This window comes from Haemophilus parainfluenzae (assembly GCF_900638025.1).
Classification (GTDB): Bacteria; Pseudomonadota; Gammaproteobacteria; order Enterobacterales; family Pasteurellaceae; genus Haemophilus_D; species Haemophilus_D parainfluenzae_J.
Window position 1 is genome coordinate 865,073 of record NZ_LR134481.1, and the last position, 114,615, is coordinate 979,687.

General features: G+C 40.2%; 122 protein-coding genes, 6 tRNA genes and 1 pseudogene (2 of these 129 only partly in view). 57 read left to right on the top strand and 72 right to left on the bottom strand.

The features are described 5' to 3' along the window. The 36 genes and pseudogenes from EL215_RS04365 to EL215_RS04530 all read right to left on the bottom strand — a co-directional run. On the bottom strand, positions 1 to 61 hold the 5' portion of the coding sequence (locus EL215_RS04365; protein ID WP_126470419.1) for a phage tail assembly protein. The gene continues 188 nt to the left of window position 1, outside the view; the window shows 61 of its 249 coding nt (coding positions 1-61); it begins with the start codon at positions 59 to 61; the stop codon falls past the left edge of the window. Between the two features lie 100 nt (positions 62 to 161). Continuing rightward, positions 162 to 680, bottom strand: a complete 519-nt coding sequence (locus EL215_RS04370; protein ID WP_111327864.1) for a phage major tail tube protein — start codon at positions 678 to 680, stop codon at positions 162 to 164. 13 nt (positions 681 to 693) lie between these two features. Next, positions 694 to 2,076 (bottom strand): phage tail sheath family protein, encoded by a 1,383-nt coding sequence (locus EL215_RS04375; RefSeq protein WP_126470422.1) that lies wholly within the window; start codon positions 2,074 to 2,076, stop codon positions 694 to 696. Positions 2,077 to 2,085: 9 nt separating this feature from the next. Further along, on the bottom strand, positions 2,086 to 2,571 hold the full coding sequence (locus EL215_RS04380; RefSeq protein WP_126470424.1) for a Gp37 family protein: 486 nt from the start codon (positions 2,569 to 2,571) through the stop codon (positions 2,086 to 2,088). 1 nt (position 2,572) lies between these two features. Continuing rightward, positions 2,573 to 3,007 (bottom strand): gp436 family protein, encoded by a 435-nt coding sequence (locus EL215_RS04385; protein WP_126470426.1) that lies wholly within the window; start codon positions 3,005 to 3,007, stop codon positions 2,573 to 2,575. Beyond that, entirely contained in the window at positions 3,007 to 3,315 is a 309-nt protein-coding gene (locus EL215_RS04390; protein WP_126470428.1) for a DUF7210 family protein, read from the bottom strand. Before EL215_RS04390 ends, EL215_RS04385 begins: the two co-directional genes overlap by 1 nt. Positions 3,316 to 3,385: 70 nt before the next feature. Continuing rightward, complete coding sequence (locus tag EL215_RS04395; RefSeq protein WP_126470430.1) at positions 3,386 to 4,312, bottom strand: hypothetical protein; 927 nt, start codon at positions 4,310 to 4,312, stop codon at positions 3,386 to 3,388. Between the two features lie 11 nt (positions 4,313 to 4,323). Further along, positions 4,324 to 5,427: a peptidase gene (locus EL215_RS04400; protein WP_126470432.1), complete on the bottom strand. Its 1,104-nt coding sequence runs from the start codon at positions 5,425 to 5,427 to the stop codon at positions 4,324 to 4,326. Between the two features lie 248 nt (positions 5,428 to 5,675). Next, a complete protein-coding gene (locus tag EL215_RS04405) occupies positions 5,676 to 6,140 on the bottom strand; it encodes a phage virion morphogenesis protein (RefSeq protein ID WP_126470434.1) in 465 nt (154 codons plus the stop codon). A gap of 125 nt (positions 6,141 to 6,265) precedes the next feature. Next, entirely contained in the window at positions 6,266 to 7,522 is a 1,257-nt protein-coding gene (locus EL215_RS04410) for a phage head morphogenesis protein (protein ID WP_126470436.1), read from the bottom strand. Position 7,523: 1 nt separating this feature from the next. After that, on the bottom strand, positions 7,524 to 8,951 hold the full coding sequence (locus tag EL215_RS04415; protein ID WP_126470438.1) for a DUF935 domain-containing protein: 1,428 nt from the start codon (positions 8,949 to 8,951) through the stop codon (positions 7,524 to 7,526). 2 nt (positions 8,952 to 8,953) lie between these two features. Then, a complete protein-coding gene (locus tag EL215_RS04420; protein WP_232013319.1) occupies positions 8,954 to 10,183 on the bottom strand; it encodes a terminase large subunit domain-containing protein in 1,230 nt (409 codons plus the stop codon). A gap of 61 nt (positions 10,184 to 10,244) precedes the next feature. After that, entirely contained in the window at positions 10,245 to 10,817 is a 573-nt protein-coding gene (locus EL215_RS04425; protein WP_126470442.1) for a DUF3486 family protein, read from the bottom strand. 22 nt (positions 10,818 to 10,839) lie between these two features. Continuing rightward, positions 10,840 to 11,130: a VpaChn25_0724 family phage protein gene (locus EL215_RS04430; protein WP_102703877.1), complete on the bottom strand. Its 291-nt coding sequence runs from the start codon at positions 11,128 to 11,130 to the stop codon at positions 10,840 to 10,842. A gap of 2 nt (positions 11,131 to 11,132) precedes the next feature. Then, positions 11,133 to 11,459, bottom strand: a complete 327-nt coding sequence (locus EL215_RS04435; RefSeq protein ID WP_126470444.1) for a DUF2730 family protein — start codon at positions 11,457 to 11,459, stop codon at positions 11,133 to 11,135. After that, positions 11,456 to 11,683, bottom strand: a complete 228-nt coding sequence (locus EL215_RS04440; protein WP_126470446.1) for a TraR/DksA C4-type zinc finger protein — start codon at positions 11,681 to 11,683, stop codon at positions 11,456 to 11,458. The genes EL215_RS04435 and EL215_RS04440 overlap by 4 nt, the downstream gene beginning before the upstream one ends. Before the next feature lie 187 nt (positions 11,684 to 11,870). After that, on the bottom strand, positions 11,871 to 12,122 hold the full coding sequence (locus tag EL215_RS04450) for a DUF2681 domain-containing protein (protein ID WP_053085468.1): 252 nt from the start codon (positions 12,120 to 12,122) through the stop codon (positions 11,871 to 11,873). Continuing rightward, complete coding sequence (locus EL215_RS04455) at positions 12,115 to 12,351, bottom strand: DUF2644 domain-containing protein (protein ID WP_126470449.1); 237 nt, start codon at positions 12,349 to 12,351, stop codon at positions 12,115 to 12,117. The genes EL215_RS04450 and EL215_RS04455 overlap by 8 nt, the downstream gene beginning before the upstream one ends. Beyond that, positions 12,320 to 12,691, bottom strand: coding sequence for a hypothetical protein (locus tag EL215_RS04460; protein WP_232013320.1), 372 nt, complete (start codon positions 12,689 to 12,691; stop codon positions 12,320 to 12,322). The genes EL215_RS04455 and EL215_RS04460 overlap by 32 nt, the downstream gene beginning before the upstream one ends. Continuing rightward, on the bottom strand, positions 12,688 to 12,828 hold the full coding sequence (locus tag EL215_RS10255; protein WP_164757052.1) for a hypothetical protein: 141 nt from the start codon (positions 12,826 to 12,828) through the stop codon (positions 12,688 to 12,690). The genes EL215_RS04460 and EL215_RS10255 overlap by 4 nt, the downstream gene beginning before the upstream one ends. A gap of 3 nt (positions 12,829 to 12,831) precedes the next feature. Continuing rightward, complete coding sequence (locus tag EL215_RS04465; RefSeq protein ID WP_126470451.1) at positions 12,832 to 13,383, bottom strand: N-acetylmuramoyl-L-alanine amidase; 552 nt, start codon at positions 13,381 to 13,383, stop codon at positions 12,832 to 12,834. Between the two features lie 78 nt (positions 13,384 to 13,461). Continuing rightward, entirely contained in the window at positions 13,462 to 13,899 is a 438-nt protein-coding gene (locus tag EL215_RS04470; RefSeq protein ID WP_126470453.1) for a hypothetical protein, read from the bottom strand. A 105-nt stretch (positions 13,900 to 14,004) separates the two neighbouring features. Further along, positions 14,005 to 14,385: a Mor transcription activator family protein gene (locus EL215_RS04475; RefSeq protein ID WP_126470455.1), complete on the bottom strand. Its 381-nt coding sequence runs from the start codon at positions 14,383 to 14,385 to the stop codon at positions 14,005 to 14,007. 153 nt (positions 14,386 to 14,538) lie between these two features. Continuing rightward, positions 14,539 to 15,081, bottom strand: coding sequence for an HI_1489 N-terminal domain-containing protein (locus tag EL215_RS04480; protein ID WP_126470457.1), 543 nt, complete (start codon positions 15,079 to 15,081; stop codon positions 14,539 to 14,541). Then, complete coding sequence (locus EL215_RS04485) at positions 15,078 to 15,545, bottom strand: gp16 family protein (RefSeq protein WP_126470459.1); 468 nt, start codon at positions 15,543 to 15,545, stop codon at positions 15,078 to 15,080. The genes EL215_RS04480 and EL215_RS04485 overlap by 4 nt, the downstream gene beginning before the upstream one ends. A gap of 89 nt (positions 15,546 to 15,634) precedes the next feature. Next, positions 15,635 to 15,856: a hypothetical protein gene (locus tag EL215_RS04490; protein ID WP_126470461.1), complete on the bottom strand. Its 222-nt coding sequence runs from the start codon at positions 15,854 to 15,856 to the stop codon at positions 15,635 to 15,637. An 81-nt stretch (positions 15,857 to 15,937) separates the two neighbouring features. Then, positions 15,938 to 16,411 (bottom strand): hypothetical protein, encoded by a 474-nt coding sequence (locus EL215_RS04495; protein WP_126470462.1) that lies wholly within the window; start codon positions 16,409 to 16,411, stop codon positions 15,938 to 15,940. Next, complete coding sequence (locus EL215_RS10260; protein WP_164757053.1) at positions 16,408 to 16,578, bottom strand: hypothetical protein; 171 nt, start codon at positions 16,576 to 16,578, stop codon at positions 16,408 to 16,410. Before EL215_RS10260 ends, EL215_RS04495 begins: the two co-directional genes overlap by 4 nt. After that, complete coding sequence (locus tag EL215_RS10265; RefSeq protein ID WP_162836983.1) at positions 16,575 to 16,739, bottom strand: hypothetical protein; 165 nt, start codon at positions 16,737 to 16,739, stop codon at positions 16,575 to 16,577. Before EL215_RS10265 ends, EL215_RS10260 begins: the two co-directional genes overlap by 4 nt. A gap of 9 nt (positions 16,740 to 16,748) precedes the next feature. Beyond that, complete coding sequence (locus EL215_RS04500; protein ID WP_126470464.1) at positions 16,749 to 16,943, bottom strand: ANR family transcriptional regulator; 195 nt, start codon at positions 16,941 to 16,943, stop codon at positions 16,749 to 16,751. A 166-nt stretch (positions 16,944 to 17,109) separates the two neighbouring features. After that, positions 17,110 to 17,631 carry a host-nuclease inhibitor Gam family protein gene (locus EL215_RS04505; protein WP_126470466.1) on the bottom strand — a complete coding sequence of 174 codons (522 nt, stop codon included), beginning with the start codon at positions 17,629 to 17,631 and terminating at the stop codon, positions 17,110 to 17,112. Continuing rightward, the gene (locus tag EL215_RS04510) at positions 17,624 to 17,872 is read right to left on the bottom strand and encodes a hypothetical protein (protein WP_126470468.1); all 249 of its coding nucleotides are present in this window, start codon (positions 17,870 to 17,872) and stop codon (positions 17,624 to 17,626) included. Before EL215_RS04510 ends, EL215_RS04505 begins: the two co-directional genes overlap by 8 nt. A gap of 10 nt (positions 17,873 to 17,882) precedes the next feature. Continuing rightward, complete coding sequence (locus tag EL215_RS04515; protein ID WP_126470470.1) at positions 17,883 to 18,209, bottom strand: HI_1482 family protein; 327 nt, start codon at positions 18,207 to 18,209, stop codon at positions 17,883 to 17,885. Further along, a pseudogene (locus tag EL215_RS04520) lies at positions 18,209 to 19,115 on the bottom strand (AAA family ATPase). Before EL215_RS04520 ends, EL215_RS04515 begins: the two are co-directional and overlap by 1 nt. A 23-nt stretch (positions 19,116 to 19,138) precedes the next feature. After that, positions 19,139 to 21,109, bottom strand: a complete 1,971-nt coding sequence (locus tag EL215_RS04525; protein WP_126470472.1) for a transposase domain-containing protein — start codon at positions 21,107 to 21,109, stop codon at positions 19,139 to 19,141. Positions 21,110 to 21,117: 8 nt separating this feature from the next. After that, positions 21,118 to 21,330 carry a helix-turn-helix domain-containing protein gene (locus tag EL215_RS04530; protein WP_048750443.1) on the bottom strand — a complete coding sequence of 71 codons (213 nt, stop codon included), beginning with the start codon at positions 21,328 to 21,330 and terminating at the stop codon, positions 21,118 to 21,120. 202 nt (positions 21,331 to 21,532) lie between these two features. On the opposite strand from EL215_RS04530, the gene EL215_RS04535 reads away from it, so the two are divergent. Beyond that, positions 21,533 to 22,231 (top strand): helix-turn-helix domain-containing protein, encoded by a 699-nt coding sequence (locus EL215_RS04535; protein WP_126470474.1) that lies wholly within the window; start codon positions 21,533 to 21,535, stop codon positions 22,229 to 22,231. A 272-nt stretch (positions 22,232 to 22,503) separates the two neighbouring features. Here EL215_RS04535 and EL215_RS04540 read toward each other — a convergent pair whose 3' ends face one another. Then, complete coding sequence (locus EL215_RS04540; protein ID WP_126470476.1) at positions 22,504 to 23,718, bottom strand: aromatic amino acid transporter; 1,215 nt, start codon at positions 23,716 to 23,718, stop codon at positions 22,504 to 22,506. Positions 23,719 to 23,894: 176 nt separating this feature from the next. Between EL215_RS04540 and EL215_RS04545 the strand changes: the two genes are divergently transcribed. The 8 genes from EL215_RS04545 (at position 23,895) to murQ (ending at position 32,574) form a co-directional block, all read left to right on the top strand. Then, positions 23,895 to 24,758, top strand: a complete 864-nt coding sequence (locus EL215_RS04545) for a YicC/YloC family endoribonuclease (protein WP_126470478.1) — start codon at positions 23,895 to 23,897, stop codon at positions 24,756 to 24,758. A gap of 8 nt (positions 24,759 to 24,766) precedes the next feature. Next, positions 24,767 to 25,606, top strand: a complete 840-nt coding sequence (locus EL215_RS04550) for a CAF17-like 4Fe-4S cluster assembly/insertion protein YgfZ (RefSeq protein ID WP_126470480.1) — start codon at positions 24,767 to 24,769, stop codon at positions 25,604 to 25,606. Between the two features lie 292 nt (positions 25,607 to 25,898). Continuing rightward, a complete protein-coding gene (locus EL215_RS04555; protein WP_126470482.1) occupies positions 25,899 to 27,500 on the top strand; it encodes a lactate permease LctP family transporter in 1,602 nt (533 codons plus the stop codon). 96 nt (positions 27,501 to 27,596) lie between these two features. Then, positions 27,597 to 28,328, top strand: a complete 732-nt coding sequence (locus EL215_RS04560; RefSeq protein WP_126470484.1) for a (Fe-S)-binding protein — start codon at positions 27,597 to 27,599, stop codon at positions 28,326 to 28,328. Position 28,329: 1 nt separating this feature from the next. Beyond that, positions 28,330 to 29,742, top strand: coding sequence for a LutB/LldF family L-lactate oxidation iron-sulfur protein (locus EL215_RS04565; RefSeq protein ID WP_126470487.1), 1,413 nt, complete (start codon positions 28,330 to 28,332; stop codon positions 29,740 to 29,742). 5 nt (positions 29,743 to 29,747) lie between these two features. Beyond that, positions 29,748 to 30,446 carry a LutC/YkgG family protein gene (locus EL215_RS04570; RefSeq protein WP_126470489.1) on the top strand — a complete coding sequence of 233 codons (699 nt, stop codon included), beginning with the start codon at positions 29,748 to 29,750 and terminating at the stop codon, positions 30,444 to 30,446. Between the two features lie 97 nt (positions 30,447 to 30,543). Then, positions 30,544 to 31,662, top strand: coding sequence for an anhydro-N-acetylmuramic acid kinase (locus EL215_RS04575; protein ID WP_126470491.1), 1,119 nt, complete (start codon positions 30,544 to 30,546; stop codon positions 31,660 to 31,662). A gap of 3 nt (positions 31,663 to 31,665) precedes the next feature. Beyond that, complete coding sequence (gene murQ, locus EL215_RS04580) at positions 31,666 to 32,574, top strand: N-acetylmuramic acid 6-phosphate etherase (protein WP_126470493.1); 909 nt, start codon at positions 31,666 to 31,668, stop codon at positions 32,572 to 32,574. A gap of 60 nt (positions 32,575 to 32,634) precedes the next feature. Here murQ and EL215_RS04585 read toward each other — a convergent pair whose 3' ends face one another. The 3 genes from EL215_RS04585 to EL215_RS04595 all read right to left on the bottom strand — a co-directional run bounded on the left by EL215_RS04585 (position 32,635) and on the right by EL215_RS04595 (position 36,350). Then, entirely contained in the window at positions 32,635 to 34,293 is a 1,659-nt protein-coding gene (locus EL215_RS04585; protein ID WP_126470495.1) for a phospho-sugar mutase, read from the bottom strand. A 184-nt stretch (positions 34,294 to 34,477) separates the two neighbouring features. Then, positions 34,478 to 35,620 (bottom strand): FMN-dependent L-lactate dehydrogenase LldD, encoded by a 1,143-nt coding sequence (gene lldD / locus EL215_RS04590; protein WP_049356086.1) that lies wholly within the window; start codon positions 35,618 to 35,620, stop codon positions 34,478 to 34,480. A 160-nt stretch (positions 35,621 to 35,780) separates the two neighbouring features. Further along, complete coding sequence (locus EL215_RS04595; RefSeq protein WP_126470497.1) at positions 35,781 to 36,350, bottom strand: DUF5358 domain-containing protein; 570 nt, start codon at positions 36,348 to 36,350, stop codon at positions 35,781 to 35,783. 152 nt (positions 36,351 to 36,502) lie between these two features. On the opposite strand from EL215_RS04595, the gene menB reads away from it, so the two are divergent. The 14 genes from menB (at position 36,503) to fis (ending at position 49,561) form a co-directional block, all read left to right on the top strand. Continuing rightward, a complete protein-coding gene (gene menB / locus EL215_RS04600; RefSeq protein WP_014064726.1) occupies positions 36,503 to 37,360 on the top strand; it encodes a 1,4-dihydroxy-2-naphthoyl-CoA synthase in 858 nt (285 codons plus the stop codon). A 95-nt stretch (positions 37,361 to 37,455) separates the two neighbouring features. Continuing rightward, positions 37,456 to 38,226 (top strand): glycosyltransferase family 25 protein, encoded by a 771-nt coding sequence (locus EL215_RS04605; RefSeq protein ID WP_126470499.1) that lies wholly within the window; start codon positions 37,456 to 37,458, stop codon positions 38,224 to 38,226. A gap of 59 nt (positions 38,227 to 38,285) precedes the next feature. Next, on the top strand, positions 38,286 to 39,275 hold the full coding sequence (gene menC / locus EL215_RS04610; protein ID WP_126470501.1) for an o-succinylbenzoate synthase: 990 nt from the start codon (positions 38,286 to 38,288) through the stop codon (positions 39,273 to 39,275). Positions 39,276 to 39,335: 60 nt separating this feature from the next. Then, positions 39,336 to 39,788, top strand: a complete 453-nt coding sequence (gene aroQ, locus EL215_RS04615) for a type II 3-dehydroquinate dehydratase (protein WP_126470503.1) — start codon at positions 39,336 to 39,338, stop codon at positions 39,786 to 39,788. A 159-nt stretch (positions 39,789 to 39,947) separates the two neighbouring features. Beyond that, a complete protein-coding gene (gene accB / locus EL215_RS04620; protein ID WP_126470505.1) occupies positions 39,948 to 40,403 on the top strand; it encodes an acetyl-CoA carboxylase biotin carboxyl carrier protein in 456 nt (151 codons plus the stop codon). Between the two features lie 59 nt (positions 40,404 to 40,462). Next, positions 40,463 to 41,809: an acetyl-CoA carboxylase biotin carboxylase subunit gene (gene accC / locus EL215_RS04625; RefSeq protein WP_126470507.1), complete on the top strand. Its 1,347-nt coding sequence runs from the start codon at positions 40,463 to 40,465 to the stop codon at positions 41,807 to 41,809. A 124-nt stretch (positions 41,810 to 41,933) separates the two neighbouring features. After that, positions 41,934 to 43,145: a transferrin-binding protein-like solute binding protein gene (locus EL215_RS10425; RefSeq protein ID WP_126470509.1), complete on the top strand. Its 1,212-nt coding sequence runs from the start codon at positions 41,934 to 41,936 to the stop codon at positions 43,143 to 43,145. Positions 43,146 to 43,209: 64 nt separating this feature from the next. After that, the gene (locus tag EL215_RS04635; RefSeq protein WP_126470511.1) at positions 43,210 to 44,658 is read left to right on the top strand and encodes a surface lipoprotein assembly modifier; all 1,449 of its coding nucleotides are present in this window, start codon (positions 43,210 to 43,212) and stop codon (positions 44,656 to 44,658) included. Positions 44,659 to 44,670: 12 nt separating this feature from the next. Continuing rightward, a complete protein-coding gene (locus EL215_RS04640; protein WP_049356072.1) occupies positions 44,671 to 44,925 on the top strand; it encodes a YhdT family protein in 255 nt (84 codons plus the stop codon). Continuing rightward, a complete protein-coding gene (panF, locus tag EL215_RS04645) occupies positions 44,925 to 46,349 on the top strand; it encodes a sodium/pantothenate symporter (protein ID WP_126470513.1) in 1,425 nt (474 codons plus the stop codon). The genes EL215_RS04640 and panF overlap by 1 nt, the downstream gene beginning before the upstream one ends. Before the next feature lie 16 nt (positions 46,350 to 46,365). Continuing rightward, positions 46,366 to 47,241, top strand: coding sequence for a DMT family transporter (locus EL215_RS04650; RefSeq protein WP_126470515.1), 876 nt, complete (start codon positions 46,366 to 46,368; stop codon positions 47,239 to 47,241). Between the two features lie 12 nt (positions 47,242 to 47,253). Beyond that, a complete protein-coding gene (gene prmA / locus EL215_RS04655; RefSeq protein WP_126470517.1) occupies positions 47,254 to 48,141 on the top strand; it encodes a 50S ribosomal protein L11 methyltransferase in 888 nt (295 codons plus the stop codon). A gap of 146 nt (positions 48,142 to 48,287) precedes the next feature. Continuing rightward, positions 48,288 to 49,268, top strand: a complete 981-nt coding sequence (dusB, locus tag EL215_RS04660; RefSeq protein ID WP_049356065.1) for a tRNA dihydrouridine synthase DusB — start codon at positions 48,288 to 48,290, stop codon at positions 49,266 to 49,268. Next, entirely contained in the window at positions 49,262 to 49,561 is a 300-nt protein-coding gene (gene fis / locus EL215_RS04665) for a DNA-binding transcriptional regulator Fis (protein ID WP_005696908.1), read from the top strand. The genes dusB and fis overlap by 7 nt, the downstream gene beginning before the upstream one ends. 46 nt (positions 49,562 to 49,607) lie before the next feature. Here the strand turns inward: fis and EL215_RS04670 are convergent, their stop codons facing one another. From EL215_RS04670 to bcp, 4 genes are all read right to left on the bottom strand, one after another. Then, complete coding sequence (locus EL215_RS04670) at positions 49,608 to 50,408, bottom strand: energy transducer TonB (protein ID WP_126470519.1); 801 nt, start codon at positions 50,406 to 50,408, stop codon at positions 49,608 to 49,610. Beyond that, positions 50,405 to 50,881, bottom strand: a complete 477-nt coding sequence (gene exbD / locus EL215_RS04675) for a TonB system transport protein ExbD (RefSeq protein ID WP_126470521.1) — start codon at positions 50,879 to 50,881, stop codon at positions 50,405 to 50,407. Before exbD ends, EL215_RS04670 begins: the two co-directional genes overlap by 4 nt. A 2-nt stretch (positions 50,882 to 50,883) precedes the next feature. Next, positions 50,884 to 51,336 carry a TonB-system energizer ExbB gene (exbB, locus tag EL215_RS04680; RefSeq protein WP_126470523.1) on the bottom strand — a complete coding sequence of 151 codons (453 nt, stop codon included), beginning with the start codon at positions 51,334 to 51,336 and terminating at the stop codon, positions 50,884 to 50,886. 171 nt (positions 51,337 to 51,507) lie between these two features. Beyond that, the gene (bcp, locus tag EL215_RS04685) at positions 51,508 to 51,975 is read right to left on the bottom strand and encodes a thioredoxin-dependent thiol peroxidase (RefSeq protein ID WP_126470524.1); all 468 of its coding nucleotides are present in this window, start codon (positions 51,973 to 51,975) and stop codon (positions 51,508 to 51,510) included. Between the two features lie 115 nt (positions 51,976 to 52,090). Between bcp and dapA the strand changes: the two genes are divergently transcribed. Both dapA and bamC read left to right on the top strand, forming a co-directional pair. Next, positions 52,091 to 52,987 carry a 4-hydroxy-tetrahydrodipicolinate synthase gene (gene dapA / locus EL215_RS04690; RefSeq protein WP_126470526.1) on the top strand — a complete coding sequence of 299 codons (897 nt, stop codon included), beginning with the start codon at positions 52,091 to 52,093 and terminating at the stop codon, positions 52,985 to 52,987. 102 nt (positions 52,988 to 53,089) lie between these two features. Further along, positions 53,090 to 54,091, top strand: coding sequence for an NlpB/DapX family lipoprotein (gene bamC, locus EL215_RS04695; protein WP_126470528.1), 1,002 nt, complete (start codon positions 53,090 to 53,092; stop codon positions 54,089 to 54,091). A 62-nt stretch (positions 54,092 to 54,153) separates the two neighbouring features. On the opposite strand, the gene EL215_RS04700 is transcribed toward bamC, so the two are convergent. The 3 genes from EL215_RS04700 to arsC all read right to left on the bottom strand — a co-directional run bounded on the left by EL215_RS04700 (position 54,154) and on the right by arsC (position 55,146). Further along, positions 54,154 to 54,450, bottom strand: a complete 297-nt coding sequence (locus EL215_RS04700; RefSeq protein ID WP_126470530.1) for a DUF5377 family protein — start codon at positions 54,448 to 54,450, stop codon at positions 54,154 to 54,156. A 25-nt stretch (positions 54,451 to 54,475) separates the two neighbouring features. Further along, positions 54,476 to 54,730: an alternative ribosome-rescue factor A gene (locus tag EL215_RS04705; protein WP_126470532.1), complete on the bottom strand. Its 255-nt coding sequence runs from the start codon at positions 54,728 to 54,730 to the stop codon at positions 54,476 to 54,478. 65 nt (positions 54,731 to 54,795) lie between these two features. Next, positions 54,796 to 55,146, bottom strand: coding sequence for an arsenate reductase (glutaredoxin) (gene arsC / locus EL215_RS04710; protein WP_049356048.1), 351 nt, complete (start codon positions 55,144 to 55,146; stop codon positions 54,796 to 54,798). A gap of 94 nt (positions 55,147 to 55,240) precedes the next feature. Between arsC and EL215_RS04715 the strand changes: the two genes are divergently transcribed. Further along, positions 55,241 to 56,287, top strand: a complete 1,047-nt coding sequence (locus EL215_RS04715; protein ID WP_126470534.1) for an AI-2E family transporter — start codon at positions 55,241 to 55,243, stop codon at positions 56,285 to 56,287. A 36-nt stretch (positions 56,288 to 56,323) separates the two neighbouring features. Here EL215_RS04715 and tsaA read toward each other — a convergent pair whose 3' ends face one another. Then, positions 56,324 to 57,061, bottom strand: a complete 738-nt coding sequence (tsaA, locus tag EL215_RS04720) for a tRNA (N6-threonylcarbamoyladenosine(37)-N6)-methyltransferase TrmO (RefSeq protein ID WP_126470536.1) — start codon at positions 57,059 to 57,061, stop codon at positions 56,324 to 56,326. A 61-nt stretch (positions 57,062 to 57,122) separates the two neighbouring features. Between tsaA and EL215_RS04725 the strand changes: the two genes are divergently transcribed. The 3 genes from EL215_RS04725 to EL215_RS04735 all read left to right on the top strand — a co-directional run bounded on the left by EL215_RS04725 (position 57,123) and on the right by EL215_RS04735 (position 60,126). Then, positions 57,123 to 58,034, top strand: coding sequence for a 1,4-dihydroxy-2-naphthoate polyprenyltransferase (locus EL215_RS04725; protein WP_126470538.1), 912 nt, complete (start codon positions 57,123 to 57,125; stop codon positions 58,032 to 58,034). Between the two features lie 45 nt (positions 58,035 to 58,079). Further along, on the top strand, positions 58,080 to 58,577 hold the full coding sequence (rraA, locus tag EL215_RS04730) for a ribonuclease E activity regulator RraA (protein WP_126470540.1): 498 nt from the start codon (positions 58,080 to 58,082) through the stop codon (positions 58,575 to 58,577). Positions 58,578 to 58,740: 163 nt separating this feature from the next. Beyond that, positions 58,741 to 60,126: a DASS family sodium-coupled anion symporter gene (locus EL215_RS04735; RefSeq protein ID WP_126470542.1), complete on the top strand. Its 1,386-nt coding sequence runs from the start codon at positions 58,741 to 58,743 to the stop codon at positions 60,124 to 60,126. A 66-nt stretch (positions 60,127 to 60,192) separates the two neighbouring features. On the opposite strand, the gene plsB is transcribed toward EL215_RS04735, so the two are convergent. Continuing rightward, positions 60,193 to 62,646: a glycerol-3-phosphate 1-O-acyltransferase PlsB gene (gene plsB, locus EL215_RS04740; protein ID WP_126470544.1), complete on the bottom strand. Its 2,454-nt coding sequence runs from the start codon at positions 62,644 to 62,646 to the stop codon at positions 60,193 to 60,195. Between the two features lie 220 nt (positions 62,647 to 62,866). Between plsB and lexA the strand changes: the two genes are divergently transcribed. Together lexA and dapF are read left to right on the top strand one after the other, a co-directional pair. Next, positions 62,867 to 63,490 carry a transcriptional repressor LexA gene (lexA, locus tag EL215_RS04745; protein WP_126470546.1) on the top strand — a complete coding sequence of 208 codons (624 nt, stop codon included), beginning with the start codon at positions 62,867 to 62,869 and terminating at the stop codon, positions 63,488 to 63,490. Positions 63,491 to 63,611: 121 nt separating this feature from the next. After that, on the top strand, positions 63,612 to 64,436 hold the full coding sequence (dapF, locus tag EL215_RS04750) for a diaminopimelate epimerase (RefSeq protein ID WP_126470548.1): 825 nt from the start codon (positions 63,612 to 63,614) through the stop codon (positions 64,434 to 64,436). 51 nt (positions 64,437 to 64,487) lie between these two features. Here the strand turns inward: dapF and EL215_RS10390 are convergent, their stop codons facing one another. The 6 genes from EL215_RS10390 to dauA all read right to left on the bottom strand — a co-directional run bounded on the left by EL215_RS10390 (position 64,488) and on the right by dauA (position 70,031). Then, positions 64,488 to 64,673: a carbonic anhydrase family protein gene (locus EL215_RS10390; RefSeq protein WP_232013321.1), complete on the bottom strand. Its 186-nt coding sequence runs from the start codon at positions 64,671 to 64,673 to the stop codon at positions 64,488 to 64,490. Positions 64,674 to 64,954: 281 nt separating this feature from the next. Then, complete coding sequence (gene dusC / locus EL215_RS04760) at positions 64,955 to 65,881, bottom strand: tRNA dihydrouridine(16) synthase DusC (protein ID WP_126470550.1); 927 nt, start codon at positions 65,879 to 65,881, stop codon at positions 64,955 to 64,957. After that, the gene (djlA, locus tag EL215_RS04765; RefSeq protein WP_049356028.1) at positions 65,881 to 66,747 is read right to left on the bottom strand and encodes a co-chaperone DjlA; all 867 of its coding nucleotides are present in this window, start codon (positions 66,745 to 66,747) and stop codon (positions 65,881 to 65,883) included. The genes dusC and djlA overlap by 1 nt, the downstream gene beginning before the upstream one ends. Positions 66,748 to 66,858: 111 nt before the next feature. Next, complete coding sequence (pyrE, locus tag EL215_RS04770; protein WP_126470552.1) at positions 66,859 to 67,500, bottom strand: orotate phosphoribosyltransferase; 642 nt, start codon at positions 67,498 to 67,500, stop codon at positions 66,859 to 66,861. A 9-nt stretch (positions 67,501 to 67,509) separates the two neighbouring features. Further along, positions 67,510 to 68,226: a ribonuclease PH gene (gene rph, locus EL215_RS04775; RefSeq protein WP_049365314.1), complete on the bottom strand. Its 717-nt coding sequence runs from the start codon at positions 68,224 to 68,226 to the stop codon at positions 67,510 to 67,512. 62 nt (positions 68,227 to 68,288) lie between these two features. After that, complete coding sequence (gene dauA, locus EL215_RS04780) at positions 68,289 to 70,031, bottom strand: C4-dicarboxylic acid transporter DauA (RefSeq protein ID WP_126470554.1); 1,743 nt, start codon at positions 70,029 to 70,031, stop codon at positions 68,289 to 68,291. A 125-nt stretch (positions 70,032 to 70,156) separates the two neighbouring features. On the opposite strand from dauA, the gene EL215_RS04785 reads away from it, so the two are divergent. Next, positions 70,157 to 70,246: transfer RNA gene (locus EL215_RS04785), tRNA-Ser, on the top strand. 157 nt (positions 70,247 to 70,403) lie between these two features. Here EL215_RS04785 and EL215_RS04790 read toward each other — a convergent pair. Both EL215_RS04790 and EL215_RS04795 read right to left on the bottom strand, forming a co-directional pair. Further along, positions 70,404 to 70,480: transfer RNA gene (locus EL215_RS04790), tRNA-Arg, on the bottom strand. A gap of 52 nt (positions 70,481 to 70,532) precedes the next feature. Beyond that, positions 70,533 to 70,609 (bottom strand) — tRNA-Pro (locus EL215_RS04795). Between the two features lie 177 nt (positions 70,610 to 70,786). Between EL215_RS04795 and folD the strand changes: the two genes are divergently transcribed. Beyond that, positions 70,787 to 71,644 carry a bifunctional methylenetetrahydrofolate dehydrogenase/methenyltetrahydrofolate cyclohydrolase FolD gene (folD, locus tag EL215_RS04800; RefSeq protein ID WP_126470556.1) on the top strand — a complete coding sequence of 286 codons (858 nt, stop codon included), beginning with the start codon at positions 70,787 to 70,789 and terminating at the stop codon, positions 71,642 to 71,644. Between the two features lie 239 nt (positions 71,645 to 71,883). Here the strand turns inward: folD and rpmE are convergent, their stop codons facing one another. Further along, positions 71,884 to 72,096, bottom strand: a complete 213-nt coding sequence (gene rpmE / locus EL215_RS04805; RefSeq protein WP_049355819.1) for a 50S ribosomal protein L31 — start codon at positions 72,094 to 72,096, stop codon at positions 71,884 to 71,886. A gap of 192 nt (positions 72,097 to 72,288) precedes the next feature. On the opposite strand from rpmE, the gene mutY reads away from it, so the two are divergent. The 7 genes from mutY (at position 72,289) to EL215_RS04840 (ending at position 78,062) form a co-directional block, all read left to right on the top strand. Further along, positions 72,289 to 73,407, top strand: a complete 1,119-nt coding sequence (gene mutY / locus EL215_RS04810; protein ID WP_126470558.1) for an A/G-specific adenine glycosylase — start codon at positions 72,289 to 72,291, stop codon at positions 73,405 to 73,407. Then, the gene (locus EL215_RS04815) at positions 73,400 to 73,672 is read left to right on the top strand and encodes an oxidative damage protection protein (RefSeq protein WP_014064755.1); all 273 of its coding nucleotides are present in this window, start codon (positions 73,400 to 73,402) and stop codon (positions 73,670 to 73,672) included. Before mutY ends, EL215_RS04815 begins: the two co-directional genes overlap by 8 nt. Before the next feature lie 9 nt (positions 73,673 to 73,681). Then, positions 73,682 to 74,761: a membrane-bound lytic murein transglycosylase MltC gene (gene mltC / locus EL215_RS04820; RefSeq protein WP_049355816.1), complete on the top strand. Its 1,080-nt coding sequence runs from the start codon at positions 73,682 to 73,684 to the stop codon at positions 74,759 to 74,761. Between the two features lie 227 nt (positions 74,762 to 74,988). Then, a tRNA-Phe gene (locus EL215_RS04825) sits at positions 74,989 to 75,064 on the top strand. 2 nt (positions 75,065 to 75,066) lie between these two features. Then, a tRNA-Asn gene (locus EL215_RS04830) sits at positions 75,067 to 75,142 on the top strand. A gap of 275 nt (positions 75,143 to 75,417) precedes the next feature. Next, positions 75,418 to 76,656: an HAAAP family serine/threonine permease gene (locus EL215_RS04835; RefSeq protein WP_126470560.1), complete on the top strand. Its 1,239-nt coding sequence runs from the start codon at positions 75,418 to 75,420 to the stop codon at positions 76,654 to 76,656. Between the two features lie 35 nt (positions 76,657 to 76,691). Further along, on the top strand, positions 76,692 to 78,062 hold the full coding sequence (locus EL215_RS04840; RefSeq protein WP_049356247.1) for an L-serine ammonia-lyase: 1,371 nt from the start codon (positions 76,692 to 76,694) through the stop codon (positions 78,060 to 78,062). 49 nt (positions 78,063 to 78,111) lie between these two features. Here EL215_RS04840 and EL215_RS04845 read toward each other — a convergent pair whose 3' ends face one another. Further along, positions 78,112 to 79,203 (bottom strand): metallophosphoesterase, encoded by a 1,092-nt coding sequence (locus EL215_RS04845; RefSeq protein ID WP_126470562.1) that lies wholly within the window; start codon positions 79,201 to 79,203, stop codon positions 78,112 to 78,114. Positions 79,204 to 79,338: 135 nt separating this feature from the next. On the opposite strand from EL215_RS04845, the gene EL215_RS04850 reads away from it, so the two are divergent. The 6 genes from EL215_RS04850 to EL215_RS04875 all read left to right on the top strand — a co-directional run bounded on the left by EL215_RS04850 (position 79,339) and on the right by EL215_RS04875 (position 84,401). Then, positions 79,339 to 79,668, top strand: a complete 330-nt coding sequence (locus tag EL215_RS04850) for a YbaB/EbfC family nucleoid-associated protein (RefSeq protein WP_005696839.1) — start codon at positions 79,339 to 79,341, stop codon at positions 79,666 to 79,668. A 61-nt stretch (positions 79,669 to 79,729) separates the two neighbouring features. Further along, a complete protein-coding gene (gene recR, locus EL215_RS04855) occupies positions 79,730 to 80,332 on the top strand; it encodes a recombination mediator RecR (protein ID WP_126470564.1) in 603 nt (200 codons plus the stop codon). 4 nt (positions 80,333 to 80,336) lie between these two features. Beyond that, entirely contained in the window at positions 80,337 to 82,280 is a 1,944-nt protein-coding gene (locus EL215_RS04860; RefSeq protein WP_126470566.1) for a DNA topoisomerase III, read from the top strand. Between the two features lie 117 nt (positions 82,281 to 82,397). Then, complete coding sequence (gene secG / locus EL215_RS04865; RefSeq protein ID WP_049356253.1) at positions 82,398 to 82,745, top strand: preprotein translocase subunit SecG; 348 nt, start codon at positions 82,398 to 82,400, stop codon at positions 82,743 to 82,745. A gap of 20 nt (positions 82,746 to 82,765) precedes the next feature. Then, positions 82,766 to 82,851: transfer RNA gene (locus EL215_RS04870), tRNA-Leu, on the top strand. Between the two features lie 128 nt (positions 82,852 to 82,979). Further along, positions 82,980 to 84,401, top strand: a complete 1,422-nt coding sequence (locus EL215_RS04875) for a sucrose-specific PTS transporter subunit IIBC (RefSeq protein WP_049356254.1) — start codon at positions 82,980 to 82,982, stop codon at positions 84,399 to 84,401. Between the two features lie 89 nt (positions 84,402 to 84,490). Here EL215_RS04875 and EL215_RS04880 read toward each other — a convergent pair whose 3' ends face one another. The 3 genes from EL215_RS04880 to EL215_RS04890 form a co-directional block, all read right to left on the bottom strand. Continuing rightward, positions 84,491 to 84,958: a hypothetical protein gene (locus EL215_RS04880; protein ID WP_049356256.1), complete on the bottom strand. Its 468-nt coding sequence runs from the start codon at positions 84,956 to 84,958 to the stop codon at positions 84,491 to 84,493. 172 nt (positions 84,959 to 85,130) lie between these two features. Beyond that, a complete protein-coding gene (locus EL215_RS04885; RefSeq protein ID WP_126470568.1) occupies positions 85,131 to 85,946 on the bottom strand; it encodes a hypothetical protein in 816 nt (271 codons plus the stop codon). A gap of 164 nt (positions 85,947 to 86,110) precedes the next feature. Next, positions 86,111 to 86,893, bottom strand: coding sequence for a hypothetical protein (locus EL215_RS04890; protein WP_126470570.1), 783 nt, complete (start codon positions 86,891 to 86,893; stop codon positions 86,111 to 86,113). A gap of 384 nt (positions 86,894 to 87,277) precedes the next feature. On the opposite strand from EL215_RS04890, the gene EL215_RS04895 reads away from it, so the two are divergent. Continuing rightward, entirely contained in the window at positions 87,278 to 88,345 is a 1,068-nt protein-coding gene (locus EL215_RS04895; RefSeq protein WP_126470572.1) for a hypothetical protein, read from the top strand. 276 nt (positions 88,346 to 88,621) lie between these two features. Here EL215_RS04895 and EL215_RS04900 read toward each other — a convergent pair whose 3' ends face one another. The 6 genes from EL215_RS04900 to leuA all read right to left on the bottom strand — a co-directional run bounded on the left by EL215_RS04900 (position 88,622) and on the right by leuA (position 99,247). After that, positions 88,622 to 90,442, bottom strand: a complete 1,821-nt coding sequence (locus EL215_RS04900; RefSeq protein WP_126470574.1) for a hypothetical protein — start codon at positions 90,440 to 90,442, stop codon at positions 88,622 to 88,624. A 47-nt stretch (positions 90,443 to 90,489) separates the two neighbouring features. Next, positions 90,490 to 94,182, bottom strand: a complete 3,693-nt coding sequence (gene metH / locus EL215_RS04905) for a methionine synthase (RefSeq protein WP_126470576.1) — start codon at positions 94,180 to 94,182, stop codon at positions 90,490 to 90,492. 175 nt (positions 94,183 to 94,357) lie between these two features. After that, positions 94,358 to 94,960 (bottom strand): 3-isopropylmalate dehydratase small subunit, encoded by a 603-nt coding sequence (gene leuD, locus EL215_RS04910; protein WP_005696826.1) that lies wholly within the window; start codon positions 94,958 to 94,960, stop codon positions 94,358 to 94,360. A 10-nt stretch (positions 94,961 to 94,970) separates the two neighbouring features. Beyond that, a complete protein-coding gene (leuC, locus tag EL215_RS04915) occupies positions 94,971 to 96,380 on the bottom strand; it encodes a 3-isopropylmalate dehydratase large subunit (RefSeq protein ID WP_126470578.1) in 1,410 nt (469 codons plus the stop codon). A gap of 78 nt (positions 96,381 to 96,458) precedes the next feature. Further along, positions 96,459 to 97,535 (bottom strand): 3-isopropylmalate dehydrogenase, encoded by a 1,077-nt coding sequence (gene leuB / locus EL215_RS04920; RefSeq protein WP_126470580.1) that lies wholly within the window; start codon positions 97,533 to 97,535, stop codon positions 96,459 to 96,461. A 164-nt stretch (positions 97,536 to 97,699) separates the two neighbouring features. Next, entirely contained in the window at positions 97,700 to 99,247 is a 1,548-nt protein-coding gene (gene leuA / locus EL215_RS04925; RefSeq protein ID WP_126470582.1) for a 2-isopropylmalate synthase, read from the bottom strand. Between the two features lie 524 nt (positions 99,248 to 99,771). On the opposite strand from leuA, the gene dprA reads away from it, so the two are divergent. The 4 genes from dprA (at position 99,772) to pfkA (ending at position 103,393) form a co-directional block, all read left to right on the top strand. Continuing rightward, positions 99,772 to 100,890: a DNA-processing protein DprA gene (dprA, locus tag EL215_RS04930; protein WP_126470584.1), complete on the top strand. Its 1,119-nt coding sequence runs from the start codon at positions 99,772 to 99,774 to the stop codon at positions 100,888 to 100,890. Positions 100,891 to 100,953: 63 nt separating this feature from the next. After that, the gene (gene yaaA / locus EL215_RS04935; protein WP_126470586.1) at positions 100,954 to 101,730 is read left to right on the top strand and encodes a peroxide stress protein YaaA; all 777 of its coding nucleotides are present in this window, start codon (positions 100,954 to 100,956) and stop codon (positions 101,728 to 101,730) included. Beyond that, on the top strand, positions 101,723 to 102,316 hold the full coding sequence (locus EL215_RS04940; RefSeq protein WP_126470588.1) for an HI_0983 family protein: 594 nt from the start codon (positions 101,723 to 101,725) through the stop codon (positions 102,314 to 102,316). Before yaaA ends, EL215_RS04940 begins: the two co-directional genes overlap by 8 nt. 111 nt (positions 102,317 to 102,427) lie before the next feature. Beyond that, on the top strand, positions 102,428 to 103,393 hold the full coding sequence (gene pfkA, locus EL215_RS04945; RefSeq protein WP_049356274.1) for a 6-phosphofructokinase: 966 nt from the start codon (positions 102,428 to 102,430) through the stop codon (positions 103,391 to 103,393). A gap of 78 nt (positions 103,394 to 103,471) precedes the next feature. On the opposite strand, the gene uhpC is transcribed toward pfkA, so the two are convergent. Together uhpC and folA are read right to left on the bottom strand one after the other, a co-directional pair. After that, a complete protein-coding gene (gene uhpC, locus EL215_RS04950; protein ID WP_126470590.1) occupies positions 103,472 to 104,797 on the bottom strand; it encodes an MFS transporter family glucose-6-phosphate receptor UhpC in 1,326 nt (441 codons plus the stop codon). Between the two features lie 203 nt (positions 104,798 to 105,000). Next, positions 105,001 to 105,486, bottom strand: coding sequence for a type 3 dihydrofolate reductase (gene folA / locus EL215_RS04955; RefSeq protein WP_126470592.1), 486 nt, complete (start codon positions 105,484 to 105,486; stop codon positions 105,001 to 105,003). A 141-nt stretch (positions 105,487 to 105,627) separates the two neighbouring features. Between folA and proB the strand changes: the two genes are divergently transcribed. Further along, positions 105,628 to 106,737 carry a glutamate 5-kinase gene (proB, locus tag EL215_RS04960; RefSeq protein ID WP_049356280.1) on the top strand — a complete coding sequence of 370 codons (1,110 nt, stop codon included), beginning with the start codon at positions 105,628 to 105,630 and terminating at the stop codon, positions 106,735 to 106,737. A 236-nt stretch (positions 106,738 to 106,973) separates the two neighbouring features. Here the strand turns inward: proB and ftsN are convergent, their stop codons facing one another. Further along, entirely contained in the window at positions 106,974 to 107,816 is an 843-nt protein-coding gene (gene ftsN / locus EL215_RS04965; RefSeq protein WP_049356282.1) for a cell division protein FtsN, read from the bottom strand. 93 nt (positions 107,817 to 107,909) lie between these two features. Then, positions 107,910 to 110,099, bottom strand: a complete 2,190-nt coding sequence (priA, locus tag EL215_RS04970) for a primosomal protein N' (protein WP_126470594.1) — start codon at positions 110,097 to 110,099, stop codon at positions 107,910 to 107,912. A 113-nt stretch (positions 110,100 to 110,212) separates the two neighbouring features. Between priA and trmB the strand changes: the two genes are divergently transcribed. The 5 genes from trmB to napA all read left to right on the top strand — a co-directional run. After that, positions 110,213 to 110,959: a tRNA (guanosine(46)-N7)-methyltransferase TrmB gene (trmB, locus tag EL215_RS04975; protein ID WP_126470596.1), complete on the top strand. Its 747-nt coding sequence runs from the start codon at positions 110,213 to 110,215 to the stop codon at positions 110,957 to 110,959. 51 nt (positions 110,960 to 111,010) lie between these two features. Continuing rightward, positions 111,011 to 111,352: a YggL family protein gene (locus EL215_RS04980; RefSeq protein WP_049356286.1), complete on the top strand. Its 342-nt coding sequence runs from the start codon at positions 111,011 to 111,013 to the stop codon at positions 111,350 to 111,352. A gap of 222 nt (positions 111,353 to 111,574) precedes the next feature. Beyond that, entirely contained in the window at positions 111,575 to 112,117 is a 543-nt protein-coding gene (gene napF, locus EL215_RS04985; protein WP_049356288.1) for a ferredoxin-type protein NapF, read from the top strand. Beyond that, positions 112,104 to 112,367, top strand: a complete 264-nt coding sequence (locus EL215_RS04990) for a chaperone NapD (protein ID WP_049356289.1) — start codon at positions 112,104 to 112,106, stop codon at positions 112,365 to 112,367. Before napF ends, EL215_RS04990 begins: the two co-directional genes overlap by 14 nt. A gap of 63 nt (positions 112,368 to 112,430) precedes the next feature. Then, a protein-coding gene (gene napA, locus EL215_RS04995) for a nitrate reductase catalytic subunit NapA (RefSeq protein WP_126470598.1) crosses the window boundary here: on the top strand, positions 112,431 to 114,615 show its 5' portion. The gene runs 302 nt beyond the window's last position; the window shows 2,185 of its 2,487 coding nt (coding positions 1-2,185); the start codon lies at positions 112,431 to 112,433; its stop codon lies beyond the right edge, outside the window.

Below are 114,615 nucleotides of genomic sequence, written 5' to 3' on the forward strand. Positions count from 1 at the left end.
TGATGGTGTTTCCTTGCCCGTCAAGGAAAGGGAACTCTAATTTAAGAATGGTTTCAGACATAAAAAAACTCCTTTGTGAGTCGATTTGTTTAACTTCACAAAGGAGAATACAACTTTGACCGGTTGAATGATTTTAAATAGATTTAAAGGTTTTCACCCCTTTATTGACCGATATTGGTGCGGTATTTTTGCAACACATCTTGGCCGTTTACACGGTAGATATTTGCAAGCACATCAATAAATAAGATCTCTTTGCCGGCCACGGTCTGTTTGATTGAATAAACATCTACCGTATCACCAAACTCTGAATTCTCTTTATTTTTCTGCGCCGTACCACCAATTTTGCTGGCTGACACATTCATAATGGTCACCATCGGCTCTTCAGCTGCCAACCCGCGTGAGTCAAACACCTGGAGGTTTGAGCGGATCATTAGCTGTGAATTTTTATAAGGGTTCAACAACAACGCGCGAACTTCCGGATAAAAGCTATCCCAGGTAATTTCAGCCTCGATAGCGTTCGTACCAGCCGGAAGTTTAATTTCACCGTGAAGCCCAAGGCCTTTATGGGAAACCTTTTCAAACTCAACGTCAGGGATTTTTACTTCGTTCGCACGTCCCATTTGACTATTGCCGTTAATATACACGTTGCCGTTGACGATTTGATTGATAGAAATACTCATCGGTTTTTACTCCTTAGCGTTGTGAAACCAAATTCACTAAGTATTTACGGGTCATGACGGACTTGTTAGAAATCAATTCCGCTGGAAGTTTAGGGGTGTAGTCATAAACTAACGGCACGTGACCTTTGCTGAATTCATCAACTAAATCAGTGTCATAATCAAGACTTACGCTGTAGCCCACAATACTCGGAAGCGCACGCAAATAGGTATCTACCGTTTCAAGCAAGCTGTCAATTAATGCATCGTCGATTGGACGGTCAATAAATTGCAACTCTGTGCGGCGGATGCTTTCATCAATTAAGTCACCGGTGCGAAGCGCGGTTTCAAAGTTGATGATATGCGTTACGGTCGGATAATTTGATGAGCGGTTACCCCATAATCTGAAACCTGTACCGAAGCTATTGAAAATAGTTGTAATACCCACCGCATTTAACTGGTTGGTCTCTGATTGTTCATCATCAACACGCGCAGTTAGTGGAATTTCCATACCAATCACCCCTTGCAATGGGCGGTTTGATGTAGAGAACCAGTATCCGTTTTCGGTGTCGGTTTTCATTCGCAAGCCAGCCGCATGCACCGCAAGGCTTTCTAACGTATTGCTTGAGCCAATAGCATAAGGGAAGAAGTGGCGCGCGCGCTCAGTGCTTGCAGATGCGTTGATTGTACCCAATGGGCCACGGCCTTTGATTGCATCAGAAAGGCTTGTGCCTTTTGGTAATTGCACATAAGCCACCGCTTTCAACTGTTCTGCGAGCGTTGTTAAAGCCGCCGCACAGCTTGCTGTTTTATCAAACTCAGGGCAGATTAAAATCTTCGCGTCAGCGCCGTATAAGTTAAAGCCGTCGCGTAATAACTCAAATCCTTTGCGTTTACCTGTTGCGGAATCAATACCGCCTTTGATGTCGTCTTCCGTCACTTTTGTTGGGTCGGCGTATTCATAAGTCGCTTTTAAGGTTTCGTGTTTTGCTTTTAACGTAATTTCACCTGTTTGCAAATCTACCGCATAGTCTTGTCCGAGTGTCAAAGGGCGATCTGTGCTTAAGGTTAAATTTAAAAGACCAGGATGCGAGGTTTTAGCGCGCAAGGTGTTATCGTCTTGCTTTAATGCCTCATCGGTAACAGTTGTTTTGTGTTTTGCTGGGTCTAAAACATTGACCACATACACTTTCCCCGCCGAATAGCGAGATAAAACATCAAACACATCAGGAAGGGTGAAGCCCTTGCCTACGATGACGCCAAATTTTGAAAAATCTTTGGTCGTTTGACAGACTGTCAATTCATTCACCGCGCCGACAGGTGCTGTACCAACGATACCAATAATTGCACCGTCGACAGTTTCCACCGCAACAGAGCCACCTGCTACGCGAATTGTTTTCGTCCCGTGATGGAATGCCATAATTTTCTCCTATGGTTGTTTGGGATTATGTTTATCCGCACGGCGATAGCGTGCGGCGGTAAATTTAGGTAAATCGCTTGGTTCGCAAAGCTCTACTTGCCATGTTTCAGTCTGCACCAAAAGCTGATACTGCCAAAGACCGTCTGACTCGCCGCCAAACTCTTCACTCACTAAACTACAAGCTGTGCAGTTAGTTGGTCTAAATCCAACTATTGCCAAGCGTAGCTGGTCTAACATTTCGATTGCCCCGTGGTCGTCATGCTGACTTCGAGCAATTACAGTAAGCGCAACCATAACCACTCGGCGTTGTTGGATAACATCCACGCTGTCGATGCTTTCAAACTTCGACCCGGCATATTGCACCAAAACAGCACCGAATTCGTCTGTGAGATTGTAGTGTTCCAAATCGTCAGGAAATAACTCAATGCTGAACTTGTCCGTTTTATCGGCTATCCGTTGCTGTATGCTTTCTAAAATCGGAAGCGTTGCACTCATATTAATATCCTGTCAAATCGAGCTTCTGTGGCGCGCGTGCGTTGAATTTCAGCGCGGTTGGGTAGTTATCATCGGCCGCACTCCCGATTTCCGTTAGACCGAGATGCAGCTTGCCGGATTGAATCCGTTCCAGGTCTTTCAAGGCTTGTGCGTAGGTTTCGCGAACATTGTCCGGAAATCCTTTACCGTCAGGGCGGCGGGAATACAACCAATGCCGTGCAATTTGTAAACAAATATTGCGCACCAAGGTCGGCACTTGATTTAATGGCAAGACGTAACGCGAGCGCAAATAGCCGTCCACGGTTTCCGTGGCGTATTCGCAAGCCTTATCCAATGTCATCTGATTTGCGGTAGTCGCGCGTGATGTATCATTCGATAGGGCGATTAGCGTACTTTCACTCATTACATCTTCTAAATCTTGTGCCGTGATATACATTACTTATCTTTACCTTTGCTTGATTTTGTGGTTTCGCCCGCTTCTTCGCCTGGCTCTTCCGCAGACGTTTCAGCGGTTGCTTCTTCCGCATCACTTTCAACCTGTTCAGCTGCGGTATCATCGCTTGCGGTCTGCTCAGCTTGCTTGCGTTGCTCGCTGTTAGTTTCAGCCGGCTTAATGTAAATCGCGAGCTTGTCGGCTTCTTCTTCGGTCAGCTCAATAACATCGTTTTGCTCATATCGCTTGCCGTTGTGTAAGATTGCCATCGCCGCGGCGACTAAAAATGCCGTTTTTTGTTTATCTGACATAATTCACCCTTAAAATAAGTTGAAATTAAACCGCACTTAAATCGCGTTTAAATGCGGTTCAAATTGGGGGTTAAATACAACCTTTGATTAAGTAACCCGCAGATTTACCCACGATGTATGGTTTATTGATATCGGTCGTGCGAACGATTTCAACTTTGCCACCCACTTCTGGGTAAGTATCTACATATAAGCCTTTTTTGCGGCGTACGGTATAACCAAATGATGGTTCGTAGATGTTTTGTTTTTGCTCTTTTGATGGCGGCGCAACATAAGCCAACACAATGGCTTTCGACCAAATATCTTTCAACTCACCGCTTTCTTCGTACACGGCTTCACCAACCACAACACGATCTACTTTGATTAATTTTGCAAAGTCTTCCGGCGTTAATACGGCAGTTGCCACGTATTTGATTTTTTCCAACACTTTCGGGTGTTCGCTTAATACTTCCCATACATCACCAGAAATTGCGCACACGTTCGGTTTACGACCGGTCGAACGTTTAATTGCACGAATACCGGTTTTAATCACACCAATAGGGTCTGAATTAGGGTCGGTAAATTGAGACGTGCCGCTTAAGGTCACTTTGTTTGTGGTTTCGTAATTAGCTTCGTTTAAAGCTAAGTCCGCACAAGCTTTTTCACGACCAAGCACGATGACATCTTGTGTCACACCTGTCGCAAATTGGCGTAATGGATAAACATCTTCGGTTTCATTCACTTCGCGAATGTCGATTGGGTATTCGATGTCGTTTTCTTCTAAAACAACGGTCAATGAGCCAATGTCTTCCGGCGTTAAGCGATTTGATGCTGCACGAAGCTCACGTTTTGTGGTTTGTAAACGGAACGCTAAGCGACCGAATGTAGGGATTTTGCCACCTTCTTTTTTAGCTTCTGCGATAGGGAACAACACTTCGGAAATCATGTTGCCGTTGTAATAACCTTGCGCAAGTTCGGTTAATACCGGGTCAACCACGCGTTGTTTTGATAAATCAGTCATGCATTTGCTCCTTATTGAGTGATTGCGTTAAATGCGGTTGTGTAGCCCACATTGTGTTCTTTCATATAAGCGCGGACTTTTTTGTCCATATCAATGGACTCAGCGCTTGTGCCTTCGGCGTATTCCACCGTGCCGTCTTCTGCGGTTGTGGCATTTTCTTTAGTAGCCACCTCGTTAAATTCAACGATAGCGGGCTGTGCTTCTAAAAACGCCTTGATTTTTCCGTGTAGGCTTTCACCTTCACCGAATTCAACCACACCGCCAGCTGCAGTTGTTGAACCGAGATTTAATAAATCAATGGCCTGTTGTTTTGCCACCGGGGCTAATTTGCCCGCTTTTACTAAACCCTCGGCAAAGTCGGCATTGTCAGCTTTGGCTTGGTTAAGTGCTGCTTCAGCTTTTTCGGCTTTCAACTGTTGGTTTTCTGCCTTGAGCTGTTCAATTTCTTCAGGGGTCATTTCAGGTTCTCCTTGTGGTTCTGAAGGTTGTTCTAAAGTGGGTTCGTTAAAACTAGGAATAGGCGAGCCGACTTCCGCTTGATTGATACGTCTATATTCGTTTCGGATAGACTCTTCTTGCACGCTTAACACGAGATAGTCCGGGATGGCTTTATCGGCCTCTTCCTGGCCGTGCGTGCCAATAAACCAATCGCGCAAGCGACGCCAAAGGCTGGCTTCTGCCCAATCAGAAAAATCAACCACGCCTTGCTCGTCTTCAGCAAATTCCGGGTTGCGTAGGCCTTTTACGGCTGGCGGCATCGCGCCTAAAAATCCAACATGGCGCAAATATAAATTGCCAGGGCAAGGGTTGTTTGGGCTGTCAGCTAAATAAAATGATGATGAGACTTTTTTGAATCGCCCTTTATCTACCATTTCGGCAAATTCAGGATCTACCTGGTCGAATTCGGCTTTTAATACATCGCCGTCTAATTCAAGGCGTTTTACCCAACCATACGCGGGTGCATTGTGTTTAGGGTGACCAATCACCGCTGGGGACTCATGAAAGTTTACGTTGTAGGCGTTAACCGCTTGTTGCAAATCTTCCGTGGTAATTTCCACTTCTAAGCCATTTGCATCGGTGCGTTTGCCCGCTTTGAAAATCTCAATTAATTGCATAGGGTATCCTCGTTTGAATACCGCTAGCATAGAGAAAAAATGCGGACTTGAATTTTAAAGTGGTTGAAAGAATAAAAGAGGGATTTTTGACGCGGGATTAAAATGCACTTTATCTTTAAATTTAAAACGCTTTAAATGGCGTTCAAATCGCTTCAAATCGATTTAAATTTTTTTAGTCGATAAATTGCATTAATTTTAAATAAAAGCTCTGTGGCGCGAATTTGTGGCGTTATTTTAATTTTTTGCTTTTACTTTAAATTTTTGTCAATTTGTCGTTGTAAAAGTGCGGTGGATTTCTTCAGAAGTTTTTGCCCGTCACTTTCGTTGATACCTAACCATGGGCGCGCTGGAATTTTAACTTTACGACCACGCCCGGCGTTTCCACCGAATTGATGTAGGCGCGCATATTTCGCGTCACTACCAAACTCAACATGGTCGTTGTCGTAATTATATGCGGTTCGGTCTGATAGGTAACCATCTTGGCGTAAAATCTTTGTGCTTTTACCGCGTTTCATTTTTAACGCTTTCGTGCGGGGCGATAAAGCTTGCCAGCGATTACCTTTTGGATCAATCTCTGCTTTAAAGCGGGCATCATGAATTTTTTTCAATGTTTCGCCCAGCAAACCATACAACTGACGTGGCTTTTCTAATTGATTTGCAATGCTTGTCAATTTCCGAATGGCTTGATTATCGTTAATGGTAATCTTTAACATAATTTTCTCTTGATAAAAATAATGCCTGGGCGTATAGTGAAATTGCGGTGGGGGTTTCCTACTGGAAAGGTTGCTTGGCGAAAGCCCGCATTATCCTGTTCGAATCAGGCGAGCCACCGCAATAATTACAACTCTCCATATAGCACTTCAAAACGTCCTAACGCACTTAAATCTTCTAGCCGACTTGCTGTTCTAACCATGTTTAATTTGTGTGGTAGTTTCTTGCCGCTCAACGCGTCTTTTAGCTTAATTTCATAGTCCATTTTAACTGCCACTTTGCCTTGTTCGGTTTCATAGACGAATAACAGGGTCGGTTGTTTTTGTTGGCTGTCCAATAAAATCGCTTTCGGGTGGCGCAGTTTTTCCGGTAACTGTTCCCAAAATTCTACCGGCAAGCTGATGCCTTTTGCTTGTTTGGTATCGCGTAATGCATGCAGCACATCTTCATCACGCACGGCGATTACCGCACTCTGCGGGGCTTTTTCTAAATAGTCGAGTTTAGTTAATACCGGTTCAGGAATTGCCCCCACATACTTCATATTGCCACGTGCGACTTTTTGCTGGCTGACTGTATCAACCATTTCTTTCATCGCGCCGTTTAATAACACCATGGCTTTTGGGTTCTTCAATACGTCATCAATTAACAGGCTCGCTAAATGCGGCTCCGCGTTTGTCATTTTTTGCAATAACAGCTTGTCCACGTCCACATCGCGGGATTGGGTGAGGCGTTCAAAGTTATACGGCGCAAAACCCACATCATAACCTTTTGGCACACGCACCGTGCGAGGATTACCGGAACGCACGCCCACCAGTTTTTCTTCCCATTCGATTTCAGGTGATTGGCTGACGGTTTTACCCATTTCGGCTAAATCGTCTTCATCATGCGCTGATACAGTGCAGTGGCAACCGTACGCTTTGATTGGGTAGTAATAGCGCCAAAACGGATCTGTGGCCGGTAGAATTGTGCCGTCTAACGCGATATGCTCCTCGCGTGGATATTCATTATCATGGTGGTGATATTCCCAATAAGGCAATACATCGACCAAATCCAAATGCTGTGCCAAGCGCCCACGGTTATATGCGCCATAAACGTTGGTGTCGTAAATAATCCGTGTGCGCCAGTTTCGCCCGCCGTTATATTGCCAGCCGGTATTTGCCACGATTTCATCAAAACGCTTGCGAAATCCCTCTAAGGTTTCACCATTTGCAATGGCATCGTCTACTGCTTCGCGAAATGCGGTCAACACTTCATTACGGTTTGCGCCGGCCACCATAAAAAAGTAGTCGTGTTCTTCACCCAGCACGTCTAAATAGCTATTAGTAGGCAAATTGAGTTTCTTCTCAAAATATTTGACCTGCTCTTCAAAAGTGAATTTACTCATTTTATTTACGCTCATCTTCAACGGATTGACGGCCAGCAAAGTGTGCTGTTGTTGATGCCCACGCCATCACCTTGCCATATTCTGCAAAGCTCAACTCAGGGATCAAACTGTCTAATTGGTTGCGAAAATCTTCCAGGCTTTCTGCTTGTGATAGCTTATCCTGGATGGTTTGCAGCCATTCTTCCACAAAGGGTTCACCTTCTACTTCTAGCTGCTCCCCAATGGTTTCCACGATAGTTTTAGGAATCGCCTCGGCGAAATCGGCCGTATTTTTGGCCGCACTTTTTTCAGGTGCGGAAACTACAATATCGCCTTCTTCAAACCCATAGGTTCGCATGATGTATTGCTCGGTGAACTGGACGCCTAATCCCGCCAATAATCCGTCACGCTCGGCTTGTAATTTATCAATGCTTTCCTGTTCGTAAAGCTCAAATGTCGGCAGCGTGTCCACGTGGAAATTTAACTCACAAATCCAGGCTAATAATTGGTTAAATACGCCTTCAACCATGCTGGCATCATCATCGCGAATATCGCGGGTCACTTCTAAGCCTGCCGTTGCACTTGCACGATTTGCTTCGGCTTCTGTGGTTTGATTTTGCCCCAATAACGCGATGGCAATTTCTGATTTACAGTAGCGCAAGAAATCATCAAACACTTGTGATGAACCGCCTTTACTTCCACTTTCAAGCATATCAATAGAGCTGTCGTCCGGGATAGCCGCCACGGCTGTGCCGAGCATTTTTTCCATGCTATCTAACAACTCATCAATTTCATGGGCGTTAGCGTTTCGTGGGTATTTACCTACCAACCACGGCGAGCCGTATTTTTCAGCAAACTCTAGCCAAAACTTGAACCCGCCTTTCTTAAAAGTGGCCGCCCAAAAACACATCGCCAGGTCGGCGCGACCGTATGGGTTCATGTAGTCGGCTTGTTGGGTGGCGAGTAAAAATTTCTTTTCCGGCACAATGCCGCCATTGCGGTTCTCTTTCGTGCGCAGCATTAAACGGTTTTCTTCATCAAATACAAACCACTCTTGTGGTTTTCCGACTATTTCAGTTGGGAGTAATAATCCGTTCTCACTTGCCCACATTACCTCAAGTACCTGGTAACCGAACAGGGTGGCGTCTAAAATTTGATTGATGATTTGACTTACCGGTAAACGGTCAAAAAGAGAGGCCAGGATTTCATCTGTTTTTTCATTCCCGGTTGGGGTAATGCGCCACTCTAAACCTTTAATAGCGGCTTTACGGCGGCGAACACAACCGCCCACATGGCTATCTGACAAAATTTCGCGATAGACTGAAATGTCGCGCCCCATTTTCTTCAACACAGGATCAGGGTTTGGGAGATAGTGCATAAACGACCAAAAGTCGATAGCCTTCGCGCGGGTAGCGATGACGCCGATTAAATCTTGTTTTTTTGTTGTCATAATTAATATCCTTGGGTCATTTTACGACTTGTTCGTTGTTTACGGCTGTATGCCTTGACCGGTTGCATAACCGCCTCTGTTGCGGCGGTTAAAGCTAAAAAGCATGCCCATGTTCGGTCGGCGTGACCGTTGCTGTCGCTTTCTGCGGTAAAGCGTGGCTGGCCATTGCTTCCTGTTATTTTTTTGAGTTTGTGTAAATCTTCTCGCAAATCGCTATTGCCTTGCGGAATGCGAATTTTGCGGTCTTCAAAGGCTGTTTTACCAATCGTCGCCATTTTGAGTTTGGTGGATACGTTAAAGAGCGTGCCTTGAATACGTTTACCGTGTTCATACTGCGCATCTTCCACCATTTTTTCACCCATTCCGGTTTGGTCGAGATTACCGCCCACAACGTGATATTGTTTCATCACTCGGTTGAGTTCTTCCAACTGCTCGCGCAATGGCACGCGTTTGAGTGTAATTAGCTCACGCGTCCAATAAATATCGCCGACCAACTCCAACACCCAAATGACGGTTAAGTCGCCACGCGCGGCAATATCCATCCCCACAAAACACGAGCCACCTTGATAGAGTTCAGGCTTGCCTGCGTCGGGGTGTTCCACGCCGTCGATAAGGTCGTAAGAAAGCCATGCACTTGCTTCGTCTAACCACTTGAGTTCGAACTCTTGCGCCCACGCGTCTTCATCATTTAAACCGCGACGGAGTTGGTCAATATCACGTGGTAAGCCGTCCGCTACCGCTTGATAAATATCAACGGTATGGCGTGACCATTCAGTGTTGTCTAGGTCAGTCATCAATTCATAAAATTTATTACCCTTGCCATTAGGTGTTGATACCACGCGCAACTTCCAACCGGCAGAAATAACTGGGAACAACGCTTTCCAAATCTCTCGGCTATCCGCATGGAAAGCAAACTCATCTAGGAATACATTCGCTGAGAAACCACGTGCTGTATCTGGGTTGGCTGGAAGTGCGGTAATTTTTGAGCCGCCTGGGAAAACAACTTCGAGTGCGTTGATTGTTGAATTGAACGGCACTTCTAATACTTCACAAACCATGCCTAATGCTTCAAGGTGGCGTTTTACCCCCTCGTTCATCGCTTCTTTTGCCTGACGTTCCCCGCGAGATAAGATCACCCAGCGCGTGCGTTCACCCTTGGCTTCAGCCTCCAAACAATCCATCACAATTTCAAAGGTGGTCGTAAATGTTTTCCCCGTCTGACGAGCAAACATAGCCACCTTGAACCGGCTCTTATCATTTAGCCAGTTTTTTTGATAGTTATAGAGAACGGTTTTATTCGATGCCATAAACTGCTTTTACCATTTGTTGCACATCTTCAAGGCTCACACCTTGTTGTTTGCCTGCTTCTTCCACTGCTTCTGCCGCACGTTTAATCGTTTCTTGGCGAATCGCTTGTTCACGTTTGAAACTCAGGCTTTCCGCCTGTTCTAAGCGTTGCACCGCACTAGCTAAGAGCGCGAGAGATTTCGGATCTGCTGCTTGTCCGCTTTCACTCATACCGATTGAGGTCTCAAAAGCAAGATTCTTCACAATCTCCATCAACAGTTTGCCGATGTCACTGCTTGGCGCTTCGCCGAATTGTTTCGTCCAAATCTCCGCCACCTCACGCGCATTGCGGATTTTGCTTGCCATTTGTTCCATGCGGTTGGCATAGCGGTTTAAGCCTGTTTTACTTAATAGTGCGGACTCCGGCAAGCCACAGTCACGAATTAAATCGTTAATTTCTTCTAAAATTTGTGCTTGTGAGAACTGCTTATCGCGCAACATCATGGCGAGTTGGGTTTTGATATTAGGTGGTAATAAATCCACCTTACTGGCGCGTCCGCGTGTGGTTTTATCCGTCATTTAAACCTCCTTTAAATGCGGTTTAAACTTTGGGTAAAGGTTTTTTCACACCTTCCACAACAGCTTCGCCGTTTGCCACGTCTAAGCCGCGTTGCGTAATTTTCGCAATCATAAAGCCGTTACTAAGGCGTTCGATTTGCACTAAGCCTTGTTCTTCCAGCCAGTTCAAATGATTACGAACTAAATCGCGGCTGATGTTGTGACCATACAACGCCAAGCAATCGTCAAGAATAGATTCATTGGCGTCATACCCAGCGTCCACAAGGGAGCGCAGAATTACTAAACGTTGGTCTTTAATAAAAATATCTCTCATCGTTACCCCTTAACGCGCTCTTCAATGAGCAATGCGACTTGATGGCTTAGCGTGGAAAGGCGTGCATTGGTGGTGTTGGTATCGCCCTTGATTTCGGTCATTAAAATACGCAATGTGGCCAAATCTTCTTTTGTCGGCAAGTGTTCGAGCGTGTCTTCCACTTTGGTTAAGCGTTGTTCCACTTCATCAATATTCTTGCGGATTTCGTCAATCTCACTGCGTTTTGGGTATTTGCTGTCCATAGATAACTTCATGCCAGCCCATACCGACCCCATCACCGTGGCAACTAAGCCCCAGTGTTTTTGGATAAATTCCAGTAAATCCATCATTTTTCCTCGACCCTTTCATTTTTATATTTTTTCTTAATCCACCGCACATGACATTTGGTACAACGCTTACAATCTTCGACAAAGCGACGCTTTTCGGGAATTTTCCCTCCACAGTCAATACACCATTTCACTCGCATTACCGCGCGTTTTTCTTGATAATCGACTATGCGTTGTAATGCTTGTATTAGCTCTTCAGGCGTGGCTTCTTCCAATTTACTTTTCACTTTTAGCCCCGCCAATCGCAACCACGATTGCCCAATGGCGTTGGATAAACTCCAGTGTTTCTAGCATTATTTAACTTCCTTCTTTTGGCATATTTTTTCATAAGTCAAGTTATGATTAAGCACCTGCCGCTTAGTTTCTTCGGTGTCTTTACGGCTTGGATAAATCAGGCCGAATGCTGAACATCCGCTAGTCTTCACGGAAATAACCTTTTGACTGCAGCTGCTCATCAACAGACTTGCTAGACAAAGTGCGGTTAGTTTCAGTAATGTTTTTTGCAGTGTTTGCATTTTCTAACTCCTGTGCGACTGCGGCCGCTTCACGTTTTACGAATTCGATCTCTTCTTGCTGCTTGCGAATTTTGGCCGCTTGCACGCGACCATGGATAAACACACCAGCCAAAACGGCGAAAGCCGCCCCAACAATATAAAGATTAATCATTGTTGCCCCCTTGGCTATTTCTGTTTTGCATCGCATTGGCGAAGCCTTTCGTTGCTGCGCCACCGCCGCAAAAAATAGCAAATGTCGTAAACAACTCGCCCACATAACTACGATCCAACCATACGGTATAGACCAGCACACCGGCCATTAATAGCGCACCAAAAAACTGGATGAACGCAGTCGTTGATAATCGTCCATCATTGTTGGTGATCAGTTCTTTCATTCCCATTTTCTTTTTCCTTTTTGAAATAACATTTTTGCGCTGAAACATACCCCCATAATGTCAGTACGCTCGCGCAGAAAAAATAACCGTAATAGGCCAACATTAAGCCCAGCAGCGTATTGGTTACTATTTCCCAATAAAACTTGGCTCTTGTATATTGGTATAGAGAAGAAGTACCACATAAAAGTGCCAACAACGAAATCGCTGTAAAAAAGTAAAACAACCACTCATAGGCTTGAACAAGGTTCTTTATTGCAAGCTCATTGGCAGATATAAAGCCGCCAAAAATCATGATCTCCCATAACACTGAAAACAGTGTGATGCCACGTACTTCTCGTTCCATCATGGTCTCCAACGTGCATAAAAAACGGTGGCGGCGGTCATGCCTTTATTTACAACTCGGTTGCGTTGCGCGTTATTGCTTGATTTCCAGCCGCGTGAAAATGATTTTTTAGACTTTGCTGAATAGGTTGGTGCGCTCATTTACTACCCCTTATATAAGTGTTCTGTGTTGATAATTTGCTCGGAATCAAGCCACGTCCAAACATCAAAACAAGGACAGTCTTTAATCCACTCATTCGGAGTGATTGTGCCGTCACCATTAACGTCCGGACTCAAATCACGATGTCCACAAATGCGTGCGCTGGGGTGCTCGCTCTCTAATTTTTGCAATAATTTGTGCAAGGCAAGCCATTGTTTTTCGGTATATTCACCATGGTTTTTGCCAGTTGTGGTAATACCACCAACAAGACAAATGCCTAGTGAGTGTTGATTATGGCCTTTCACGTGCGCGCCAATTTCGCCAACCATTCGGCCTGTTTCAACCGTGCCGTCGGTGTCAATTACAAAGTGATAGCCAATATTAGGCAGGTGCGGGTTGAATTTTTTGGCTAAAATTGGGTCGCGTTTAAACCCGCGTTGTGAGTGCCAGTCATTAATACGTTGAGCGGCAGTTTGATTAACTGTTCTGAGTTGCTTGCCGTTACGAGTAGCGGAGCAATGGATCACAATTTTTGTGATAGGTAAGGATAAAGACATAAAAAAACTCCTTTTGTAAGACTAAAAAGGAGTTTAAAACAGGCTCGTTTGTTTTGATTTTAAATTGATTTAAAGACGTTATTTGCGCATAAATTCAAATTCTTTCATTACTTCGCCCATATTAATACTTTCAGGCAGCGGAAGCCCAAATGTGTCTTTATAATTGCCTAGCATTGACACATATTTCAATTCTTCATCGTATAGGCTCATAGCTTTGCCATTGAGAGCATAGAAGCGTTTAACAGGATCTTTTACTTTATCATAATAAAAAACATACAACGATGATGGCGATTGCCCAATGGCAATGTAATTGCACGCTAGATAATAATGCTCTCCAATTTTTCTACTTTCACAAGTCGCAGCTTTATCACTGTCTTTAGGAAGTAGTTTATAAAGATTTAGTTTTACATCTGATATTTCTGATGATGTTGGAGCGTTTGAGTCTTGTTCCTCTGAACAAGAGGATAATAAACAAGCAAGCGCACCTGTTAAAAGCATAGAGAGTATTTTTTTCATTATTTATCCCTTAAATTGGCAAAAGCAATGTACTAATAATACCTTTAATTTAATTTTATTCATATAAAAAACGCCCTTTCGGACGTTTTTTCTCACTTTTAGCGGTTACGCATTGCCAAACATATCAAACTGACGTCTTGCAATTTCTTCTTTTGTGATTTTCTTCACAATCTGATAAATCCACTGCATTGACACATTGTATTTTCGCGCAAGTTCACGGTGATTTGTGCCGTTGAATTCGTTAAAAATTTTACGGTCACGCTCGTTTAGTAATAAAACAAGGTTGCGCGGGATATAAATCACCTCACCGCCCCAGCATTGTGCGATATGGTTTGCCACTTCAATGCTGATTTGCTGGGCGAGTTTTGGCTCAATATCAGCGATTTTTTCTTTAATTTTTACTTCTGTATGTTTTGCTAAATCCGCCAAAATTTCAGGCGCTTTCTCATTAAACGTTTCAATTTGTTCATTGCTTGCATTCAACATAGCCACCCCTACTGGTTGGACGATCACTATCGTTCAAAATTATAGCGATTTTACAATGCGTTGTGCGGATTATTTTTGCAAGTCAAGTCTTTGCTTGAAAATAATTACTTGATTTATAAATAAAAAAACCGCCTTTCGGCGGTTGAAAAAAGTTCATTTTTGCTGTTTATCTTTCCACTCTTTCCATACATCATAGCCTGGCAAGTGTTCCACCGGTTGGCCTAGCTGATAAAAACGCTCAATATATAAAATGGTGTTTTCAATATCATCATTGCCGTGATTGGCGCGCTCTGCCTGTTGGCGTTCCGCGTTGTTTACGGCTGCCGAGCCTGTACCGGAAAAGAGTGGTCGGTTCGTTTCCATCACTTGCATTAAGTAGCGGTGATTGTTAAGCGGGGCGAGATTTCGGCTTTCTCGGCGCTTTTTCTGCACTGAATTGACCGTTTCACTCAAACAGTGGGCTAATAATTGAGAAGGCGGGAATAAATCTAGCACTTCGCGCATTAATTTAACCGCTCTTGAGTTGCTTAGCGCTGATTTATCCGGGCGAAATAGTGCAATGTATGAAACCAAAGGACGGGCTACGCCATATTTTAACTCGGTGAGCAGCCCTAAAATTTCGCGCCCAGCTTCATCTTCTAAAAGTTGGTCTAAATGAATATCGGAGTGGCATACAGGACAGCGGCATAATTTCATACATTCCCCCTTGCTTGCCAACGTTTCAACATTTCCAACACTAATGACGCCATTTGATTATCCAGCGCACCTACGTTCAAAATTTGAATATTCTGACCACGCTTTTGATAAATTGGGTTCACTACACCGCGTACCCACGCATTTAATGCGCGTTCTGAGCCGTCGCGCAACATGCCTTGTTTGCCCATTTCAATCCAAATGGCACGGATTTTATGGGTAATGTTGCTTTTTACCACGGCTTTTTTCGTACGTGGGCTATAGCGGTAGCCATTTTTTACAGTGGTGCGAAAGCCTTTGGCTTCCATTTCCGTTAATACTTTTACTAATTCACTAATCGTCATTTTAGTGCTGCTGGTTTTGCCAGTAATATTTTTCAGCAACATCCGATAACTTAATTCATCCATGCGTAACTGTTGTTTGGCAATGTGGATCAGCTGAATCGCCTTTTCTTTGGTTAATCGCATTCTTTTCTCCTGTAAAACACATTATTCAGCCCATTTCATCTAACTTATTCGAGGGGGTAGGGGAGATTTGAATGGGCTGTAAATGGGTTTTATTCCTCATTAACGGTTTCTACATCTTTCCAAATTGGCTTCATCATCTTGCTACCATCATCATAAAATGACGTTATTTCGATAAATTTTCTCTGTAGAATTAGCTCCCCGTTTTTCCGTTTAAATAATCTATATTCATTAGACTCTTTTATAGATTTCATAGATGGTCTAATTCTAAAGTCATTTGAAATAACTAAATTTTCAACATTAAACTCTCTCATTTTCACCTATCTCCCCAATCTCATTCTCAACCCTGGAAACCCATCCGAACACTTAATCCATCCATTGTTTTCACTCATTTTCTACTCCTTTTCTTTGTAACTTGGATATTCAGATCTCAAAATCCGATAACAATTTGTCTTTAACTCAAAAATGCTTCTCGGTAGAGCGTTAATAGGTAAGGTTTTACAGGCTTTACCGGTGTCGTCCATACCATACGGTACACCGATTGCGCGCCAACATCGTGCGGCGTGTACCGCTGCGTCTTTAACCACATCCGAGTTAATCACAAAGCTATTTGGCCCAATGCGTTGTAATAAAACACCTTGTGCCATAAGCTTTTTAACTCGCCGTCTAAATTGACTTTCGCTTAATCCGGAGCCTGCAATAAGTTGGCTTACACTCAATATTGCAAAGTCTTCTGCTCTTTCCTCTGCGCGCTCATCGCTATACGTGCCAACGCTACCACCGATATAAGTTACCAAGGTGTGTTGTGCGATGCGGTCTAATGTTTCATCCCAGATATACTCAAGGATATGTTCGTCTAGCACTTTCATACTTTCCCCAATCTCATTCTCAACCCTGGCAACAAATTCTGCACATTCCCCACATAAACTGCTGCGTGTTGATTTTGCCCTGTGCGAAGATAGGTTTGTGCTTTAATAAGCTGCATTGCTGCTTGTTGCAATATTTCATCCAACCGCATTTTTTCTTGCTCAGTCATACTTCCTCCACTTCAACCACATCGTCAATTTCTGTAATGGTGTGCGGCAGTTTATTTACATCGCATACATTTAGGTCGCACATATCTAAAACTTGTTCGTTGCTTTCTGCTTCAACAACGGCTTCTACTAAACAGTAAAAACGTGCTATATATTTCGCCATAATTTCCTCCTAGAAAGGTTTTCTAATTACTCGGTCACAAAATGCGCCACGCCATTTGCACCATTCTTTATTTTTTTGGCCGCTCGCATTTAGCTCTGCGATTGCCCATTGTTCCTTGGCATCTTGTAAGTCGCCTTGGCGTTCACTTTCTGCCGCTTTTTCACTGTAATATTTGAAGCGGTTAAACTTGTGGATGTTTTCCATTTTTTGTTTCCTTTTATGGTTGGTTAAAACTTATTATGAACGCCCCTTAAATTAGGGTTTAAAGAGCGTTTAAATAGGCTTTATTCCTGGTCTAATAAGCCCACGATTAGGCTTAGAATTACCCCGATAATCAAATAGGACACCGGGTTCAATGCCCAGGCCGGCATTATTTCGCCTCCTGTTCAAAAGGGGTGATCACAAAATCTTCCACGCCGGTTTTAATTGTTACACCCGCCACCGTTGCGGCTAAGTCAGGCTCATTTAATATGGCCTCTTTGTTGATTTCTTCCTTGGTGCGAACAAAACGAACCAGGCCTAACGTGTGCAAACTTTCAATCACGCTCTCTGTGCCGCGAATAACAACTGACGGTGGGCGTTGACGCCATTGCACTTCACCTGTGTTAAATGAACCAGTTTTTGTTTTGCCATTTTGGGTGAGTTCATCACGTCGGCTTTCACACCATGCTTGCACCGCATCTTGTTTTGGTGCGAGCTTTTCTTTCACTTCGTTCATGAGTGGCGCGTATTCTTCGGTAATGGCCGCTAATTTGTCGTTTTGTTCGATTGCCAAACGCTCTAATTCACGGTTTAAATCGCCGATCTCCTTGATTGCCGTTTCCACTTCATCGCGCGTTTGATAACGCACTGCAAAGGTGTCGGTTTTAATTCGGGTTGCTTTTTTAGCCATGGTTTTCTCCTGTTGTTTTAGTTGTAAAATCTGCTAACACTTCGTTGCCTTTGAGGTAAATCATTTCCCAAGTTGGATGGAAGAATGCTTGACCACCCGAATCTAATTTCACTTTGATTTTGCCGTTACAAAATCCAATGATTTTTCCACTATCTTGACCGCACTTAATGTTCAGTCCTTTTCGTAAGAAAGGGAGAGCATAGGTTTCCATGATGTATTCTCTCTGCCAATTTGTAGTCATTGTTTGCTCCTTAATGTAAATAACTGCGCCAAATTACCTTGATGCCTTCGACCATCATTTGATATTCGGCAAAATGCACGCCATCGTTGCCTTGGATATACGCAAGCGCCTGACCTGTTTTCTCTAATTTCTTCGTTAATGCGTTCGGCTCAATGCGCACGCGCGGTTTGATTTTGTCAAACTCAATGCTTAATACATGCAAGCCCATTTTGTTTAACTCAAACACGCACTTTTGGGTTTGCGATAAGTAACCTAGGGCGATTTTGTTGCATCCACCAAACACTGGATGTGGTTTAGTTTGCTCGCGCAAGGTGTTATTTTTTGTAATGCTTGTCATTAGTTCGCTCCTTTCATTTGTGCTTGGGCGGTTAAAATTAGGTCTAGTGTGATGACAGTGCCTTGTCCTTTCGCTGTCATGCCGGCTAGGCGTAAATATTGCGTTAAAGCGCGTAAGCCGCCCGCCTTGCCGCCGATGTCATAAAGGACAGTCATTAAATCCTTGTCGGCTATATCAAGCCCCCAGGCTTGCGCGATGGCTTTAATATCGCCTTTTGTGCTGGCTTTAACGCCGCAGTTGTTACCAATTCGTGACCATAAACGCGCGTATTCATGCGCCTGGTTTACGCCGCCTTGTATGCGGGTATAAACTTTATCGTTACCAATTAGTGCAAAGCCTACTTCGGCTTCTTCTTGGATAATTCGGATCTCTTCTAACGCGTCATAAGGAAGGTGGTCGCTTTCATCAATGATGACCAAGCCCTGTGTGCCTTTGAGTTTTTTAGTAATTAGGCGTGATAGGCGGTCTTTACGGCGTGGCGCATCGTTAATGCTTAACTCAAGGGCTAACTCATACAAAATACTGCTTAATGTTGCGCGCGCTGGGCTTGCGGTAATCATCCACACGTTTTGGTTAGTCTTGGCATGCTTTTGTTTTACCCACACCGCTCGCGCCGTAAACGGTCACCATGGTTGGCAAAATCTTGGCCATATCTAACGCTGAAAAAACTTTTTTGGCGGTCGGAATTTCGATAAAGTGCGGTGCTTCCACAAACACTTTTTCTTTTTTCTCGCGGGTTGAAAGCCAGTTTTTTAATGCGACTTCTACGTTTTCAACGTTCCCGGTGTAAGTGCCTTTTAAATATGCACTCAACGCCCCGGCAGAAATCCCAGCTTGCGCGGCAATTTCGCGCTGCGTGTGGACTTGGTTGTCTAAAAGTTGTTTGATTTGTTCAATTAAAGTCATGTTTAACGCTCCTTAAATGCGGCTTAAAGCCCTTTTTCTTCTTTCAGCATGGCTAATCCTTTACGCCAGCCTTGTTCAAAATAGTTGGTATCTTCATCGTCATCTAATACCGCTTCGTGTTTGCGCACTGCGTTACCTTCTTGTCGGAATAGCTCGATGATTTTCGGCTCCGGTGCGTCTTCTTCCTCGAATTGAGGCTGATAACGCGCTGCTTCTTGTGCGTTCATCGTAAGCTGTGCTTTTGCCGCCAATTTGTTAGCTTTTACAAATTGTTTACGGGCTTTGTCATGCTCACGGCCTGCCGCTTTATCGCCGAATGCCACCTTAGCGGTACATTCTGCCTCGGCTAAGAACACACCTTCCAAGCTGTACACCCACACTTTGTTGTGTAAATCTGCCGGGTCGAATTTCACGACTACTTTGCGGTGAGCTGTGCCGATAAGATCCGTTGCTTGATAACGGTTGCGGCGTTCGTTGACTTTGCCGCCTACATCCAGTTCAAACGTGCCGTCTTTCTTCAAGGTTGTAGCTTCGCTCATTAGCATTAAGAAACGCATTTGCTCCATGCTTGCCTTGCGGATATGTGCTTTAGCGTAATCACGCTCAAAAACTTGCGAAAAGCTATACACACCTTGGCAAATTTCGGTTTCCCGTTCTTCGCGCTCATTGAATGTGCGGATGCCATCTTCTAACGCTAAAATAAAGGTCTCATAGTCCACGCCATCTTTGCCGCCGTTATAGTTGTCCGGTTGGTTGTTGACGTTTTCCCCTGCAAAGAAACCGGCTAATTTAGGGTGTTTATCAATTAATTCACCTAAACCGCCTACACCGAATGCACGCTCAACAGGTTTTGCTTGCCCGTGGCCTTTGCCGAATTGCACTGAAGTCCAAAACAGCTCAATGCCTAAAAGTGGAATAATCCCTGTCACATCGTCTTCTTTAACCTTGAAGCGGTAGCGGTTTTTTACGCCCCCAGTCATCCATTTGTTTGCCGCGGCTCGGGTGTTATCAATGGTGCATTTTTTCGGAATGCCGTATTTCCAAATCAAATCCATTAAACTCAATCGGATGGCATCACTGTTTTCGCTCAAATCGGTGCGATAGGCTAAGATTTTGCGGGTGCGAATGTCTTGCCAGAACCATGTTTTAGGGCGCACAATGTCACCGTTATGCCAACGCACAAAGACGTTATGTTGATAACCGTCGCCGTTGATCCATTCCATGGCTTCAAGCCCTTCAACAGAACGTTGCATAGATGGATAAAATTGGCTTAGGGCGTATTCGCCATCGCGCAAAAACACTTGATGTGTTTTAGGAATTTCACGTTCAATTTTGCGTTTTACGCCGCTTGCCGATGGAATCGACCATCCGTTTTCACGGGCGGCACGTTTTAAGCGTTCGTAGCAACTACCGAATTGTGGGCGTTCGTTGCGGAAATAGTCTGCTTTGAAGGCTTCCCACGCTTCAGGTGTGAACTCTGCTTCTTTGCCGGCTTTTTTGTTGTTATGTTTATCCAACAACAACAACGGCAACCAATCAGAGCGTTCAAACGACCGCACTTTGTAATACCAACGTTTGAGTGAGCCTTTCGCCACCTCAAATTCAAGCGCAACCATGTCTAACGCCATCATCAATGCCACGTTGTGGCGCACGAGGTCATCTAACTTGTGCAATGGAATAAGTTTTGCTTTCGCATCTTCCTTTTGTTTTTCGGTCGCTTTATCAAAGGGTTTCCAGATCACTTCAGGAAGGTAATTCAATTCTTTGGTAGTTTCTGAAACATCAGAAATTTCCACCGCACGTTGTTTTAATAAAAGCTCTGCTTGGGTTTCTTGTGGGAGAGAGGTGAAGGCGTATTCGTAGCCTACACCACGGATACCTTGCACTTGACGCTTCTCCCAATTTTCCACTCTTGCCCTTTTGTTAATTCCCTGAGGGGAACTAGGCATAGTTTCTAAATCAGTGAGTTGTTGAGCAGAAAACCACATTTCCATATATCCTCCTACTCGTAGCGAGTCGGCCATATTTCTTCTGGTTTCATTCCAACAAAATCAGCAATAATTTTTTCGCCTTTTGGGTATTTGCGATCTAATACATTGCCTAAAGTTCTAGGGTGCAAACCTGCTTCTATAGATAGTTGAGATAGGGTTTTTCCTTTCTCTTTTATCATTGCAACGATGAAGGCTCGGTGCATATCCTTTTTACTCTTTTTCATAATGTGCTATCCTTATTCGCTAGATTAAGTCTTAGGTGTTATTCTTTAGAAACTATGGAAACTATACGCCTAAGTTTTCAGAAACTCAAGTGGTTTCTGAAAAATAATGTGATTATTTTGCAAGTTCTTTTAAAGTTCTTTAATAATCAATTAATTAGATATGTTTAATGTTTAGAAACTAAGGTTTCTGAAAGGTGGCTTTATGGGAAACTCTAAAGAATGGTTTTCAGCAAATGAATTAAAAGACTTGGAAGGATTACCAAATTCCCCTCAAGGGATAAACAAGAGAGCAAGAACTCAAAACTGGAAAAAGAGAGAGAAGGACGGAGTACAGGGCGGTGCGCTTGAATATCATGTGTCATCGCTTCCACCAGCGGTACAAAGGGAGTTGGGCTTTTACCCCACTGAAACGCGAACGCTTGTCCCGGATATTGCTGAAACAGTAGGACGTTATGTGAAAGAGGCGATAAATAAGCCCACCGAGCTTGTTAGTGTGCCTTTTTATAAGACATTTGCCTCAGCGGGCTTTGGTGCGTTTAATGATGACGTGTATGAACCTGATGATTTTGTGGGGCTAAGCGCGCGCTGGTTGCAGCAACGCGGCCTTCAAAAGAATAAGCTGGCATTTATTCTAACCTCTGGTGATAGCATGACCCCAACTATCCACCACGGTGATATGTTATTAATCAACCGTGCCGTAACCACGCCGCGTGATGGGCAGATATATGTTATCCGTTCTGGCGATCAGCTTTGGGTTAAGCGCGTCCAGGGTATTCCTGGCGGCATTCGCTTGATTAGCGATAACAAAGAAATCTACGCCCCGATAGAGCTGAAGTTTGAAGATAATTTAAACTTTGAAGTGTTGGGCCAGGTTGTTTTCATCGGCCACGACTTAATTTAAAGATTTAAACCTAAATTTAAAGCCATTTAAACCGCGTTTAATGTTTCCCATTTTTAGCGGTTAAACTGCCAATATTTAGAAAAATTTTCTCATTTCATTATTTCTGTTTTTAACTAATAAAAAAGGGGCTGGCACGCCGCCAAGCCCCGTTTTATCTATATTCATCCCGCTTATTCCCGAAAATTCCCGCCCAATCCCTATTTGTTTTTATGTTTCTCATATTTAATGGTTGGATACAGCACCTTAAAAGTGCGGTCTTTTTTTCGCTCATTTTAACCGACAACAAAAGGTAAATAACCCGCTCGGATGGCAAAAGGAATTGAAGTAATAATCACCCCAAGCACCAATACAAATACTAACAATGCTTTACCGCCCCATACTCTGTATGGCAAGTTTGGATGAATTGAGCGTGCTTTCCAAACTAATGTTACCGGTAAAAGCACTGCGTAGAACGCGAACATTTGACCAGCATAACCCAGCGCGAGAATAAAACCTTCCGGATAGAAAAGGGAAAAAAGCACTGGGGGAATAAAGGTCATTAAACCTAATGAAATACGCCCTGCATGAATATCAAAAGATTGTTTGAGTAAGTCTTCGATACATTCTAATAAACCTAATGCCACCCCTAAGAATGAAGTGACCAATGCTAAAGTGGAGAAGATTTTTACCGCATTCGCAATAATTGGGCTTTGGGTTATTTCTAAGGTTGCTTTCACCAAGCCATTTAACGTGGCGTCTTCACGTAAAATTTGTAAAAACTCATTTTGGCTGAGTAAGCCGTGCGTCGAAAGCTGCCATAAAAAGTAAGCAAATAATGTGATGCCAGAACCCACTAAAATCGCAATGCGTAATGATTTTACGTTGCCGTCTAAGTATTTATTTAAACTTGGAATGGAACCGTGGAAACCAAATGCCGTGAAAAATACAGGGCTTGCAGAAATAATTAAAGCGTTATCAATTGGCATCGCCATTAAGTTATCAAATTTGATGTTAGGTAGCATTAACGCAAGCACTAAAATAAAAGCAATAATCATCACAAAGAATAATACGCGATTGATTTTATCCACGCTGTGGGTGCCGATGACAATAAAACTACCGAAGAAAATGGTGAATACAAGCACCGCGATTTTGTTCATGATGTCTTTATCGCCCATGGCTGGGAGTAAATCCATTAATAAGGAACCGCCACCACTCACATAAGCAGCAATCAAGGCATATAAAAAGACAATTAAAACCGCAGTGGAAATAATTCGCCCTGCTTGACCAAAATATTGTGCAGCAAGTGTGCCGATCCCTGCATCGCTGTCAGCAGTTTGATACAGTTCCACGAATAAAAGTGCGGTGAAAGTAAGCACCGCCCACAATCCAAGCAATAAGAAAACAGTCGCCGTTAAGCCAATCCCCGCAGAGGTGAGAGGCATTGCCAACATCCCCGCCCCAATCATGGTTCCTGCAACAAGTAAGGTACTTCCCACGGTCTTGTTCATTTTATCTCCCTTAGGTTGTAATAATAAATTTACGATGATTGTATTTTAATCTTTACAGTGTGTAAAGTAGGAGAAACAAAATTCTTCTACAAAATGTACGGTAGAAATGACTGCACTTTCCCGATAAAATAGCCGGCAAATCAATTAAGACAAGAGACAATAGTAGGAGAGCGCTTATGATTTATAGTATGACAGCCTTTGCACGCCTTGAAATTAAGAAAGATTGGGGCGATGCAGTTTGGGAAATTCGTTCGGTTAACCAACGTTATTTGGAAAACTTTTTTCGCTTGCCAGAGCAATTCCGTGGCTTGGAAAATGCTTTGCGTGAGAAACTTCGTCAAAATCTCACTCGCGGTAAAATTGAATGTTCATTGCGTATTGATAGCAAAAAACAAGCGGCGGCTGAGCTCAATTTAAATAAAGAATTAGCGAATCAAGTTATCCAATCTTTACAATGGATTAAGTCGCAAGCTGGCGAGGGCGAAATCAATTTAACGGATGTGTTGCGTTATCCCGGCGTGGTAGAAGCGGCTGAGCAAGATTTAGATGCGATCAGTCAAGATTTGTTGACAGCTTTTGATGAATTGTTGGTGGAATTTATTGCAATGCGTGGACGTGAAGGCGAAAAATTGCAAGCCATTATTCAACAACGTCTTGATGGCATTACGGTAGAAGCTGAAAAAGTGCGGTCACAAATGCCGGCGGTTTTACAATGGCAGCGTGATCGTTTATTGCAACGTTTTGAAGAAGCGAAGATTCAACTCGATCCACAACGTGTCGAACAAGAAATGATTTTATTGGCGCAACGTGTGGATGTGGCGGAAGAATTAGATCGTCTGCAAATGCACGTGAAAGAAACCAATAATATCTTGAAAAAAGGTGGGGCAGTGGGCCGTAAACTGGATTTTATGATGCAAGAACTTAATCGTGAATCGAACACGTTGGCATCTAAATCCATTAATGCCGATATCACCGCTTCCGCTGTGGAATTAAAAGTATTAATCGAACAAATGCGTGAGCAAATTCAAAACCTTGAATAGGAAAAATCATGGCAACATTTATTTCATTAAACCACTATGATTTGGTGGAAGTGGCGGGCGTGGATGCGGAGAAATATCTGCAAGGCCAATTAACTTGTGATGTGGTGTATTTAGCAGTTGGTACTTCAACGCTTACAGCACATTGCGATCCTAAAGGCAAAATGCACTCGTTGTTCCGCTTAATTAAGCTTTCAGCAGAGCAGTTTTTGATTTTAATGCCGAAAGCTTTATTAGCTCCACTCGATCAGTTAAAAAAATACGCGGTGTTTTCAAAAGTCACTTTCCAAGTATTGGATTGGCAAATTGTCGGCTTGATTGGTGAAAAGTGCGGTCGAATTCATGCGCAGATTGAATTAGATATTGATGAAAATCGTGCAATTTTGCTCAATCCTACAACGTTAGCTGTCACCTTTAATGGCGATGAAAAACAATGGCTTTGTGCGGATATTCAAGCGGGCTTACCAAGCTTGAGCGCGGAAACGCAAAATGAATTTATCCCGCAGGCATTAAATCTACAAGAGATTGAACAAGCAATTTCTTTTACTAAAGGGTGCTATATCGGGCAAGAAACTGTCGCACGAGCCAAATATCGTGGCGCCAATAAACGTGCGATGTATGTGCTTTCGGGGGAAACCACGGTTACACCGAAAATCGGCAGCGAAATAGAAATGCAGTTAGAAACAACTTGGCGTAAAACGGGCACGATCGTAAGTGCGGTTAATTTTGACGGCGTTTTATGGTTACAAGTGGTGATGAATAACGATTTAGAAGAAGGGATGCATTTCCGTTTACCTGAAGATGGAACTGTTCTAAAAATTGAATCTCTTCCTTATTCCATAAATAGCTAAAAATAGTTCCTTTTAATCTGTTTTACACTTAAAAATCCTTGGTAAAGTTAACCTTTGCAAGGATTTTTTCGTTATATGATTTTATCATGAAAATTTATTTTCTATCACAATTCCTGTATTTTTATCAGATTTTTTGAATGGTTAAAAAATTGTTATAATAAAAGGTGAAAATGTTAAAAAATTATGAGATCTTTGTCACATTTTTAACAAATTCCACTAAATAGTGGTATAGGCTTTTTCCTCAAAAACCCATAGAATACGCGCAATTTTTAGTTATATAAGAGGATTAAGTATGACTCTATCTTTTATTCTTAGTGTTTTTCCCATCATTTTATTAATTTATTTAATGGTAAAGCGTAATGCATTACCTTCTTATGTTGCATTACCTTGGATTGCAACTTTAGTGATGGGCGTTCACCTTCTTCATTTTAATACCGACATCGTAACGATTAGTGCGAATGTGACTGCTGCTATTGTGGCTGTTCAAACACCAATTACGGTGATTTTTGGGGCGATTCTGTTTAATAAATTTTCAGAAGTATCTGGTGCAACCGATACGATGCGTAAATGGTTAGGCAATATTAACCCAAACCCAGTTGCACAATTAATGATTATCGGCTGGGCATTTGCTTTTATGATTGAAGGCGCAAGTGGCTTTGGTACGCCAGCTGCGATTGCCGCACCAATTTTAATGGGATTAGGTTTTAATCCATTAAAAGTCGCCATGTTAGCTTTGGTGATGAACTCAGTTCCGGTTTCTTTTGGAGCAGTAGGTACACCAACTTGGTTCGGTTTTGGTCCGTTAAAATTAGATTCAAAATCGATTCTTGAAATTGGCTCGATGACAGCGTTTATTCACTCCATTGCGGCATTAGTGATTCCATTGATGGCATTACGCATCATGGTGACCTGGAAAGAAATCCGTCAAAATATTGTTTTTATTTATATCAGTGTATTTTCTTGTATCATTCCTTTCGCCATCATAGCTCAATTTAACTATGAATTCCCATCATTAGTGGGTGGCGCAATTGGTCTCTTTATTTCTGTATTTGTAGCGAATAAAGGTATTGGTTTAGCGAAAGTTGAAAACAAGTTAGATAATAATGCGGTTAGTGCGGGCCAAGTTGCTAAAGCATTACTCCCTACTGGTTTATTAATTTTATTCTTAATCGTTACACGTATTCCTGAATTAGGCTTAAAAGGCTTAATGAATAACAAAGATGTGTGGTTCTCCACCGTGTTAGGTTCATTAGGTACATTTGAAGTCAGTAAAGGTTTAATTTTTAGTTTGAAAAATATCTTTGGTTCAGAAGTAAGTGAAAGCTATAAACTACTTTATGTGCCTGCGTTAATCCCATTTGTCATTACCGTATTAATTTCATTACCACTTTTCGGCGTGAACTTCAGCAGAGCAAAAGGTATTTTTAGTGCAAGCTTAAGCCAAGTAAAAAATCCATTTATTGCCTTAATGGGAGCCTTAGTGATGGTAAACTTGATGTTAGTAGGTGGCGAGCATTCGATGGTGAAAATCATCGGTCGTACCTTTGCAGAAGTGACCGGTAGTGACTGGACAATCTTCTCATCCTTCTTAGGTGCGGTAGGTGCATTCTTCTCGGGGTCAAATACGGTATCTAACTTAACATTCGGTAGCGTACAATTATCGACCGCTGAAACCACCGGTTTATCTGTGACCTTAATTCTTGCGTTACAATCAGTCGGTGGAGCGATGGGTAACATGGTATGTATTAATAATATCGTAGCCGTTTCTTCCGTATTGAATATTCAAAACAAAGAAGGAACAATCATTAAGACTACGATTGTACCAATGGTCGTTTACGGTATCATTGCAGCCCTTTGCGCAAGTTTCTTAATTCCGCTATTCTATGCGCTCTAAAATAGAGGCAAAAAGCAACCGTACTTTATCGGCGGTTGCTTAACTTTTATCGAATATTTTACTTTTTATTTTCTATTACTGTTGGAGTAATTATTTATGAACGTAAATTTCTACGTTACCTGTATTGCTGACGTAGTAAAGAGCGGTGTGGCGAAAAACACCGTATTACTACTGGAGAAACTCGGTTGTAATGTTATCTTCCTTGAAAAACAAGGCTGTTGCGGGCAACCTGCATTAAACAGCGGTTATACCAAACAAGCCATCCCTGGCATGAAAAACTTAGTCGAAACCTTTGAAGTGAATGATTATTCCATCGTTGCCCCTGCAGGTTCCTGTGTTTATGCGATTAAAAACTATCCTGACTATTTCACCAAAGTGGGTGAATTAGATTGGGCAGAGCGCGCTAAAAAAGTGGTGGATCGTTTCTGTGATTTAACCGATTTTATTGTCAATAAACTTGGTGTAACGGATGTCGGCGCATATCTGCCAGGTAAAGCAGTTTATCACCCTTCTTGTAGCTTATCTCGAAAATTAGGTATTGTTGATGAGCCCATTGCGCTTTTAAAAGGAGTGAAAGGTTTAGAATTGCTTCCTATTCATAATCAGCAAACTTGCTGTGGTTTTGGGGGAACTTTCTCTGTGAAAATGGCAGAGATTTCTGGCGAAATGGTGAAAGAAAAAGTTGAGCATATCGAAGAGGTTGAACCGGAATATTTAATCGGTGCAGATGTCAGCTGTTTATTAAATATTGGTGGTCGTTTACAACGTGAAGGTAGCCATATCAAAGTGATGCACATTGCTGAAGTATTAATGCAAGGGGAGAGATAATATGTCACTAAAAACCAGTCATCTTCCTTTTAAAGCGCGTGTCGATCATGAAGTGCATAACACTATCATGCGTAAAGCGGTAGTGAAAGCCCAAGAAACTATTGGTGCTAACCGTCAAAAAATGGTGGACGAATTAGGTCATTGGGAAGAATGGCGTGATTTATCTAAACAGATTCGTAACCATGTTTTAGCTAATTTAGACGCCTATTTGTATCAATTGAGCGAAAAAGTGATTGAAAATGGCGGTAAAGTGTATTTTGCTGAAACAGCCGAAGAAGCGAGTGCTTATATTCGCAAAGTAGCATTAGAGAAAAATGCAAAGAAAATCGTAAAATCCAAATCCATGGTGACAGAAGAAATCGGTTTAAATGATGTGCTTGAAAAAGAGGGCATGCAAGTGATCGAAACCGATTTAGGGGAATATCTATTACAAATTTCAGGTGATAAACCGTCCCATATCGTTGTGCCAGCAATTCATAAAGATCGTCACCAAATCCGCAAAGATTTAGCTGAGCGACTCGGCTATGAAGGTGAGGAAACTCCAGAAGATATGACGAGTTTCGTACGTAAAAAAATTCGTCAAGATTTCTTAGAAGCGGATATCGGTATCAGTGGTTGTAACTTTGCCGTTGCGGAAACCGGCTCAGTTTGTTTGGTGACAAACGAAGGTAACTTACGTTTAGCGACGACATTGCCGAAAACGCATATTGCCGTGATGGGAATGGAGCGTTTAGCGCCAACTTTCCAAGAAGTGGATGTGTTAATTACGATGCTTGCTCGTAGTGCGGTAGGGGCGAAATTAACCGGTTATAACACATGGTTAACGGGTCCTCGTGTTGCAGGTGAAACTGATGGACCTGAAGAATTCCATTTGGTTATCGTGGATAATGGTCGTTCAGATATTTTAGCTTCTGAATTCCAAGAAGTTTTACGTTGCATCCGTTGCGGCGCCTGTTTGAATACCTGTCCGGCATATCGTCAAATCGGTGGTCATGGTTATGGTTCTATTTACCCGGGTCCAATTGGTGCAGTGATTTCTCCATTACTAGGTGGCTACGATGAGTTTAAAGAATTGCCGTATGCTTGTTCATTATGTAATGCGTGTAACTCAGTCTGTCCGGTGCGTATTCCATTAGCACAGTTAATCTTAAAACACCGCGAGAAAATGGTAGAGTTAGGTAAAACTCCTGCGATGGAGCGTTTATCTATTTTTGGTTTCACCACAGCCAATGCTAACCCAACACTATGGAAAGCTGGTGTGAATATTGGAGCAAAATTAGCGGGTAAGTTGATTAAAAATGGGAAAGCACCAATCACATTTGGCGCATTGGGTGAATGGACAAAAGCACGAGATTTACCACAAGCAGATGGTGAAAGTTTCCGTCAATGGTTTAATAATAGAGAGAGAGGATAATAAGCATGGATTTACAAAATCGCGAAAATTTTCTTAATAAATTAGCGGCGAAAATGGGTAAAGCCCGTGCTATCGTACCTGAACCGATGGACGCACCAGTCAATACATACCCAACTGAGCGTTTAACCCATTTAAGCGCGGTTGATTTAGCGAATGAATTTACCAATTCAGCTAAAACCATGATGGTGGACGTAAATGTGTGTAAAGAGTCTGATGCAGTACAAACCTTACTTGCTCTCTGTGAAAAATATGGCGGCGGTAATGTTGTGCTTAATTCCGATGAAAGATTGACCGTACTTGGTATTCCTGCGGCGCTTGAAGCGAAATATACTTGCTATACATGGTCACCAGAAACGGCACAAGATAATATTAGTTTTTCTGAAAAAGCTAATCTTGGTGTGGTTTATGCAGAATATGGTTTGGCGGAAACTGGCGGAATCGTCTTATTCTCTGACGCAGATCGTGGACGTTCAGTGAGTTTATTACCTGAAAAATCAATTGTTGTTGTACGTAAAAGCCAAGTACTACCACGTGTTGCACAAGTGGCGAAAGTATTACACGATAAAGCACAACAAGGCGAGCGTATGCCATCTTGTATCAATATTATCTCAGGTCCAAGTTCAACCGCAGATATTGAATTGATTAAAGTGATTGGCGTACATGGTCCAGTAGCAAAAATCTATTTAGTCATTGATGACTTATAAGAATCATCCATGATGAAAAGAGAGAAATATAATGTTCTCTCTTTTTTTATTTTTTTAAAATCCGCTATAATTCTGAAAAACTCATGAATTGAACACTATGACTTATTATCTTGGCATTATGTCTGGCACCAGCCTTGACGGGGTGGATATTGCCCTTACTGACATCCAATCGAATCAAACCAAATTAATTGCGGCAGATTTTACGCCGATGCCGACAAATTTACGCGAAAAAGTGACCGCACTTATTCAATCGGGTGAAACGTCGTTACAAGCATTGGGTGAACTCGATCATCAATTTGGCTTGCTTTATGCCGATTGCGTCAATGATTTTTTACGTAAACACCAGTTAAAGCCAGAACAGATTGATGCCATTGGCTGCCATGGTCAAACAGTGTGGCATTCCCCAAAAGGTCAATTTCCGTTTACCATGCAAATTGGTGATATGAATTTATTAGCCGCTAAAACAGGCATTACGGTCGTTGGTGATTTCCGACGCAAAGATATGGCGTTTGGTGGACAAGGGGCGCCTTTAGTGCCGGCTTTTCATCAAGCGGTCTTTTTTGAGCCTCACTGGGCAACGGTGGTGCTGAATATTGGCGGTATTAGCAATGTATCGTTATTGATACCCGAACAGCCTGTCATTGGCTTTGATACGGGAACGGGTAATACCTTGCTCGACCAATGGATCGAAAAACATCAAGGTAAAGCTTACGACAAAAATGGTGAATGGGCGGTTTCAGGTCAAGTGAATCCAGATTTGTTAGCGGCATTATTAGATGAAGATTTCTTTCAACTGCCACCACCAAAAAGCACGGGGCGTGAATTATTTAATTTGGCTTGGCTAGAGAATAAAATTCAAAAAATAGCAGGCAAAACGACCGCACTTTTACCACAAGATGTGCAAGCCACCTTGGCTGAATTTACCGTGCAAAGCATTGTTTTAGCCCTTAATAATATTCAGACGACATTACCATGCAGATTACTTGTTTGTGGCGGAGGTGCTAAAAATCAGGCGATCATGAATGGTTTAAAACAGGCATTACCAAATTGGCGTATTCAACTGACGACGGAATTAGAACTTGATATCGATTATGTGGAAGCGGCAGCTTTTGCTTGGTTGGCTTATCGTCGTATGCATAATTTACCCGCGAATTTGCCGAGTGTGACGGGCGCCACAAGTGCGGTCAGTTTAGGAGCGATTTTTCCAAAGGAATAAACCATGGCAGAGAATTTATTACAAACCCTTTCAACTTTAATTACTGAACAACGGAATCCCAATTCCATGCATGTGGATAGCTTGTCTGCATTGGAAATTGTGCAGTTAATGAATCAGGAAGATAAACAAGTACCTTTGGCAATTGAAAAATGTTTACCTCAAATTGCCCAAGCAGTCGAATGTATTGTTGCTGCATTTCAACAAGGTGGTCGATTAGTCTATATTGGCGCAGGGACCAGTGGTCGATTGGGGGTATTAGATGCCTCTGAATGCCCACCAACATTTGGCGTGTCACCTGAAATGGTGAAAGGTATTATTGCAGGCGGCGAGCGCGCATTGCGTCATCCAATTGAAGGTGCGGAAGACAGTAAAGCACAAGCTGTGATTGACTTACAAACAATTCACTTTTCCTCAAAAGATGTGTTGGTGGGTATTGCTGCAAGTGGACGAACACCTTATGTGATTGGTGCATTGGAATATGCGAAAAGTTTAGGTTCAGTGACGGTTTCGATTGCAAGTAATCCGAATTCAGCGATGGCGAATATTGTGGATATTGCTATTGATACGGTAGTGGGGCCAGAAGTACTGACTGGTTCAAGTCGTTTAAAATCGGGCACCGCTCAAAAATTAGTACTGAATATGCTCACTACGGCTTCTATGATCCTAATGGGTAAATGCTATCAAAACTTAATGGTGGATGTTCAGGCAAGTAATGAAAAACTTAAAGCTCGTGCCATTCGTATTGTCATGCAAGCCACGGATTGTGATAAAGCACTCGCAGAAGAGACATTAAAACAGGCAGATCAAAATGCGAAATTAGCGATTATGATGATTCTGAGTGGATTAGATCGTGCGCAAGCAGAGGCTTTATTAGAAAAACATCAGGGCAAGTTACAACTTGCATTGAAATAAGCAAAAATAAAACGCTAGGCATCAAACCTAGCGTTTTTTATTATTTAATAGTTTGCTCAATTAGCAATCCTGTTTGCCGTAAGCATCTTGACGAAGGATTTGACGAACGCCTTCATCAAATTGTGCTAAAACTTGATCCGCGTCTTTTGGATCTTTACCGCGAGCATCAAGATAGAACTTGATTTTCGGTTCAGTACCAGATGGACGAACGATTAAGCGGCTACCGTTTTCTAATACGAATACAAGGATGTCGCTTTGGCGATCAGTTTTAGTGTGGTCGATGAATTGTGCCACTTTAACACCACCTACTTCAGCTGGAGGCGTGTTACGAAGTGCGGTCATTAATTTACCGATTTCAGATAAATCGCTTACACGGATAGAAATTTGACCACTTACATAAGCACCGAATTCTTGTGTGAAGTCATTGGCGTAATCCGCTAAGGTTTTACCTTGTGCTTTTAAGTGACGCACTAAATCTAAGAATACGATCGCCGCTGAAATACCGTCTTTATCGCGTACTTTATCTGGGTCTACTAAGTAACCAAGCGCTTCTTCGAAACCGAATAATAAGCCTTGAACTTTACCGATGTATTTGAAACCAGTTAAGGTTTCTTCTGATTGGAAGCCGTATTTTTTCGCAATTTCAGCAAGTGCTGGAGAAGATACTAAAGAACACGCTAATACGCCTTTCTCGCCTTTTGCATGGTATTGTTTTGCTAAATACCAACCTAAGAAGCAACCTACTACGTTACCGTGTAAAGGTTTCCAGTTACCTTGTGCATCTGGAACAGCCACTGCTAAACGGTCTGCATCAGGGTCATTGGCAATAATGAATTCCGCATTGTGTTCTTTTGCCACTTTAATGGCTAAATCTAATGCACCTTTTTCTTCTGGGTTAGGGAAGTTTACTGTTGGGAATGTGCCATCTGGCCATACTTGTTCTGCCACAATATGAGGTTGTGGAAGACCTGCTTTGGTTAAGGTTTTGCTTAATACTTCATAGCCTACACCATGCATTGCGGTATAAACGTAGTTAATGTCTGATTTAGGCTCTTTAGCAAGAGAAGCGGTTTTTTCGATATAAGCATTAACTACTTCATCATCTAACACCACATAATCTTGGCTACGTGGTAAATCTTTTACATTGCCCGCTGCGACTTTATCGATCAAGGCTGCGATATCTTTGTCAGCAGGAGAAACGATTTGGCCACCGCCGTTCGCTTTACCTAAATAAACTTTATAACCGTTATCTTCCGGTGGGTTGTGGCTTGCGGTAACCATAACACCCGCAGTGGTGTCAAAATATTGGATTGCGTAAGCTAATACTGGAGTGGGTAATTTACGTGGAAGTAAGTAAGCTTTCACGCCTGCACCCGCCATGATTTCAGCGGTATCACGTGCGAAAACATCAGAGTTTTTACGACCGTCGTAACCAATCACGATAGAAGGTCGTTTGTCGTAATCTTTTAAATAATCCGCTAAACCACCTGCTGCTTGTGCTACTAAAACACGGTTCATCCCCATAGGGCCTGCTTGTAATGGTCCACGAAGCCCTGCAGTACCAAATTGTAAACGGCCACTAAAGCGAGCTTGTAATTCAGATTGTGCTTTTTTATCACCATTTTTCGCCGCAGTTAAAAGTGCGGTTAATTCTGCGTGAGTTTCTGCATCAGGATCTTGGTTTAACCAGTTTTGTGCAATATCAAAAAGCGTTGTCATGATGTTTTCTCCTTGTAAAAAGTAATTCTGGATAGACTAACGGAAAATGGATCGGATTAAAACGACTATTTTTCTTTTTTCCTGAAAAGATAAGCTTTTTTTGATCGCAATCGTTTTCTAATAAAATAAAAACAGCGTAAAATATTCACGCTGTTAAATGATTTTAGATTATGAAATTTAAAATTTATTTGCTGAAATCCACTAACGCATCACGAGTAATATCTGTGATATTCTTATTGCTTGTTAGCGTCATTGCTACACGCATTTCTTTATGAAATATATCGAGCATATTCTCTACGCCGCGTTGACCATCTGCTCCAAGAGCATATACAAAAGAACGACCAATCATAGTAGCATCAGCACCTAATGCGATCATACGTACTACATCTAATCCATTACGAATACCACTATCTGCAAGAATTTTTATATTACCTTTGACTGCATCAGCGACATAAGGTAAAGCTTGAGCTGTTGATGGCGTACCATCTAGTTGTCTACCTCCATGGTTGGATACCACGATCCCATCAGCACCAAAGCGAACAGCATCTTTAGCATCTTCAGCATCTAAAATACCTTTGATAACCATAGCACCATCCCAATAATCACGTATCCATTCTAAATCTTTCCACGAAATAGAAGGATCGAAGTTGTCAGTTAACCAACCAATGTAATCATCTAACCCTACTGGTTTACCCATATATTGAGAAACATTACCTAATGTAAATGGACGCCCCTTCATGAGCATATCGTAAGACCATAATGGATGAGTGAAGCCTTGTAATGTTCGACGAAGCCATTTATATTCGCCACTCATGCCTGAATGCATATCACGATAACGTGCACCAGGGGTTGGCATATCTACAGTAAAGACCAATGTCTTACAACCTGCTGCTTTTGCTCGTTCGAGCGCATTTTTCATAAAGCCTCGATCTTTTAGAACATAAAGTTGGAACCACATGGAACGTTTGAGTGTTGGAGCTACTTCTTCAATTGGACAAATTGATACAGTTGAAAGCGTAAATGGAATACCTTTGTTATCGGCAGCTTTTGCGGCTTGAACTTCACCACGACTTGCGTACATGCCACATGCACCTACAGGAGCCAATACTAACGGCATAGAAAGCTTTTCACCGAATAATTCAATTTCAGTATTTAATTGAGACATATCATTGAGCACACGTTGCCGTAATGCTATGTTAGATAGATCGCTTACATTACGTGTAAGTGTATGTTCGGAATAAGAGCCACCATCAGCATAATGAAACATAAATGGAGGAACCTTACGTTTAGCAACTTGACGATAATCGTTTGCGGATGAAATAATCATATTTACCTCATTATTAATGATAACTATTATCTTCTATTGTAAGTTAAATTCATTAATAAAGGTATTAGTTTTTGAAGATTTGTAATTGGGCAATAAAAAATGCACGATTTTCCATCGGAATCGTGCATTTAATTGATTTTGATCGTGAAGAGTGAAATTACTAAAGGAGGAGAGCTGAACCCCATTTAATAATATCAAAGAAGAATTTGTTTTGATTGGTGGCAATACCATCACCCGTTTTCTTCAATGTACCATCGTCATTTTTGGTTTCATCTACCATGCCATTTATATATTGACCTTTTACGACATCTAAATCTTCTTTGGCTTGAGTTCGTAAGATTTGACATGCTTTAGGATCTAACGAGTCAACATCCCCGACTTCTGTACGGAATTTCTTAAATTGATAAGTTGCGTAATTCATTGATTTTTCATCTTTTTGAATCATTTTCACATAGTTTTCCCCGATGATTTTTTCTAACGGATAGAAAAAGACATATTGGGAATGAATGTAGCTATCTTCTTTAGCGAAGTGTTGTTGTTGAATTCGGGTCAAATTCGGATAGATACATTGTTCAGCTTGTTTACTTGACGTTGCCCATTTTCTTGCATTTACGTCAGAAAGTAGATAATCAGCTTGTGCAAATTCTGCAGGGATCGACGATTGTGATGAGCTAAATAAACCACAAGCACTTAAGAGTACAGTTGCGCCGAAAATAATAAATTTTCTCACTTAAATTTCCTTATAATATCTAGATTGCCAAAATTTTAGCAACAACAATCTGATTGTAAAGTGATTATCTAATAGCGACGTGATTTTCTTTCCCGAAGTAAAAAACTTCCGTTATAATGACCGCACTTTTTACACTTATAAAGGAAAGAACAATGCAAAATCCAAAAGATGATGTTTTATATGCACCAGTTGAGTGGGTTGATCATAGCGAAGGTTATACTGATATTCGTTTCCACAAATCGACTGATGGTATTGCAAAAATTACGATTAATCGTCCAGAAGTGCGTAACGCATTTCGACCGCAAACAGTTAAAGAAATGATCCATGCTTTTTCTAACGCTCGTTTCGATGAAAAAATTGGCGTGATTGTGTTAACCGGTGAAGGCGAAAAAGCATTCTGTTCTGGTGGTGACCAAAAAATTCGTGGTGACTACGGCGGTTACAAAGATGAAAGCGGTGTACATCACTTAAATGTATTGGATTTCCAACGTGATATTCGTACTTGTCCAAAACCAGTTGTAGCAATGGTGGCTGGATATGCAATTGGTGGCGGCCACGTACTTCATATGTTATGTGATCTAACCATTGCAGCAGAGAATGCGATTTTTGGTCAAACTGGTCCTAAAGTAGGTTCATTTGACGGTGGCTGGGGTGCAAGCTATATGGCGCGTTTAGTTGGTCAGAAAAAAGCTCGCGAAATTTGGTTCTTATGCCGTCAATATAATGCGCAAGAAGCATTAGATATGGGCTTAGTGAATACAGTCGTGCCTTATGCTGATTTAGAAAAAGAAACCGTGCGTTGGTGCCGTGAAATGTTGCGTAACAGCCCAATTGCGTTACGTTGCTTGAAAGCTGCATTGAATGCGGACTGTGATGGTCAATCAGGTTTACAAGAACTCGCGGGTAATGCAACCATGTTGTTCTATATGACTGAAGAAGGTCAAGAAGGTCGTAACGCGTTTAACGAAAAACGCGCACCAGACTTCAGCAAATTCAGACGTAATCCTTAATTTTGACATAAAAAGTGCGGTTCAAAATCAGTGTGTTTTTAACCGCACTTTTGAAAATATATTGAAATTTTTATTGCTATTTGGAAATTATTTTTATGGGTTGCGAGAAACAATATAATTACATTATTAGTTTAATCAAAGAAACTAAACGTCGCAAACATATTGAACAAGAATTTGGTCAGCAAAAAATCCCTTTTTCATTTTTTGATGCGGTCACACCAGATCGTATTGAGGATGTTGCAAAGAAATTTAATATTACTTTAGATCGGTCACCAAACGCCAAATTATCGGATGGTGAAATTGGTTGTGCATTAAGTCATATTGCGTTATGGGATCTGGCAGTAGAAAATAATTTAGACTATATCAATATTTTTGAAGATGATATTCACTTAGGTGAGAATGCGAAGACGTTATTAGAGGTTGATTATTTGTCTGATGATGTTGATGTGCTAAAGCTTGAGGCTAATGGAAAAATGGTATTTCGTAAGCCTAAAGTAGTAAAGTGTAATAGAAAGATTTACCCTATCACATTTAAGCAGTCAGGAACTGCAGGTTATACAGTAACGGCAAAAGGTGCGAAATACCTTCTCAAACAGATAAAAAATAAACCGCTTGAAATTGCAATTGATTCTCTTATCTTTGAGGATTTTTTAAATTTAAAGGATTACAACGTGGTACAGCTTTCACCAGGTATTTGTGTACAAGATTTTGTTGTGAATCCAGATAAACCTTTTGAAAGTAGCTTGCAAAAAGGGAGAGATTTAGTTCATGAAAATCAGACAAAATTTTCAGTGGTTGAAAGAATAAGAAAAGAAATTATTAGATTAAAGCGTAAATTATTTATGAAACACGTGTCTTTTAAATAAGGGAAGTGCGGTTAAAAAATTATTTTTTAACCGCACTTTTGTCCTTCAAGGAGAACAAAATGAGAATTAAATCATTTAATCTTTATCGTTATTCTATTCCAGTAGACAGTCAATTGATTCTACGTGAACGTTTTTTAAAACATCGTGAGGGACTCATCGTTCGAGTCTCTTGTAGCCGTGAAGGGTGGGGGGAAATATCTCCTTTACCAGGATTTAGCGAAGAAACTCTTGAACAAGCGCAAGAGCAAGCCATTGAATGGTTGACGAACTGGTATCATGCAAGCTGCGAAGCGCCAAGAGTTCCACTTGACGGTTGTTATCCTTCTGTTGCCTTCGGTATTAGCACGGCGATGGATGAGATGAAACGTTATTTAAATGAGGAAGGTAACTATCATACCGCGCCTTTGTGCTATGGTGATCCTGATGAGTTATATGCAGAACTTAATCAAATGTCAGGTGACAAAGTGGCTAAAATCAAAGTAGGCATGTATGAAGCGAATCGTGATGGTTTGATTACGGATATGTTTCTTGAAGCGATTCCTGATTTGCAATTACGTCTAGATGCGAATCGTCAATGGACATTAGAAAAAGCCTTAAAATTTGCTGAAAAAGTAAAACCACAACATCGTTCACGGATTCAATTTTTGGAAGAACCTTGTAAAACCCGTGAAGAAAGCCGTCAGTTTGCAGCTCAAGCAGGCATTAATATTGCTTGGGATGAAAGTGTGCGTGAGCCAGATTTTCTTTTAGAAAAAGAACCGCACTTAAGTGCCATTGTGATTAAACCAACACTGATTGGTTCTCTACAAGATTGTCAAAAGCTGATTGCGCAAGCACATAGTTTAGGCATAAAAGCAGTGATTAGCTCGAGCATTGAAAGTAGTCTTGGATTAACGCAACTCGCTCGTATCGCAGCACAATATACACCCAATGTGACGCCAGGATTAGATACGTTAAATTTGATGCAACATCAAGTATTACGTGCGTGGCCAGGCTCAGATTTACCGATAATTGATTTAAATTCAGAATTTATTACCAAAATTGTCTAGAGATACGACCACCATTACACAAAAAATCGCTATAATTCGCACAAGTTAAAGGATGTGAAAATGTCAAAAAAATTCAATATTTTGCTGTTAAATGGCCCGAACTTAAATATGTTGGGCGCAAGAGAGCCGAAACATTATGGTTCGCTTTCGTTATCTACCATTGAAGAAAATGTGGCAAAACTTGCGGTGCAGCATGATGTGAATTTGGCGTGCTTTCAAGCAAATAGCGAAGAAAAGTTAATCGATAAGATTCATCAAAGTTTTCAGAAAGTGGATTTTATTTTAATTAACCCAGCAGCTTATACGCATACTAGTGTTGCATTGCGTGATGCGTTGCTTGCTGTGTCAATTCCTTTTGTTGAAATCCATTTATCTAATGTACATAAGCGCGAGCCATTCCGTCACCATTCTTACTTTAGTGATGTGGCTGAAGGGGTGATTTGTGGGTTAGGTGCGAAAGGCTATGAGTTTGCTCTCCAATTCGCGTTAGATTTTTTAAATAAAAAAGCATGATTTTTTCACAAAATTTGCGTATTTTCGCAGAAATTTATCGCAAAGTGTGTAATTTTGCGGTAATCTTTGTCGCACAAAAATATTCATCAAAATGGCTGCACTTTGGCGTAAATTCTGAAAGCGTGGTTAAAAATTTATTATTATTCTTAGGAAGAACGTATGGACATTCGTAAAATCAAAAAACTGATTGAATTAGTAGAAGAGTCAGGTATCACTGAATTAGAAGTGCAAGAAGAAGAGGGTACAGTACGTATTAGTCGAGCAGCTCCAGCCGTTGCACAAGGTGCAATTCAATATGCTGCTGCACCGGTAGTACCTGTTGCAGCTGCTGCCACACCAGTATCGGTGGCGCCAGCTGAAGTGGCGGTGGTAGAGGTATCTGGTCACCAAGTGCGTTCACCAATGGTAGGGACATTCTACCGTAGCCCAAGCCCAGAAGCGAAAGCTTTCGTAGAAGTGGGACAAACAGTCAAAGTTGGCGATGCACTTTGTATCGTTGAAGCGATGAAAATGATGAACCGTATTGAAGCAGATAAAGCTGGTGTGGTGAAAGCAATCTTGGTGAGCGATGGCGAAGCGGTTGAATTTGATCAACCATTGATCGTTATTGAATAATCCCTATTAATCTGAAATGGCGAGAGTTCTCGCCATTTTTCACACAAGTAGAAATTGTTATGTTAGAAAAAGTTGTGATAGCTAACCGTGGTGAAATTGCACTACGTATTTTGCGTGCCTGTAAAGAATTAGGCATTAAAACCGTGGCGGTTCACTCTACCGCTGATCGTGATTTGAAACATGTATTACTGGCAGATGAAACAGTCTGTATTGGACCTGCGCCATCTGTAAAAAGTTATTTGAATATTCCAGCCATTATTGCAGCCGCAGAAGTAACGGGTGCAGATGCTATTCACCCTGGTTATGGTTTCCTTTCTGAAAATGCAGATTTTGCAGAGCAAGTTGAGCGTTCTGGTTTTATTTTTATTGGTCCAACAGCAGACGTCATTCGTTTGATGGGGGATAAAGTTTCTGCGATTAAAGCAATGAAAAAAGCGGGCGTGCCTTGTGTACCGGGTTCAGATGGTCCAGTAGGTAGCGATATCGCAAAAAATAAAGAGATTGCAAAACGTATTGGTTATCCAATTATTATCAAAGCATCTGGCGGCGGCGGCGGTCGTGGTATGCGCGTGGTACGTAATGAAGATGCACTTGAAGAATCTATTGCGATGACCAAAGCTGAAGCAAAAGCAGCGTTTAACAATGATATGGTTTACATGGAAAAATATTTAGAAAATCCACGCCATATTGAGATTCAAGTTTTAGCGGATACACACGGTAATGCAATCTATCTTGCTGAACGTGATTGTTCTATGCAGCGCCGTCACCAAAAAGTTGTGGAAGAAGCACCCGCACCAGGTATTACCGAAGAAGTTCGTCGTGATATTGGTTCTCGCTGTGCGAAGGCTTGTGTTGAAATTGGCTATCGCGGTGCAGGTACATTTGAATTTTTATATGAAAATGGTGAGTTCTATTTCATCGAAATGAATACTCGTATTCAAGTAGAACACCCAGTAACAGAAATGATCACCGGTGTAGATTTAGTGAAAGAACAATTGCGTATTGCGGCTGGCTTACCACTTTCTTACAAACAAGAAGATATTAAAGTGAAAGGTCATGCGATTGAATGTCGTATCAATGCAGAAGATCCAAAAACATTCTTACCATCTCCAGGTAAAGTGGCACACTTACACTCACCAGGTGGTTTAGGCGTTCGTTGGGATTCTCATGTGTATGGTGGTTATACTGTTCCTCCGCATTATGATTCTATGATCGCAAAATTAATCACATACGGTGATACTCGTGATGTTGCAATCCGTCGTATGCAAAATGCATTATCAGAGACGATCATTGACGGTATCAAAACAAATATCCCACTTCATGAACTCATTCTTGAAGATGAAAACTTCCAAAAAGGTGGTGCAAATATCCACTATTTAGAGAAGAAATTAGGGATGCATGATTAAAATGAAACGGCTAACGTAAGTTAGCCATTTTTATATCTTTTTGATCATTAATATATTTTCTTTGAAAAGATATCTTAAGTCTCTTTATAATATGCACCTATTTATTTTTACCTAAGGAAAAACAATGAAATTTAATCTCTCTAAATTAAGTTTAACCATTCTTGCAACTGTAACGTTAGCCGCCTGTGGAAGTAGCGGTGATAGCAATACTCAACCAGCTGAGCCAGTAAAACCAACTGAGCCAGTAAAACCAGCTGAGCCAGTAAAACCAGCTGAGCCAGTAAAACCAGCTGAGCCAGTAAAACCAGCTGAGCCAGTAAAACCAGCTGAGCCAGTAAAACCAGCTGAGCCAGTAAAACCAGCTGAGACAGTGAAACCAGCTGAGACAGTGAAACCAGCTGAGACAGTAAAACCAGCTGAGACAGTGAAACCAGCTGAGACAGTGAAACCAGCTGAGACAGTGAAACCAGCTGAGACAGTAAAACCAACTGAGTCACTAAAACCCACTGAACAAGTAAAACCCACTGAACAAGTAAAACCAGCTGATCCAGTGAAGCCAACTGAGACAGTGAAACCAGCTGAGCAAGTAAAACCAGCTGAGCAAGTAAAACCAGCTGAACAACCAAAATCTGAAGAGCAAATTATGTTTAGCCGAGTAGGATTTGAAGTTAACAAAGAGAATAGCGTAGTTACCACAATTGAAAGACAAATACATGATGATAATAACGTGAATCTTGTTAATGTTGAAGGTCAAGCAATTGAAATTATTCCATCAGGGTATTACGAACGTCCCGGATTCATTGGAATTAATGCAAAAGAACTGCTAGAGGAGTTTTCTCCTAAATCGCAACGTAGTGTTAGCGGTAAAAACTATAAGAACATTCGTTGGGGAACGTTTACAGATCCTTCGCTGAACTCTTATTATCATGTTGCATTCGGTGTAAATCCAACAATAGAAATGCCTCAATCAGGTATAGTCAATTATACCGGATATGGTAGTCATTTAGAGGCAGCTAAAAAAGAGGGATATTTCTTATCATCAGCCAGACTTACTGCAAATTTTGCAGATAAAACACTAAATGGAACAATTTCTTTAGCGAAAACAGGTTTTAATGATGTCCTCGTATCAAATGATATTGCTGGGGGGGCTCTTTCTCCTGAGATACATTTCGATGATGTTTCCTTATTTGCCAAAATTCAAGGTAATAAATTTAGAGGAATAAGCGATAAAGGTGTTCATACCGAAGGTGGGTTCTATGGAAAAGATGCTGAAGAGGTCGCAGGAACTTACAAAGGAAAAGATGTTATGGGTGTCTTTGGTGCTAGAAAAAATTAGAAAATTTTTGTAAATTGTAAAGCAAGCCTTTGGCTTGCTTTATTTTTCTTTATAGGAATAAAAAATGACTTCACAATCTAAACTTGTTTTATTTTTAAGCTCCTCATTATTGCTTAGTTCATTCTCTTTTGCAGTAGAGAAGTCTCCTCAACCTCGGGATGAGCGGTTTGATGATCAGCTTCAGCTTGCGAAACCTGACTTATCCAGTCAAAAGCCACAAATTTCAGAGAAACGCGATGATAAACATACACTTTCTATGACGAAAGAAGAATTGGCAAAACATCCTGATTTAATCGTACGAGGATTGATTCCTGCAGTGTTGCAAAATAACGGTGAAGCCGTTCAACTATTATTACCGTTATATCAAGATTTGCCTAAACAAGATTCATTTTTACTTGAGTGGGCGAATGCGATTAATGCTCGCGAAGAGGGGCGCTTTTCAGAAGCGGTAACTCGTTATCGTACGCTATTTTCTCAAGATTCAACCATTCTTCCGTTACGTTATCAGTTAGCACAGGCACTCTTTTTTAACAATGATAATGAGGCGGCCAAAGACCAATTCCAAAAACTGAGAGCTGAACAATTTTCACCTGAGTCTATCGTCATGATCGACCAATATCTTTCGGCGCTTAATCGCCGAGATCAGTGGAAGTTTCAGGGTGGTCTGAGTTTCTTAAACGAAAGTAATATTAACAATGCACCAAAAGCAGGCACTCGCATTGGAAATTGGAATGCCTGGGCGCGCGAAAGTGCCACAGGTTTTTCTTATTTTGCGGATGCAGAGAAAAAATGGTCATTACCCCATAATTATTTCACTAAATTTTCTATTGAGGGGAGTGGGAAATATTACTGGGATAATAAAAAATATAATGAATTTAATGGTAGAGTTGGCGCTGGATTAGGTTATCAAACAGCACGTTTTGAGATGTCATTAATGCCATTTACAGAAAGACGATGGTATGCAGGAGGCTCATCAGGGAGTGAGTCAATGAAGCAGTATTCGAAAAATTCAGGTGCTCGTTTAGATTTAATCTATTGGCTGAATGAAAAGTGGCAAATGTCAACCGCACTTGAATATGGTGAACAGCGTTATAACACGCGTAAACATTTGAATGGCAATAACTATCTTTGGTCGAATACGTTATCTTATTTTCCTAAGAGTGGTCAATTTTGGTTCGTAGGCGCTGATTATAATCGTGAAAATACACGAGATGAAGACAATGCTTATCAACGTAAAAACCTCCGTTTAGGTTGGGGGCAAGAGTGGGGATGGGGGATTTCAACCCGAGTTTCCCTTGCGTATGCACGTAGAATTTATAAAGGTGCTGATTTATTTAATATTCGTCAGAAAAATAATGAATATCAATCAGCAGTAACATTATGGCATCGTGATCTTTACTTTTTAGGAATCACGCCTAAAATTACATGGTCTTATCAAAAAGTGTCAAGTAATCACCCATTTTATCGCTATGATAAAAATCGTATTTTCTTAGAAATGGGTAAGACTTTCTAACTGGAGGTAATTATGGATTTATCACAACGTTATAAACAAGCCGCTAAGGAGGCGCGTTGGGCATTAGGTTTAGCTATTCTTTATGTCATAGGATGGTGTGTTTGTGCTTATTTACCTAAGGACTCGCCTGGGCCAATAGGTTTTCCGTTGTGGTTTGAATTATCCTGCATTTATTTACCTATTTTGTTTGTCGTCATTGGGTATTGGATTGTCAAAATTGTCTTTTTAGATATTCCACTAGATGTTGAGCCAAAGGAGAATAAATAATGAATTTAGGTATTATTCTTCCATTAATTATCTATTTAGCTTTTATTTTCGGCGCCGCATTATTTGCTTATACCAAACGCGTAAAAGGTGATTTTTTGACTGAATATTATGTGGGAAATCGCTCAATGACGGGCTTTATACTCGCTATGACAACCGCTTCTACTTATGCGAGTGCTAGTTCCTTTGTCGGGGGGCCAGGGGCTGCTTATAAGTATGGGCTAGGTTGGGTGTTACTCGCCATGATCCAAGTGCCGGCTGTTTGGTTAGCCTTAGGCGCATTGGGTAAAAAGTTTGCATTACTTTCTCGTGAAACCAATGCGCTTACTATCAATGATTTATTTCTCTATCGTTATAAAAATAAATATCTCGTTTGGATTTCCAGTCTAGCATTGTTGCTTGCTTTCTTTGCTGCTATGGTTGTGCAATTTATTGGTGGAGCAAGATTGCTCGAAACCACGATAGGGATTCCTTATACTCACGCCTTACTTATTTTTGCCTTAACGGTTGGCATTTATACGTTTATTGGTGGTTTCCGAGCCGTCGTATTAACTGATACGATTCAAGGTACGGTAATGATTTTTGGCACAATTGTGCTATTAGTGGGCGTTATTTACCATCTCGGTGGCGTAGAAAGTGCGGTCAATAAATTAACTGAAATTGATCCGAGTTTAGTGAGTCCTTACGGCCCGAATGAGATGCTCGATTTTCAATTTATGGCATCGTTTTGGATCCTAGTCTGTTTCGGTGTGGTTGGTTTACCACATACAGCCGTGCGTTGTATGGCTTTCAAAGATAGTAAAGCCTTACATCGAGGCATGCTCATTGGTACGATTGTCCTTTCAGTCATTATGTTAGGGATGCATTTGGCGGGCGCTTTAGGGCGTGCCGTTGTGCCAGATTTAACGGTGTCAGATAAAGTCATTCCAACCTTAATGTTGGAAGTGCTCCCACCTATTGTTGCAGGAATTTTCTTAGCCGCGCCGATGTCAGCGATTATGTCCACAGTTGATGCGCAACTCATTCAATCCTCCTCAATTTTTGTGAAAGACTTATATCTTGCGAGCAAACCTGAAGCCGCGAAGAATGAAAAACGAATTAGCCGTATTTCATCGGTCATTACACTGATTTTATCGGCGTTGTTAATTCTCGCTGCTCTCAATCCACCTGATATGATTATTTGGTTGAATTTATTTGCTTTCGGGGGATTAGAAGCGGCATTCCTTTGGGTGATTGTATTAGGCATTTATTGGGATAAAGCAAATGCAGCAGGGGCAATAAGTTCAATGGTGGTGGGATTAAGCAGTTATGTGCTGCTGACTCAATTTGGTATCAAACTATTTGGTTTTAATGCGATTGTGCCTGCACTTGTATTTGGTTTGATTGCTTTCATCTTGGGTAACCAATTCGGCGCAAAAAAACAGTAAAAATGGACCGCACTTTATGGTTTATCAAATCCTAGCATTGTTTATTTGGAGTAGTGCCTTTGTTGCCGCTAAATACACCTTTACAATGATGGACACCATTTTGATGATCCAAGCTCGCTTATTAATGGCAGCGATTATTGTGATGCCACTCTTTTTTCGTCGTTGGAAAGGCGTGTCTAAACCGATGCGAAAACAGCTTTGGTGGCTAGGTTTTTTCAACTATACTGCGACCTTTTTGCTGCAATTTATTGGTCTAAAATATACGAGCGCGGCGAGCGCAACAACCATGATTGGATTAGAACCATTATGTGTGATTTTTGTAGGACATTTTTTCTTTCAAGATCGTGCGAAATGGTATCATTGGGTGTGTGGGGCTTTTGCCTTTTTAGGCGTGGCCATTTTAATTCTAGGCGGGCAGGGAAATGAAGGCGCAAGTGAAATTAGCTTATTGGGTTGCTCCTTAGTGGTGGCGGCAAGTATTGTATTTGCTTGTTGCTTGCGTTGGACGAAAAAAGTGGTGGCAACGGTTTCAGCACAAGCCTATACATCCATTTCGATTGTGTTAGCAAGCATCACCATGCTGCCATTTACTTTATTGCTGACGGAAAACTGGGATATCCATTTTAACTGGCTTGGTTTCTTCGGTTTGATTTATCTCGGCGTAGCATGCAGTTGGTTTGCTTTTTGGTTATGGAATAAAGGCTTAAATTCAGTGGATGCAAAAATCTCGGGAGTTTTGACCGCACTTGAGCCGATTTTTGGTGTCTTTTTGGCAGTATTATTACTCAACGAAGAGGTTTCACTTGTTTCAGCGCTTGGGATTATCATTATTGTGGTTTCAGCCCTGGGCGTAAGTTTATTACCCAGATGGTTACACAAAGAAATTAATTAAAAGGAAAAGAAGATGGCGTGGATTCAAATTCGCTTAAATAGTACAAATGAAAAAGCCGAGAAAATTAGCGACTTTTTAGAAGAAATTGGCTCAGTTTCGGTCACATTTATGGATAGCCAAGATACGCCGATTTTTGAACCACTTCCAGGCGAAACGCGTCTGTGGGGAAATACCGATGTGATTGCATTGTTTGATGCTAAAACCGATATGAATGAAATTGTGAGTTTGCTTAAACAAGCACATCATTTAGATGAAAACACCGCTTACAAAATTGAGCAAATCGAGGATAAAGATTGGGAACGTGAATGGATGGATAACTTCCACCCAATGCAATTTGGTCAACGTTTATGGATTTGCCCAAGCTGGCGTGAAGTGCCGGATCAAAATGCGGTTAATGTGATGCTTGATCCTGGTTTAGCTTTTGGGACAGGGACCCACCCGACAACTGCACTTTGTTTAGAGTGGTTAGATGGTTTAGATTTAACAGGCAAAACAGTGATCGATTTTGGCTGTGGCTCAGGAATTCTTGCCATTGCAGCCCTTAAATTGGGGGCAAAAAATGCAATCGGTATTGATATCGATCCACAAGCGATTCTTGCCAGTCGTAATAATGCGGAACAGAATGGTGTTGCAGATCGTCTGCAACTTTTCTTATCCGATGATAAGCCTGCTGATTTAAAAGCAGATGTTGTTGTGGCAAATATTCTGGCTGGACCATTAAAAGAACTTTACCCGATTATATCTCAATTAGTGAAAGAGGGTGGTGATCTTGGATTATCAGGCATTTTAGAAACGCAAGCGCAATCGGTATGCGATGCCTATGCGCAATCGTTTGATTTAGATCCTGTGGCGGTGAAAGAGGAATGGTGCCGTATTAAAGGTAAATTAAAATCGGCTTAATTTCTTTTTGTCAATTAAAAAAGTGTATTTTTTGAACAAATTTCCCTTTGCAAAAAAAAGAAAAATGCGTAATATAGCACCCCTTGTCGGTTGCTATTGTGGCCTGACTTGCTGGAGATAGGACTTGTAATTGGGGATAACATAAAATGCGAATTGGTTCTTATGAATTAAAAAATCGTATTTTATTGGCACCCATGGCAGGTATCACGGATCAACCTTTTCGACGTTTATGTGCCCATTACGGTGCGGGATTAACGTTTTCAGAGATGATGTCCACCAACCCACAAGTTTGGCATACAGATAAATCGAAACTTCGTTTAGCACATAGTGAAGAACTAGGATTAAATGCGGTGCAAATCGTAGGTTCTGATCCTTTAGAAATGGCCCAAGCTGCAGCAATTAATGTAGCCTATGGCGCTGAAATTATCGATATCAATATGGGTTGTCCCGCAAAGAAAGTGAATCGAAAACTGGCGGGCTCTGCACTTCTTCAATTTCCCGATTTAGTGGAGAAAATTTTAAAAGAAGTCGTGAATGCCGTTGATGTGCCTGTGACGTTAAAAATTCGCACAGGGTGGGATAAAGCAAATCGAAACTGTGTGCAAATCGGCAAAATTGCAGAACAATCTGGTATTCAGGCTTTAACCATTCACGGGCGGACGAAAGAATGCTTATTTGAAGGTGAAGCGGAATACGACAATATTCGAGCAGTGAAACAATCAATTTCAATTCCAATCATTGCGAATGGTGATATTGATTCTGCCTCGAAAGCGAAAAAGGTACTTGAGTATACAGGTGCTGATGCAATAATGATCGGTCGTGCCGCACTAGGCAATCCATGGCTTTTTCAAGCCGTTGAGGCTTTAGTGGAACATGATTCGATAATTCAAACACCAAGTTTGCGTGAAAAGTGCGGTCATATTTTGCGTCATATTCAGGAACTCCATCAGTTCTATGGTGAGCAAAAAGGCTATCGAATAGCCCGTAAACACGTGGCTTGGTATTTACAGGGAATTCAACCCGATTCCGTTTTTAGACAGACTTTTAACGCAATTAATGAACCGAAAGAGCAGTTAATTGTGCTGGAAGATTTTTTAAATTCAATTTTGGATAAAGAAAAATGTTAGAACAACAACGTAGTCCGTCTGAAGCGTTAACCGTTTCAGTTTTAAACTCTCAATCACAAGTAACAAACAAACCATTACGTGATTCAGTAAAACAAGCTTTACGCAATTACTTATCACAATTAGATGGTCAAGATGTGAATGATCTTTACGAATTAGTATTAGCGGAAGTTGAACACCCGATGTTAGATATGATTATGCAATACACCCGCGGTAACCAAACCCGTGCAGCTAACATGCTCGGTATCAACCGTGGTACATTGCGTAAGAAATTGAAAAAATACGGTATGGGCTAATTAAAATTAGCAAAAAGAAAGGCGAACATGATGTTCGCCTTTTTATTTATTGAATGGTGAAACTAATTGGTACGCTTACTGAAGACGCAAATCCAGCAGGTTTTGGACCGACAGGTCTCGCACTTCTTACAGCTTCAAGTGCTGCATTATCTAAGCTTTCATCACCAGAAGATTTAGTGACACGCTCTCCAGACAGAGAACCATCTGCTCCAACACTAAAACTGACACTAACAATACCTTGTTTACGCATCATTTTAGCACGTGCAGGATATCGCTTATGCCGTTCAATTTCACGTCGAATAGCTACTCTATAGGCATTATGCTCATCTGTATTGGCTCCAGAACCACCTTGAATACCATTTGGGCCAGGTTGACCAGTAGTTGTCGCTTTAGAATTTGCCGTAGCCGTCGAATTAACATTCTTATCGCCAATCGGTAAATTCTTCGGCATTTCTACCGCTTTCTCTGCTTTTACCTCATTTTTAGGTTTTTCTTTTGGCTTCTCTTTCGGTTTTGGTTTCGGTTTTTCTATTGGTTTTTCTGGCTTTTTCTCAGGTTCTTTTTTCTTCTCAGGCTCTGGTTTCTTCGTTGGATCCGCAACGACTTCCTGTTTTTCAGGTTCCGGTTCTGCCTGTTGAGGTTCAGGTTCCGGCTCAGGAGCGGGTTCTTCCACTCGCATTCCTTGAATCATTTCCATCGAAATTGTCGTGGATATTTCACCTGGAACATTACTCGCCGCTTCATGTGGCGTATGCCAATTCCAAAGCAATCCGCCTATAATTGCACCATGAATTAATAGAGAAATAAGCAAGCTTAATAGTGATCGTTTAGCTTGTTGGCTGTTCATTGACTACGTCCTACTCCAACGCCTCCGCTTGCAACTCCACCCACTTCAGGCGTATTTTTTGATTCATTTCCTTGAGTCGTTTTGCTTGGGGCGCCTTTATCTTTCATGGAAACAATGGCGACATTTTTGATTTCATTTTTCGATAACATATCGGTAATGGTCACGAAATCTTGGAAAGATGCTTCTGCATCAATTTTTAATGTAACTTTCTGATCTTTATTCCAACCAGCGATCTCTTTTTCAAGCGCTTCTTGCGAGATTAGTTTATCATTAAAATAAAGCTGTTTATCTGCCGTCACGGTTAATAATTTGGCTAATTCATCTGATTTGAATGCGACCGTTGAACTCGCTTTTGGTACATTGACTTGAATTTTTCCTTGAGAAATAAAGGATGCGGTGATCAACACTATCGCTAATAACACCAACATAATGTCGATGAAAGGAATGATGTTAATTTCATCAAATTTTTTCACGATTATTCCTTATTTTTTTGAGCGTTTAATACTTTCCATTTCAATAGGTTAACTTCTACTTTACGACCTAAGCCGTTATAGAGCATCATGGAAGGAATCGCGACTAAAATACCTAATGCGGTTGCTTTTAATGCAAGAGAGAGGTGCATCATAATAGCACCGGCATCGACTTCGCCATCGCCATGGCCAATTTGGTAGAAAGTCAATAAAATTCCAATTACTGTACCGAGTAAGCCAACATAAGGCGCATTGGCACCAACAGTGGAGATTACGGTCATATTACGATTTAAATCAATTTCAAGTGCGTGAATATTAGAATATTTCGCTACGTTCACACGCTTTAAAAAGAGAAAACGCTCAATCACAGCGCTGAGCATGATTACACTCATCAGAAGTAGAAACCCGATAATTATGTAATCACTATATTGTTGTAAAAAATCAAAAAGTTGTAGCATTTGATAGTCCTTGTATGGCTAATAAAAACAAATTAGATTGAGAATGAATTTCAATTAGATGTGAATTCTATCAAATGGAAAATAGAGCGTAAATATAAATTAAAAAAATGAGTATTTTTTTAACCGCACTTTGGGGTAAATCAGAAAAGTGCGGTTGTTTTGAGAGGTATTTTAAAGGGGTTGTAGATAATCTAAGACGACTTGATGATGTTCACCCGTTTTGAATTTATCAAAAACATGTTGAATTTTGCCTTGTTCATCAATGAGAAAGGTAATACGATGAATACCATCATAAACACGACCCATAAATTTCTTTTCTCCCCAGACGCCAAATTGTTCTGCAACCTGGTGATCTTCATCAGAAAGTAAGGTGAAATTGAGTGCTTTTTTCTCGACAAATTGAGCGAGTTTTTTGGGTGCATCTGTACTGATGCCTAAAATGACAACACCTAATTTTTCTAATTCACTTTTAGTATCACGTAAACCACAGGCTTGAGCTGTACAGCCCGGCGTTAATGCTTTTGGGTAAAAATACACGAGTACTTTTTTACCTTTGAAATTGCTAAGTGAAACAGGTTGATTGTCTTGATTTAAGAGTGTGAATTGGGGTGCTAAATCACCTACTTGTAATGTTTTCATAAAAAATCCTTAAAAATGTGAAAAATAATTTGTAAATTTAAACTATTTTAGCGATTATAACTCAGTATTTTCAAATATTATTGTTAAACGCAGAATAGATGTAAATGGAGAGCTTATGACTATGCAAAACCCTTTATTTTCAGGCAGTATTGTTGCTTTAGTAACCCCGATGGATAACCATGGAAACATTGATTTTGAAACATTAAAAAAACTTATTGAATTTCATATTGATGCGGGTACTGATTCGATTGTATCTGTGGGCACAACAGGAGAATCTGCGACATTAAGCATTGAAGAAAATGTAAAGGTGATAGAAAAGACAGTTGAGTTAGCGAAAGGTCGTATCCCAATTATCGCGGGTACTGGTGCAAATGCAACAAGCGAAGCTATCGTGATGACAAAATTATTGCGTGATAGTGGTGTGGCGGGTTGCTTATCTGTTGTCCCTTACTACAATAAACCGACTCAAGAAGGCATGTTCCAACATTTTAAAGCGATTGCAGAATGCACGGATTTACCACAACTTCTTTATAATGTGCCAGGTCGTACCGGCAGTGACATGAAACCTGAAACTGTGGCACGTTTAGCGCAAATTGATAATATTGTGGGGATTAAAGAAGCAACTGGCGATTTAGCTCGCATCACTGCGATTAAAGGATTAGCCGGTAAGGATTTTATTGTATTAAGCGGTGATGATGCCACTGGGTTAGATGCCATCAAATTAGGTGCAGAGGGAGTCATTTCAGTGACAAATAACCTTGCTGCAAAAGACATGGCGGCAATGTGTCGTTATGCTTTAGCGGGCGATTTTGCAAAAGCAGAAGAAATTAATGCTCGTTTAATGCCTTTACATAAGAATTTATTTATTGAATCAAATCCAATTCCAGTCAAATGGGCAGCATATCGTTTAGGCTTAATTAAGACTCCACATTTACGTTTACCACTTACCGTGTTAAGCGAAGGCGCGCAAGTCAAAGTAGAAGAAGCATTAAAAGTTGCTTGTTTGATTTAATGAATTAAAGGGTTGTTTTTACAGCCCTTTAAACTTTCAGCTCTTTTATTTGTCAAAGAGCGGTCATTATTCTAATTATTTTTTATTGAAAGGATTTAAGGAATGAAAAAAATCGTACTGAGTTTAGTCGTGTTAGCATTGCTATCGGCGTGTACAAACAACGTAGAAAAAATGCAGACAGCTAACGATACTTATCAAGATTCTGATCGTGAAACACCAAGCTTTTCTCCTTTAGCAAATGGTGGTGTTACATTGCCGAAAACTGATCCAACTTATAAACTTCCTCAGCTTAATGGAAAAAAAGAACGCGTGGATATTCGTCCGCCTTCAACCCCATTAGCGATTATTAAAAATTCTTTAACACAATTTGATGGCGAACGTGCATTAATTGTTTATACGGATGCACAAGCAGAGCTTTATAATCTTAAGCAAGTTGAGCGTTTATTAAAAGAAGAAGGTACGAATTCGACTTTAAATGGTGCGGTATTAATTAGTGATTGGGCGCCAACGGGTCGTGCAGATGATAAAGCCAATACAGAGATTCGTTATAAAGTAGAACAAGTGACAGCGAAAGACGCAAGTGCACTAGCTGTTTCGGTAGAGCAAATGCGCCATGACGGCGTAATTTATACGCCAAATCAAGTAAATAAACAGCGATACGCATCCGATCGTTTAAATCGTTTTATTTCTGCGATCACTAACGCTTATAACAAACAACAACAAGACTTAACCGGCACGTCAACGATGCCTTTTCAATCGAGTGTAATTACTGATACGAATGGCAGAATGGCATTAGGTATGAATGCAAGTTTTGCTCAAGCATGGCAACGTTTAGGTTCGGTTTTACCGAAATTAGGCTTTAAAGCGACATCGGAATCGGCTGGCCGTGGTTATCGAGAATTGAAATATAAACCATTGGATAAACAAGCGTGGTTACGCTTAGGGGCAAGTCAACCTCATTTAGAAAAAGGCGTTTACCAAATGCAAATCTTAGCCGTGGGTAAACAAAGTGCAGTTATCATTACTGATGAAAAAGGTAATACATTACCAAATGACGCGGCTCAATCGCTCTATTCGGCATTAAATGTCTTGCTAGCACGATAGTATGAGTTAAGAAAAAAAGTGTGGTTCAATTGAGTTGACCGCACTTTTTTATTAGAAAAAATTTATTCAGCTTTCACGCCTAAGTTACCTATTTTTACGCCGAGATTACCGAGTGAAACTGGATCCAAATAATCTCCTAAGAATTTGAATAACTCGTCTAATTGGGTAAATGAGCGTTTGATTTTTACTTGATCTTCTACTTTACGCACAAATTCATAACGCACATTTTCGTCTTCAAAATAAGCCGTGAGCGTGAGATAAATGGTTTCAAAAAAGTGGCTTTGAGCCCCTTCTTCACCCGGGTCACTGATACGGACATTCCAAGTATTGTTAAATAAAATTTCTGTTTTGATTGACATATAGACTTCCTCTGTTTGTTATTTTTTATACTGAAATTGAAACGAAAAACCCGATGATAAAATTTCTGAAATCAAAAACTTTATCATCGGGCTTTTCAAACCAATTGCTCGCATATTTTGCTTTTCGTTGGTAACTGCCTTTGCCTTTACGTTTTTTCTCAACGCGTTGGCAGAATAATTTGTCGTGTAATAGTGCCATCACAGCATTATCTTTCACGACTCCTTTGGCGTGTTGATAAATGGGCTGATTCTCAACCGCACTTTTTGTTTTTTTTGTCATATTAACCTCTAAAAAATTGCCGTGAAGTGTTTCACGGCAAGTTATTATAGCGAAAATGAATAGAATTACAAAATGGCGAGTACGCTTTCAGGCGGTCGTCCAATTTTGGCTTTTTCACCTTTTACCACAATCGGGCGCTCTAATAAGGCTGAATTTTCACTGATGGCTTTTAATAAATCATCATGAGTTAATGCAGGATTATCTAACCCTAATGATTGATAAAGCTCATCTTTGGTACGCATCATTTTTCTAACATCATCTAATCCTAATTTATTAGCCAGTTGCTGTAATGCTTCAACAGAGTAGTGTTGTTGTAAATAAAGTTCGATAGTCGGTTGAATGCCCTTTTCTTCTAATAAAGCTAGGGTTTCACGGCTTTTTGAACAGCGTGGATTATGATAAATCTTAACAGACATAACGTTTCCTTCTATTTTATGTTGAATGAGTGGATATAGGATTGATTTAAATTTTAACTTATAATGACAAAAAATACTTGTTTAGGAAGACTTTATGTTTGAAATGCTAAAAAATTGGTATAGCCGCCGCTTAAGCGATCCGCAGGCGATGGGGCTACTTGCCATTTTGTTGTTTGGCTTTATTGCGATTTATTTCTTTAGTGATTTAATCGCCCCGTTACTGATTGCCATTGTATTAGCATATTTATTGGAAATGCCGATTAACTTCCTGACGAAAAAATTAAAGTTTCCTCGAATGCTCGCCACGTTAATTATTTTTGGTGGCTTTCTAACCTTGGCGTTATTAATTTTCCTTGGGCTTGTGCCAACACTATGGAATCAAACGATTTCCTTATTAAGCGATTTGCCAGCCATGTTCAATAAATTACATGAATGGTTGTTAGCCCTTCCTGAGCATTATCCTGAACTCATTGATTACACCATGATTGACACTTTTTTTAGTGCGGCTCGAGCGAAGATTTTGGGCTTTGGTGAATCTGCGGTGAAATTGTCGATTACCTCATTAATGAACCTTGTATCACTGGGTATTTATGCATTTTTAGTGCCATTAATGATGTTCTTTATGCTGAAAGATAAAAGCGAACTTCTTGCGGGTGTAAGCCGATTTTTGCCTAAAAACCGTCTTTTGGCCTCTAAAGTATGGAATGAAATGCAGCAACAAATTGCGAATTATATTCATGGCAAGTTGTTGGAAATTTTGATTGTTGGCGTAGTGACTTACATCATCTTTTTAAGCTTTGGTTTAAATTATCCGTTGTTGCTTTCTGTTGCCGTTGGGTTGTCTGTATTAGTCCCTTATATCGGTGCAGTATTGGTGACGATCCCTGTTGCTTTAGTTGCGATGTTCCAGTTTGGCATTTCCCCAACGTTTTGGTATTTGATTGTGGCCTTTGCGGTAAGTCAACTTCTAGATGGAAACCTGTTAGTACCGTATTTATTCTCTGAAGTCGTTAATTTACATCCTTTAGTAATCATTATTTCGGTGCTGATTTTCGGTGGATTATGGGGGTTCTGGGGCGTATTTTTCGCTATTCCATTGGCAACGCTCGTCAAAGCTGTACTGAATGCATTGCCGGATTAGACATAATTAAAACGATAAAAAGAAAGCTGACGAAAGTCAGCTTTTTTGTTCTTTTAATTTCTGGATATCCAGAATTTCGACACAGTCTGTTGTCCCCGCTTTAATACGCCATTTAATATTAAATTCGTACAGACTAATACCGTAAATACGATCGGTTTCTTTACCTTGTTGATAAGCCGGGCGGGGATCTTGTGCGATCACTTCTGTAATAAATCTCGCTAAGTGCGGTCGGTTTTTGTGATATTTTTCAACTGCACTTTGGGCGATTTCTGTAAATTCTACGTTTAATTTTGCAGGTGGTTTTTCTTGCGCAAAACTTGATTTTGCCTCAGGTTCGCTATCAGCATAGGCAATATAAGGCTTAATATCAAAAATAGGTGTACCATCTACAAGATCCACGGAACCCAAATGCAGAAAAACACGTCCATGAATACATTCCACTTGGCGTAATTCAACTTTGGATAAGCCTAGCGGATTAGGGCGATGCGTAGCGCGTGAAGCAAATACACCGACACGTTGATTGCCCCCTAAACGAGGAGGGCGAACAGTGGATTGCCATTTTCCATGGGGTACTTTGTCAAATTGGAAAATAAGCCAAAGATGGCTAAATTGCTCTAATCCTCTAACCGCTTCTGGTGTATTATACGGAGGAAGCAGTTCCACGATGCCAATGCCATCCTGTACTAAATCTGGTTGGCGTGGCACTGAGAATTTTTCTTTGTAAGGCGTGTGAATCACCGCAATTGGGTGAAGAGTCAGTGTTAAATCATTCATAAAAAGGCAATTTCCGTGTAGAATACGCCCTTTATTGTAATCAAAAGTGCGGTCAAAAAAAATGACAAATCATAAATTGAAAATGTGGTGGGAAACCGCTCGTCCAAAAACCTTGCCTTTGGCGTTATCTTCTATTTTTACTGGTTCGGCATTGGCATATTGGGCGGATAAAGAAAGTTTTAATCTCACCGTGATGTTACTTTGCTTGCTCACCACCCTTTTATTGCAAGTACTTTCTAACTTTGCTAACGATTATGGCGATCATCAAAAAGGGTCAGATACCGAAGAACGTATTGGGCCTTTACGTGGTATTCAGCAAGGTGCAATTTCCGCGAATGAGCTTAAGTGGGGCCTAATTTTAATGGCGGTGGGTTCATTTTTCTCAGGTGCATTCTTAATTGGTATCGCATATCAAAACCTAACAGATTTATTGGCCTTTGCAGGTTTGGGCATTCTTGCCATTATTGCTGCCATTACTTATACCGTTGGAGCGAAACCTTATGGTTATTTAGGTTTAGGCGATCTGTCAGTGCTGCTCTTTTTTGGACTATTAGGTGTAGGTGGAACTTACTATCTCCAAACTCACAGCATTGATAGCTTAATTACTTTACCTGCGCTTGGCTCTGGTCTATTAGCAACAGCAGTTTTAAATATCAATAACTTACGAGATATTGAGCAAGATGCGAAAGTAGGAAAAAATACCCTGGTTGTGCGTATTGGTCCGAAGAAGGGACGTATTTATCACTGTGTTTTATTAAGCGTTGCCGCTTTATGTTATATGCTATTTGCAGCATCAACAGCATTTAGCCCTTGGCATTTCTTATTTTTACTGGCATTTCCACTGTTATTAAAACATGCGTTATTTGTTTATCGCAGCAAAGAGCCTACGGTGTTGCGTCCGATGTTGGCTCAGATGTCAATGATTTCTTTATTTATCAATATCTTGTTTAGTTTAGGCTTGCTTATCGGCTAAATCGGCTTATACTAGAGAAAAAATTTTAACGACAAGGGGTACATTATGTATATCGATACTTCAGAACTTTGTGATATTTATGCTGATCAAGTAGATGTGGTTGAGCCAATTTTTTCTAGCTTTGGTGGAGTCAGCAATTTCTACGGCAAAGTGACGACAGTAAAATGTTTTGAAAATAATGGATTAATTGCCGAAATTCTCGAAGAAAATGGTAACGGCAGAGTGCTTGTCATCGATGGTGGTGGTGCTGTACGCCGTGCTTTAATTGATGCTGAGCTTGCACAACTTGCCGCAGATAATGACTGGGCGGGCATTATTGTTTACGGTGCCGTGCGTCAAATTCAACAGCTTGAAAATATTGATATTGGTATTCATGCACTCGCACCAATTCCTGTTGGCGCAGAAAATAATAATCATGGTGAAAGTGATCTTCCAGTGAATTTTGGTGGCGTGACATTCTTCCCTGAAGATTATATTTACGTGGATTTAACCGGCATTATTCTTTCACAAGAAGCGTTAGATTTAGAAGATTTTGAAGAATAATTTTAAAATTTATGATCGTTTTATAGTGTGGTTAGAAATAACCGCACTTTTTTTGTTTGAAATTTTTTGAACAAGATCACATTTTAAATATTTGTAAGTTGCAAGTTTGTAACATTCATTTAACATCATAAATGGTTCATTTGCAATCAATTTGGAGGGGCCTATGAACGAAACAAACATAACAAAAGATTATAAAAGTGGAATTATCTTTCTGCTTGCGATAATCTGTTTTTCTATCTTATTAAAATTTCTACCTTTCACACCTAAGGAAAATGCGGGTTTAGCATTATTAGCCTTTGTGGCTATTCTTTGGTTAACTGAAGCACTGCATGTAACAGTGACTGCGCTATTAGTCCCATTGCTTGCTATTGCACTTGATTTGGTCACAACGAAGCAAGCTTTAGTGGCTTTTGCTGATCCAACCATTTTCTTGTTCTTTGGTGGTTTTGCTTTAGCGACAGCCTTGCACATGCAAAAGCTTGATAAAATGATTGCGAATAAAATCATGGCAATGGCTCGCGGCAATTTATTTGTTGCCGTGATGTATCTTTTCTCTATTACTGCTTTTCTTTCTATGTGGATGAGCAATACTGCAACAGCAGCCATGATGTTGCCTTTAGCCATGGGGATCTTAAGTCAACTTGATAAAGAAAAAGAACACAATACTTATGTTTTCGTATTATTGGGTATTGCATATAGTGCGAGTATCGGTGGGATGGGAACATTAGTGGGTAGTCCACCAAATGCTATTGTCGCAAGTAACTTACATTTAACCTTCTCTGATTGGTTATGGTATGGCTTGCCAATTATGATTATTTTGATGCCATTAATGGTAGGTACACTTTTCATTGTATTTAAACCAAAACTTAATTTACGTTTTGATCAAAACTTTGAACGTATTGAAATGAATGGTCAGCGCATTTTAACGCTTGTGATTTTTGCTGTGATTGCGCTCTGCTGGGTATTCAGTAGCTATATTAATCCAATGATTTCAGGTGTATTTGGTCTTGCCAAAAATATCGGTAGTTTTGATAGTGTGGTTGCATTACTTGCTGCTGTGATTATTTGTTCAACAGGGGTAGCAAATTGGAAACAAATTCAAGAAAGTACTGATTGGGGCGTATTGATGCTTTTCGGTGGTGGTTTAACCTTGAGTGCGGTGTTAAAAGATTCTGGTGCAAGTAAAGTTTTAGCTGACGGTATTGTATTCTTAGTTCAAGGACAACATTACTACCTCATTGGTTTATTGGTCGCGACCTTCATTATTTTCTTAACTGAATTCACTTCCAATACGGCAAGTGCTGCATTATTAGTACCAATCTTTATTTCCATCGCACAATCTCTTGGTATGCCGGAAATTGGTCTTGCGTTAATCATCGGTTTAGGTGCATCTTGTGCCTTTATGTTACCAGTGGCGACACCGCCAAATGCAATCGTATTTGGTACGGGTGAAGTTCGTCAAAGTGATATGATCAAAGTTGGATTTATCTTAAATGTTGTATGTGTATTAGTCATTGCGACAATAGGGTATTATTTCTGGTTGAATTAATCATACAATATGGATAAAAGGGCTTGTTATATATTCAACACGCCCTTTTATTATTAGAAGTATTGATTATTTATCTTCTTTAGATTTATCTTCTTCTATTTCAATCACAACTTCATCGGCTTTATCTGCAGCACCATTGATTGTTAAGCAAACCTCACTAGAAATTAAGCGCTCTAAGATTGAGGCTAGCTCATCTAATTTTTCTTTATTATCCTCGAAATAACCCTCTTCTTTCAAATTAGCAATAAAGGTGGAAAAGACGGCTTTATCGAAGAATTCCGGTGCATTAATACCATGTAATACGGAAAGACGCTGTGCCACCAATTGGCTTTCCTTTTCTAGTAAACCACGAGCAATTTCAGGGTCTCTACGTAAAATACTCACTGTAATATAGTAGCGTTGTAAGATTTCACGTATACCCGCAGACCAAAGTTGTAAAATACGAACTTTAGAACGGTTGATAGACAAGAAATTATCATTCGCTTGGATAACTTCTTGACGCGCAAATTCACCAATAATGGCTTTAATTTGTGTATTTAATTCTTCTTCATTGAAATGAAGGAAGAGTTCGCCTTTCAAGAATGGATAAATTTTACGTATTGCATCTAATAATAAATCTTTTTGGATCGCTTCATAATGTAAAACGATACTTGCAACAAGTGAAGGCAATACAAATAAATGCTGAATATTATTGCGATAATAAGTCATAAGAACCGCTGAATTACGTTCTAAGCGAATGATTTCGCCGAAGTTATCTTTTTCAACCAATACCCCTACACGGTCTAAACTTAGTACATGATCAAGCATCGCTTTTGGTGTATCAGTTGGCAGTACCACATCAGTAGAATAAGGTACATTCTGCAACATTTCTTGATAGCTAGAGAGTTGCTCTAATAGCTGTTCATGAGAAAGTGCACGCTGACGAGAAGAGAGTAGAGTGGTCCCCACTAAATTCATCGCATTAACAGCAGCAGCTTTATTAATATTCACCATCACTTGATTAGAAACAGACCCAACCGCATGGTTAAACCAGTGTGGTTTATCTTCATGATATTGTTCTTTCCACTCTGGATAATGATGATTGAGATAATTGGAAAGTGTAATTGGCTCACCGAAATTCACAAAACCCTGACCTAAATTACGCAATTTTTTAATCACTCGCAAAACTAAGCCCGCATTTTCTTTTTCTTTTGCGGCACCACGTAATTCTTTCGCATAAGTGTCCACTTCTAATACGTGCTCATAACCGATATACACGGGCACCACAGAAATTGGACGCGTTTGGTTATGCTGAAGTGCTTGTAGCGTCATTGACATCATACCGGTTTTCGGTGCAAGCAAGCGACCTGTACGAGAACGACCACCTTCAATGAAGTATTCGACGGAATAACCGCGGTGGAATAATTCGCCTAAATACTCACGGAAAATTGCAGAATAAAGACGATTACCTTTAAATGTTCGGCGAATAAAGAATGCGCCCCAGCTGCGGAATAAAGGACCTGCTGGCCAGAAGTTTAAGTTGATCCCTGCTGCAATATGTGGCGGTACAAGACCTTGGTGATAGAGCACATAAGAAAGTAATAAATAGTCAATGTGGCTGCGGTGACAAGGCACATAAACAATCTCATGACCTTCTAGTGCCAGTTTACGCACTCGATCTGCGTTTTGAACATTAATGCCAGAATACAGTTTGTTCCATAACCAGCGTAAGAAGCGATCTGCAGCGCGAAGGCTCGAGTGGCTTACATCTGCAGCAATTTCATGAAAAATTTTTTCGGCTTCAGCGTAGGCTTTCTCGTGGCTGATATTTTTTGATTTTGCCTCATCTTCAATCGCATTTTGGATTGCTTGGGAATTTAATAGTTTATTAAACATGGCTTCACGGTTTGGTAAACGAGGACCTGTCGCAGAAATGCGTTGTTTAGCAAAGTGTATTTTAGCGACGCGAGCCAGTTTTTGCGCAATTTTTTCATCTGAACCGTGTTTATTTACCATGTAACGCAAAGAAAGCGCTTGAGAAAAACGCACAAAAGTGTCACGTCCAAACCAAATCGCTGCAAAGGTTTTTTGAATACCGTTTAATAAGCGAAGATTCGGTAAACCTGCTTTATCTTCTTTACCCGGAGAACGGCCCCAAAGCACAGAAACAGGAATGAGTTGCACATCTAAATTGACAACATCATGGTGTAATTCTAAGTATTTATTGAATACCTTTACCGTTTCATCTTTTGCGCCTTTTGATTTAAAAAAACGGCGCCCTTCATCCAAATAGACATAACGCGGTAATGCTACGCCATCAATCACGTTTTTTTCAGCGGGATCAGGTAAACCGACACTCAAGCAGTTACGGCGAAAAATCACGAAGTCAGTTTGAGAGGTGTAAGGTAAAACATAAAGAATAGGTTGATTGATGTTGAGTTGAAGCTCTTCGATAGGTTGGGCAGGAATAGGATTATTTTTCACTAAAACTGAAAGTGGAAATTCCAATAATTTACGATAAGTACTTACGATGCCAGACATAATAAACGTTCTCTTTTTGTTAGACATTTGCTAGGTATTGTGAGGTATTTTAACATATTAGCCACATTAAATTCTAAAATTTTATATTGGAGATTTATGGGAGATAACTCTAGAATAAGAGAAAAATAGACCGCATTTTTATCTCTCAAAAATAGTTGTTGCAATTAAATTCTTTATGTATATACTGACAGGATTTCTGTATAAAGAAACAGGGGTGTATATGAGACCATTAACTGCCAGACAACAAGAAGTGCTGGAACTCTTAAAACGTCATCTAGAAACGACAGGTATGCCGCCTACGAGAGCTGAGATTTCTCGGGAATTAGGTTTTAAATCCCCGAATGCGGCAGAAGAACACTTAAAAGCGCTTGCCCGTAAAGGCGCAATTAAAATAGTGGCAGGTGCTTCTCGTGGTATCCGTATTATTGATGACACAGCAAATGATGAGAAAGAAGGCTTACCACTCATTGGTCGTGTGGCCGCTGGCGAGCCGATTTTGGCTGAGCAACATATTGAAGGTACTTATCGTGTTGACGCTAATATGTTCAAACCTCAAGCTGACTTTTTATTAAAAGTATATGGCCAATCTATGAAAGATATCGGTATTTTAGATGGTGATCTTCTTGCTGTGCATAGTACAAAAGATGTGCGAAATGGACAGATTGTTGTTGCCCGAATTGAAGATGAAGTGACAGTAAAACGCTTAGAACGCAAAGGTTCTGTTATTTATCTGCATGCAGAAAATGAAGAGTTTCAACCGATTGTGGTGAATCTTGAGGAACAGCCTCATTTTGAAATTGAAGGGATTGCAGTAGGAATTATACGTAATAACGCTTGGATGTAATGATGAAAGTGCGGTGAGAAAATGAAGTATTTTTTGACCGCACTTTGCCTATTCTGGCTATTTGCCATTCGGCTTATTGCTCTCTATAATGCCAAAAAATTTTCAAATCAAGGAAGGAAACATGCAGTTTTCCAAAATGCATGGCCTTGGCAATGACTTTGTCGTTGTTGATGCTGTGACGCAAAATGCCTATTTTACCCCTGAAACTATTAAACGCTTAGCGGATCGTCATCGTGGCATTGGTTTTGATCAGCTTTTAATTGTTGAGCCACCTTATGATCCAGATTTGGATTTCCATTATCGTATTTTCAATGCAGATGGCAGTGAAGTGTCACAATGTGGAAATGGGGCAAGATGTTTTGCGCATTTTGTGACCTTAAAAGGGCTGACTAATAAAAAGGATATTGCAGTAAGCACGCAAAAAGGAAAAATGATTTTAACGGTAAAAGAAGATGGGCAAATTCGTGTCAATATGGGTGAGCCGATTTGGGAACCCAATAAAATTCCTTTTACTGCCAACAAATTTGAAAAAAACTATATTTTACGTACCGATGTTCAAACGGTGCTTTGTGGTGCAGTATCAATGGGCAATCCACATTGTGTTGTTCAAGTGGATGATATTGAAACGGCCAATGTAGCAGAGTTAGGTCCATTATTAGAAAATCACGAACGTTTTCCGGAAAGGGTAAACGCTGGATTTATGCAAGTCGTCAATCGTAACCACATTAAATTGCGTGTATATGAACGTGGTGCAGGTGAAACGCAAGCGTGTGGCAGTGGTGCTTGTGCGGCAGCGGCTGTTGGAATTATGCAAGGTTTACTTGATAACAAAGTGCAGGTTGATCTACCTGGTGGTAGCTTGCTTATTGAGTGGGAAGGCGTAGGTTCGCCGCTTTATATGACGGGTGATGCTACTCATATCTATGATGGCAACATTCACCTTTAATCTCTTCTAATCGAATAAAAAATGTGTGGAAACTATCCACGCATTTTTTATTTATTGTTCAACTTCCACATCACGCTGATTTAATAGTTGCGTTGGACGGTTATTTTTCCCTTCCATTTCTTCTATTGCGGTAATTTGTGCTTTACTTGCTTGAATAGGTGCTTTAAAAATGGTCCAAGCTACGTTTTCACTACAAGGTGGAGTAGTGAGCGATCCATTTAAGGGAAAATGAGCCATCTTTTTTGGCATTAGCGCTTGAGTATCAAGCGGTTGAGCCAATTTTTAGTGAGTTTTTTCTAAACGACTGGCGCTAATGCTGGATTAGCTTCACCTTCATTGGTCATTAGACGAGTCTTCATAAGGCACCTCTTCTTTCTTGTGGTGTATGCCTCATCGATTCTACTTGTTATGTTAGATAACTTTTTGATTTTGGACAAGTTTTGTTTGAGTGTTGAACTCATCGTGCAAGTGAGGATTATGCTAAAAAAGCCGTCGATTCTGAGCGCACTTTTTTAGCATTAGTTCAGTCTATTTCTTAGATCTTCTGCAGTTTGACAGGTTTTAATTCGCTCAAAAACGATATTTGCTTCAGGATATTCTTTATTGAGATAGCGTAGCCATTGTTTGATGCGGGCAACATGATAAAAACCGGAATCATGGAAATTTTCCATTTCCGCATATTTTTGCAAGATCTTTTGAATATCCGCCCAAGGCATTTTTTCGCAATTTTGTTTGAGTACAAGGCTTAAGTTTGGGATATTTAATGCACCACGCCCGACCATTAGATCTTCACACTCGGTCGCTTTTAAACATGCTTGACCATCTTCCCAACGCCAAATTTCACCATTAGCAATTACAGGGATCGCCAAGTGAGATCTCACTTCACCGATTTTTTCCCAATTAATGCGATCGGCACGATAGCCATCGACTTTGGTTCGGCCGTGAATGGTGATTTCAGTCGCGCCACCTTGTTGTACTGCATCGGCAATTTCAAACGCTTGTGAAGTACAATCCCACCCTAATCGTACTTTAACGCTAACAGGCAAGTGGCTAGGTACAGTTTGTCGTAAGGCTAGAGTCGCTTGATAAATTAATTCAGGTTGTTTGAGTAGGGCTGCACCTCCGTTATTGCCATTAACGGTCTTAGAAGGACAGCCACAATTTAAATCAATACCATGTGATCCAAGCTCAATGGCACGATGGGCATTTTCAGCAAGACAGTTCGGATGTTGACCTAAAAGTTGGACACGGACAGGTGTTCCAGAAGGTGTAAAACCCTGATTTTTGAGTTCAGGGCAAAGACGATAAAAGACCTTTTCAGGTAAGAGTTGATCTACCACGCGGACAAATTCGGTGATGCAGAGATCGTATTCATTCACTTCGGTTAAAAGCTGGCGAACGAAAGGATCGAGCACCCCTTGCATGGGAGCGAGGATAACACGCACTATTTCCAGCCTTTCACTTTACAAATTAAATCGTAAGCAGCTTGGATTTGTTGTGCCTTTTCTTTAGCCATTTCCATCATTTCTGGCGGTAAGCCTTTAGCCACTAATTTATCCGGATGATGTTCATTCATTAAACGACGATATGCACGTTTTACAGCATTACGGTCATCGCTTTCACTCACACCCAGTACTTTATAAGCATCACTTAATGTTGGACCTGAAGATTGTTGGTATCCGCCTTGTTGTTGGTATTGATAGCCACCTTGCTGTTGATTGCCACCTTGTTGGTATTGGCGATAGAATCCACCTTGCGTAAATTGACGAGCTGCAATTTCCATTGCCAGCATTTGCTCAAACTGCATACGGGAAAGACCAAGCTCTTCAGCCACCACATAAAGGACTTCTTTTTCTGAGTCATGTAATTGAGAATCAGCAAATGCGGCTTGCACTTGTACGTGCAAGAACATTCTCAGTAAGTCAGCACGTTGTCCACATCCAATACGAAATTCGCGAATCACTTGACGTAGTGGAAAATCTGTTGCTTTACCTCGACTAAAAGCCTCTTGAGCAAGTTTACGATGACTCTCATCTAATTGCATCTGATTCATCAACTGATTCGCCAGTTGAATATCTTCTTCCGTCACACGACCTTTGGATTTACTCAAATGCCCAAGTACCGCAAAAGTAGTTTGCATGAAAAGTGCTTGTCGGGTCGTTTTTTTCTTAAAAAAGCTTGAGTTAACAGAACCCATCTCATAAAGTTTTTTATCTGCGATTGAGCCTAAAATGAGTCCAGCGATGGCACCGAAAAAACCACCCCATTTGAAACCTAAAATAACCCCGATAATCTTTCCAAAAAAATACATTCTCTTCCCCTAAAGTGCGGTCAAAAAATAAGTCTTTTTGACAATAATGGGCAGACGTAAATGTCTGCCCTTACATTAATATGGCATTTTTCTTATTTTTCAAGTAGCAAATTACACACCATAACTTTCACGATAAGCCCGCATTGCTGGCAAATATTGCTGATAATCGGCTTCGTTTTCAATGAATTGCATTAAATCATCAAAATCAATAATGGAAAGGACTTGGCACTGGTAGTCGCGTTCCACCTCTTGAATGGCGGAAAGTTCGCCTTTGCCTTTTTCTTTGCGATTTAATGCAATAAATACGGCGGCTAATTTGGCATTGTTGGCTTCAAGAAGCGCCATGGATTCACGAATAGCCGTGCCGGCGGTGATGACATCATCGACTAATAACACATTGCCAGTTAATGGGCTGCCGATTAAATTACCACCTTCACCGTGATCTTTCGCTTCTTTGCGGTTAAAACAAACAGGTGTATCTCGGTTAAATTGATTGAATAGTGCAATGGAAACGCTCGTCGCAATCGGAATACCTTTATAGGCAGGTCCAAAAATGACATCAAAATCGACCGCGCTTGATTGAATTGCCTTCGCATAGTATTCACCTAAGCGAGAAAGATCTGCGCCCGTGCTAAACAATCCAGCATTGAAAAAATAAGGACTTTTTCGACCTGATTTTAGGGTAAATTCACCAAATTTGAGCACTTGGCGACTCAACGCGAATTTGATAAATTCGATTTTGTAGCTTTCCATTTTTTGTTCCTATAAACCTAATGCTTCACGTTGTGCAGCGAAGATTTGTTCGCAGCCTTGTTTTGCTAAGCCCAATAAGGTGAGTAATTCTTCGTGGCTGAATGGTTCGCCTTCTGCCGTACCTTGCACTTCAATCATGCGGCCATCTTCCATCATCACAACGTTCATGTCTGTTTCAGCGGCTGAATCTTCCACATATTCTAAATCACACACAGCTTCACCTTCAACAATCCCAACCGAAATTGCCGCAACCAGACCTTTGATTGGATTGGTTTTTAATGTGCCGTTAGCGATTAAACCATTGATAGCATCACATAAAGCCACCGCTGCACCCGTGATAGACGCTGTTCTTGTACCGCCATCCGCTTGAATCACATCGCAGTCTAAGGTAATAGAACGTTCGCCAAGGGCTTCTAAATCAACCATTGCACGTAATGAACGTGCGATTAAGCGTTGAATTTCCATGGTGCGTCCACCTTGTTTGCCTTTTGCTGCTTCACGTTGCATACGGCTGTGTGTCGAGCGTGGCAACATGCCATATTCTGCTGTCACCCAACCTTGATTTTGTCCTTTTAAGAAACGCGGTACGCTTTCATCAACACTCGCTGTACACAATACTTTAGTATCACCAAATTCCACTAATACTGAGCCTTCAGCATGTTTTGTGTAATTACGGGTGATTTTAATTGGGCGAGATTGATGATTTTCACGATTATTTGGACGCATTCTGAATTCCTTTATTTTTATTGATAAAAAAGCGTGCCTATTTTAGCACGCTTTTCACTGTTTTATGGATTTGCTTGCTCAAACTCACGAATTTTATTAAAGACATCTTGTAAATCTGAGCTGTAGTTGATTTTTTGCAATTCAGGAACAGAGTTTGATTTCACTAACATTCTTAGTGGTTGAAATTGCATATTGCACAAGTAGATTTGTTGATGTGGCAACATATGTTGTACAAAGTGAGTGAGTGCATGGATGCCCCCCGTATCGAGTACGGTCACAGCATCGCATTGCAATACGATATGTTTGATCTCGTGATCCGTATATACGGTTTTATCATGCAAATCCGCAAAGAGTTTATCTGCCGCCGCAAAGAACAATGGGCCACTGATACGATAAGCTAACACATCATTCAGATCTTCTGGTGCAGGTTGTTCAATAGCTTTCGTCATTTCTGCAATGGTGCGGATAAATAAGAGGCTCGCCAATAATACGCCAACAGAGATGGCAATCACCATATCGAATAATACGGTGAGAATTAAGCAAGTGAACAACACCGCAATTTCATTTTGTGTGGAACGACGAGCCAAACGAATAATCTCAGGTACATTTGCCATATGCCACGCGACCATCAAAAGTAGAGCAGCCATAGAAGAAAGTGGCAAGTAAGATAGTGCATTCGCAAAGAATAACAGTGAGAATAAGACTAAGAGTGCATGAACGACACTCGATATTGGTGATACCGCACCCGATTTTACATTAGCTGCTGAGCGCGCAATGGCTGCGGTTGCGGTAATTCCGCCTAAGAATGGTGAAACAATATTCCCTAAGCCTTGAGCGAGTAATTCATTATTGGAGTGATGTTTTGTGTCAGTCATGTTATCTAAAATGACCGCACAAAGTAGTGACTCAATCGCACCTAATACTGCCATTGAAAAGGCTGCAGGTAAGAGAGTCTGTATGCGATCAAAATTCCAATTAATGATTTCCCCCTGCGCATTTGGAATATTCCAAGGTAAGGTAAATTCAGGCAAGACATTTGGAATACCGTTTCCCGTTGTACCATCGGCTAAGGTGTAGTGGAATGCTGTGCCAATGGTTTCAACCGAGAAACCAAATTGTCCTAAAGCTAATGCCATCAGTGTACCAATAATCACAGCTGGTAAATGACCAGGCACAGGTAAACGAAGTTTTTGCCATTGTGTGAGAACAAATAAGGTGACCACACCAACAGCGGTATCAGCCCAGCTAATCGTCGGAAGTGCGGTCAAAATAGCCTGTACTTTTTCAATATAGTGAGATGGCATTTGGGCAATATCTAAACCTAAGAAATCTTTGATTTGCCATGTACCGATAGTAATGCCAATCCCGCAGGTAAAGCCAAGTGTAACGGGGAGAGGTATATACTCAATTAGTCGTCCTAATCGAGACAACGCCATGATGACTAAAATAATCCCCGAGAGCAGCGTTGCCATGAGCAAGCCACTGAGTCCAAATTGTTGAGTAACGGGATATAAAATCACAACAAATGCAGCAGTTGGTCCAGAAATATTGAAACGCGATCCACCAGTTAATGCAATCACAATACCCGCTACGATAGCCGTATAAAGACCATGTTGTGGTGGAACACCGCTAGCGATCGATAAGGCCATGGATAGGGGAATTGCAATGACTCCTACTGTGAGTCCCGCAATAATATCTTTAATCAATTTTTGTTTTCCGTAACCTTCACGGAAAGATTCTTTCAATGCGCTAAATGGTTTTACAGCCAGAAACACATTTTTAGAAAAGAGAGATTTGATTTGCATAAAAATACGACAGTAGAAAAGAGATAAGTTTATATTTTAGCTAAAAGGAATAGGATTTTTTATGTTCTAGCTCAAAAAACTTGACTAATCTTAGATAAATCTTTATATTTCACGCACTTCAAAACGGTGAGATGTCCGAGTGGTTGAAGGAGCACGCCTGGAAAGCGTGTATGTGCGAAAGTGCATCGGGGGTTCGAATCCCCCTCTCACCGCCATTCAAATATTTTCTTTTCTGAATTTAAAATCATTTTTTAACTAATCATTGTTGAGATCTGGAATTTACGCTATTTTGTCTTGCACAAAATATGCGTTGAATTGATTACTTTCGATAAAAAGCACATTAGAGAAATAATGACAGATAGAGATGAGTTATGGCACGCCCTAAAGGATTCGAACCTTTGACCCACGCCTTAGAAGGGCGTTGCTCTATCCAGCTGAGCTAAGGGCGCATTTCAAGGGTTACATCTTTTGTATGGCATTTCGAGGGAAATATAAAAGAAGTGGTCGGCGAGATAGGATTTGAACCTACGACCCACTGGTCCCAAACCAGTTGCGCTACCAAGCTGCGCTACTCGCCGACGATTGAGTATAATTATAGTGAGCTTTTCTTTTCAGTCAATTAATTTTTTAGATTTATCTTTCAACTGCTCAAAATTATTCCAATTTTGCTACTATATTTCCATTGTCTTTGTAAAATAAAGTATTGTCGGTTAAAATGGCAAACGTTTACTTATCGCTACCTTGAGGAAAAACGCATGACTGCAAAAATTATTTTAGGTACTGAACTATCAAAAAAAATCAAATTGGATATTGCCAATAAAATTGAATATTATCGAACTCAAGGTAAGCGATTGCCAGGGCTTGCGGTTATTCTAGTAGGTACAGATCCCGCGTCTCAAGTTTATGTAGGCAGTAAACGTAAAAGTTGTGAAGAGATCGGAATACTCTCTAAATCTTATGACTTGCCTGAAACAACGACAGAAGCAGAACTACTTCAACTTATAGATCAATTAAATGCAGATGAAACCATTGATGGTATTTTGGTTCAGCTTCCATTACCCGAACAGATTAATAGCGCATTCGTTATTGAACGAATTAGCCCTGAAAAAGATGTGGATGGTTTCCACCCTTATAATGTGGGACGTTTATGCCAACGTATCCCAACTTTACGTGCTTGCACCCCTTATGGTGTGATGAAATTATTAGAAACTACAGGTATTGATTTACACGGTAAACATGCCGTGATCGTTGGGGCTTCAAATATTGTGGGGCGTCCAATGTCGCTTGAATTATTATTGGCAGGCGCTACTGTTACGGTAACGCACCGTTTCACCAAAGATTTAGAGCATCATATTCGTCAGGCGGATGTTTTAGTGGTCGCTGTGGGGAAACCTCGTTTTATTCCCGGCGATTGGATTAAAGAAGGGGCAACCGTAATTGATGTAGGCATTAACCGTATTGATGGTAAATTGGTCGGTGATGTGGAATATGATGTAGCGATACAAAAAGCGGCTTATATTACGCCAGTACCAGGCGGAGTGGGACCTATGACGGTTGCTATGCTGATGTTTAATACTCTTTATGCTTATGAACATAACAATCAACTTGTGTAAGAAATAAAAAAGTATAGTTAAATAGCGCAATCAAAGTTATTTGGCTCCAAATATCTAGACTACTTAAGATAGACCCATATAAGCAACAGGGGATTACTAATTTCTGTTTGAGTATACAATCATATTCCAGATGATATGATACGATCAAATTGTTCTTCTAGTAGGTTGTATTTGAAATATTGTGAGTTATTGGATAATAAAAAACCCTGCCTAAGCAGGGTTCTTCACACAGATTCAAATTATTTTGTACCTGGGATTTTGAAACGGCTGTTAAAGCGTTCAACACGACCACCAGTATCAACAACACGTTGCTTACCAGTGTAGAATGGGTGGCAGCTACCGCACACATCAAGGTTGGTATCTTTGCCTAAAGTTGAACGAGTTTTGATCACGTTACCGCAAGAACAAGTTGCAGTGATCTCTTTATATTCTGGATGAATACCTTGTTTCATAGAAAACCTCAAATTGAAGCCACGCCGCTATAAATGCTTTCCACTTACACCGCGTGAGTTAATAATTGCCGACAATCCGGCACCAAATAGACTGCGAATTATACTGAAAAAATCAAATTGATCAAGAGGTGTGCTTTAGTGATAAAATCATCGAAAAATTTTGCTTATTTTTGACCGCACTTTAGGAAAGTTATGTTAGCTCAATCCTCTGCTGATGCCCTTTTTGCCCATTCAGTTCTACAATGGTATGAAAAGTTTGGGCGTAAAAATTTACCTTGGCAGCAAAATAAAACCCTTTATGGTGTTTGGCTTTCTGAAGTAATGTTACAACAGACTCAAGTTTCCACAGTCATTCCTTATTTTGAACGTTTTATTAAAACCTTTCCCAATGTGACCGCACTTGCTAATGCTTCGCAAGATGAAGTATTACATCTGTGGACGGGACTAGGTTATTACGCACGTGCAAGAAATTTACATCAAGCCGCTCAAACCATTAGAGATGAATATCAAGGTGAATTTCCTACGCAATTTGAGCAAGTTTGGGCATTAACAGGCGTGGGACGATCTACGGCAGGGGCAATTTTATCTTCTGTACAAAATCAACCTTATCCGATTTTAGACGGCAATGTAAAACGCGTCCTTTCTCGTTATTTTGCAGTAGAAGGTTGGCCTGGCGAGAAGAAAGTCGAAAATCAATTATGGCAGTTGAGTGAACAGGTTACACCAACAACGAGAGTCGCTGAATTTAATCAAGCGATGATGGATATCGGTTCGGCTATTTGTACCCGAACAAAACCTAAATGTGCTCTTTGTCCTCTAAGTAACGATTGTTTAGCCAATAAACTCGAAAAGTGGACAGAATTTCCTGGAAAGAAACCAAAAAAATCGTTGCCAGAAAAGCAGAGCTATTTTTTGATTTTATCTCGTCAAGGAAAAGTCTGGTTGGAACAGCGTGAAAGCAAAGGCTTATGGGGCGGATTGTATTGTTTCCCTCAGTTTGATGATAAACAAACATTGCTGAATTTTCTGAACGAACAAGGGATTACCGAATATCAAGAATGGGTGACTTTCCGTCATACGTTTAGTCATTTTCATTTAGATATCCATCCTATTTATGTTGAAGTCGATCGAAAATCTGAGGATAACGATCGTTCAGATTGGAAAAAATTGTCAGAAAAAGGAAAAGAATCTCGATCCGGTCTATTAAGTGCGGTCAAATATTGGTATGATCCAACGTCACCTGAACAGATCGGGTTAGCTCAACCTGTGAAAAATTTATTAACGCAATTTGTAAGGAATTATTATGGCTAGAACTGTTTTTTGCGAATATTTGAAACAAGATGCGGAAGGGTTGGATTTTCAATTGTATCCCGGTGAATTAGGTAAACGTATTTTTAATTCAATTAGTAAGCAAGCATGGGGCGAATGGATCAAAAAGCAAACCATGTTAGTGAATGAGAAAAAGCTCAATATGATGAATGCCGAACATCGAAAATTATTAGAAGAAGAAATGGTGAATTTCTTATTTGAAGGAAAAGAAGTGCATATTGAAGGTTACGTTCCCCCATCTAAATAACAAAAGATTATGAAAAAGTATTTATTATTGGCGCTACTTCCGCTTTTATATGCGTGTAGCGACTCGCCAAGCCATCGACGTGGCATTAATTATGACGAAGTGTTTGCAAAAGATACGCAAGGTTTAGATATTTTAACGGGCCAATTCTCTCACAATATCGATCGTATTTGGGGGGTAAATGAACTTTTAGTAGCGAGCCGTAAAGACTATGTGAAATATACAGACTCTTTCTACACACGTAGCCACGTAAGCTTTGATGAAGGTTCAATCATCATTGAAACACAAAAAGATCTTAATCGCTTACATAATGCGATTGTGCATACCTTATTGATGGGTTCTGATGCAAAAGGGATCGACTTATTTGCTTCTGGTGATGTGCCTATTAGTACACGTCCTTTCTTATTAGGGCAAGTTATAGATAATAATGGTCAGCAAATTACTAACCAAATTATTGCGAGTAACTTCGCCACCTACTTGATCCAAAATAAATTGCAAACTCGCCGTTTACAAAATGGTAATACCGTGCAATTTGTCGTGATCTCGATGATTGCTAACCACGTTGAAGTACGTGCACAAAAATATCTTCCATTAGTACGTAAAGCCGCAGAGCGCTATGGTATTGATGAAAGCTTGATCTTAGGTATTATGCAAACAGAATCTAGCTTCAACCCGTACGCAATCAGTTATGCGAATGCAATCGGCTTAATGCAAGTGGTGCCAAGTACGGCTGGTCGTGATGTGTTTGCCATGAAAGGTAAAGGTGGACAACCATCAGCTCGTTATCTGTATGATCCTGCAAATAATATTGATGCGGGTGTATCTTATTTATGGATTCTACAAAATCAATATTTAGATGGTATTACGAATCCAACTTCTAAACGTTTTGCAATGATTTCTGCTTATAATAGTGGAGCTGGAGCAGTGTTGCGGGTATTTGACAGTGATAAATATGAAGCAATTTATAAAATCAATCAAATGTATCCTGAACAGGTATATCGTATTCTCACTACGGCACATCCATCTTCACAAGCGAGAAATTACTTGTTGAAAGTAGATTCAGCACAAAAGAAATTCCGTGTAAGACGATAATTTCGGTGATTAAATACAATGCTCGAAAGAATTTTCGGGCATTATTTTTTTAGAAAGAGCGGTTATTTTTAATTGAGTTTTCAAAAAACGTTCTTTTTATAGACGTTTTGGTTATTAACCATTCAAACAAACTAATTTTTTCACTTTTTTTAAATTTAGTTGTTGACCAATACTCAAAAAAATAGTTTAATACGCTCCGTTGTCAGGCAGTAGCCAATAACGATAACGCCTCGATAGCTCAGTCGGTAGAGCAGGGGATTGAAAATCCCCGTGTCGGTGGTTCGATTCCGCCTCGAGGCACCATTTCCTCCTTAGTTCAGTCGGTAGAACGGTGGACTGTTAATCCATATGTCGCAGGTTCGAGTCCCGCAGGAGGAGCCAAATTTTAAGAAGCCGCTATTTAATTAGCGGCTTTTGCTTTTCTCTTGCAAAATATAATTTCTTCATTTCTTTCCAAATAAAAAAATAAATTTTTTCTTAGTATTTTTTTGATCTAGATAAATATTTATAAAAATAATTCAAATAAATTTGTTATGTAGATCACATTTTTATCTTTTATACTTTGCATTCCTTTTTAATCCCTTTCATAATATCGCCGTCATTCAATAAGTGCTTATTAAATGAACAGTTTATAACTAACTTTATAAGGATTCAATATGAATACAATAACTAATAAAAAGTGGAATAAATTTGATGTCGCATGGGTATTAAATTTATTTGGTACTGCCGTTGGTGCCGGTGTGTTATTTTTACCTATTAATGCGGGGATGGGTGGTTTTTGGCCATTAATTATAATGGCGATTCTAGTGGGGCCAATGACTTATTTTGCTCATCGAGGCTTGGCTTATTTCGTATTATCTTCTTCTAAACCTGGCAGTGATATTACTGAAGTAGTTGAAGAACATTTTGGTCCAACAGCAGGAAAATTAATTACACTTTTGTATTTTTTTGCGATCTTTCCTATTTTATTAATTTATGGAAACGGTATTACTAATACGGTTGATTCTTTTATCGTAAACCAATTAGGTATGGCTTCACCAAACCGTGTAATTCTTTCTTTTGTATTAATTGCGATATTGATTTCGGTAATGTTATTCAGTGAAAAAGTAATGTTGAAAATCACTGAATTATTAGTTTATCCATTGGTATTGATTCTCTTTGCATTATCAATCTATCTCATTCCTCAATGGAATGCATCAATGCTTTATGAGCTTCCTACTACTGGTGGTTTTATCACTACATTGTGGTTAACTATCCCAGTATTAGTCTTCTCTTTTAACCATTCTCCGGCAATTTCTTCTTTCACGCTTTCTCAACAACGTGAATATAAAGATTTTGATACAACGGAATATCACATTGGTCATACAGAGAAAGGGACTTCAACTATATTACTTTTCTTCGTGATGTTCTTTGTGTTTAGCTGTGTATTAACGTTAACACCGGTAGAGTTATTAGAGGCAAAAGCACAAAATATCAGTATCTTGTCTTATCTTGCGAATAAATTTGATAATCCATACATTTCTTATTTTGCACCATTAGTGGCTTTCTTAGCGATTACGAGTTCATTCTTTGGCCATTATTTAGGGGCTCGTGAAGGTTTAGAAGGTTTATACCTCAAAATGAAAGGTGAAAGTGTAAATCGTAAAAAATTAAATTATGGTACTGCAGTATTCTTCTTATTAACATTATGGGGCGTAGCAATCATTAACCCAAGTATTTTAGGTTTGATTGAATCCCTTGGCGGCCCAATTATTGCGATGATCCTTTTCATTATGCCAATGTATGCTATCCGCAATGTACCTGCGATGAAACGCTATCAAGGTCGTTTTAGCAATGTATTTGTAACAGTAATGGGATTAATTGCTATCTCTGCGGTCGTATATGGATTATTATAAGCGACTTTTTAGGTTAGCTTAGGATTGAAAATAATATGATTAGTGTATTTGATATGTTTAAAGTGGGGGTTGGGCCATCCAGCTCCCATACTGTCGGCCCGATGAAAGCGGGTAAACAGTTTATTGACGATTTAATCGAGCAAGGTAAATTTGATGCAGTCGCAACCTTGCATGTGGATGTGTATGGGTCTCTTTCAATGACGGGGCTTGGTCATAATACAGATATTGCGATCATTATGGGATTAGCTGGTTATCTACCACACGATGTAGACATTGATTTAATCCCAACATTTATCGAACAGGTTAAACAAACCAAAAAACTGTCGATTGCACAGGGTAAAAAAACGGTTAATTTCGATTGGGATGCCAATATGGTATTCCATAATTCCTTTTTATCATTGCATGAAAATGGCATGACAATTACCGCATTGGATGCTGAACGTAATGTGCTTTACCGTCAAACCTATTATTCTATCGGTGGTGGTTTTATCGTAGATGAAGCGCATTTTGGTCAAGAGGAAGAGAATCCTGTAGCCGTGCCATATCCTTATCAATATGCTGAAGATATTTTGAAACATTGTCAGGAAAATGGCTTAATGCTTTCTACAGTGATGATGAGAAATGAGTTAGCATTACGTGATAAAAAAGAGGTTGAAGCGCATTTACATAATGTTTGGAAAACCATGAAGGATTGTATTGAGCATGGTGTCAATACAGAAGGCGTGTTACCAGGACCATTAAAAGTGGCACGTCGTGCACCGTCACTTTATCGTCTCTTGCAAGCTAATAGTAATCGTCTTGCAAATGATCCAATGCATGTCATCGACTGGGTAAATATGTTTGCCCTTGCCGTAAATGAAGAAAATGCTGCGGGTGGACGAGTTGTGACCGCACCAACAAATGGTGCCTGTGGTATTGTGCCGGCTGTACTTTCTTATTATGAAAAATTTGTAGGCCCTTTAACACAGGATGTGATTGAGCGCTACTTATTAGCTGCAGGTATGATTGGTTCACTTTATAAGATGAATGCGTCTATTTCTGGTGCAGAAGTTGGCTGCCAAGGTGAAGTGGGTGTAGCATGTTCAATGGCTGCGGCGGGTTTAACTGAAATCCTAGGCGGTACGCCAGTACAAGTGTGTATTGCAGCTGAAATTGCGATGGAACATAATCTGGGCTTAACTTGCGACCCTGTTGGTGGACAAGTACAAGTACCTTGTATTGAACGTAACGCGATTGCTTCAGTAAAAGCGATTAACGCTAGTCGTATGGCATTACGCCGGACCACAAATCCTCGTGTAACCTTGGATAAAGTGATCGAAACCATGTATGAAACAGGTAAAGACATGAATGCCAAATATCGCGAAACATCGAAAGGTGGCTTAGCGGTGAAAGTGGTGTGTTCTTAAGATGTCATTGATAATAAAAGAGCGGTCAGATCAATTTGACCGCTCTTTTTTATTTTCCTTTCACATCAATAATCACTACTTCTGATTGAGATCCTAAACGCATTGGAATGCCCCAGAAGCCGTAACCTGAAGTGACAAATACATGTGGATTACCAATCTTTTCATAGCCATAATCCAAACGATACATCATTTTTGTGATTATACTGGCGGGGAATATTTGCCCTTTATGTGCATGTCCTGAAACTTGAATATCAAGCGGAAGTGAAGCATGTTTTTCGATATCTGTTGGGCGGTGATCTAAGAGAATAACCGGTAAGTCAGTATTCACTTGTTTTAATAATGTTTCGGTACTCGGTCTATTACGAGTCAGATTATCGTTTCGTCCAATAAGCACCAATTCATTATTTAACGTTAATGTTTCATCTTTTAACACGGTGATACCTGCTTTGCGAATTTCCTGATCAATTCGATCTTGGTCTCCAAATAAATCGTGATTGCCTAGTGTCGCATAAACGCCCATTGGCGCTTTGAGTTTTGCCAGATGAGGTTGCATTTTTTCCGCTAAATAGGCATTGACGTTATCATCCATAATATCGCCAGGCAGTAAAATGATATCGACCTTTTCCTGCTGCATAATATCAGCCAGTTTATCCAATTCTTTTCCGCCAAATAATTTGCCTAAATGGAGGTCGCTTGCCATGCCAATTCGTAATGGTTTAATCGGTTTATCTAGTGTAATTTCATAATGAATAACACGGGTTACATAGGCGTTATACACACTTAAGACAATGATACCAATAAATAAAATTGGGTAAGCAATACGCAAAGTGCGGTCGATTTTGGTAATGGATTTGGATTTTCGGAAAAGAAAATGAATACATCCGACGGCGATACTCGCAAAGGCTGAAAAAAGGAGTAGCGCGAGCATTAAAGCAATAAGTCGAAATACAGTAAAAAGCTTTAAAAAATGGCAAATAACCAAGGCATTAGGAAGCAAAAAACAGGTGAAGGTAATCGCTCGTCTTGTCTTTTGGGTGAGTGGTTTGTTCAGCCACCAAATCAGCGTTTTATTAAAAATATAAATCAGCAGTTGTAACAAAATAATAGCTGCCGTAAATATAAAGTAATAACGAGTTTCCATTAGCGATTCCTAAATAAAAGTGCGGTCATTTTTAACCAAGTTTTAAAGTGTGGAATAATAAATTTCTCTGTTCCCAAAGGCAAATTTTTTCGCTAAAATGCGGCTCGTTTTAGTTAATTTAAGAAGGAAAATCCAATGTTTGGAAAAGGCGGTTTAGGCGGCTTAATGAAACAAGCCCAACAAATGCAAGAAAAAATGCAAAAAATGCAGGAAGAAATTGCCCAATTAGAAGTAACAGGCGAAAGCGGTGCGGGTTTAGTAAAAATCACGATTAATGGTGCGCACAACTGCCGTCGTATTGAGATCGATCCTTCTTTAATGGAAGACGACAAAGAAATGTTGGAAGATTTAATCGCTGCCGCATTCAACGATGCAGTCCGTCGTGCAGAAGAATTGCAAAAAGAAAAAATGGCGTCTGTGACCGCAGGCATGCCATTACCTCCAGGAATGAAACTTCCATTTTAATTCATTGGGTGTGTGAGTTTATCGGTTCACACACCATTCATTTTCTCCCATCATAAATATTATGCAAAGCAGTCCACTTTTAGAACATCTTATTGAAAACCTTCGTTGCTTGCCGGGTGTTGGTCCGAAATCAGCACAGCGTATGGCTTATCATCTTTTACAGCGTAATCGTAGCGGTGGGATGAACTTAGCGCGAGCGTTAACGGAAGCGATGTCTAAAATTGGGCATTGTTCACAGTGTCGCGATTTTACCGAAGAGGATACATGCAATATTTGTAATAATCCTCGTCGTCAAAATTCAGGTTTGCTTTGTGTGGTAGAAATGCCTGCGGATATTCAAGCCATTGAACAAACTGGTCAATTTTCTGGGCGTTATTTTGTCTTAATGGGGCATTTATCGCCTTTAGATGGTATTGGGCCAAAAGAGATTGGTTTGGATTTATTGCAAAAACGTCTAGTTGAAGAATCTTTCCACGAAGTAATTTTAGCGACCAATCCAACGGTGGAAGGCGATGCCACAGCCAATTATATTGCTGAAATTTGCCATCAACATAATATTAAAGTGAGCCGTATTGCTCATGGGATCCCTGTCGGTGGGGAATTAGAGACCGTGGATGGCACTACTTTAACCCACTCTTTCTTAGGTCGTCGTCAGATCGACTAATCTTATGCGCCTGTTTATTGCCGAGAAACCCAGTCTTGGGCGAGCTATTGCCGATGTATTACCAAAACCTCATCAACGGGGTGATGGTTTTATTAAATGTGGCAATGATGATGTCGTGACTTGGTGCGTGGGGCATTTGCTCGAACAGGCAGAACCGGATGCCTACGATCCTAAATTCAAACAATGGCGTTTAGAACATTTACCCATCATTCCTGAAAAGTGGATTCTGTTACCGCGAAAAGAAGTGAAAAAACAGCTTTCTGTGGTGGAAAAACTCATTCATCAAGCGGATGTTTTAGTTAACGCAGGCGACCCGGATAGAGAAGGCCAGTTGCTGGTGGATGAAGTGTTTAGTTATACCAATTTATCAGCGAAAAAACGTGATGGCATTTTGCGTTGTTTGATTAGCGATCTTAACCCAAGTGCGGTCGAAAAAGCGGTACAAAAGCTCCAACCGAATCGTTATTTTATTCCATTAGCCACCTCTGCACTGGCGCGTGCTCGTGCGGATTGGCTTTATGGTATTAATATGACTCGCGCTTATACCATTCGCGGTCGCCAAGCCGGTTATGATGGCGTGCTTTCCGTTGGGCGAGTACAGACCCCCGTATTAGGCTTGATTGTTCGACGTGATTTGGAAATTGAACATTTCCAACCCAAAGATTTCTATGAAGTGTTGGCATGGGTGAAAGAAGAAAAAACGTCTGAAAATCCAACCGCACTTTTTTCTGCACTTTGGCAACCGAGTAAGGCTTGTGAGGACTATCAGGATGAAGATGGTCGTGTACTGTCTTTAGGGTTGGCCGAAAATGTATTGAAGCGTATTACCGATCAACCTGCCGAAGTGACTGAATATGTGGATAAGCGAGAAAAAGAAACCGCCCCTTTGCCTTATTCGTTGTCTGCATTGCAAATCGATGCAGCAAAACGCTTTGGGATGTCGGCGCAAAGCGTGTTGGATACCTGTCAGCGGTTATATGAAACCCATCGTTTGATTACCTATCCACGTTCTGATTGTCGCTATTTGCCGGAAGAGCATTTTGCTGAGCGACATAAAGTGATGAATGCCATTTCACAGCATTGTCAGACGTACCAAACCTTGCCATCGGTGGTGGATAGCGAGCAGCGTAATCGTTGCTGGAACGATAAAAAAGTGGAAGCACACCATGCGATCATTCCAACGGCTAACACACGCTCGATAAATCTAAGCATTGATGAACAACGTATTTATGAACTGATTGCTCGCCAGTATTTATTACAGTTCTGCCCTGATGCGGAATATCGTAAAAGCAAAATTACCTTAAGTATTGCAGGCGGTACTTTTGTAGCACAAGCGCGCAACTTGCAAACCGCGGGTTGGAAAGAGTTGCTTGGCAAAGAAGACGAAGATGAAAATCAAGAACCGCTATTGCCGATCGTGAAGAAAGGTCAGATCCTGTATTGCGAACGAGGTGAAGTGGTGAGCAAAAAAACGCAACCGCCAAAACCTTTTACTGATGCGACGTTGCTTTCCGCCATGACGGGTATTGCGCGTTTTGTACAAGATAAAGAATTGAAAAAAATTCTGCGTGAAACGGATGGCCTTGGCACAGAAGCCACTCGTGCAGGTATTATTGAATTGCTGTTTAAGCGAGGTTTTTTGACCAAAAAAGGACGCAATATTCACAGTACAGAAACAGGGCGGATCCTCATTTCAGCTTTGCCGGATATTGCGACACAACCTGACATGACGGCACATTGGGAAGCGCAATTAACGGATATCAGTCAAAAACAGGCAAGTTATCAGCAATTTATGTTTACGCTTAATCAAATGCTGCCGGATTTAGTGTGTTTTGTTGATTTCACCGCATTACGTCGTTTAAGTCAGATTTCAAAAGGTTTAAGCACACCAGCACCGAAACGAAAAAGAGCGGTCAAAAAATCGGAAGATTTACATCCTGAAAAGTGATTAAACTTAATACAATTAAGCAAAAAAAATGGGAAAGCGCTTGCGAAAAGCAAGAATTTTATATAACATTCACCACCAGTTTTCCTGCGAATTTGCAATTTATAAGAAGAAAGAATAATGTACAATATTTTATTATTTGTTTATGTATTGGTTTGTATCGCCTTAATCGGCTTTATTCTTGTGCAACAAGGTAAAGGTGCAAACGCAGGTGCGTCATTTGGTGGCGGTGCATCAGGTACCATGTTTGGTTCTGCAGGTGCAGGTAACTTCTTAACCCGTACCAGCGCAATTTTAGCAACTGGCTTTTTTGTCATCGCTTTAGTGTTAGGTAATATCAACGCTCACCGTGGCAACGTACAAAAAGGTTCGTTTGACGATTTATCTCAAACTGCTGAACAAGTTCAACAACAGCAACAACAAGTTGCTCCAGCAGTTGAAAACAAAAATAATGATATTCCGCAATAAGGAATAAAAACAGAATAAACGCTCTGGTGGTGGAATTGGTAGACACGCTATCTTGAGGGGGTAGTGGCCGTAGGTCGTGCGAGTTCAAGTCTCGCTCAGAGCACCAACTATAAACCGACTTAATCAAGTCGGTTTTTTTTCGCCTAAAATTTTGCTTGAATAGCTAGTTATTATCCCCTGTTTTGGTTACAATCTCTCGATTTTCTTTTTCTAGAATCCCATTAGGAGAGCATTATGAACTTCCCTCAAATCGCCCAACAAGTGATTGATAAACTTGGTGGTAAAGACAACATCGCCACCGCAGCACATTGCGCAACGCGTTTACGTATTGTGTTAAACGATGAAAGCAAAGTGGACAAAGAAGGTATTGATAACATTGAAGGCGTGAAAGGGCAGTTTGCTGTTGCCGGTCAATATCAAATTATCTTTGGTTCAGGCACAGTGAATAAAGTCCATGCTGAACTCACCAAATTGCTTGGTATCGGCGATGTGAGCAAAGCTGAAGTGGCTGAAGCGGCGTCAGGTAATCAAAACTTATTGCAACGTTTGGTGAAAGGCTTAGCGGATATTTTCGTGCCAATCATTCCGGCGATCGTAGCAGGCGGTTTGTTAATGGGTATTCACTCCATGCTTACAGCGAAAGGTTTCTTCGTTGATGAATTAAGCGTGATTGATATGCACCCAGGTCTAGCGGATTTGGTGGACTTCATTAATACCATCGCGAATGCACCGTTTGTGTTCTTACCGGTATTACTCGGTTTCTCTGCAACCCGTAAATTCGGCGGTAACCCGTTCTTAGGGGCAGCGCTTGGGATGTTATTAGTTCACCCTGCATTAGCAGACGGTTGGAACTACGCATTAACTCTTGCGCAAGGCAAAATCCAATACTGGAATGTATTCAGTCTTGAAATTGAAAAAGTCGGCTATCAAGGTACAGTCATCCCAACATTAGTTTCTGCTTGGGTATTAGCAACCTTAGAAAAAACCTTCCGTAAGTTTGTACCTTCTTATTTAGATAACCTGATTACCCCATTATTCTCGCTCTTTATTGCGGGCTTCTTAGCATTTACCGTAATTGGTCCAATTGGTCGTGAAGCGGGTTCATTAATTGCATCAGGCTTAACTTGGTTATATGACACTTTAGGTTTCGTTGGTGGCGCGATCTTCGGGGCATTCTATGCACCAATCGTTATCACCGGTATGCACCAAACCTTCATTGCGGTTGAAACACAATTATTGGCTGAAATGGCAAATACAGGTGGTACCTTTATTTTCCCAATCGCCGCAATGTCAAATATCGCACAAGGTGCGGCCTGTTTAGGTGTGGCAGTGGCATTAAAAGATCCAAAAGTACGCGGTTTAGCGGTACCATCAGGTATCTCTGCATTATTAGGGATTACTGAACCGGCGATGTTCGGGGTGAACTTACGCTATCGTCAAGCTTTCTTTGCGGCGATGATTGGTTCAGGTCTTGCAAGTGCCTTTATCGCATTCTTTAATGTAAAAGCCATTGCATTAGGTGCAGCAGGTTTCTTAGGTATTCCATCGATCAAACCAGATAGCCTTGCGATGTACAGCATTGGTATGTTGATTTCATTTGTGGTGGCATTCACCCTTTCAGTCGTTTTCGTGAAACGCGCACAAGCAAAAGCATAATCGATATAAAAAAGAAAAAGCACGAGTTTAACCTCGTGCTTTTTTGTTTGGAAAAATGCGTCTAAAAATGACCGCACTTTCAGTGAGAATTAGCCTTCTCGACAATTTAACCAAGCTGTTCTCATGCCTTGATTGTTTTTGTAATACACCGAATTATGCTCGCGCGCAATCAGATCCACATGGCTTCCATCAATCGGCTCATAAGAGCGATAAATTACTTCAAAGCGATTTCCACGTGCATTTAAGGTACGATTTTCCACATGATCAAACGGCACCGCTTTTCCACCATCTAATTGGAAATAAATTCCAAAGTTATCTTTCATGCGGCTTTCTCTTGAAAGCGGGAAGTAAGTGGTTAAATAAGAATTCGAGCCCGTTTCTGAATTACGGCAAGAATAGTAATAACGCTTGTAATCTTTTGGATTGTTTAATTCCGCTTGGCTAATGTTATTTTTAAGGTATCGTGTTTTAACGGTTTTCTTTGGTTGTTGTGTTGTGGTACAAGCAAACAACCCTACGAATGCAGCCGTGAGTAATGCTATTTTAAATTTATTCATTGATAAAGTTCCGAGAGTAGAGTGAATGAGAAAGGGAGTATAATAGCGGAAATTGGGGATAGTGCAATATACAAAGGGGAAAGTGCGGTGAGTTTTTGAAGTGTTTTTTAGTAAAATTTGGCACACGCTGCGAGCGTGCGCCATTATAAAGAAAATGAAATATGATAAGTAACTACTTGCGCCCAGAAGGACCCCTACCAGGCTCCCACCCGATCGCCATAGGTAACCAGATTGGTGCAGTAATAATGATTAGTGCTGTTTCTGCTCCCTGTTTGGTTGATTCTCTAATTTCACGTTTAATTTCATGCCATTTCGCTGATCGAATCTCTTCGTCTGTTTTTAGACGATAATTACTAAGAGATGTAGGTATTGGCATAGGAAGTGAGGATTTTTTCAAAATTTCATCACGATTATTTAATTTTACTATACGCCCATCAATGATTGACTTATTATCTTTCCCTTTCATACGAAGAATAATTTGAGTTTTAGGCTTATTATCTTTGCATTCAGAAGGTTCTTGGTGGAAGAAATCATTTGCCACACAATAACTAGAAGCAGGCTCATAGCGTACCTCCCAGCGTTGCTCTAACCCCTTCAGGCTCTGACGAAGCGTATTAAGGTATTTAATCGGTACGATCATTATATAATCTACTTTAACTTTGTTATTAGTACGGTCAGCATCAACACCAAGCGCTAAATAAAATTCACCATCCCTTCTATTGGATTTTAAAAGTTTTGTCATGTATTCAGGTTGGAACAACGGTTGTAGGTAATGAGCATCAATACCTGAAAACTCATAATCTTCATTATCACTCAGTAAATAAGTTTTATTATCCGGTGTTTTCACAATACTTCGAATCAATATTTTTTCATCTCCCAAGTGAGTCATATATAGGTGAAAGGGCTTTGTCTTGTCGTGAGCAGGTGGCGTATTGTTACTAGAACAAGCTGCTAATACTAAGCAAAGCAAAGAGATAATTTTTTTCATAATATTCCTTATAAGTATTTGTATTTTAAAAATGAGTTTATCGAATAGAAAATTATTTTGCTATTTATTTTTATAGGAATGGCTAAATGTCGAGAAGGTATGAGATGAAAGAAAAAATAGCACCAACAGATTGGTTGGTGCTATTGAAAATAAAGTTATTTTAATTAACCGATTCTGCGACTGAAACCATAGCTATAGAGAGGAAGCCAGATTGGTGCAGTAATAATCATTAGCGTATCTTTAACCCCGTCTTTGACAGCCTCTTTTGTATTCTCCCATTTTTCCGAACGTTTTTCTTTATCTGTTTTTAAACGGTAATTATATACATACGATCTTATTGCAATAGGAAGAGATGGATTTTTCATAATATCATCTCGGTTACTCAGTTTTACGATTTTCCCATTGAGTCTATCTTTTTTGGCATCTATTTCAAATACGAGTTTTGTTGGGCGTTCTTTTCCTTTGCAATCAGCAGGTGCGGGATAGAAGAAATCGTCCGTACGACAATGTGTACCGCCGCTGTAATAGTTAGTCCAACGTGGTTTTAGCCCCTGAAGACTTTGGCGTAACGTTTTCACATGCTTAACTGGCATACCTAAAAGATATGTTAACTGGACATTATTATGGCTGCGATCAGCATAAATACTGATGCTAAGCTCGTAATTTTTGTCTTCCTTTTTTAACATCGGTGTGATGTATTCAGGTTGTAACAAAGGTCGAAGATATTCTATTTCAGCCCCTGAAAACTCATAATCTTCGGTATCACCAAGTAAATAAATTTTGTTATCTGGGGTTTTGATAATATCTCGAATATACACGATATCATTACTAATATGTTGCAGTTCTGAAGATTCTGGAATGTATGTTATTTCCTCAGGGGAAGATGAAGTTTTGTTACTAGAACAAGCCACTAATGCTAAGCAAAGCAAAGGGATAATTTTTTTCATAGGGTTCCTTACAAGCGGTCAGATTTTGGGATTAGTTTACTTAATCCAAAATTGTTTTGCTATTTGTTTTTAGAATATGAATATTAGAACAGATGTTAATTTTTGAGAATATTATCAACAAGTTTTAATTTTTTTCTTTGGTTGTTGTATGAGAAAATAAACCTAAAATGCAGCCGTCAGTAATGCTAATTTAAATTTATTCATCGATAAAGTTCTGAGAGTAGAGTGAATGATAAAGGTAGTATAATAGAGGAAATTGGAGATTGTGCAAGGGATGGTATTAGTTATACGCAGTTCGGAAGTAAAAGTGCGGTAAGTTTTGAATTGTTTTTGGGGAAAATGGGAACATACTAGAAAGCGTGCTTTATCTAAGGAGTAATTTTTATGAAAAGAAATGAGGTTAAATTTTATCATCCAGAAATAAATACTGATGATTTAGATCTTTTAATAGCCTATATCAAAAATAAGGTGCGATTAAAAGAATGCGTTCAAATTAGTCTAGATAATTGTACTATTCAACGGATGGAAAGTCTTACCGAAAACTCTACTTTAGATGATGTAGATGAAGTAGGATTATATCCTTTATATAGAATTCTTAACGAATGCCCTAATGTATTATTAGCATCTTTAGGAACTATTGAAATGCCAGGTAGTAAAGTATCTAATGCAAATTATTCCTATGAATTATTTTGTAAAAAATTTTGGGAGAATAGTAGAAATACTCCTGATGCCATCTATAGAGATTTTGATGAGTTAGAGAAGAAATTTGAATTCAGTAATTTAGCAGAAAATAGTCAGCAAGTTATAGGATTGTTTTATCTTCCATTCTTACTTATTCAAAAAATTCTTAAAAAGTATAAGAATGAATCTCCTAAAGCGAAGTTTGAATATTATTTACATGGAATAATTGATTATTTAGATATGATCTCTGCATTTGAGTTGGAGATTGCAAAATATGCATTTTGGGATTTGACTGATAAGGAAATAATGCAACTACCCGATTCAATTAGAGAAAGAAGAAAATTTATTCGGAAAAATTTTACAAAAGAACAACCAAGCTTTGTAAAGTGTAAACAATTTTGTATAAATGCTGCAATGGATAGTTTTTGGCTAAGAGCGATAGCATTTGGTTGTGATAAAAAAGAACAGATTGGTAATGATTTTTATATAACAGATCATTTTTTAGCTACTAATGATAATAAATTGAATGTCATAGCAAAAGATATTTTTCCTGTTAGGAGGCATGGTGATTCCTTTGGTTATACATTTTCAGTTACTAGAGAAGATGAACTTATTTCTAGTGCATATTGGTCTGAAGTAGATAAATTATCTAATAAGATATTATCATCTAGAAAAGATTCTAATCAAGAATCTAAATATGAAGAAAAGAGTAAAAAACTATCTTTTTTTATTAAAGAAATAGAAAATGAATTACAGGTCCTTTTCTGTTGATTATTACTGATTGAGTATTTCATCCTAGAAAGTAATTAAAGTGCGGTCAGTTTTTGAAGTTTTTTAGTGAAATTAGGAAAAAGCTGGGGAACGTGCGCCAACAGATTGTGCTAATAAGGGAAGATAGCGCCAGCGTCTACGCTGGTGCTGCTTAATAAAAATATTGCGAATTTTACCCATAACCGTTGGTAGAACCAATATTCAAAATTCTTTGGATTTTTTGACCGCACTTTTAGCTGAGAGGCACAAGCGAGGACGCTTGCGCTATCTTGGGTGTTAATTTAAGTATTTGACTATTTTATAGATTTCTTTACTCTCTGGCTTGTCATTTTCTATTGACTGTGGTTTGGTTTCTTTTTTATTTTCATTCTTTTCATTTTTTATTCCTAAGAAATTTGAAAAATCATTATATACAAGTCTTATATATTGAAACCCTTGTCCTACCGAATTTATTTTGTCTTTTGATGATAATTGGATTAAAGTCGATAAAATAATATCTAAGTAACTATGAATATGTTCTATTAATATTGAAGTATATGTTGGTGTATTACCTGTATGTACAATAATATTTCTTGCTCTATATATTCTTCTTATTTGCCACTTTAATCTTTCTGTATGGTTACTAATCATTAAACATATTTTTTTCTTTGATGAAAGAAGATCTTTGAAATAGTTTAATCTATCATTAAGCAAATAGAAATCCTTTGTTTTTTGAATTAGGTCATTAAATTTATCTAAGTATTTATCATTTGATAATAAATTTATAAGCCTTGCTGTAAAATCATCTCCATCAATGTTCTTTAATATTCCTTTTGTTATATGAAAGTTCCATCTAATAAGATCTTTTAATAACTTATCTAATAATACTCTTAAATAATGCATATTTAAGAAAGGTATAATAGAGTCTACTATATGTTCAATATTTGATTCATCATTTTCCTTAGTATCCGCAGGGATCAATGATTCTAATGATACCCACAAATTTAATAATTGATTTTCATGAGAATCAGTGTGGATAGCTATGGAATGTAATCTCACACTATTGATAAACTTACTAAATGATTCACCTCTTAATTGGAATGACATAAGAAAATCTTGAAGTTTAAATCTTGCCTTATTTTCAGGCAGATCTATACATTTATGCATTGATTTAACTGGTTTATTAACTACTATTAGATTACTTTCTGCATCTACTACAATAAATTTATTTTGCCATTTTATATCTTTTTTATGATGAAAGATATTGATTAAGTTTGATAATACACTAATAGTCTTTTCAGTATTTTCCCTTACAGAAAAAGGATCTATGTCTTCTTTTTTTATAGAATAAAATTTCTCATTATCACCTATTTTCATAAAATTTCTATCTTGTAATATTTTAGTAGGTAGATTCTCTTTTTGGTGTTCAAAAATAAAAGAATCATCTTTTTCGGATTCTAGAATACACATAGAAAGTGTTTTGTCGGCCACAAAAAAGACTTCATAGGTGTTAAATTTTAAATTAAATCTTTCAAAAAGTTCATTTATATTATTTACTTCTTTAAATTTTTCTCCGTTTTCAAAAAAATCTAGGACTTCTTTTCTTATATAATTTGGATTGTATCCTTTATATATTAAAAATGTTACATAGCTTCTTGTTATGCTTCTTATATCTTTAAATCTTTCCTCTTTTTCCTGGAGTAAATTTATGATTTCTAATTCAAGATTCTTTTTATATTTAGTTTTATTGACCAGATTATATACTATTGCAAGTGTATTTTTTATAACACCGTGATTTTCTCTTTTTTTAGGTTTTTTTAGAATGCTATTTATTTCCTTTCTAGAAATACTAATCATTTCATTGGCAATTTTATCTTTTTCTAGATTTGTTACCAGTTCATCAAGAACGTGTATAATATTTGGTGATTTTATATTCCCTTTTTCAATTTCATTTATAACCTCAAAGGCCTCCTCTATTAGAGAATGCAAGTTTAGAATAGATGGTTTATAAGTATCTAATGTATAATCAAATAACATTTCTTCTAGTAATTGGTAGAAGAAAATAAAATTTTTACTATTTTCAAGATTTTGGAATTTGTGTAAGTTCCTAAATTTCATGTCTGTTCCTTATAAGATTAAATTTCTAAATTTAAGATGTTATATAATTACTTCATCGCCACACCCAACCACTTCATCATCTCTCTCTCATCCCAACCTTTACGTTTGGCATAATCTTGAGCTTGGTCTTCATCGATTCGACCTAAAGTGAAATAGTTACTTGCAGGGTGCGTGAAGTACCAGCCGCAGACAGAAGCTGCCGGCCACATGGCGTAGCTTTCGGTGAGTTTCATGCCAATGCGCTGTTCTACTTCTAATAAATCCCAAATCAAGGCTTTTTCAGTATGTTCTGGGCAGCTTGGATAGCCCGGTGCCGGACGGATGCCAACATAGTTTTCATTGATTAAGCCTTGGTTGTCGAATTCTTCTTGCGTGTAGCCCCAAATGCGGGTGCGTAGCTCAAAGTGCAGGTATTCTGCCATGGCTTCGGCGAGGCGGTCGCCTACGGCTTGTAGCAAGATGGCGTTGTAGTCATCACCTGCGGCTTTATAGCCTTCCACTAATTCCATTTCTTCAATACCCGCACAGACGGCGAACATCCCCATCCAGTCTTTTTTGCCGCTTTCGCGATCGGCAATAAAGTCGCTTAAGGCAAAGTTAAACGGACTTTTGCTGTTTTTGCCCCGTTCGGTTTGTTGGCGTAAGCCGTAAGCGGTGCCAATTTGTTGTGTGCGTTCTTCATCTGAGAAAAGCACCACATCATCGCCCACACGTTCCGCAGGGAAAATGCCTAAAATACCGCTTGGGTTGAGTTTATGGTTTTGCTCTAATTCATCTAAAACCACTTGCGCATCATTCCATACTTTACGTGCTTCTTCACCACCTTCTGGATAATCAAAGGCGTCAGGGTAGCCGCCCATTAAGCCCCAAATGCGGAAGAATGGAGACCAGTCGATAAATTTACGTAATGTGGCAATCGGTACGTTTTTAAATTCCACAATACCGGTTTGGTTTGGTTTTGGCGGCACGTAATCTGCCCATTCGCCATTAAAGCCATCAAAGCGGTTTGCACGTGCTTCTTCAATGCTCAGTTGTTTACGAAGTGGTTTACGGTTAGAGAACGATTGCTGAATTTTCTCGTAATCTTTCTTGAATTGTTCCCACAATGCCGCACGGCTTTCAGGGTTCATTAATGTCGCACACACTGTCACCGCACGAGAGGCATTTGAGGTATAAAATACGCCGTGTTCTTTATATTTTGGATAAAGTTTAATCGCCGTATGTTCTTTAGAAGTGGTCGCACCACCAATCATCACAGGTAGATTCAAACCTAAGCGAGTCATTTCGCCTAAGAAGTATTCCATTTCATCTAAAGAAGGGGTAATTAAACCACTTAATGCGATGATGTCCGCTTTTTCATCAATGGCGGTTTGAATGATTTTGTCCGCAGGCACCATCACGCCTAAGTCAATCACTTCAAAGTTATTACATTGCATCACCACGCTCACGATGTTTTTACCAATATCGTGCACGTCACCTTTTACGGTCGCAATCACCACTTTACCATTGCTTGAGCCTTTTTGTTTGGTGGCGTTGATAAACGGCTCTAAGTACGCCACAGATTGTTTCATTACGCGCGCAGATTTCACTACTTGTGGCAGGAACATTTTACCGTCACCGAATAAATCGCCGACTACGTCCATGCCTGCCATCAACGGGCCTTCAATTACATCTAATGGGCTTGGTAAGGTTTGGCGGGCTTCTTCCGTATCTTCCACAATGTAAGTGGTAATCCCTTTCACAAGGGCGTGTTTTAAACGTTCTTCCACTGGCCAAGTGCGCCATTCTGCGACAGAATCGACCGCACTTTCATCGTTGCCTTGGTTACGATATTTTTCTGCAATATCGAGTAGTTTTTCGGTGGCATCAGGGCTGCGGTTTAATACCGCATCTTCCACGATTTCACGCAATTCAGGATCGAGATCGTCATAAATTGCGAGCTGCCCCGCATTCACAATCCCCATATCCATGCCTTGCTTGATGGCGTGATAGAGGAAGACCGCGTGAATGGCTTCACGCATCACGTTGTTACCACGGAATGAGAAAGAGACATTCGACACCCCGCCCGAGATTTTCGCATGCGGTAGCGCGCGTTTAATACGGCCTGTAGCGTTGATGAAATCCACGCCGTAGTTGTTGTGTTCTTCAATCCCCGTACCGATGGCAAAAATATTCGGGTCGAAAATAATGTCTTCTGGTGGGAAGCCGACTTGGTTCACTAAAATGTCATAAGCACGGCTACAAATTTCAACTTTGCGATCTTCGGTATCGGCTTGTCCCACTTCATCAAACGCCATCACCACCACAGCTGCACCATATTTACGTACTAATTTAGCGTGGTCGATAAAGATTTCTTCGCCTTCTTTCAACGAAATAGAGTTCACAATCGGTTTACCTTGTACCGACTGCAAACCTGCCTCAATCACTTCCCATTTAGACGAGTCGATCATCACTGGCACTTTGGCGGCATCCGGCTCGGTCGCCATAATATTGAGGAAACGGGTCATGCATTTTTTGCCGTCGAGCAAGGCTTCATCCATATTGACGTCGATCACTTGCGCACCGTTTTCCACTTGGTCGATGGCAATTTCAATGGCTTCGGCAAATTTGTCTTCTTTAATTAAGCGTTTGAATTTCGCCGAACCTGTCACGTTATTACGTTCGCCCACGTTAACAAATAGGCTTTCATCATCAATATTGAGTGGCTCTAAGCCAGATAAACGCATCGCAGTTTTAATTTCAGGCAATTTACGTGGCGCAATACCTTGCATCGCATCCGCAAAGGCTTTGATATGTTCTGGCGTTGTACCGCAACAACCACCGACAATGTTCACAAAGCCACTTTCAGCCCATTCCTTAAGGTGTGCCGCCATCTCTTCTGCACCTAAATCATAGCCACCAAAGGCATTTGGTAAGCCCGCATTTGGGTGAACAGACACATAGGTTTCGCTGATTTTAGACAGTTGTTCAACATACTGGCGAAGTTCTTTCGGGCCTAACGCACAGTTCAAACCGAAAGTCAGTGGTTTAGCGTGACGAAGCGAGTTGTAGAATGCTTCGGTAGTTTGCCCTGAAAGGGTACGGCCGGAAGCATCGGTAATGGTGCCGGAAATCATAATCGGCAATTCCACACCTAATTCTTCAAATACGGTTTCAATAGCGAAAATGGCGGCTTTTGCGTTTAATGTGTCGAAAATGGTTTCGATCATGATTAAATCAGCACCACCTTCAATTAAGCCTTTGGTCGCTTCAGCATAGGCATCGACCAATTCCATAAACGTCACATTACGGAAACCCGGGTCGTTTACATCAGGAGAAATAGAGGCTGTACGGTTGGTTGGCCCTAATACACCGGCGACAAAGCGAGGTTTTTCTGGCGTGCTGTATTTATCAGCGGCCAAACGCGCTAGCTTTGCGCCTGCAAAATTCAGTTCGTAGGCAATAGACTGTAAATCATAATCCGCTTGCGCAATGGTGGTAGAACTGAAAGTATTGGTTTCAATAATATCGGCGCCCGCTTGTAAGTATTTCTCATGAATCGCAGAAATTAGCAGCGGTTGGGTTAAGGTGAGCAAGTCATTATTGCCACGTAAATCAACCGCACTTTCTTTAAAACGCTCGCCTCTAAAATCAGTCTCGGTGAGTTTATATTTTTGGATCATCGTCCCCATCGCGCCATCTAAAATGAGGATGCGTTCAGCGAGGGATTTTTTCAGTAATTCGGTTTGATTATGTGACATAGACAGCTCTTTTTAAAATCAATCAATATTGGTCGGAATAATAGGGATAAGCATGGATACTGTCAAATAAAAGGGGAAAAAGTGCGGTAAAAAAATGGAATGTTTTCAAAAAGAAAGGCGGACAAATTGTCCGCCGAATGGTTAGCAATATTTGCTGTCCGAGTAAAAAAACAGATTAACGTAAAAATGCCGGAATATTTTTTTCGTATTCACTGATGGCATCTTCATGTTGTAACGTCAAACCGATGTTATCCAAGCCGTTTAATAAACAATGACGGCGGAATTCATCCAGTTCAAAGTGATAGACTTTGTCACCTACAGTGACGGTCATCGCTTCCAAATCTACATGGATTTGTTTGCCTTCATTTGCCCACACCCATTGGAAGATTTCTTCTACTTCTTCTTCGCTTAAACGAATCGGTAACATGTGGTTATTTAAGCTGTTGTTGTAGAAAATATCCGCAAAACTTGGTGCGATCATCACTTTGAAACCGTAATCGGCTAATGCCCAAGGCGCATGTTCACGAGAAGAACCGCAACCAAGGTTTTTACGTGCTAATAAAATGGTCGCACCTTGATATTGTGGATAATTCAATACGAAATCTGGATTTGGCTTGGTGCCTTCTACATCCAAATAACGCCATTCATGGAATAAGTGTTTGCCGAAACCTACGCGGGTAATGGCTTGTAAAAATTGTTTTGGAATAATCGCATCCGTATCCACGTTTGCTGCATCCAATGGCACTACTAAGCCTGAAAGTTGTTTAAATCCTGCCATTTTCTGCTCCTTAGTTTAATGTTACGTCACGAATATCAACGAATTTACCGAACATTCCCGCTGCGGCAGCCATGGCAGGGCTCACCAAGTGAGTGCGACCATTACGGCCTTGGCGACCTTCAAAGTTACGGTTTGAAGTGGACGCGCAGCGTTCCCATTCACCTAAACGGTCATCGTTCATCCCTAAACACATGGAACAGCCCGGATTACGCCATTCAGCACCCGCTTCGATAAAGATTTTATCCAAGCCTTCTTTTTCTGCTTGTTCTTTCACTAATCCGGAACCCGGCACGACTAAAATACGCTTTACGTTATCGGCTTTTTTGCGGCCTTTCATGACAGCCGCTGCCGCACGTAAATCTTCGATACGAGCATTAGTACAAGAACCGATAAAGACTTGATCTACCGGAATGTCTTTTAAATCGGTATTCGGTTCTAAACCGATATAATTCAACGCTTTTTCTGCTGAAGCACGAGTTACCGGATCGGTCATTTCTGCTGGATTTGGCACTGGCTGATCGATACCGATTACTTGGCCTGGGTTTGTTCCCCAAGTTACCTGTGGTGCAATATCTTTGGCTTCTAACGTGATGACCGTATCAAATTTCGCATCATCATCGGATTTTAAGGTTTTCCAATAAGCAACGGCATCATCCCAATCTTTACCTTTCGGTGCATGTGGACGCCCTTTTAAGTATTCGAAAGTGGTTTCATCTGGTGCGATTAAGCCTGCTTTGGCGCCCATTTCAATCGCCATATTACAAACGGTCATACGGCCTTCCATGGAAAGGTCACGAATCGCTTCGCCACAGAATTCCACCACATGGCCTGTACCGCCCGCCATGGTTGTTTTACCGATGATGGCAAGAATAATATCTTTTGCGGTAATGCCTGGTGCTACTTTGCCACGCACTTCAATTTTCATATTTTTTGCACGAGCTTGTTTTAAGGTTTGTGTGGCTAATACGTGTTCTACTTCAGATGTACCAATACCAAATGCCAAAGCGCCGAATGCACCGTGAGTGGCGGTATGGGAGTCACCACAAACAATAGTCATGCCCGGTAAGGTTAAGCCTTGTTCAGGCCCCATCACATGCACGATACCTTGTTCTTTTGTGGTCATATCGAACAATTGAATACCGGTCGCTTTTGTGTTTTTTGCGAGCTCCAATACTTGAATTTTCGCTTGGCCTTCAAGTTTGTTCACATCACGTACTTGAGTAGAAATACTGTGATCCATGGTGCCGAAAGTTTTGCTTACTTGGCGCACTTGTCGGCCCGCAACACGTAAACCGTCAAAGGCTTGTGGACTGGTCACTTCATGGATTAAATGACGGTTAATATATAAAATCGGCGTTTCGCCTTCAGCTTCGTATACCACGTGGGCATCGAATAATTTTTCGTAAAGAGTTTTTGCCATAATTTTTCTCAATTCGTTAGAGTAGCAAGTGCGGTCAAATTTTAGGGTGTTTTTAAACTGCACTTTAATTGTTTTTTATTAGATTGCGTTAGCGATTAACGTACCCATTTCTGCAGTTGAAACAGGTGCAGAATCATCGGCTAAATCTCCCGTACGGTGACCACTTGCTAAGACTTTTTGTACGGCATTTTCAATGACATCCGCTGCTTCGTTTAAGTTGAAGCTATAACGCAACATCATCGCCGCAGAAAGAATTTGTGCGATTGGGTTAGCAATGCCTTTGCCTGCGATATCTGGTGCAGAACCGCCAGCAGGCTCATATAAGCCGAAACCTTCTTCATTTAAGCTAGCAGATGGTAACATCCCCATAGAGCCAGTGATCATCGCCGCTTCATCAGAAATAATATCTCCGAAAATGTTAGAGCAGAGGAGTACATCGAAAGATTCAGGCGCTTTGATTAATTGCATGGTCGCGTTGTCGATATAAATGTGATCTAAGGTGACTTCAGGGTAATCTTTCGCCACTTCTGTCACAGTTTCACGCCATAAGATTGACGCTTGTAATACGTTCGCTTTATCCACAGAAGTCACATGTTTACGACGTTTCATTGCCGCATCAAAAGCCGCACGTGCAATGCGTTCGATTTCATATTTGTAATAAACTTCAGTATCGAATGCTTTGGTTTGTGCACCTTCACCTTCACGGCCTTTAGGCTGACCGAAATAAATCCCGCCTGTTAATTCACGCACAACCACCATATCAAATCCTTTCGCTGCAATATCTGCACGTAATGGACAGAATTTTTCTAAACCTTTATAAAGGGTAGCAGGACGAAGATTGCAAAATAATTTGAAATGTTTACGCAATGGTAATAATGCACCGCGTTCCGGTTGTTGATCTGGTGGTAAATTTGTCCATTTAGGGCCACCTACAGAACCAAACAAAATCGCATCAGCCTCATCACAACCTTTTAAGGTTTCTGCTGGTAATGGGCAACCACAATTATCAATTGCGGCACCACCTACATAAAATTCATTGAAGTTAAGTTTAAAACCAAATTTTTCTTGGACTTTGTTTAATACTTTAATGGCTTCAGCCATGACTTCCGGACCGATACCGTCTCCCGGTAGAACAGCGATGTTGTATGATTGCATATTATTTTTCCTATTTCTTTCACACCAAAGTGCGGTTAATTTTCTCCCCTCTTTTGTAAAGAGGGGCTGGGGGGAGATTTTAATGATATAAAATTCACTGCTGAGGTTTATGTTACTTCTGCCAAATCTCCCCTAACCCCTCTTTGCTAAAGAGGGGGATTGGGTTAATGATGTTTATGATTTTTAATATCTGCTACCTTATGCGCGCGATAAATCGCGTTGATCGCGTGAACTAAGGCAAGGGCTGATGATTCAACAATGTCAGTAGCCAAACCAACACCATGGAATTTACGGCCTTCATGTTCAACCACGATATCCACCTGACCTAACGCTTCAGCACCTTCGCCTTTCGCGGTTAAATTATAGTGAGACATTTTGATTTCTAAGCCAGTTAAGTCCAAGATAGCATTGTAAACCGCATCAACCGGACCATTACCACCGATAGAGGAGGTACTTAATTTATTGCCATCCAATTCCACTTGAACAAATGCAGTTGCTGGATATTCTTTAGTGGAGTGTGCAGAAAGTTTATCTAATACTAAACGATCTTCATCACCTTGTTGCATGTCGATAAACGCTAATGCTTCCAAGTCATAATCAAACACTTGGCCTTTTTTGTCTGCCAATTTCAAGAAAGATTCGTACAATTTATCCAAATCGTAATCTTGCTCGGTGTAACCCATATCTGCCATATGACCTTTCACGGCTGCGCGACCAGAACGTGCAGTTAAGTTCAATTTCTCTTTCTTCAAGCCAATAGTTTCTGGTGACATGATTTCGTAGGTATTTTGGTTTTTTAACATACCATCTTGGTGAATACCGGATGAATGTGCGAAAGCATTCGAACCTACAATCGCTTTATTCGGTTGGATTGGCATATTACAAAGTTGGCTCACCATTTGGCTTACACGATGAATTTCTTGTGTGTTGATACGTGTATCCACACCCATGAATTCTTGACGCACTTTCATTGCCATCACCACTTCTTCAAGTGAAGTGTTACCCGCACGTTCGCCAATGCCATTAATGGTACATTCAATTTGGCGTGCACCATTTTGTACAGCAGTTAAGGAGTTAGCGGTTGCCATACCTAAGTCATTGTGGCAATGTACGGAAATCACAGCTTTATCGATATTTGGTACGCGGTTACGTACTTCAGCAATAATATTGCCGAATTGATTAGGTAAGCAGAAACCAACAGTATCAGGAATATTTACAGTTGTTGCACCTGCATTAATTGCCGCTTCAACAATACGACAAATATTGTCGATACCTGTACGGCCCGCATCTTCGCAAGAAAATTCTACATCGTCAGTATAATTACGTGCATGTTTTACTGCGGCTACAGCCATTTCAACGACATCATCAAAGGTACGTTTTAATTTGGCTTCAACGTGTAATGCTGAAACTGCAATAAATGTATGGATACGAAACGCTTCTGCCACTTTTAAGGCTTCAGCTGCAGCATCAATATCTTTAATTACCGCACGGGAAAGTGCCGCAACACGACTATTTTTGATATGGCGTGCAATAGTTTGAACAGATTCAAAATCACCTTGAGAAGAAACAGGGAAACCGACTTCCATCACATCCACGCCTAGACGTTCAAGTGCTAAAGCAATCTGTAATTTCTCTTTAACGGTTAAGCTTGCTTTTAACGCTTGTTCGCCATCACGCAAGGTGGTATCAAAAATAATAACGCGATCTGTCATAGTATTTTCCTTCTTTTATCACTCAAAGTGCGGTCATTTTTACCGTGATTTTAAAACGAAAAAACCCGCAATCTTAAAAGTACGGGTTGATAATAGATTTTTTACATAAAGGTGTTTTTTATCCACAACTTAGCCGCACAAAGAATGTGAGAGCAGGAGGTTGAGAGATAAATACACAGCTTGGTACATAAAAAGATAATCCTGTAAAAAAATTCTGTAAAACGCTGTCCATATTACGGATAAAAATTTTGCTGTCAAATCATTTTTTAGTGATTTATATTTTGAATTAATATATTCGTATTGTTGTAAAAGTTTATTATTCTAAATATATGCTGGTGTGTAGAGTTTATCGCTGAAAAGATCTTTAATAGAGCCATTTTTATACTGCTTTATTCATTATTTTTGGTATGCAGATTTTTTCTAAAATTTTTTCGTTTTTTGCGATCTGAATCGTAAAATTAAGACAAATCTTTCATTTTTTGAGACCAATCTCGTCATAATTGTCTTTTTAAAGGAGAGAATAAATGAGCGATTTTGCGTCGATTTTATTGCGGTTGTCACAAGTACCCAAATTAGGCAGTGTGCGAATTCAACAAATTCTGGCCCATGTGAATATAGAAGACTTATTAAATTATGATGAAGTGGCATTTCAACAAATGGGCTGGGATGCTTTGCAGATTCGTCGTTGGTTTCAGCCTGAAATGAAATTCATTGAGCCCGCTTTGAGTTGGGCCGAAAAAGAAGGGCATCATTTAATTCACAGTTTTTCAGATGAGTATCCTTTTTTACTCAAACAAATTAGTGGTTTTCCGCCTTTATTATTTGTGAAAGGCAATCTGACCGCACTTTTTGCTCAGCAAATTGCCATGGTTGGGAGTCGTTATTGCTCAGCTTATGGGGAATATTGGGCAAAATATTTTGCGACAGAGCTTTCTCTCGCAGGATTGACGGTGACGAGTGGTCTTGCATTAGGTATTGATGGATTTAGTCATCAAGCGGTGGTGGATATTCAAGGACAGACCATTGCCGTATTGGGCAGTGGATTAGCGCATATTTATCCTGCTAAACACCGACGATTAGCGGATCAAATTATCGAGAATAACGGCGCGTTAGTTTCTGAATTTATCCCTACGCAAGCACCGATTGCTGAAAATTTTCCTCGTCGTAATCGCATTATTAGCGGGCTTTCATTGGGGACTTTGGTCATTGAAGCCACAGAGAAAAGCGGTTCATTGATTACGGCGCGTTATGCCTTAGAACAAAATCGTGATATTTTTGCATTGCCGGGGAATATTCAAAGTGAATACAGTCAAGGTTGCCACAAATTGATTAAGCAAGGTGCGATGTTGGTGGAAAATGTCAAAGATATTTTAGATAGTCTTAACCATAGTGTTGTTTTTCAGCCACCAGTACATAATACGCAAATTAATAAGCCGATAGCTCAACCGCTCACAGCAAAAACACCAGTTGTGGAGCCGAGTCATCCTGAACTTTATCAACATATCAGTTATACACCGGTAAGTCTTGATGATTTATCTGTAGCATTGAATTTGCCGGTGGATTCGCTTTTAGTGCAGTTATTAGATTTGGAGTTACAAGATTTAATCGTCAATGAGAATGGGCTCTATAAGCGGGTAGCATAAACGGGGTGGAGCGAGGAGGCAATCCTGTGCTAAGATACGATTCCGTTCTAGAAAGGAGAACCTATGTTAACCATTATTTCCCCGGCAAAAACCTTAGATTTTGAAAGTGCGGTCAGAAATCTTCCTGTTTCTCAACCGCACTTGACGGATTATAGTGAGCAACTGATTGAAATCTGCCGTCAATTATCTCCCCAAGATCTTTCTTCCTTAATGTCTATAAGCGATAAACTTGCAGGCCTAAATGTCGCTCGTTTTGCGGAATGGACAAAATCTCACAACGAAAAAAATTCACGCGCAGCCATTTGGGCATTCAAAGGTGATGTTTACACCGGCTTAGATGCTGATAGTTTATCTGATGAAGATGTACAATTCGCTCAACGTCATTTACGTATGCTTTCTGGTTTATATGGTTTACTTAAACCCCTTGATTTAATGCAACCTTACCGCTTGGAAATGGGCACGAAATTAGCAAATCCAAAAGGGAAAGATCTTTATGCTTTTTGGGGAAATATCATCACTCAATCAGTACAACAGGCACTTAATGAGCAAGGTGATCGTGTGTTGATCAATTTAGCTTCAGATGAGTATTATAAATCAGTGAAAGAGAGCCAATTAGATGCACAGATTGTTAAGCCAGTTTTCTTAGATAATAAGAATGGTCAATACAAAGTGATCAGCTTTTATGCGAAAAAAGCTCGTGGTTTAATGTGTCGTTTTATCATTCAAAATTGTTTACAACGTGTTGAACAACTTAAAGAGTTTGACCTTGGTGGTTATTGGTTTGATGCAGCATCCTCTACTGAAAAAGAATTTGTATTTAAGCGAGATATTAATGAATAAAATTCTTGTTATATTGACCGCACTTTTACTCTCAGGTTGTGCGGCAAAGGTGAGTCAGCTTCAAACGCCTAAAAAAATTGAGTACAACGGTAAAACCTATAAGCTTACTGCAAGCCAAGATTTGGGGACGATTGCACGTTACGTTTATCTGATAGAGCCAGATACATTAGAAAATTGGCAATCTCAGATTGAAGTGTTGTTTGATCGCGATCTGGTTCGTACTATAGAACAACGCGTGACATTACGTGAGCGAGTGTATCGTAATTTGGGTGTGCAAGATTTCAAAATTCGTGCCAATTCAACGAATCCGAAAAAGCCCGTGACAGAATTAAACGGCTATGTCATTTATGCCCCGACAGAACAAAATCCGTCTTGGCAGGTAGATATTGCGAAAGGAAAAAATATTCCTTCTTGTGGTTTTGTACAATATCAATATTCCCAAAAAGTAGAACAAGGTAAAAAATTTCAACGTTTAAGTAAAGTAAAGATAGTAAGACATTTAGAAAAATATTTAGTGGCGAAAGAAAGTAAGACATTACAAAAAGCAGATTTGTCTTGGAAGTGTGAAAATCATTTTAATTACTAAAACTTATAACTAGATCAAATCTGGCGTAAATTTTAAAAATTTTGCTAGAGCAGAAATAGTGGATAGTGTAATCTTATTATCAGTTATTTTTAGAATGCAAAGTAGGTAAGTATGATTAAAAAAATTGCGGTATTAACTAGTGGTGGCGATGCACCAGGCATGAATGCTGCTATTCGTGCTGTTGTTCGCGCAGCTCTTGCAGAAGGGCTTGAAGTATTCGGCATTTATGATGGTTATCAAGGCTTATATAACAATAAAATCAAACAGTTAAACCGTTATAGCGTCTCAGACGTGATTAACCGAGGGGGTACATTCTTAGGGTCTGCTCGTTTCCCTGAATTTAAGGATCCTGCTGTACGTGAAAAATGTGCAGAAATTTTACGTTCTCACGGTATTGATGCTTTAGTTGTTATCGGGGGGGACGGTTCTTATATGGGGGCAAAATTGCTCACAGAAGAACATGGTTTCCCTTGCGTAGGTATTCCAGGCACGATTGATAACGATGTAGCAGGCACAGATTATACAATCGGTTATGAAACGGCCCTACAAACAGCAGTGGATGCCATTGACCGTTTACGTGACACCTCAAGTTCTCACCAACGTATTTCTATCGTAGAAATCATGGGTCGTCACTGTAGTGACTTAACCATTTCAGCTGGTATTGCTGGTGGTTGTGAGTATATCGTGGCATCTGAAATGGAATTTAATCGAGAAGAATTAATTCGTCAAATTGAACGCAGTATTATTCGTGGAAAACGTCATGCCATTATTGCGATTACTGAATTAATCACAGACGTACATTCTCTTGCTCGTGAGATTGAAGCTCGTGTAGGCCATGAAACCCGTGCAACGGTATTAGGCCATATTCAACGTGGTGGCTCACCTTGTGCTTTTGACCGAATCTTAGGTTCTCGTATGGGCTCGTATGCAGTAGACTTATTGTTACAAGGGAAAGGTGGCTACTGCGTGGGCATTCAAAATGAAAAATTAGTTCACCACGATATTATTGATGCAATTAACAATATGCGCCGTGAATTTAAAGCAGATTGGTTAGAAATGGCTAAACGCTTAGAATAATCTTTTTACGGTTATTTAAAACAAAAGAAATCGGGCTAAAACAATGATTGTTTTAGCCCGATTTTTATATGCCCTAGATTAAGCTTTTAGCTTATTTCTCTTACGTTGTAAGAAGTACACTAAAACGAGTAATAATGCACAAGCGAGAGAAACGATAAATAAGCTACCAAAGAATCCATTCCAATGGAGAGATTGAATAATCCACGCTAATGGTGCACCAGCCGCGGCTGCACCAATATAGGCGAACAGACTAACGAAACCGGTAGAAGAACCTGAAGCATGTTTATGGGAGTTTTCCGCCGCCGCCATAGCGATAAGGAATTGTGGACCGAAGATAAAGAATCCCATTAGGAAGAATAGTCCACACATAACGAAATAATTATCACTAGGGATGAACCATAATGCTAAGGAAGTTGAAATAATACCTAACACATAAATAATATTCATTTGGGTACGGTTTCCGTTGAAGAATTTATCAGAACCCCAACCTGCAAAAAGCGCACCTAAGAATCCGCCGATTTCAAAGAAAGAAACAGCTGAGTTCGCTTTAAGTAAGTCATAACCGTGGGTTTCTGTTAAATACAAGTTACCCCAGTCATTGATACCGGTACGGATGATATAAATAAAACACCAAGAAAAGGCTAATGCCCAGATAATGCTGTTTTTAAACACATAAATTTTAAGGATTTCCCAGTTAGATAAACCTAAACCTTCATTTTCATGTTCTTTTTCCGCGATATCATTACGCCATTCACCCACAGTTGGGAGACCCATTGACGTTGGGCGATCGCGTAATAAGAAGCAAAGGGCAAAACCAATGACACAGGCAATAATTCCCGGTACGATCATGCCGTAACGCCATCCCCAATAAAGGGCTACTGCACCAGATAAAATTGGGATAAGCGCACCACCTAAGTTATGTGAGGTATTCCAAATAGCCCACCATAAACCACGTTCATTACGTGAGTACCAAGTATTCAGGATTTTTGAACATGGAGGCCAACCCCAACCTTGGAAAAAGGCGTTGATCATCCAAAGGGTGATAAACATAAAGACAGATGAGCTCATACCGAATAGAATATTGACGACACCTGTCATCATTAAGCCAATTCCCATAAAGTAACGAGGGTTAGAGCGGTCACCAAGTACACCTGATAAGAATTTAGATACACCGTAGGTGAGATAAAACACAGTACCCATGATCCCGATATCGGCTTTTTGTAGCCCGAGATCTGTCAGCATGGCAGGCATAACGAAGTTAAAACTTTTACGAGTAAAATAGAAAACGGCGTAGCCGATATAACTGGTAATCATCAAATGTAATCGCCAGTAACGATAAGTTTTATCGATCTCCTCTTTGCTTTTCGTAACCGGTAAATCCGGTGGTACACTGAAGATACCCATAATATTTCTCCTCTAATGATAATAAATCGTTCCAGTATATTACAAAGCCGGTTCTCAAAAGGGGACTCAGATCAAAAAATGGGGGATTTATAGGAAAAAATAGCTTGATGAATAGTTGATTTGATAATGAACGAATAAGTGCGGTCAGAAATTTTAGTTTTTTGATCGCACTTTATTAGGTTTAAGGATGGTTTGGGCGAGTTTTATGCTTTACGTTGCAAAATTAAAAAACGGCAATCATAGGGATTGTCTTCATCAGTTTGGCGATATTCTTCAAACTCGATGTTCCATTCAGACCAATTAATTTCAGGGAAGAAGGTATCGCCGTCAATGTTTGCTTGAATTTGTGTGAGATATAGTTTATCTGCTTTAGGTAAATATTGTTTAAATAACTCGCCGCCGCCAATCAACATAATTTCATCAAATTCTTTGACAAAATCGACCGCACTTTCAAAATTCTCTTTCCAGATGACACCTTCATGTTCGTAAGGCGTGCGTGAAAGGACGATATTGGTCCGTTTAGGCAATGGGCGACCAATGCTTTCAAAGGTTTTACGACCCATAATGACCGGTTTGCCTGTAGTGTTTTTACGAAACCAGGTTAAATCAGCAGGTAAGTGCCAAGGCATTTGATTATCTTTTCCGATGACGTTATTTTTTGTTGTCGCAACGATCAAACTTAATGTCATATTTTCTATCCTATTTTTCTTTTTTTGCACTATATCATAGCTATTCACAAAATCTGTATATAAGGTTGGATTTTTCGTGATTTTTATTAATTTTAGTGCTAATTTAACCGCACTTTTCTATTTTTTCACTGAGGATAAACTATGTCGGCAAATCGCAAAACAATCGTCGTAAAATTTGGTACTAGCACATTAACGCATGGTTCCCCAAAATTGAATGCGCCTCACATGGTCGATATTGTTCGCCAGATTGCACAACTTCATCAAGCAGGTTTTCGTGTAGTGATTGTAACATCAGGGGCGATTGCTGCTGGACGACATTATTTAAATCATCCTCAACTTCCTCCAACCATTGCGTCAAAACAGCTTTTAGCTGCTGTAGGGCAGAGTCAGCTTATTCAAGCCTGGGAAAAATTATTTGCGATTTATGATATTCATATTGGACAAATTTTATTAACTCGTGCTGATATTGAAGACCGTGAACGTTTTTTAAATGCACGCGATACATTACATGCGCTGTTGGACAATCATATTATTCCTGTGATTAATGAGAATGATGCGGTGGCAACGGCCGAGATTAAAGTAGGGGATAACGATAACTTATCGGCGCTAGTCGCGATTTTAGTGCAAGCGGAACAACTTTACTTATTAACGGATCAACAAGGTCTATATGAAAGCGATCCTCGTAAAAATCCAGATGCGAAATTAATTCCAGTGGTTGAGCAAATTACCGATCATATTCGTTCGATTGCAGGCGGTAGCGGTACAAATCTTGGAACTGGCGGGATGAGTACAAAAATTATTGCGGCAGATGTGGCAACGCGTTCGGGTATTGAAACCATTATTGCGCCAGGCAGCCGACCTGATGTTATTGTGGATTTGGCTTACGATAAACCAATTGGCACTAAATTTATTGCTCATCACTCAGATCGTCTAGAAAGCCGTAAACAGTGGTTATTTGCAGCTCCATCAGCGGGTATGCTGACGATTGATGAAGGTGCTGAAAATGCTATGTTAGCACAGAATAAATCGTTGCTGCCTGCAGGAATTACGGCTGTGGAAGGGTGTTTCTCACGTGGTGAAGTCGTCAAAATTAAGAATACCTCAGGTAAAGTGATTGCACTTGGTATGCCGCGTTATAACAGCGATGCGTTGGAATTAATCAAAGGGAAAAAATCCCAGGAAATTGAGCAAATTCTTGGCTATGAGTACGGTGCAGTTGCGTTACATCGTGATGATATGATTGTGTTATAGCATTAAAGATTTATCATCTACTCAAAGGTTATTCTTGAAAATATCGTAGCCAATTTTAGTGGGTAATATATAGGAGGTATAAGTGTAGCTCCTTATCGACTAAAGAGGAGCGGGATATTGGCATGATGATAACCATTTCTTCATCTATAGCTATCGCAGTAATAACAACGGTGATAGGAAATAAAAAAGTGCGGTTATTTTTATTTGTACCGCACTTTTAACGTTTTATTTTTTCATTACATTCCTATGACGACACAGCTTGCTACAGGTTTTGCCGTATCTTGAACAGCAGTTGCAGCATCTCGACTGCTAAATGGTCCTACGCGGACACGATTCCATTCTTCATTTCGCATAATTTGTGCATTCACACCTGCCATCGCAAGACGACCTTGTAAACTTTCTGCTTGTGCGCGATTTTTAAATGCGCCACATTGCAAACCAAATTTTTTACCACCAGCCTGTACTTGCTGTTCAGCAGGTTTCGGTTCGGCTTTTTTCGGTTGCTCAGCTTTAGCCGGTTCTGTTTTAGCTGGTTCCGCTTTCACTACTTCTACTTTTTTCGGTGGTTCTGGCTTTTTAACTGGCTCAGGCTTTTTCGTTTCTGGTTTTGCGGTTTGCTGTGGCGGCTGAACTTGTTGAGTTTGAGGCGCTACTTTTTCCGCATTTGTTGCTTCTTGTTCTTTACGTTGAGCTTCTAATTTTTTCGCTTCTTCAGCCGCCTTTTGCTCTTTCTCCATTTGAATTAGCACTTGACGTTGTTCTTCCGTCAAACGCATATTTTTTTCAACAGAAGAAGGATTATTATCCACCGGCACAGTGCGGGTTTCTAATTCTTTAATATAGTGCCATACTTCTTCTGGACGACTTGGTAACACACTTTTTGGTTGTGGTTTTTCTGGTTGAACATTTGTTGTGACTACAGGTTCAGGCGTTTTGCTTTTTAAGAAATAAAGCCCTAAACCAAAACCTAATACCGCCACTAATGCAAGACCAATTAAGGTATTGCGATTGAAACTTTTCTGTGCTTTCTTTTTATTATTTTTTGAGCCGTTTCGACCGGCAAAATCTCGATGAGCCACGATACAATCCTAAAATATTCGATTAATTAAAATTAAAGTGTAAAAAATGCTTAATTCTACTGAAAAACTGTGCATTTTTCTAGGGGATTTTTGCTAACTCAAGTCCAATGGATCCACGTCTAAAATCAACCGCACTTGAGAAGACTTTATTAACTCTGGCGAATACCGACTTAATGCCGCCTGTAATTGCTTCCGAGATGCATGCTGTAATAGCAACTGCCAACGATACTGCCCTGCTTTTTTGCTGAACGGTGCGGGAATCGGCCCCAACACTTGCAAGCCTTCAATGTTTTGTTCATAGAAAAAAGAGGCTAATTGCGACAATGCATTTTCCGCCTCTTCAGAATGACGACATTGGGCTTTAAACAACGCTTGAAAACTAAACGGTGGCAAGCCCATATTATGGCGTAGCTTCAAGGTTTCTTCTGCAAAGGCTTGATAGCCTTTTTCAAGCAAGGTGGTTAATAACGGGTGATCCGGATAATGTGTCTGCAAAACCACTTCACCCTGTTTTTCAGCTCTGCCTGAGCGCCCTGCAACTTGTACATAAAGCTGCGCTAAACGTTCTTCGGCCCTGAAATCAAGGGAAAACAAGGCATTATCCACATTCACTAAAGCAACCAAAGTGACATTCGGAAAATGGTGTCCTTTAGCTAACATTTGTGTGCCAATTAAAATCTGACTTTTACCTTGCTGAATATCCTCTAAATAACTTTCAAGCTTGCCTTTTCGTGCTGTGCTATCACGATCGATACGAGCAATATTATATTGCGGGAAACATGTTTTTAGAGTTTCCTCCAGTTGTTCTGTACCTAAACCCGTTGTGACTAAATGCGTTGAACCACAATGACCACACTGAATCGGTACTGTTTTTTGCGCACCACAATGATGGCAGCGTAAAACGCGCTGGTGTTGGTGATAAGTATAAGGTTTTTCACAATGATGACATTCATCAATCCAGCCACATTCATGACATAACAACACAGGCGCAAATCCACGTCGATTAAGGAATAACAATACTTGGTTGCCTTTTTCTAAGTGTTCTTGAATACGTCCTAATAGCGGTTCGGATAAGCCGTTTTGAATTCGTTGATGTTTTAAATCAATCACAAATTGACGAAGTGCGGTCGCATTTCCGGCTCTTTTTGATAGTACCAAATGATGATATTTACCACTTTGTACGTTATTCACACTTTCCAAACTGGGTGTGGCAGAACCTAATAAGATAGGAATATTGAGTTTTTGTGCTAAAACAATACCTAAATCTCTCGCATGATAACGCCAACCATCTTGCTGTTTAAACGAGCCGTCATGTTCTTCATCTAAAATGATTAAGCCGAGATCTGAAAACTGGGTGAAAAGCGCGGATCTCGTACCAATCACGATTGCACTCTGTCCTGTTCTTGCTCGCTCCCAAACATTTAAGCGCTGTGTATCATTCAAGTTGGAATGCAATACATCAATTTCTACATTAAAGCGAGCTTGGAAACGTCTCACGGTCTGAGGGGTAAGTCCAATTTCGGGTACAAGAACCAAAACCTGCTTGCCTTTCTTTAAGACTTCTTCAATATACTGCAGATAGATTTCAGTTTTGCCTGAACCGGTCACGCCCTCTAACAACCACACATTAAAGCCTTCTTGGAAAAGTAACTGGCTAAATGCAAGGGCTTGTTGCTTGTTTAAGGTCAATCGATTATCAAGATTAACTAAAGGATTATCCCCTAAAGCCTGCTGCCAACTTTTTTGTTCAGTAGGCACAACAATCTCTTCCACATAATCTTTGCCTTTAAGGGTTGACCAAATTGCGGAACTGATCTCATTGTTACCTTTTTCTAGATCTTGTGTGAGCAATAAATTTAAGGCTTCAATTTGTTTTTTAGCGCGTTTTAGATCACCTGATTCTAACGCTTGTTTTCCAAGGTCCGTAATACGCCAAAAAGTGCGGTCATTTTTAACCGCACTTTCTCCATTACGAAGTTTGACTGGCAACGCTTGAAACAACACATCGCCTAATGCTGCACGATAATAATTAGCCGACCAAGCTAACCAATCCCAAGTTGTGGAATTAAAAAGTGATTCAGCATCAAGTACATCAATAATCGGTTTTAACTTCTCTTTTGCTATATCCGAAGAAGCGGGCAAATCCACCACGATCCCGACTCGTTTTTGCGAACCAAAAGGCACCAACACTCGTCCACCAACGATTGGCGTCAAGTCTGGCGAATAGAGATAATCAAAAAATCGGGGAAGCGGTACGGCTAATGCAACTCGGACAATATTCATAACAAAAAACAATTAAAAATTTTCGCTATTATACGGGAATTAGGTGGAAAAATCCCACAACCTTGCCTTTTAGTGTATAATCGCCGCCAATTTTAATTAAGCGAATAAAAACCATGACAGAAGAGCAAAAAACCTTTGCTGATCAAAAACGTAAAACCGTTGAAATGGCTGAATTTACAGAAGATGGTCGTTATAAACGTAAAGTTCGTAGCTTTGTGTTGCGGACAGGTCGCTTAAGTGATTTTCAAAAAAATATGATGAATGATCACTGGGCTGATCTTGGATTAGATTATCAAAATGCCCCTTTTGATTTTGCCGCGATTTATGGCAATACGAATCCCGTTATATTAGAAATTGGCTTCGGTATGGGGAAATCTTTAGTGGATATGGCTAAAGCAAATCCTGATAAAAATTATCTCGGTATTGAAGTGCACACGCCTGGTGTGGGAGCCTGTATTGCTTATGCGGTAGAAAAAGGCGTGAAAAACCTTCGCGTGATTTGCCATGATGCCACTGAAATTTTACGTGATTGTGTGAAAGACGGCGAATTGGGCGGTTTACAGCTTTTCTTCCCTGATCCTTGGCACAAAGCGAAACATCATAAACGTCGTATTGTTCAACCGCACTTTGTACAGCAAGTCATCCAAAAATTACAACCAAATGGCTTTATTCATATGGCTACGGACTGGGAAAACTATGCAGAACAAATGCTCGAAGTGCTTGCAGCCAATGAAAATTTAGTCAATACTGCTGAACAAGATTATATTCCACGTCCTGATTTCCGCCCTCTCACAAAATTTGAGGCGCGCGGTCATCGTTTAGGTCACGGTGTGTGGGATTTATACTTTAAGAAAAAATAATCATCGAGATGATGACTATATCCATCACCTTAATATAGGAGAACATTGAAAATGACAACCCGTAATCAACGTCAACGTAAAAAACTTCACTTAGCAGAGTTCCAAGAATTAGGCTTCTTAGTGAATTGGCAATTTGCTGAAGGAACCAGCATCGAAACTATCGATGAAACTGTTGATCGTTTTATTGCTGAAGTGATTCAACCAAACGGCTTAGCTTATGAAGGTAGCGGCTATTTACATTGGGAAGGTTTAGTTTGCTTAGAAAAAATCGGCAAATGTGATGAAAGCCATCGCCAATTAGTACAAAAATGGTTAGAAGAGAATAAATTGCAACAAATCGAAATTAGCGAATTATTTGATATTTGGTGGGATTACCCAACAAAAAACGCATAATATTTTAAGTACACTTCAGGGCGGGTTATCCGCCCTATTTAATAATCATTTTCACTTATATTTTAACAATTTATTTACACTTCTAATTTCCTTTCAAAATATCCTTGATCTACCTCAATAAAAGTGTATATTTTTTAAAAACTACTCCTTTTAGGTAGTTACTATTTTGTTATCGGAGCTAGATAATGCTCCCCTTGAAAATACAGAACGCTAAAGAAAAATATGGCGATTGAAAATCCTTCTCGCAGACAATTATTACGTGGGCAATTTTTACAATCGTTACATTCTGAAAACGCTAAAATTCAAGGTATAAATGCTATCCGTCCACCTTGGTCGATAAACGAGTCAGACTTTACAGATAAATGTACTCGATGCGGTGATTGCATGCTGGTATGTGAAACTCAAATTATCGTAAAAGGTGATGGCGGCTTTCCTGAAATACAATTTGATAAAGGCGAATGCACTTTCTGCCAAAAATGTGTTTTAGTCTGCGAACAACCGATTTTCCGTTCATTAGAAGAAGAACCTTGGGCATATAAAGTTGAGATTACAACACAGTGCCTCACAGAAAATCGAGTGGAATGCCGAAGTTGCCAAGATAGTTGTCCGATGAATGCCATCCGTTTTCGATTACAGCTTGGTGGTGTGGCAAAACCCATTTTAGATTTAGAAAGCTGTAATGGTTGTGGTGCTTGTTTAAGCGTTTGCCCAACAAAAGCAATAAAAATTTTTAATTTAGAAACAAATACAGATGAGTCAATTTAGCGAAAATGAAAACTGGTATGTATGCAGCATTGTTGTGCAAGCCAGACCAGAAAAACTTAACCAAGTCAAAGAAGCCATTTTAGCGATTTCAACCGCCGAAATTCATGGCGAAAAATCTGATGAAGGCAAATTGGTAGTTACACTTGAAAGTAACCGTCAATTAGCGTTAGCAGATCTGATGGATGAAATTAAAGATATCCCAGGAGTGATTGTCGTTTCTTTAATTTCTAATTACTTAGATGAAAAATAAATAATTTGGGTATACATATTATTTTATATATTCTGACAAATTCAATAATGAGTGGGGAAAACTATGGAACTTAATCGTAGAGATTTTATGAAAGCCAATGCTGCACTTGCAGCAGCTGCGGCTGCCGGTATGACTATCCCTGTTAGACAGGTTGATGCCGCAGAGGATATGGGTATCAAATGGGATAAAGCACCATGTCGTTTCTGTGGTACAGGTTGTAGCGTATTGGTAGGAACCAAAGATGGTCGAGTTGTTGCGACTCAAGGTGACCCAGATGCAGAGGTAAACCGTGGTTTAAACTGTATCAAAGGTTACTTCCTTTCTAAAATCATGTACGGTGCAGACCGTGTAAAAACGCCATTATTACGTATGAAAGATGGTAAATTCCATAAAGAAGGTGACTTTACACCAGTTTCTTGGGATCAAGCTTTCACTATCATGGCGGAAAAAATCAAAGACATCTTGAAGAAAAAAGAACCAAATGCTGTTGGGATGTTCTCTTCCGGTCAAACTACTATCTATGAAGGCTATGCAAAAGTAAAACTTTGGAAAGCTGGTCTTCGTTCAAATACTATCGATCCTAATGCTCGTCACTGTATGGCGTCTGCAGCGGTTGCGTTTATGCGTACATTCGGTATGGATGAACCAATGGGTTGCTATAACGATATCGAGAAAACCGATGCATTTGTGCTTTGGGGTTCAAACATGGCGGAAATGCACCCAATTTTATGGTCTCGTATTTCTGACCGTCGTCTTTCTTCTGATAACGTGAAAGTTGTAGTTATGTCAACATTCGAACACCGTTCGTTTGAATTAGCTGATGTGCCTATCGTATTTAATCCACATGCAGACCTTGCAATCCTTAACTACATTGCAAACTACATTATCCAAAACGATAAAGTAAACTGGGACTTCGTTAATAAACATACTAAATTCAAACGTGGTGAAACTGATATCGGTTATGGTCTACGTCCAGAACACCCACTTGAAGTTGCAGCGAAAAACCGTAAAACTGCAGGTAAAATGTATGACTCTGACTTCGAAGAATTCAAGAAAATCGTTGCACCTTATACATTAGACGAAGCACACCGTATTTCTGGTGTACCAAAAGATCAGCTTGAAACCCTCGCGAAAATGTACGCGGATCCAGAACAGAACTTAGTTTCTTACTGGACAATGGGCTTTAACCAACACACTCGTGGTGTATGGGTTAACCACATGATCTATAACGTACACTTATTAACCGGTAAAATTTCTAAACCAGGTTGTGGTCCGTTCTCATTAACTGGTCAACCTTCAGCTTGTGGTACAGCGCGTGAAGTGGGGACTTTCGTTCACCGTTTACCAGCGGACATGGTAGTAACCAATCCTAAACACGTTGAAATCGCTGAGAAAAAATGGAAATTACCAAAAGGTACCATTCCAACTGTACCTGGATACGCAGCTGTACAACAAAGCCGAGCATTAAAAGATGGTAAATTAAACTTCTTATGGCAACTTTGTACCAACAACATGCAAGGTGGTCCAAACATTAACGACGAAATTTTCCCTGGTTGGCGTAACCCTGAAAACTTCATCGTTGTTTCAGACCCTTACCCATCCGTTTCTGCAGTTGCAGCAGACCTAATTCTCCCTACTTGTATGTGGGTAGAAAAAGAAGGGGGCTATGGTAACGCAGAACGTCGTACCCAATTATGGCGTCAACAAGTGAAAGGTCCTGGTGAGTCTCGTTCTGACTTATGGCAAATTGTGGAATTCTCTAAATACTTCAAAACAGATGAAGTATGGGGCGAAGAATTATTAGCTCAAATGCCAGAATATCGTGGTAAGACTTTATATGAAGTACTTTACGAGAATGGTGAAGTAAACAAATATAAAGTACCAACGGATGTTCCAGGATACATCAATGATGAAGCAGATCACTTTGGTTACTACCTACAAAAAGGCTTATTCGAAGAATACGCAAGCTTTGGTCGTGGTCATGGCCATGACTTAGCACCATTTGATACTTACCACCAAGTACGTGGTTTACGTTGGCCGGTTGTTGACGGTAAAGAAACCTTATGGCGTTACCGTGAAGGCTTTGACCCGTATGTTAAAGCAGGCGAAGATGTTGCGTTCTACGGTTATCCGGATAAAAAAGCAATTATCTTAGGTGTGCCTTATGAAGACCCTGCAGAATCACCAGATGAAGAATATCCATTATGGTTATGTACTGGTCGTGTACTTGAACACTGGCATACCGGTA

Coding starts and splice junctions, on each gene's coding strand:
- uhpC (WP_126470590.1), bottom strand. CDS start 104,797: ATGGGTATCTTCAGTGTACCACCGGATTTACCGGTTACGAAAAGCAAA.
- lexA (WP_126470546.1), top strand. CDS start 62,867: ATGAGACCATTAACTGCCAGACAACAAGAAGTGCTGGAACTCTTAAAA.
- EL215_RS04835 (WP_126470560.1), top strand. CDS start 75,418: ATGAATACAATAACTAATAAAAAGTGGAATAAATTTGATGTCGCATGG.
- EL215_RS04715 (WP_126470534.1), top strand. CDS start 55,241: ATGTTTGAAATGCTAAAAAATTGGTATAGCCGCCGCTTAAGCGATCCG.
- EL215_RS04895 (WP_126470572.1), top strand. CDS start 87,278: ATGAAAAGAAATGAGGTTAAATTTTATCATCCAGAAATAAATACTGAT.
- lldD (WP_049356086.1), bottom strand. CDS start 35,620: ATGATTATTTCATCCGCAAACGATTATCGTCAAGTTGCTAAACGTAAG.
- menC (WP_126470501.1), top strand. CDS start 38,286: ATGAGAATTAAATCATTTAATCTTTATCGTTATTCTATTCCAGTAGAC.
- pyrE (WP_126470552.1), bottom strand. CDS start 67,500: ATGGAAAGCTACAAAATCGAATTTATCAAATTCGCGTTGAGTCGCCAA.
- pfkA (WP_049356274.1), top strand. CDS start 102,428: ATGATTAAAAAAATTGCGGTATTAACTAGTGGTGGCGATGCACCAGGC.
- EL215_RS04885 (WP_126470568.1), bottom strand. CDS start 85,946: ATGAAAAAAATTATCTCTTTGCTTTGCTTAGTATTAGCAGCTTGTTCT.
- leuD (WP_005696826.1), bottom strand. CDS start 94,960: ATGGCAGGATTTAAACAACTTTCAGGCTTAGTAGTGCCATTGGATGCA.
- leuA (WP_126470582.1), bottom strand. CDS start 99,247: ATGACAGATCGCGTTATTATTTTTGATACCACCTTGCGTGATGGCGAA.
- EL215_RS04860 (WP_126470566.1), top strand. CDS start 80,337: ATGCGCCTGTTTATTGCCGAGAAACCCAGTCTTGGGCGAGCTATTGCC.
- bamC (WP_126470528.1), top strand. CDS start 53,090: ATGAAAAAAATCGTACTGAGTTTAGTCGTGTTAGCATTGCTATCGGCG.
- menB (WP_014064726.1), top strand. CDS start 36,503: ATGCAAAATCCAAAAGATGATGTTTTATATGCACCAGTTGAGTGGGTT.
- EL215_RS04840 (WP_049356247.1), top strand. CDS start 76,692: ATGATTAGTGTATTTGATATGTTTAAAGTGGGGGTTGGGCCATCCAGC.
- EL215_RS04705 (WP_126470532.1), bottom strand. CDS start 54,730: ATGACAAAAAAAACAAAAAGTGCGGTTGAGAATCAGCCCATTTATCAA.
- EL215_RS04555 (WP_126470482.1), top strand. CDS start 25,899: ATGACTCTATCTTTTATTCTTAGTGTTTTTCCCATCATTTTATTAATT.
- EL215_RS04640 (WP_049356072.1), top strand. CDS start 44,671: ATGGATTTATCACAACGTTATAAACAAGCCGCTAAGGAGGCGCGTTGG.
- EL215_RS04395 (WP_126470430.1), bottom strand. CDS start 4,312: ATGACTGATTTATCAAAACAACGCGTGGTTGACCCGGTATTAACCGAA.
- murQ (WP_126470493.1), top strand. CDS start 31,666: ATGGCAGAGAATTTATTACAAACCCTTTCAACTTTAATTACTGAACAA.
- EL215_RS04495 (WP_126470462.1), bottom strand. CDS start 16,411: ATGAAAGTGCTAGACGAACATATCCTTGAGTATATCTGGGATGAAACA.
- EL215_RS04545 (WP_126470478.1), top strand. CDS start 23,895: ATGATTTATAGTATGACAGCCTTTGCACGCCTTGAAATTAAGAAAGAT.
- djlA (WP_049356028.1), bottom strand. CDS start 66,747: ATGTATTTTTTTGGAAAGATTATCGGGGTTATTTTAGGTTTCAAATGG.
- EL215_RS04470 (WP_126470453.1), bottom strand. CDS start 13,899: ATGAAAAAAATACTCTCTATGCTTTTAACAGGTGCGCTTGCTTGTTTA.
- folD (WP_126470556.1), top strand. CDS start 70,787: ATGACTGCAAAAATTATTTTAGGTACTGAACTATCAAAAAAAATCAAA.
- EL215_RS04475 (WP_126470455.1), bottom strand. CDS start 14,385: ATGTTGAATGCAAGCAATGAACAAATTGAAACGTTTAATGAGAAAGCG.
- prmA (WP_126470517.1), top strand. CDS start 47,254: ATGGCGTGGATTCAAATTCGCTTAAATAGTACAAATGAAAAAGCCGAG.
- EL215_RS04455 (WP_126470449.1), bottom strand. CDS start 12,351: ATGGGAATGAAAGAACTGATCACCAACAATGATGGACGATTATCAACG.
- EL215_RS04540 (WP_126470476.1), bottom strand. CDS start 23,718: ATGAACAAGACCGTGGGAAGTACCTTACTTGTTGCAGGAACCATGATT.
- EL215_RS04725 (WP_126470538.1), top strand. CDS start 57,123: ATGACAAATCATAAATTGAAAATGTGGTGGGAAACCGCTCGTCCAAAA.
- yaaA (WP_126470586.1), top strand. CDS start 100,954: ATGTTAACCATTATTTCCCCGGCAAAAACCTTAGATTTTGAAAGTGCG.
- rraA (WP_126470540.1), top strand. CDS start 58,080: ATGTATATCGATACTTCAGAACTTTGTGATATTTATGCTGATCAAGTA.
- leuB (WP_126470580.1), bottom strand. CDS start 97,535: ATGCAATCATACAACATCGCTGTTCTACCGGGAGACGGTATCGGTCCG.
- trmB (WP_126470596.1), top strand. CDS start 110,213: ATGACAGAAGAGCAAAAAACCTTTGCTGATCAAAAACGTAAAACCGTT.
- EL215_RS04535 (WP_126470474.1), top strand. CDS start 21,533: ATGGGAAACTCTAAAGAATGGTTTTCAGCAAATGAATTAAAAGACTTG.
- exbB (WP_126470523.1), bottom strand. CDS start 51,336: ATGCTACAACTTTTTGATTTTTTACAACAATATAGTGATTACATAATT.
- EL215_RS04605 (WP_126470499.1), top strand. CDS start 37,456: ATGGGTTGCGAGAAACAATATAATTACATTATTAGTTTAATCAAAGAA.
- dapA (WP_126470526.1), top strand. CDS start 52,091: ATGACTATGCAAAACCCTTTATTTTCAGGCAGTATTGTTGCTTTAGTA.
- proB (WP_049356280.1), top strand. CDS start 105,628: ATGTCGGCAAATCGCAAAACAATCGTCGTAAAATTTGGTACTAGCACA.
- leuC (WP_126470578.1), bottom strand. CDS start 96,380: ATGGCAAAAACTCTTTACGAAAAATTATTCGATGCCCACGTGGTATAC.
- EL215_RS10260 (WP_164757053.1), bottom strand. CDS start 16,578: ATGACTGAGCAAGAAAAAATGCGGTTGGATGAAATATTGCAACAAGCA.
- EL215_RS04525 (WP_126470472.1), bottom strand. CDS start 21,109: ATGGAAATGTGGTTTTCTGCTCAACAACTCACTGATTTAGAAACTATG.
- metH (WP_126470576.1), bottom strand. CDS start 94,182: ATGTCACATAATCAAACCGAATTACTGAAAAAATCCCTCGCTGAACGC.
- EL215_RS04700 (WP_126470530.1), bottom strand. CDS start 54,450: ATGTCAATCAAAACAGAAATTTTATTTAACAATACTTGGAATGTCCGT.
- EL215_RS04380 (WP_126470424.1), bottom strand. CDS start 2,571: ATGAGTGCAACGCTTCCGATTTTAGAAAGCATACAGCAACGGATAGCC.
- EL215_RS04845 (WP_126470562.1), bottom strand. CDS start 79,203: ATGGAAACTCGTTATTACTTTATATTTACGGCAGCTATTATTTTGTTA.
- napF (WP_049356288.1), top strand. CDS start 111,575: ATGGCGATTGAAAATCCTTCTCGCAGACAATTATTACGTGGGCAATTT.
- mutY (WP_126470558.1), top strand. CDS start 72,289: ATGTTAGCTCAATCCTCTGCTGATGCCCTTTTTGCCCATTCAGTTCTA.
- EL215_RS10425 (WP_126470509.1), top strand. CDS start 41,934: ATGAAATTTAATCTCTCTAAATTAAGTTTAACCATTCTTGCAACTGTA.
- EL215_RS04940 (WP_126470588.1), top strand. CDS start 101,723: ATGAATAAAATTCTTGTTATATTGACCGCACTTTTACTCTCAGGTTGT.
- EL215_RS04735 (WP_126470542.1), top strand. CDS start 58,741: ATGAACGAAACAAACATAACAAAAGATTATAAAAGTGGAATTATCTTT.
- mltC (WP_049355816.1), top strand. CDS start 73,682: ATGAAAAAGTATTTATTATTGGCGCTACTTCCGCTTTTATATGCGTGT.
- EL215_RS04530 (WP_048750443.1), bottom strand. CDS start 21,330: ATGAAAAAGAGTAAAAAGGATATGCACCGAGCCTTCATCGTTGCAATG.
- tsaA (WP_126470536.1), bottom strand. CDS start 57,061: ATGAATGATTTAACACTGACTCTTCACCCAATTGCGGTGATTCACACG.
- EL215_RS04400 (WP_126470432.1), bottom strand. CDS start 5,427: ATGCAATTAATTGAGATTTTCAAAGCGGGCAAACGCACCGATGCAAAT.
- EL215_RS04900 (WP_126470574.1), bottom strand. CDS start 90,442: ATGAAATTTAGGAACTTACACAAATTCCAAAATCTTGAAAATAGTAAA.
- plsB (WP_126470544.1), bottom strand. CDS start 62,646: ATGTCTGGCATCGTAAGTACTTATCGTAAATTATTGGAATTTCCACTT.
- EL215_RS04370 (WP_111327864.1), bottom strand. CDS start 680: ATGAGTATTTCTATCAATCAAATCGTCAACGGCAACGTGTATATTAAC.
- accC (WP_126470507.1), top strand. CDS start 40,463: ATGTTAGAAAAAGTTGTGATAGCTAACCGTGGTGAAATTGCACTACGT.
- EL215_RS04430 (WP_102703877.1), bottom strand. CDS start 11,130: ATGAGAGATATTTTTATTAAAGACCAACGTTTAGTAATTCTGCGCTCC.
- EL215_RS04420 (WP_232013319.1), bottom strand. CDS start 10,183: ATGTTTGCTCGTCAGACGGGGAAAACATTTACGACCACCTTTGAAATT.
- EL215_RS04875 (WP_049356254.1), top strand. CDS start 82,980: ATGAACTTCCCTCAAATCGCCCAACAAGTGATTGATAAACTTGGTGGT.
- EL215_RS04450 (WP_053085468.1), bottom strand. CDS start 12,122: ATGATTAATCTTTATATTGTTGGGGCGGCTTTCGCCGTTTTGGCTGGT.
- EL215_RS04510 (WP_126470468.1), bottom strand. CDS start 17,872: ATGACTACAAATTGGCAGAGAGAATACATCATGGAAACCTATGCTCTC.
- EL215_RS04375 (WP_126470422.1), bottom strand. CDS start 2,076: ATGGCATTCCATCACGGGACGAAAACAATTCGCGTAGCAGGTGGCTCT.
- EL215_RS04565 (WP_126470487.1), top strand. CDS start 28,330: ATGTCACTAAAAACCAGTCATCTTCCTTTTAAAGCGCGTGTCGATCAT.
- EL215_RS04670 (WP_126470519.1), bottom strand. CDS start 50,408: ATGAACAGCCAACAAGCTAAACGATCACTATTAAGCTTGCTTATTTCT.
- accB (WP_126470505.1), top strand. CDS start 39,948: ATGGACATTCGTAAAATCAAAAAACTGATTGAATTAGTAGAAGAGTCA.
- EL215_RS04560 (WP_126470484.1), top strand. CDS start 27,597: ATGAACGTAAATTTCTACGTTACCTGTATTGCTGACGTAGTAAAGAGC.
- EL215_RS04850 (WP_005696839.1), top strand. CDS start 79,339: ATGTTTGGAAAAGGCGGTTTAGGCGGCTTAATGAAACAAGCCCAACAA.
- EL215_RS04990 (WP_049356289.1), top strand. CDS start 112,104: ATGAGTCAATTTAGCGAAAATGAAAACTGGTATGTATGCAGCATTGTT.
- EL215_RS04890 (WP_126470570.1), bottom strand. CDS start 86,893: ATGAAAAAAATTATCCCTTTGCTTTGCTTAGCATTAGTGGCTTGTTCT.
- dprA (WP_126470584.1), top strand. CDS start 99,772: ATGAGCGATTTTGCGTCGATTTTATTGCGGTTGTCACAAGTACCCAAA.
- EL215_RS04490 (WP_126470461.1), bottom strand. CDS start 15,856: ATGAGAGAGTTTAATGTTGAAAATTTAGTTATTTCAAATGACTTTAGA.
- rph (WP_049365314.1), bottom strand. CDS start 68,226: ATGCGTCCAAATAATCGTGAAAATCATCAATCTCGCCCAATTAAAATC.
- dauA (WP_126470554.1), bottom strand. CDS start 70,031: ATGCAAATCAAATCTCTCTTTTCTAAAAATGTGTTTCTGGCTGTAAAA.
- EL215_RS04410 (WP_126470436.1), bottom strand. CDS start 7,522: ATGAGTAAATTCACTTTTGAAGAGCAGGTCAAATATTTTGAGAAGAAA.
- EL215_RS04515 (WP_126470470.1), bottom strand. CDS start 18,209: ATGACAAGCATTACAAAAAATAACACCTTGCGCGAGCAAACTAAACCA.
- EL215_RS04465 (WP_126470451.1), bottom strand. CDS start 13,383: ATGTCTTTATCCTTACCTATCACAAAAATTGTGATCCATTGCTCCGCT.
- folA (WP_126470592.1), bottom strand. CDS start 105,486: ATGACATTAAGTTTGATCGTTGCGACAACAAAAAATAACGTCATCGGA.
- arsC (WP_049356048.1), bottom strand. CDS start 55,146: ATGTCTGTTAAGATTTATCATAATCCACGCTGTTCAAAAAGCCGTGAA.
- dapF (WP_126470548.1), top strand. CDS start 63,612: ATGCAGTTTTCCAAAATGCATGGCCTTGGCAATGACTTTGTCGTTGTT.
- priA (WP_126470594.1), bottom strand. CDS start 110,099: ATGAATATTGTCCGAGTTGCATTAGCCGTACCGCTTCCCCGATTTTTT.
- EL215_RS04485 (WP_126470459.1), bottom strand. CDS start 15,545: ATGCGATTAACCAAAGAAAAGGCGATTCAGCTGATCCACATTGCCAAA.
- bcp (WP_126470524.1), bottom strand. CDS start 51,975: ATGAAAACATTACAAGTAGGTGATTTAGCACCCCAATTCACACTCTTA.
- EL215_RS04570 (WP_126470489.1), top strand. CDS start 29,748: ATGGATTTACAAAATCGCGAAAATTTTCTTAATAAATTAGCGGCGAAA.
- EL215_RS10265 (WP_162836983.1), bottom strand. CDS start 16,739: ATGGCGAAATATATAGCACGTTTTTACTGTTTAGTAGAAGCCGTTGTT.
- EL215_RS04505 (WP_126470466.1), bottom strand. CDS start 17,631: ATGGCTAAAAAAGCAACCCGAATTAAAACCGACACCTTTGCAGTGCGT.
- EL215_RS04500 (WP_126470464.1), bottom strand. CDS start 16,943: ATGGAAAACATCCACAAGTTTAACCGCTTCAAATATTACAGTGAAAAA.
- EL215_RS04390 (WP_126470428.1), bottom strand. CDS start 3,315: ATGTCAGATAAACAAAAAACGGCATTTTTAGTCGCCGCGGCGATGGCA.
- recR (WP_126470564.1), top strand. CDS start 79,730: ATGCAAAGCAGTCCACTTTTAGAACATCTTATTGAAAACCTTCGTTGC.
- EL215_RS04585 (WP_126470495.1), bottom strand. CDS start 34,293: ATGACAACGCTTTTTGATATTGCACAAAACTGGTTAAACCAAGATCCT.
- fis (WP_005696908.1), top strand. CDS start 49,262: ATGTTAGAACAACAACGTAGTCCGTCTGAAGCGTTAACCGTTTCAGTT.
- EL215_RS04815 (WP_014064755.1), top strand. CDS start 73,400: ATGGCTAGAACTGTTTTTTGCGAATATTTGAAACAAGATGCGGAAGGG.
- EL215_RS04385 (WP_126470426.1), bottom strand. CDS start 3,007: ATGTATATCACGGCACAAGATTTAGAAGATGTAATGAGTGAAAGTACG.
- aroQ (WP_126470503.1), top strand. CDS start 39,336: ATGTCAAAAAAATTCAATATTTTGCTGTTAAATGGCCCGAACTTAAAT.
- EL215_RS04415 (WP_126470438.1), bottom strand. CDS start 8,951: ATGACAACAAAAAAACAAGATTTAATCGGCGTCATCGCTACCCGCGCG.
- EL215_RS04480 (WP_126470457.1), bottom strand. CDS start 15,081: ATGAAATTATGCCGCTGTCCTGTATGCCACTCCGATATTCATTTAGAC.
- rpmE (WP_049355819.1), bottom strand. CDS start 72,096: ATGAAACAAGGTATTCATCCAGAATATAAAGAGATCACTGCAACTTGT.
- EL215_RS04980 (WP_049356286.1), top strand. CDS start 111,011: ATGACAACCCGTAATCAACGTCAACGTAAAAAACTTCACTTAGCAGAG.
- dusB (WP_049356065.1), top strand. CDS start 48,288: ATGCGAATTGGTTCTTATGAATTAAAAAATCGTATTTTATTGGCACCC.
- EL215_RS10390 (WP_232013321.1), bottom strand. CDS start 64,673: ATGGCTCATTTTCCCTTAAATGGATCGCTCACTACTCCACCTTGTAGT.
- EL215_RS04425 (WP_126470442.1), bottom strand. CDS start 10,817: ATGACGGATAAAACCACACGCGGACGCGCCAGTAAGGTGGATTTATTA.
- panF (WP_126470513.1), top strand. CDS start 44,925: ATGAATTTAGGTATTATTCTTCCATTAATTATCTATTTAGCTTTTATT.
- EL215_RS04460 (WP_232013320.1), bottom strand. CDS start 12,691: ATGATGGAACGAGAAGTACGTGGCATCACACTGTTTTCAGTGTTATGG.
- EL215_RS04575 (WP_126470491.1), top strand. CDS start 30,544: ATGACTTATTATCTTGGCATTATGTCTGGCACCAGCCTTGACGGGGTG.
- EL215_RS04405 (WP_126470434.1), bottom strand. CDS start 6,140: ATGTTAAAGATTACCATTAACGATAATCAAGCCATTCGGAAATTGACA.
- EL215_RS04550 (WP_126470480.1), top strand. CDS start 24,767: ATGGCAACATTTATTTCATTAAACCACTATGATTTGGTGGAAGTGGCG.
- EL215_RS04650 (WP_126470515.1), top strand. CDS start 46,366: ATGGTTTATCAAATCCTAGCATTGTTTATTTGGAGTAGTGCCTTTGTT.
- EL215_RS10255 (WP_164757052.1), bottom strand. CDS start 12,828: ATGAGCGCACCAACCTATTCAGCAAAGTCTAAAAAATCATTTTCACGC.
- secG (WP_049356253.1), top strand. CDS start 82,398: ATGTACAATATTTTATTATTTGTTTATGTATTGGTTTGTATCGCCTTA.
- EL215_RS04435 (WP_126470444.1), bottom strand. CDS start 11,459: ATGATGGATTTACTGGAATTTATCCAAAAACACTGGGGCTTAGTTGCC.
- EL215_RS04635 (WP_126470511.1), top strand. CDS start 43,210: ATGACTTCACAATCTAAACTTGTTTTATTTTTAAGCTCCTCATTATTG.
- EL215_RS04880 (WP_049356256.1), bottom strand. CDS start 84,958: ATGAATAAATTTAAAATAGCATTACTCACGGCTGCATTCGTAGGGTTG.